98 protein-coding genes (2 of these 98 cut by a window edge) are annotated in these 115343 nt (G+C 39.6%); 43 read left to right on the top strand and 55 right to left on the bottom strand.

Features of this window, described 5'->3' with window-relative positions; translation table 11 throughout:
- From PAARA_RS04420 to PAARA_RS04435, 4 genes are all read right to left on the bottom strand, one after another.
- Positions 1 to 621, bottom strand: the 5' end (the start) of a protein-coding gene (locus PAARA_RS04420) for a M14 family zinc carboxypeptidase (RefSeq protein WP_167346332.1). It extends 1794 nt beyond the left edge of the window; the window shows 621 of its 2415 coding nt (coding positions 1-621); the start codon lies at positions 619 to 621; its stop codon lies beyond the left edge, outside the window.
- Positions 622 to 761: 140 nt separating this feature from the next.
- Positions 762 to 2333, bottom strand: coding sequence for an N-acyl-D-amino-acid deacylase family protein (locus tag PAARA_RS04425; protein WP_083515252.1), 1572 nt, complete (start codon positions 2331 to 2333; stop codon positions 762 to 764).
- A 58-nt stretch (positions 2334 to 2391) separates the two neighbouring features.
- Positions 2392 to 5361, bottom strand: a complete 2970-nt coding sequence (locus PAARA_RS04430; RefSeq protein ID WP_062567853.1) for a TonB-dependent receptor domain-containing protein — start codon at positions 5359 to 5361, stop codon at positions 2392 to 2394.
- A gap of 325 nt (positions 5362 to 5686) precedes the next feature.
- Positions 5687 to 6349, bottom strand: a complete 663-nt coding sequence (locus PAARA_RS04435; protein WP_062567854.1) for an FMN-dependent NADH-azoreductase — start codon at positions 6347 to 6349, stop codon at positions 5687 to 5689.
- Between the two features lie 119 nt (positions 6350 to 6468).
- Between PAARA_RS04435 and PAARA_RS04440 the strand changes: the two genes are divergently transcribed.
- The gene (locus PAARA_RS04440; protein WP_062567855.1) at positions 6469 to 7317 is read left to right on the top strand and encodes a LysR family transcriptional regulator; all 849 of its coding nucleotides are present in this window, start codon (positions 6469 to 6471) and stop codon (positions 7315 to 7317) included.
- 125 nt (positions 7318 to 7442) lie between these two features.
- On the opposite strand, the gene PAARA_RS04445 is transcribed toward PAARA_RS04440, so the two are convergent.
- From PAARA_RS04445 to PAARA_RS04465, 5 genes are all read right to left on the bottom strand, one after another.
- Entirely contained in the window at positions 7443 to 8324 is an 882-nt protein-coding gene (locus PAARA_RS04445; RefSeq protein WP_062567856.1) for an alpha/beta hydrolase, read from the bottom strand.
- 271 nt (positions 8325 to 8595) lie between these two features.
- Positions 8596 to 10926 carry a S9 family peptidase gene (locus tag PAARA_RS04450; protein ID WP_062567857.1) on the bottom strand — a complete coding sequence of 777 codons (2331 nt, stop codon included), beginning with the start codon at positions 10924 to 10926 and terminating at the stop codon, positions 8596 to 8598.
- A gap of 95 nt (positions 10927 to 11021) precedes the next feature.
- A complete protein-coding gene (locus PAARA_RS04455; RefSeq protein ID WP_062567858.1) occupies positions 11022 to 11822 on the bottom strand; it encodes a DODA-type extradiol aromatic ring-opening family dioxygenase in 801 nt (266 codons plus the stop codon).
- A gap of 133 nt (positions 11823 to 11955) precedes the next feature.
- Positions 11956 to 12588, bottom strand: coding sequence for a thiopurine S-methyltransferase (tmpT, locus tag PAARA_RS04460; protein ID WP_062567859.1), 633 nt, complete (start codon positions 12586 to 12588; stop codon positions 11956 to 11958).
- A 9-nt stretch (positions 12589 to 12597) separates the two neighbouring features.
- The gene (locus PAARA_RS04465; RefSeq protein WP_062567860.1) at positions 12598 to 13086 is read right to left on the bottom strand and encodes a DUF2938 domain-containing protein; all 489 of its coding nucleotides are present in this window, start codon (positions 13084 to 13086) and stop codon (positions 12598 to 12600) included.
- A 100-nt stretch (positions 13087 to 13186) separates the two neighbouring features.
- On the opposite strand from PAARA_RS04465, the gene PAARA_RS04470 reads away from it, so the two are divergent.
- A complete protein-coding gene (locus PAARA_RS04470; protein WP_062567861.1) occupies positions 13187 to 14068 on the top strand; it encodes a LysR family transcriptional regulator in 882 nt (293 codons plus the stop codon).
- Here the strand turns inward: PAARA_RS04470 and PAARA_RS04475 are convergent.
- Positions 14063 to 14638, bottom strand: coding sequence for a DJ-1/PfpI family protein (locus PAARA_RS04475; RefSeq protein WP_062567862.1), 576 nt, complete (start codon positions 14636 to 14638; stop codon positions 14063 to 14065). The two genes, PAARA_RS04470 and PAARA_RS04475, sit on opposite strands and share 6 nt — an antisense overlap.
- Before the next feature lie 126 nt (positions 14639 to 14764).
- Here PAARA_RS04475 and PAARA_RS04480 point away from each other — a divergent pair, with 126 nt between their 5' ends.
- Positions 14765 to 15469, top strand: a complete 705-nt coding sequence (locus PAARA_RS04480) for a hypothetical protein (protein ID WP_062567863.1) — start codon at positions 14765 to 14767, stop codon at positions 15467 to 15469.
- Between the two features lie 37 nt (positions 15470 to 15506).
- Here the strand turns inward: PAARA_RS04480 and PAARA_RS04485 are convergent, their stop codons facing one another.
- The 4 genes from PAARA_RS04485 to PAARA_RS04500 all read right to left on the bottom strand — a co-directional run bounded on the left by PAARA_RS04485 (position 15507) and on the right by PAARA_RS04500 (position 22978).
- The gene (locus PAARA_RS04485; protein WP_062567864.1) at positions 15507 to 16973 is read right to left on the bottom strand and encodes a DNA recombination protein RmuC; all 1467 of its coding nucleotides are present in this window, start codon (positions 16971 to 16973) and stop codon (positions 15507 to 15509) included.
- A gap of 229 nt (positions 16974 to 17202) precedes the next feature.
- Positions 17203 to 20346, bottom strand: coding sequence for a DEAD/DEAH box helicase (locus PAARA_RS04490; RefSeq protein WP_062567865.1), 3144 nt, complete (start codon positions 20344 to 20346; stop codon positions 17203 to 17205).
- 416 nt (positions 20347 to 20762) lie between these two features.
- Positions 20763 to 21725 carry a hypothetical protein gene (locus tag PAARA_RS04495; RefSeq protein WP_062567866.1) on the bottom strand — a complete coding sequence of 321 codons (963 nt, stop codon included), beginning with the start codon at positions 21723 to 21725 and terminating at the stop codon, positions 20763 to 20765.
- A gap of 14 nt (positions 21726 to 21739) precedes the next feature.
- Positions 21740 to 22978 carry an AAA family ATPase gene (locus PAARA_RS04500; RefSeq protein WP_062567867.1) on the bottom strand — a complete coding sequence of 413 codons (1239 nt, stop codon included), beginning with the start codon at positions 22976 to 22978 and terminating at the stop codon, positions 21740 to 21742.
- A 769-nt stretch (positions 22979 to 23747) separates the two neighbouring features.
- Here PAARA_RS04500 and PAARA_RS04505 point away from each other — a divergent pair.
- Positions 23748 to 24962 (top strand): hypothetical protein, encoded by a 1215-nt coding sequence (locus tag PAARA_RS04505; RefSeq protein WP_062567868.1) that lies wholly within the window; start codon positions 23748 to 23750, stop codon positions 24960 to 24962.
- Between the two features lie 58 nt (positions 24963 to 25020).
- Here the strand turns inward: PAARA_RS04505 and PAARA_RS04510 are convergent, their stop codons facing one another.
- Positions 25021 to 25896, bottom strand: coding sequence for a DNA replication terminus site-binding protein (locus tag PAARA_RS04510; RefSeq protein ID WP_062567869.1), 876 nt, complete (start codon positions 25894 to 25896; stop codon positions 25021 to 25023).
- A 432-nt stretch (positions 25897 to 26328) separates the two neighbouring features.
- On the opposite strand from PAARA_RS04510, the gene PAARA_RS04515 reads away from it, so the two are divergent.
- Positions 26329 to 27678, top strand: coding sequence for a class II 3-deoxy-7-phosphoheptulonate synthase (locus tag PAARA_RS04515; protein WP_054563102.1), 1350 nt, complete (start codon positions 26329 to 26331; stop codon positions 27676 to 27678).
- A 63-nt stretch (positions 27679 to 27741) separates the two neighbouring features.
- Here PAARA_RS04515 and ppsR read toward each other — a convergent pair whose 3' ends face one another.
- On the bottom strand, positions 27742 to 28551 hold the full coding sequence (gene ppsR / locus PAARA_RS04520; RefSeq protein WP_062567870.1) for a posphoenolpyruvate synthetase regulatory kinase/phosphorylase PpsR: 810 nt from the start codon (positions 28549 to 28551) through the stop codon (positions 27742 to 27744).
- A 153-nt stretch (positions 28552 to 28704) separates the two neighbouring features.
- On the opposite strand from ppsR, the gene ppsA reads away from it, so the two are divergent.
- A complete protein-coding gene (ppsA, locus tag PAARA_RS04525) occupies positions 28705 to 31080 on the top strand; it encodes a phosphoenolpyruvate synthase (protein ID WP_062567871.1) in 2376 nt (791 codons plus the stop codon).
- Positions 31081 to 31174: 94 nt separating this feature from the next.
- Here ppsA and PAARA_RS04530 read toward each other — a convergent pair whose 3' ends face one another.
- Positions 31175 to 31384: a PGPGW domain-containing protein gene (locus PAARA_RS04530; protein ID WP_062567872.1), complete on the bottom strand. Its 210-nt coding sequence runs from the start codon at positions 31382 to 31384 to the stop codon at positions 31175 to 31177.
- Between the two features lie 147 nt (positions 31385 to 31531).
- Here PAARA_RS04530 and ydiJ point away from each other — a divergent pair, with 147 nt between their 5' ends.
- Entirely contained in the window at positions 31532 to 34576 is a 3045-nt protein-coding gene (gene ydiJ / locus PAARA_RS04535) for a D-2-hydroxyglutarate dehydrogenase YdiJ (protein WP_062567873.1), read from the top strand.
- A gap of 50 nt (positions 34577 to 34626) precedes the next feature.
- Here ydiJ and PAARA_RS04540 read toward each other — a convergent pair whose 3' ends face one another.
- Both PAARA_RS04540 and PAARA_RS04545 read right to left on the bottom strand, forming a co-directional pair.
- Positions 34627 to 35817, bottom strand: coding sequence for a cation:proton antiporter (locus tag PAARA_RS04540; RefSeq protein WP_062567874.1), 1191 nt, complete (start codon positions 35815 to 35817; stop codon positions 34627 to 34629).
- Positions 35817 to 37028 carry a tyrosine-type recombinase/integrase gene (locus tag PAARA_RS04545; protein ID WP_062567875.1) on the bottom strand — a complete coding sequence of 404 codons (1212 nt, stop codon included), beginning with the start codon at positions 37026 to 37028 and terminating at the stop codon, positions 35817 to 35819. The genes PAARA_RS04540 and PAARA_RS04545 overlap by 1 nt, the downstream gene beginning before the upstream one ends.
- A 138-nt stretch (positions 37029 to 37166) precedes the next feature.
- Here PAARA_RS04545 and PAARA_RS04550 point away from each other — a divergent pair, with 138 nt between their 5' ends.
- The gene (locus tag PAARA_RS04550; protein WP_062567876.1) at positions 37167 to 37730 is read left to right on the top strand and encodes a lipid-binding SYLF domain-containing protein; all 564 of its coding nucleotides are present in this window, start codon (positions 37167 to 37169) and stop codon (positions 37728 to 37730) included.
- Positions 37731 to 37824: 94 nt separating this feature from the next.
- Here the strand turns inward: PAARA_RS04550 and PAARA_RS04555 are convergent, their stop codons facing one another.
- Positions 37825 to 38178, bottom strand: a complete 354-nt coding sequence (locus tag PAARA_RS04555; protein WP_062567877.1) for a hypothetical protein — start codon at positions 38176 to 38178, stop codon at positions 37825 to 37827.
- Between the two features lie 288 nt (positions 38179 to 38466).
- Between PAARA_RS04555 and PAARA_RS04560 the strand changes: the two genes are divergently transcribed.
- The 11 genes from PAARA_RS04560 to PAARA_RS04615 all read left to right on the top strand — a co-directional run bounded on the left by PAARA_RS04560 (position 38467) and on the right by PAARA_RS04615 (position 46178).
- A complete protein-coding gene (locus tag PAARA_RS04560) occupies positions 38467 to 38658 on the top strand; it encodes a hypothetical protein (protein ID WP_062567878.1) in 192 nt (63 codons plus the stop codon).
- A gap of 4 nt (positions 38659 to 38662) precedes the next feature.
- A complete protein-coding gene (locus tag PAARA_RS04565; RefSeq protein WP_062567879.1) occupies positions 38663 to 40654 on the top strand; it encodes a replication endonuclease in 1992 nt (663 codons plus the stop codon).
- A 43-nt stretch (positions 40655 to 40697) separates the two neighbouring features.
- Positions 40698 to 41018 carry a hypothetical protein gene (locus PAARA_RS04570; protein WP_245219888.1) on the top strand — a complete coding sequence of 107 codons (321 nt, stop codon included), beginning with the start codon at positions 40698 to 40700 and terminating at the stop codon, positions 41016 to 41018.
- A 2-nt stretch (positions 41019 to 41020) separates the two neighbouring features.
- Complete coding sequence (locus PAARA_RS20605) at positions 41021 to 41224, top strand: hypothetical protein (RefSeq protein ID WP_062567881.1); 204 nt, start codon at positions 41021 to 41023, stop codon at positions 41222 to 41224.
- 11 nt (positions 41225 to 41235) lie between these two features.
- Positions 41236 to 41460 carry a hypothetical protein gene (locus tag PAARA_RS04580; RefSeq protein ID WP_062567882.1) on the top strand — a complete coding sequence of 75 codons (225 nt, stop codon included), beginning with the start codon at positions 41236 to 41238 and terminating at the stop codon, positions 41458 to 41460.
- An 86-nt stretch (positions 41461 to 41546) separates the two neighbouring features.
- Complete coding sequence (locus tag PAARA_RS04585; RefSeq protein ID WP_062567883.1) at positions 41547 to 43010, top strand: hypothetical protein; 1464 nt, start codon at positions 41547 to 41549, stop codon at positions 43008 to 43010.
- Complete coding sequence (locus tag PAARA_RS04590) at positions 43010 to 43324, top strand: DUF2523 family protein (protein ID WP_062567884.1); 315 nt, start codon at positions 43010 to 43012, stop codon at positions 43322 to 43324. The genes PAARA_RS04585 and PAARA_RS04590 overlap by 1 nt, the downstream gene beginning before the upstream one ends.
- Positions 43321 to 44670 (top strand): zonular occludens toxin domain-containing protein, encoded by a 1350-nt coding sequence (locus PAARA_RS04595; RefSeq protein ID WP_062567885.1) that lies wholly within the window; start codon positions 43321 to 43323, stop codon positions 44668 to 44670. The genes PAARA_RS04590 and PAARA_RS04595 overlap by 4 nt, the downstream gene beginning before the upstream one ends.
- Before the next feature lie 338 nt (positions 44671 to 45008).
- Positions 45009 to 45419 carry a hypothetical protein gene (locus PAARA_RS04605; RefSeq protein WP_062567887.1) on the top strand — a complete coding sequence of 137 codons (411 nt, stop codon included), beginning with the start codon at positions 45009 to 45011 and terminating at the stop codon, positions 45417 to 45419.
- 117 nt (positions 45420 to 45536) lie between these two features.
- Entirely contained in the window at positions 45537 to 45776 is a 240-nt protein-coding gene (locus PAARA_RS04610; RefSeq protein WP_062567888.1) for a hypothetical protein, read from the top strand.
- A 60-nt stretch (positions 45777 to 45836) separates the two neighbouring features.
- Positions 45837 to 46178, top strand: coding sequence for a hypothetical protein (locus PAARA_RS04615; protein WP_062567889.1), 342 nt, complete (start codon positions 45837 to 45839; stop codon positions 46176 to 46178).
- Positions 46179 to 46519: 341 nt separating this feature from the next.
- Here PAARA_RS04615 and PAARA_RS04620 read toward each other — a convergent pair whose 3' ends face one another.
- The 5 genes from PAARA_RS04620 to PAARA_RS04640 form a co-directional block, all read right to left on the bottom strand.
- Positions 46520 to 47569: a patatin-like phospholipase family protein gene (locus PAARA_RS04620; RefSeq protein ID WP_062567890.1), complete on the bottom strand. Its 1050-nt coding sequence runs from the start codon at positions 47567 to 47569 to the stop codon at positions 46520 to 46522.
- Positions 47570 to 47596: 27 nt separating this feature from the next.
- Entirely contained in the window at positions 47597 to 49006 is a 1410-nt protein-coding gene (locus PAARA_RS04625) for an alanine/glycine:cation symporter family protein (RefSeq protein ID WP_062567891.1), read from the bottom strand.
- Between the two features lie 95 nt (positions 49007 to 49101).
- Positions 49102 to 50082, bottom strand: coding sequence for a patatin-like phospholipase family protein (locus tag PAARA_RS04630; RefSeq protein ID WP_062567892.1), 981 nt, complete (start codon positions 50080 to 50082; stop codon positions 49102 to 49104).
- Between the two features lie 174 nt (positions 50083 to 50256).
- Positions 50257 to 51252, bottom strand: a complete 996-nt coding sequence (locus tag PAARA_RS04635; RefSeq protein WP_062567893.1) for an LLM class flavin-dependent oxidoreductase — start codon at positions 51250 to 51252, stop codon at positions 50257 to 50259.
- Between the two features lie 67 nt (positions 51253 to 51319).
- A complete protein-coding gene (locus tag PAARA_RS04640; protein ID WP_062567894.1) occupies positions 51320 to 52093 on the bottom strand; it encodes a siderophore-interacting protein in 774 nt (257 codons plus the stop codon).
- Positions 52094 to 52195: 102 nt separating this feature from the next.
- On the opposite strand from PAARA_RS04640, the gene PAARA_RS04645 reads away from it, so the two are divergent.
- Complete coding sequence (locus PAARA_RS04645; RefSeq protein ID WP_062567895.1) at positions 52196 to 52621, top strand: MarR family winged helix-turn-helix transcriptional regulator; 426 nt, start codon at positions 52196 to 52198, stop codon at positions 52619 to 52621.
- Positions 52622 to 52634: 13 nt separating this feature from the next.
- Here PAARA_RS04645 and ybaK read toward each other — a convergent pair whose 3' ends face one another.
- The 3 genes from ybaK to dnaK form a co-directional block, all read right to left on the bottom strand.
- On the bottom strand, positions 52635 to 53096 hold the full coding sequence (gene ybaK, locus PAARA_RS04650) for a Cys-tRNA(Pro) deacylase (protein ID WP_062567896.1): 462 nt from the start codon (positions 53094 to 53096) through the stop codon (positions 52635 to 52637).
- A gap of 454 nt (positions 53097 to 53550) precedes the next feature.
- Positions 53551 to 54687, bottom strand: a complete 1137-nt coding sequence (gene dnaJ, locus PAARA_RS04660) for a molecular chaperone DnaJ (RefSeq protein ID WP_062567898.1) — start codon at positions 54685 to 54687, stop codon at positions 53551 to 53553.
- Between the two features lie 179 nt (positions 54688 to 54866).
- Complete coding sequence (dnaK, locus tag PAARA_RS04665) at positions 54867 to 56786, bottom strand: molecular chaperone DnaK (protein ID WP_062567899.1); 1920 nt, start codon at positions 56784 to 56786, stop codon at positions 54867 to 54869.
- 238 nt (positions 56787 to 57024) lie between these two features.
- Here dnaK and PAARA_RS04670 point away from each other — a divergent pair, with 238 nt between their 5' ends.
- Positions 57025 to 57825 (top strand): thioesterase family protein, encoded by an 801-nt coding sequence (locus PAARA_RS04670; RefSeq protein WP_062567900.1) that lies wholly within the window; start codon positions 57025 to 57027, stop codon positions 57823 to 57825.
- On the opposite strand, the gene PAARA_RS04675 is transcribed toward PAARA_RS04670, so the two are convergent.
- Positions 57814 to 58590 carry a substrate-binding periplasmic protein gene (locus tag PAARA_RS04675; protein WP_245219890.1) on the bottom strand — a complete coding sequence of 259 codons (777 nt, stop codon included), beginning with the start codon at positions 58588 to 58590 and terminating at the stop codon, positions 57814 to 57816. The genes PAARA_RS04670 and PAARA_RS04675 overlap by 12 nt on opposite strands.
- Positions 58591 to 58728: 138 nt before the next feature.
- Here PAARA_RS04675 and PAARA_RS04680 point away from each other — a divergent pair, with 138 nt between their 5' ends.
- From PAARA_RS04680 to PAARA_RS04690, 3 genes are read left to right on the top strand one after another with little or no spacing between them, the layout of a single operon-like run.
- A complete protein-coding gene (locus PAARA_RS04680; RefSeq protein ID WP_062567901.1) occupies positions 58729 to 59967 on the top strand; it encodes a paraquat-inducible protein A in 1239 nt (412 codons plus the stop codon).
- Positions 59964 to 61619, top strand: a complete 1656-nt coding sequence (gene pqiB, locus PAARA_RS04685) for an intermembrane transport protein PqiB (RefSeq protein ID WP_062567902.1) — start codon at positions 59964 to 59966, stop codon at positions 61617 to 61619. Before PAARA_RS04680 ends, pqiB begins: the two co-directional genes overlap by 4 nt.
- Positions 61619 to 62230 (top strand): PqiC family protein, encoded by a 612-nt coding sequence (locus PAARA_RS04690; RefSeq protein ID WP_062567903.1) that lies wholly within the window; start codon positions 61619 to 61621, stop codon positions 62228 to 62230. The genes pqiB and PAARA_RS04690 overlap by 1 nt, the downstream gene beginning before the upstream one ends.
- Here the strand turns inward: PAARA_RS04690 and PAARA_RS04695 are convergent.
- Positions 62213 to 62704 carry a GNAT family N-acetyltransferase gene (locus tag PAARA_RS04695; protein WP_062567904.1) on the bottom strand — a complete coding sequence of 164 codons (492 nt, stop codon included), beginning with the start codon at positions 62702 to 62704 and terminating at the stop codon, positions 62213 to 62215. The genes PAARA_RS04690 and PAARA_RS04695 overlap by 18 nt on opposite strands.
- A 9-nt stretch (positions 62705 to 62713) precedes the next feature.
- A complete protein-coding gene (locus tag PAARA_RS04700) occupies positions 62714 to 63118 on the bottom strand; it encodes an NUDIX hydrolase (RefSeq protein ID WP_062567905.1) in 405 nt (134 codons plus the stop codon).
- 285 nt (positions 63119 to 63403) lie between these two features.
- On the opposite strand from PAARA_RS04700, the gene PAARA_RS04705 reads away from it, so the two are divergent.
- Positions 63404 to 64786, top strand: coding sequence for a Na+/H+ antiporter NhaC family protein (locus PAARA_RS04705; RefSeq protein WP_062567906.1), 1383 nt, complete (start codon positions 63404 to 63406; stop codon positions 64784 to 64786).
- Positions 64787 to 64837: 51 nt separating this feature from the next.
- Here PAARA_RS04705 and PAARA_RS04710 read toward each other — a convergent pair whose 3' ends face one another.
- The gene (locus PAARA_RS04710; protein WP_062567907.1) at positions 64838 to 67714 is read right to left on the bottom strand and encodes an insulinase family protein; all 2877 of its coding nucleotides are present in this window, start codon (positions 67712 to 67714) and stop codon (positions 64838 to 64840) included.
- A 168-nt stretch (positions 67715 to 67882) separates the two neighbouring features.
- On the opposite strand from PAARA_RS04710, the gene PAARA_RS04715 reads away from it, so the two are divergent.
- A complete protein-coding gene (locus PAARA_RS04715; RefSeq protein WP_062567908.1) occupies positions 67883 to 68296 on the top strand; it encodes an MAPEG family protein in 414 nt (137 codons plus the stop codon).
- Between the two features lie 59 nt (positions 68297 to 68355).
- Here PAARA_RS04715 and PAARA_RS04720 read toward each other — a convergent pair whose 3' ends face one another.
- On the bottom strand, positions 68356 to 69102 hold the full coding sequence (locus PAARA_RS04720) for a peptidylprolyl isomerase (RefSeq protein WP_062567909.1): 747 nt from the start codon (positions 69100 to 69102) through the stop codon (positions 68356 to 68358).
- A gap of 241 nt (positions 69103 to 69343) precedes the next feature.
- On the opposite strand from PAARA_RS04720, the gene PAARA_RS04725 reads away from it, so the two are divergent.
- Complete coding sequence (locus tag PAARA_RS04725) at positions 69344 to 69541, top strand: hypothetical protein (RefSeq protein WP_062567910.1); 198 nt, start codon at positions 69344 to 69346, stop codon at positions 69539 to 69541.
- Positions 69542 to 69616: 75 nt separating this feature from the next.
- Positions 69617 to 71224, top strand: coding sequence for a bifunctional UDP-sugar hydrolase/5'-nucleotidase UshA (ushA, locus tag PAARA_RS04730; RefSeq protein WP_062567911.1), 1608 nt, complete (start codon positions 69617 to 69619; stop codon positions 71222 to 71224).
- A gap of 23 nt (positions 71225 to 71247) precedes the next feature.
- On the opposite strand, the gene PAARA_RS04735 is transcribed toward ushA, so the two are convergent.
- Positions 71248 to 72093 carry a hypothetical protein gene (locus PAARA_RS04735; RefSeq protein ID WP_245219892.1) on the bottom strand — a complete coding sequence of 282 codons (846 nt, stop codon included), beginning with the start codon at positions 72091 to 72093 and terminating at the stop codon, positions 71248 to 71250.
- An 88-nt stretch (positions 72094 to 72181) separates the two neighbouring features.
- Positions 72182 to 73084, bottom strand: a complete 903-nt coding sequence (locus PAARA_RS04740; protein ID WP_062567913.1) for a type 2 periplasmic-binding domain-containing protein — start codon at positions 73082 to 73084, stop codon at positions 72182 to 72184.
- A gap of 217 nt (positions 73085 to 73301) precedes the next feature.
- Between PAARA_RS04740 and PAARA_RS04745 the strand changes: the two genes are divergently transcribed.
- From PAARA_RS04745 to PAARA_RS04755, 3 genes are all read left to right on the top strand, one after another.
- A complete protein-coding gene (locus PAARA_RS04745; RefSeq protein ID WP_062568170.1) occupies positions 73302 to 74165 on the top strand; it encodes a S1/P1 nuclease in 864 nt (287 codons plus the stop codon).
- Between the two features lie 32 nt (positions 74166 to 74197).
- The gene (locus tag PAARA_RS04750) at positions 74198 to 77404 is read left to right on the top strand and encodes a TonB-dependent receptor (RefSeq protein ID WP_062567914.1); all 3207 of its coding nucleotides are present in this window, start codon (positions 74198 to 74200) and stop codon (positions 77402 to 77404) included.
- 129 nt (positions 77405 to 77533) lie between these two features.
- Positions 77534 to 80623, top strand: coding sequence for a TonB-dependent receptor (locus PAARA_RS04755; protein ID WP_062567915.1), 3090 nt, complete (start codon positions 77534 to 77536; stop codon positions 80621 to 80623).
- A gap of 49 nt (positions 80624 to 80672) precedes the next feature.
- On the opposite strand, the gene PAARA_RS04760 is transcribed toward PAARA_RS04755, so the two are convergent.
- From PAARA_RS04760 to PAARA_RS04780, 5 genes are all read right to left on the bottom strand, one after another.
- Positions 80673 to 81683, bottom strand: coding sequence for an ABC transporter ATP-binding protein (locus PAARA_RS04760; RefSeq protein WP_062567916.1), 1011 nt, complete (start codon positions 81681 to 81683; stop codon positions 80673 to 80675).
- Between the two features lie 12 nt (positions 81684 to 81695).
- The gene (locus PAARA_RS04765) at positions 81696 to 83195 is read right to left on the bottom strand and encodes an ABC transporter permease (protein ID WP_062567917.1); all 1500 of its coding nucleotides are present in this window, start codon (positions 83193 to 83195) and stop codon (positions 81696 to 81698) included.
- Positions 83195 to 84235 carry an extracellular solute-binding protein gene (locus tag PAARA_RS04770; protein WP_062567918.1) on the bottom strand — a complete coding sequence of 347 codons (1041 nt, stop codon included), beginning with the start codon at positions 84233 to 84235 and terminating at the stop codon, positions 83195 to 83197. Before PAARA_RS04770 ends, PAARA_RS04765 begins: the two co-directional genes overlap by 1 nt.
- Positions 84235 to 85047 carry a hypothetical protein gene (locus PAARA_RS04775; protein WP_062567919.1) on the bottom strand — a complete coding sequence of 271 codons (813 nt, stop codon included), beginning with the start codon at positions 85045 to 85047 and terminating at the stop codon, positions 84235 to 84237. The genes PAARA_RS04770 and PAARA_RS04775 overlap by 1 nt, the downstream gene beginning before the upstream one ends.
- A 94-nt stretch (positions 85048 to 85141) precedes the next feature.
- Positions 85142 to 85594, bottom strand: coding sequence for a MarR family winged helix-turn-helix transcriptional regulator (locus PAARA_RS04780; RefSeq protein WP_062567920.1), 453 nt, complete (start codon positions 85592 to 85594; stop codon positions 85142 to 85144).
- A gap of 103 nt (positions 85595 to 85697) precedes the next feature.
- Here PAARA_RS04780 and hmgA point away from each other — a divergent pair, with 103 nt between their 5' ends.
- Both hmgA and maiA read left to right on the top strand, forming a co-directional pair.
- A complete protein-coding gene (hmgA, locus tag PAARA_RS04785; protein ID WP_062567921.1) occupies positions 85698 to 87002 on the top strand; it encodes a homogentisate 1,2-dioxygenase in 1305 nt (434 codons plus the stop codon).
- Positions 87002 to 87631 carry a maleylacetoacetate isomerase gene (gene maiA, locus PAARA_RS04790; RefSeq protein WP_062567922.1) on the top strand — a complete coding sequence of 210 codons (630 nt, stop codon included), beginning with the start codon at positions 87002 to 87004 and terminating at the stop codon, positions 87629 to 87631. Before hmgA ends, maiA begins: the two co-directional genes overlap by 1 nt.
- Before the next feature lie 66 nt (positions 87632 to 87697).
- Here maiA and PAARA_RS04795 read toward each other — a convergent pair whose 3' ends face one another.
- Entirely contained in the window at positions 87698 to 87928 is a 231-nt protein-coding gene (locus PAARA_RS04795; RefSeq protein ID WP_062567923.1) for a TIGR02647 family protein, read from the bottom strand.
- 121 nt (positions 87929 to 88049) lie between these two features.
- On the opposite strand from PAARA_RS04795, the gene PAARA_RS04800 reads away from it, so the two are divergent.
- Positions 88050 to 88319: a DUF1496 domain-containing protein gene (locus PAARA_RS04800; RefSeq protein WP_062567924.1), complete on the top strand. Its 270-nt coding sequence runs from the start codon at positions 88050 to 88052 to the stop codon at positions 88317 to 88319.
- Between the two features lie 67 nt (positions 88320 to 88386).
- Positions 88387 to 88653 (top strand): VF530 family protein, encoded by a 267-nt coding sequence (locus tag PAARA_RS04805; protein ID WP_062567925.1) that lies wholly within the window; start codon positions 88387 to 88389, stop codon positions 88651 to 88653.
- Positions 88654 to 88655: 2 nt separating this feature from the next.
- On the opposite strand, the gene PAARA_RS04810 is transcribed toward PAARA_RS04805, so the two are convergent.
- Positions 88656 to 90278 carry a diacylglycerol kinase family protein gene (locus PAARA_RS04810; protein WP_062567926.1) on the bottom strand — a complete coding sequence of 541 codons (1623 nt, stop codon included), beginning with the start codon at positions 90276 to 90278 and terminating at the stop codon, positions 88656 to 88658.
- A gap of 342 nt (positions 90279 to 90620) precedes the next feature.
- Here PAARA_RS04810 and PAARA_RS04815 point away from each other — a divergent pair, with 342 nt between their 5' ends.
- The 6 genes from PAARA_RS04815 to PAARA_RS04840 all read left to right on the top strand — a co-directional run bounded on the left by PAARA_RS04815 (position 90621) and on the right by PAARA_RS04840 (position 96226).
- Positions 90621 to 91151: a sigma-70 family RNA polymerase sigma factor gene (locus tag PAARA_RS04815; protein ID WP_062567927.1), complete on the top strand. Its 531-nt coding sequence runs from the start codon at positions 90621 to 90623 to the stop codon at positions 91149 to 91151.
- Positions 91148 to 91837, top strand: coding sequence for an anti-sigma factor (locus PAARA_RS04820; RefSeq protein ID WP_062567928.1), 690 nt, complete (start codon positions 91148 to 91150; stop codon positions 91835 to 91837). The genes PAARA_RS04815 and PAARA_RS04820 overlap by 4 nt, the downstream gene beginning before the upstream one ends.
- Positions 91838 to 91961: 124 nt before the next feature.
- Positions 91962 to 93554: a DUF4331 domain-containing protein gene (locus PAARA_RS04825; RefSeq protein WP_062567929.1), complete on the top strand. Its 1593-nt coding sequence runs from the start codon at positions 91962 to 91964 to the stop codon at positions 93552 to 93554.
- A 10-nt stretch (positions 93555 to 93564) separates the two neighbouring features.
- Positions 93565 to 94077, top strand: a complete 513-nt coding sequence (locus PAARA_RS04830; RefSeq protein WP_062567930.1) for an Ig-like domain-containing protein — start codon at positions 93565 to 93567, stop codon at positions 94075 to 94077.
- Between the two features lie 40 nt (positions 94078 to 94117).
- Positions 94118 to 95116, top strand: coding sequence for a tetratricopeptide repeat protein (locus tag PAARA_RS04835; RefSeq protein ID WP_062567931.1), 999 nt, complete (start codon positions 94118 to 94120; stop codon positions 95114 to 95116).
- A gap of 9 nt (positions 95117 to 95125) precedes the next feature.
- On the top strand, positions 95126 to 96226 hold the full coding sequence (locus tag PAARA_RS04840; protein ID WP_062567932.1) for a HupE/UreJ family protein: 1101 nt from the start codon (positions 95126 to 95128) through the stop codon (positions 96224 to 96226).
- Between the two features lie 31 nt (positions 96227 to 96257).
- Here PAARA_RS04840 and PAARA_RS04845 read toward each other — a convergent pair whose 3' ends face one another.
- The 10 genes from PAARA_RS04845 to PAARA_RS04890 all read right to left on the bottom strand — a co-directional run bounded on the left by PAARA_RS04845 (position 96258) and on the right by PAARA_RS04890 (position 110349).
- Positions 96258 to 96875, bottom strand: coding sequence for a TetR/AcrR family transcriptional regulator (locus PAARA_RS04845; protein ID WP_062567933.1), 618 nt, complete (start codon positions 96873 to 96875; stop codon positions 96258 to 96260).
- A gap of 128 nt (positions 96876 to 97003) precedes the next feature.
- Positions 97004 to 98407: an efflux transporter outer membrane subunit gene (locus PAARA_RS04850; RefSeq protein WP_062567934.1), complete on the bottom strand. Its 1404-nt coding sequence runs from the start codon at positions 98405 to 98407 to the stop codon at positions 97004 to 97006.
- Positions 98407 to 101538: an efflux RND transporter permease subunit gene (locus tag PAARA_RS04855; RefSeq protein ID WP_062567935.1), complete on the bottom strand. Its 3132-nt coding sequence runs from the start codon at positions 101536 to 101538 to the stop codon at positions 98407 to 98409. Before PAARA_RS04855 ends, PAARA_RS04850 begins: the two co-directional genes overlap by 1 nt.
- Positions 101539 to 101550: 12 nt before the next feature.
- Complete coding sequence (locus PAARA_RS04860) at positions 101551 to 102714, bottom strand: efflux RND transporter periplasmic adaptor subunit (RefSeq protein ID WP_062567936.1); 1164 nt, start codon at positions 102712 to 102714, stop codon at positions 101551 to 101553.
- A gap of 206 nt (positions 102715 to 102920) precedes the next feature.
- Positions 102921 to 104009: a 6-phosphofructokinase gene (locus PAARA_RS04865; protein ID WP_062567937.1), complete on the bottom strand. Its 1089-nt coding sequence runs from the start codon at positions 104007 to 104009 to the stop codon at positions 102921 to 102923.
- A 114-nt stretch (positions 104010 to 104123) separates the two neighbouring features.
- Positions 104124 to 105779: a type 1 glutamine amidotransferase family protein gene (locus tag PAARA_RS04870; RefSeq protein WP_062567938.1), complete on the bottom strand. Its 1656-nt coding sequence runs from the start codon at positions 105777 to 105779 to the stop codon at positions 104124 to 104126.
- 78 nt (positions 105780 to 105857) lie between these two features.
- A complete protein-coding gene (gene paeA, locus PAARA_RS04875; protein WP_062567939.1) occupies positions 105858 to 107150 on the bottom strand; it encodes a polyamine export protein PaeA in 1293 nt (430 codons plus the stop codon).
- A 190-nt stretch (positions 107151 to 107340) separates the two neighbouring features.
- Positions 107341 to 108039 carry a substrate-binding periplasmic protein gene (locus PAARA_RS04880; protein ID WP_062567940.1) on the bottom strand — a complete coding sequence of 233 codons (699 nt, stop codon included), beginning with the start codon at positions 108037 to 108039 and terminating at the stop codon, positions 107341 to 107343.
- A 129-nt stretch (positions 108040 to 108168) separates the two neighbouring features.
- Positions 108169 to 109278, bottom strand: coding sequence for an arginase family protein (locus PAARA_RS04885; RefSeq protein ID WP_062567941.1), 1110 nt, complete (start codon positions 109276 to 109278; stop codon positions 108169 to 108171).
- 291 nt (positions 109279 to 109569) lie between these two features.
- The gene (locus tag PAARA_RS04890) at positions 109570 to 110349 is read right to left on the bottom strand and encodes a DUF2189 domain-containing protein (RefSeq protein ID WP_062567942.1); all 780 of its coding nucleotides are present in this window, start codon (positions 110347 to 110349) and stop codon (positions 109570 to 109572) included.
- Between the two features lie 142 nt (positions 110350 to 110491).
- Between PAARA_RS04890 and udp the strand changes: the two genes are divergently transcribed.
- Positions 110492 to 111247 (top strand): uridine phosphorylase, encoded by a 756-nt coding sequence (gene udp, locus PAARA_RS04895; protein ID WP_062567943.1) that lies wholly within the window; start codon positions 110492 to 110494, stop codon positions 111245 to 111247.
- Here udp and cdd read toward each other — a convergent pair.
- Positions 111236 to 112165 (bottom strand): cytidine deaminase, encoded by a 930-nt coding sequence (cdd, locus tag PAARA_RS04900; protein ID WP_062567944.1) that lies wholly within the window; start codon positions 112163 to 112165, stop codon positions 111236 to 111238. The two genes, udp and cdd, sit on opposite strands and share 12 nt — an antisense overlap.
- A gap of 117 nt (positions 112166 to 112282) precedes the next feature.
- Positions 112283 to 112651 carry a hypothetical protein gene (locus PAARA_RS04905; RefSeq protein ID WP_062567945.1) on the bottom strand — a complete coding sequence of 123 codons (369 nt, stop codon included), beginning with the start codon at positions 112649 to 112651 and terminating at the stop codon, positions 112283 to 112285.
- Between the two features lie 339 nt (positions 112652 to 112990).
- Here PAARA_RS04905 and PAARA_RS04910 point away from each other — a divergent pair, with 339 nt between their 5' ends.
- Positions 112991 to 115039, top strand: a complete 2049-nt coding sequence (locus tag PAARA_RS04910; protein WP_062567946.1) for a tetratricopeptide repeat-containing sensor histidine kinase — start codon at positions 112991 to 112993, stop codon at positions 115037 to 115039.
- Here the strand turns inward: PAARA_RS04910 and ppc are convergent.
- On the bottom strand, positions 115036 to 115343 hold the end of the coding sequence (gene ppc / locus PAARA_RS04915) for a phosphoenolpyruvate carboxylase (RefSeq protein WP_062567947.1). Its footprint extends 2338 nt past the window's final position; the window shows 308 of its 2646 coding nt (coding positions 2339-2646); the start codon falls outside the window, past its right edge — the gene reads right to left on this strand; the stop codon is at positions 115036 to 115038. The genes PAARA_RS04910 and ppc overlap by 4 nt on opposite strands.

Consider the following 115343-nt stretch of genomic DNA (forward strand, 5'->3'; position numbering starts at 1 on the left):
CATTTCATGAAAATCAGCCACGATATTTGGTCGCCAGTCATGGAACTTTTTCACCCAACTCACGGGCTCTGGATGTTGCTGCAACATCCACTGCCGATTTAAATCAAACCAATAATGATTGGTTCTCCCTGACGGCCATGGAGAACCATGTAAAGCATGCGCAGGGTCGCTAATAGCTACCTCTGATTGATAACGTAAATTCCAAGAGGCTTCACGACTATTGCCATCAGGGTTCATACTAGCTGTTAACAAAATAACGCTATTTTCTAATAGCTTTTCTGTTTCTTTACCTTGTGCAGCTGCAAGGTGGTAGGCAATAGGTATCGCAGAGTCTGTTGAGCTTACTTCACTGCCATGAACACCAAAGTTAATCCAACTTATCACTGGCATATTTGAAGTATTTAATGCATTACCTTGCTGTAAAAGCATATGCTTTTGCTGTATTTCGGGCAGCTTTTTTAGGTTTGCTGGCGAGCTAATTGTCAAAGTAATTATTGGCCTGCGCTCGTGACTATAGCCAATTACTTCAAAACTAACGCGTTCTGATTGTTCTGATAACATCTTAAAGTAAGCAACTAACTGATCATTACGAACCATTTGCTCACCTAGTTGATGACCCAAAAAGTTCTCTGGGGAAATTATATCTGTATTAAAATTCGTTGCTGGACTATAAAAGTTGCTCGCGGCGCTAGAGAACACATAACAAGAAGAAAACATGATGAGACAACAGAAAAGCGCCTTAAAAAACATTTTCATAATGACTACCTTAGTGATTGATTTTGTCGAATAGTTTGGCCTGCCAATACATTTAACACTTTGCCATTATCAATAGCTAACTGGCCGTTTATCAGCATCCATTGCACACCAGAACTTAGCTTTTCTGGGTTTAAATAATCTGCATTAGCAGCAAATTTTTCTTTATCAAAAATAACAATATCAGCGACATTTCCCACAACTAATTTTCCTCGATTAGTTAAACCAAATGTCTCTGCGGTTAGCGTGCTGCTTTTATGTATAAACTCAGCTAGATTTAGCCATTTTTTTTGATAAACATATTCATGATATTTTTTTGGGAAAGAGGCGTACTTTCTTGGGTGACCAGGGCTGCCATCGGATGAAGTCATCACCCATGGAGCTTGCATATACGCTTTAATATCGTCCTCAGACATATTAAAACTGGCAACCCGCGCATTACCTGAAATAATTATTTTTTTTGCTGCGTCAATTGCATCCAACTGCCAGTCTTCAGCGATTTGAGCCAGTGTCTTACCACGTATATCAGGGCGCGTAGGGTCACTTATCAATAAAGAATCAGCGCCGCCTCTGCGCCTTAAGTTTTCTAACATGGCTGTACGAATTGTAGGCCATTGCGAAGCGTCTTGTAATCTTGCTAAATACTCTTCTTTGCTACCGGCAAGCACTTCACGTGGTACTAAACTACCCGCAACACTGGTTCCTGAGGCTCGCCAAGGATACTGATCCGCAGACACCTTAATTCCCCGCGCTCTCGCATTATCTATAAGTTTAATAACTTGCTCACTTTCTCCCCACACGTCGGTTCCTAACGCCTTAATGTGAGCGATGTGAACGGGCAACCTTGCTTCTTCACCAATTGTTATAACTTCTTCAATAGCGCCTATAAGACCAATACTGTAAGAGCTTTCATCACGAATGTGGCTATCATAAACACCACCATGCTCTGCTGCGACTTTAGCCAGCTCAATAACCTCCTCGGTTGTCGCATAGTTACCAGGCACATAATAAAGCCCTGTTGATAAACCCAATGCTCCCGCGTTCATTGCCTCTTTTACAAGCTCTCTCATTTGCTCAAGCTCGCTGTTGCTTGGCGCGCGATTTACGCGTCCCATTACCGCCTTACGGACTGAACCATGACCAACATAAAGCCCAACATTGGTGCCAATACCTTGCTGCTGGTAATCTTGCAATGTTCCCGCAACATTAACATCGCCACCGCCATCGACGTTACAGAATACGGTGCTGACACCTTGCGTTAAGTAGTTTGCATTTAGATTTGTCAGCCCACCTTTAAAATCGTTACACGCATGTGTATGAGGGTCAATAAAACCAGGTGCGATGATAAAATCTTGCGCGTTAATTGTCTTTTTTGCTTTGATATCAGTAGGTAGATGTTTTTGAACGAAGACTATATTGCCTTTATCAATACCAATCACACCAGAAAACGGAGTTTCAGATGCTCCGCTATAAATAACCTCTCCAATAATAATTGTGTCGATAGATTGCGGGGTTCCCTTAGTACAACCCGCCAGTAAAATAACACTCGCGATGATGCTTGTTAGTTTATTAATTCGCATTTTTTATCCCATAAAGCAGATGAGAAGCACACAACTTCTCATCTAATTGAATGATTATTTATTCAAAACTAAAACTAAAGTTAGCGTATAAATAACGTCCCTCTGCATTGTGCAAGCTTGCGTTATAACCGTATGTTTCATCTGCTAGGGGTGGCTCTCTATCAAACATATTTCGCATACCTAAACGAACACGAGTACCAGAATCAAACGTGTATTGACCATACACGTTAAAAGTACTCCAACTACTTACATGCCAATATTCACCGGTTTCATCATGAACGGCGCTCGTATCATAAAAATCACCAACATATTTACCATACAAGCCTGCTCCCCAATTGTTATAGCGCCAAGTTAAAGTACCGGTTGCTTGCCACTGAGGACGGCCGTCCATTTGAATTAAATCGCCCACATCTTCAAGAGGTAAACCTAATGCAGCTAACTTTGCCGATTCACTATCAACACTTTGATATGCTTTTAGTAATTTTGCCGCGTTAAGTTTTATATCAAAATCACCAAAGTCAGTATCAGCTAAGCGATAGTTGATGCTTAAATCGAGGCCCTCAGTAACACGAGAGTCTAAGTTTTCATATAAACCAACAACTTCAACCATGTCGCCTACCGCTGCCAAACCAGAACCGTCAAAAAAAGCGATATCATCAGCAGTTGCCTGTGAGCGAATAACATTTGGGTTAGCTGCGCCATTTAAACGGTAGAAATAATCTAAGTCAGCGATATTTTGATAGGAGCGTATACCGATCAGGTCTTCTTGTTCTATACGCCAAAAGTCGACTGTAAGCGTTAGGTTGTCAATAAATTCGGGTGTATAAACTAGGCCTAATCCATAGTTGTAATCATTTTCTGGTTTTAGTTTTGTGTTCCCTAAGCGAATATTAGAGACGCTGTCGCTGCCATTACATTCACTTAAGTTGCTCAACTCCCCTTTATTTATTCGCGCTTGGCATCGATAGTAATCTGTTGGGTAATTAACACGAGTTGTACTGGCGGTATGAAGTTGCTCAAGATTAGGAGCTCTAAAACCTTCTGAGTAAGAGCCTCGTACTTGTAAACTAGAGGTAGGATACCAGCTGAGTACTGCTTTTGGCTTAAATACACTTCCTACGTCATTGTACTGCTCAAAGCGACCAGCAAGCTGAAAGTTAAGCTTCTCGACTAGAGGGACTTCCATTTCAGGACTTATCAGCGCTCCTGCAAACTCAACGAACGCCGACGCTACATTACGTGAACCATCAGCATTTGGTTGTCCACTAGAGCCCATAACATCAGAAGCATAATTACTGCCCGTTACGGTATCTGTGTAGGTTATAGTGCCATTTAATCTGTCATCATAAGTGTTTGCGAAACTTTCATAACGCCACTCAGCTCCCATTGCTATACCAACATCACCAGCAGGTAGTGAAAATAAAGCAGGATTCGACACTTTAAAATCGACTAATGCGAGTTCTGTTTCACCCTCACGACTGATATCGATTAAAAAGCTATCAATCGTCTTTTGAGAGTTACAAGATGCATTACAAAAAGGGTTATATGCAGAGCTGTCTTGGCGGTTTACACTGTCTTGAAAGAGACTTAAACTTATACGGTTATTCGTTTTATCAACTGTTTTAGCTTTGGAATAAAGTACCGCACTGTCCCAACTCCATGCATCAAGATCACCTCGGGCACCCGCTAAAGCACGATAAGATTTATTGTCCACATTAATCCCTCTAGCACCAGCATCAACAACACGGTAAGCATCAATAGTGACATCGAGTCCTTGTGCGGGAATCCCAAAACCAGACACTTGATTAATACCACTCCCTAGCGGGTTCCAATATGCATCACTTGAGATTGTCACCGGTGCAGAGGTTAACGTAGCGGTTTCACCTCGCTGTGAGTTTGACTCGGCTTGGTAATAACCTAGTTCACTGTATAACTCGGTACCTGAGCTTAGTTCATGATTAATAAAAACAAATGAATTTAACCGTTCAGTTTCAGGAATAAGCGTACGGCTACTATTGGTGTTATAACCTTGAGTGTCACTTGAAATGCTGCCACTATCAATGCACAAGCCATTGCTTAATACACATCGCTGATTTGAATCACTGGCATCCACATCTTCGATATGAAACCGTCCGGCTGAACTTGTCAGGCCGTCGACTGCTTGACTCGCATCAAAACGTCCCCAAGGAGTTGTTGTTGAGTTATTTCTAAAATTAGAATCTCCCTCCCAACGCGTGCCCTCTAAGAATGGTCTTAAATCATTATTGCGTGAAAACTTCGTTTCTGAAGCCATAACCTCAGAACCATGATAGTAATTAACTGAGGCTGTTATATTGGTTGAACCATCATTAACATCCCAGCCAGCTAGCGCATTTAAATTGAGCTTTTCACGACTCGTATTTTCAGCCTGGCCATACTGCATATCAAAACGGTAACCGCTAAAATCCTTTTTCATTTGCGTATTAACGACCCCTGCAACCGCATCGGAGCCATAAATAGCAGCAGCGCCATCATGTAAAACTTCAACAGCATCAATCCCCATTACTGGAATCGAATTCATATTAACGGTCGTTACTGGCACTGAGTTTTCTGTTTGCGAGCCTGGGTGTTGTACTAAACGTCGCCCATTCAATAATACAAGTGTGTTACCCGTACCAATACTACGTAAGTTAATTGATGCTACATCCCCTCGTGACGCATACACACCACTCACTACATCGTTACCATTAAAGCTCACTGTTCCATTACTTGGAATCGATGCAAACAACTCACTCCCTGAAGTCGCGCCGATTGCATCAACATCATCAGAATCAATAACAGACACAGGGAGTGCCCCTTCTATATTAGCCCCTTTGATCATTGAGCCAACTACACTGATAATCTCTAATTCTTCATTTTCAGGTGTCTTAAATTGTTTCTTGTCAGCTTGCTGTGCTGCAACCTCAGATATATGGAGTAGATTAAGAGCAACGAATAAGGATAAACTGACTTTATTTAATGGGTATTTTGTTATCTTTTGCGAAGGCATTTTCTTCATCCTGTTTTATATTTTTAATTTTTCCATTCATTACCTTGCACAATTAACTTAACCTAAACAATTGACAAAAAAGCTTTAAATCATAGCCTTGGGTTATAGGCTGAAACTATTGAATAAATGTTCTAATTTTAAGCTGTTCTAAAGAAGATCTAATGAGGTAAAGCAAAATCTTTGAATAGTGATTTGTTACCAAGATGAACAAGTAAAAACCAAAAAGTGAGAAGACGTTAAGAAAGCGGTGATATGAATTTTAACTCTCGTCGTATCTGTAAACCCCCATTACAAAAACTAGATAAGCCGCATCAAGCGGCTTTCTTTATTTATATTGAGTGAATGCTAATTGCTCAGCTTTCGCGTAAGCATTGGTAAGTGAACGCTGATGTCTATCATCTTTAAACTCTTGGTATTCACAGGCAATTTCGTCAATTTTATTGACCCCTAAATACTGACTTAAGGTGCGAAGATGCGGCACTAAATGACTCATATGTTCACGTATTCCACCTTGTTCAAAACCAAATTCTCCTGTGGAGGTAATGATCACTAATCGTTTACCTTTAAGCAGCGGTTTGAGAGGAAAGTCTCCACGCTCTAAGTCAAAATCAAAGGTTTCGTTAATTCTTACAATTTGATCAAACCATGCTTTTAACTGTGCTGGCATGCCGTAGTTATACATAGGCGTTGATATCACAATAGTGTCGGCTTTTGCCACTTCACCAATCAGCTCGTCAGATTCAGCAAGCAGTGTCTGTTGCTGTATAGTCCGTTTTTGAACAGGGGTGAATACAGCCTCTATCCAAAATTGAGTAATAAAAGAAGGAGGATGTATTCCTACATCACGATAGATATACTCAGCTATAGCATTATTACTTTGTAATGTATCAATATAATATTTAGCAATATTTTTAGAAATAGAGTTATGATTTGGATTATCATTTTTCACTTCACGTACACTAGCATCAATGTGTAAAAGGGTAGTCATAATTAAAACCTTATTAGTTAATGTATAGATATCATCAACAAATTGAGACGTTTTAGCAAACGAGTTAAAATTCACTATAAATAAGTTTTACTCAGCTATAAATATAAGTGAGTTTAGTTATGCATATATCATTACAAGCTTTAAAAGCCTTTGAATCAGCAGCCCGCCTTGGAAGCTTTAAAGCTGCGGCAACTGAACTTGCCATTACACCTACAGCGGTTTCACACCATATCGCGAATCTAGAAAGCCGGTTAAATACTGATTTATTTCATCGCGAAGTGAGAAAGATAACTTTAACTCCATCAGGAGAGTACCTGAGTCAAAACGCAACTAGCGGCTTTAAACTTATTTTTGCGGCAATTGAACAGTTGAGCCAAGCAAATAACCAAGTACGCATCACCACAACATCTTCTCTAGCAGCCCTAAGAATAATACCCGCTTTAGAAGAGCTGAATAACGCAAAACCACATTTACGACTTGATATATCAACTAGTGAAACTTTAGATAAGCAACTGCATACCCTGCCTGTTCGACTAGGAAATAGTGAGGAAGTAAACAAAGCAGATATCATCAAATATGAGCGCTATGATATGTTTGCGGCAAACGCACAACAAAGCGCTCCTAGGCTTGATAAACAAGTTACTTTATACACAAGCCAATGGAAAAATAATGCCCTTCCAGCCCCACCATTAACGCAGTGGCTTAAAATAAATAACCTAAGTGATTCATGTTTCAAGGTAAAAACATTTGATCAAGAGCTATTTGGAATAAACCAGGTACTCGCCAATAAAGGTGCGGTGTTTTGCTCAAAAACCTTAGTACAACCTTACCTAGATGCGGGCTTACTAACATCATTTAATAACCAAGAAGTTGAATCAAAACTGTGTTACTACATTCCCGAAAAGTCTCGCTTCGAAACATCTATACATAAAGTTGTGATTGAATGGCTTGAGCAGTTACTAACTTAATGATGTAAAAGTAAACATCACTTAAGCTACTATTGATTATAAAGTTTTTAATGAACCATAAAAAGCAACTAGAAACAGAGTTAGTTAATTGGTTTAACGCCTATTTGTAGCTTTGCTTTTCGTCATTACTGAGCCATACCAAAATGATTAAAAGCCCCATCTAGCGCACTGCGAACGGATTGTTTTGCGTTTTGTTCATGGTCAGCTCCTTTGTTGATGTGGTACTGCCAGGTAAGGTCGTTTGGTGCATGCTTTTGAAGAACATTCACTAAGCCATTAAATGCACCGGTTATGGTTGGATTCTCATCACCACCTAATGTGACATACAAATAGTGAGTGTTGCCTGCTGTATTAGGTAAGCTTTTACTAAACTGTTTTACGACAACATTATCGTCATACCAAGCCGCAGGGCTAAAAGCAAAGTATGCATTAAATAACTCTGGTTTAGTAACCATGGTATATAACACAAAGCTACCTCCTGCCGAAAACCCTGTAAGTGTGCGCTGCCCGCTAATACGATACGTTCCCTCTAAGTAAGGTAATAACTCTGTTTCTATAAACTTTAAAAACACATCAGCTTTACCAAATATTTCTCGCTGATTTTGATTAAACGGGCGCGCTTTTATCGCCACATCCTTACGAGCGTAAGGTGGCACTAAATCACGATTTCGAGTGTCATGCCAAAACAGGTTAGGGATGGCCACTAGAATAACCTCATTCTTGTCATCGGTGCTTTCAAGAATACTTAAAGCGTCATCCCAAGTATCAAGGTTAAAGTTGCCGTCAGTTTTAATTATGAGCGGATAAGCTTTGTTAGAGTTGTAGTTTTTGGGCAAGCGAATGAAAACTCTGCGCATTTCTGCAAGCGCGTTCGACTTGATATCTATATCAATAAAGCGCGAGCTATAGAGCTGTTGGTATTTCACTGCGATATACAAGCCTGTAGCTGTCAAAACGAATGTAATAAACCAAGCTAGATACTGAATTTTAAATTTTAATAATGCCATTTCATATCCTTAATCAATAACTTAATGACACTACTTCAATTATAAAGATTAGTTAATAAGACAATTGTAACAGGGTATTAGTTAACTCCGTTCACCGACTTGACTGGGATACAGGATATTCATTAGATAATCCAAAAGCTCGCAGCCGCCATTGCCAGCACTGATAGTTTACTTCAAACATTTAATAGCTTTCTTGTGTAACGGGGGTTTACAGTTTGCATAAAAAAACCGCAGTTTAATATCTAAGCTGCGGTTTATTACTGAAGCATATTTACTTGTTAAGTAAGTGCTTTTCGAAGAAGTTAGCCATCATAGTGTGGTAGTGCAGGGTCGTGCCTTCACCTTCACGTAGGCTGTGAGAACGGTTCGGGTAAGAGAAAAACTCGAACTGTTTATTGTGCTTAACTAATTCGTTAATTAAGCGCTCTGAACCTTGGTAGTGAACGTTATCATCTCCAGTACCGTGGATCAGTAGCAATTTACCTTGCAGGTCTTTTGCAAAAGTGATCGGAGACGTGTTGTCGTAACTATCAGGATCGGTATTTGGGTTACCCGCATAGCGCTCTTGGTAGATGGTATCGTACAAGCGAATATCTGGCACTGGGGCTGAGGCAATCCCCACTTTATATTTATCACCATGGCGGAATAACAAATTAAGTGTTGAACTACCGCCACCTGAGTGGCCCCATACACCAACACGGTCGGTATCAATGACATCCCAACGTTTCGCCATTGCATCAAGGGCATCAACTTGGTCACGCACGGTAATAGAGCCTATTTTTTTGTAGATAGACTTACGCCAATCTCTGCCTTTAGGTGCGCGCGTGCCGCGGTTATCAACAGAGGCAACAATAAAGCCTTGCTGAGTTAAATACGATTTGTATAAGTAACTGTTACCTTCCCAGCGGTCTTGTACTGTTGAGCCCCATGGCTCACCATAAACATAGAAAACGATTGGGTATTTTTTGCTTTTATCCATATTCGCTGGGAACATGATGTAGCCATCAAGCTCAACACCATCACGGGCGTTTACCGTAAAGAACTCGTGAGTCGGTAACTGCTCAGTTGCTAATTTTTCTTTTAATGCTTTGTTCTCAACTAAGGTTTTCACATTACTGTGATCGCTTACTTTAATGATCTCTTTCATTGGCGGGGTGCCAAATTTAGAGAAGGTATGCATCGCCCAAGAGGTATCTTTAGACATGTAATAGCTGTTTGAACCATCGAATGACGCTGGCGTTACGCGCATCGGTTTAGAGCTGCCATCTAGCGAGGTACGGAATAAATAACGCTGGCCAGGATCATCCGGTGATGCAGTAAAGTACATAACGTTTTTATCTTCGTTGAGCGCTAACATATCAATGATGTCATATTCACCCGGCGTTAAATCAACAATCGTTTTTCCATCGCGAGATACACGGTATAGATGACGCCAGCCATCACGCTCGCTATGCCAAATAAAGAACTTACCGTCTTTTGACCAGTTTGCTTTATAAAACCACTCAATAAAGGCATCGTCTTTATCTTCAAGAATTTTAGTCAGCTGTTGTTTTTGCCAGTCGAATAACCAAACCTTGTTGTGGCTTTGCGGGCGGTTAAGATCTTGGATCATCAAAGATTCACCAGTGCCAGCCCAGCTAATACGTGGAATATAACGATCGCGATTATCGCCACCTAACTCAGCCCAGCGAGTTTTCTTGTCGCTAAGACTGACCACACCCACTTTAACCGCTGAGTTCATCTCGCCAGCTTTTGGATACGGGAATTCTTTAAGGGTAGGGTAGAGATCATCGGTGTTATTGATCATAGTGAAGTATTTCACGCCACTGGTATCAAGCTGCCAATAGGCAATTGATTTGTTGTCTGGACTCCAGCGGAAACCATCACGAATGGTAAATTCTTCTTCGTATACCCAGTCAAAATTACCATTAACAATAGTGTCGTTACCATCAGTGGTTAAAGCAGTCACTGCCTTGCTACCCACTTTTTCCATGTAGATGTTGTTATCACGCACATAAGCTACTTTAGAGCTATCAGGTGAGAACTTAGCAAACATCAGCTTTTTCGCTTCAATGTTTTCGCCACCTAACTGATATAGCGAATCGGTTTCAAGGTTTAAAAGCCAAAAATCACCGCGGCTTCGTGAGCGCCACACTTGTTCACCATTGGTAAAAACCATCAGCCATTTACCATCTTTAGACCATTGATAGCTTTCAACGGTGAGAGGCTCTTTCTCACCTTTGGGGATCAGTTTTTCGTAACTAACAAGCACCTTACGCCCCGTCCCATCGGCATTATAAAATACAATATCATTGCCTTTTACGCCGTGCTCATCGTCTTTAGCTTTGTCGTCTTGGTTGTTTTTATTGCTTTCGCGCTCTTCAAGTACGGTATAGCCGGTACCATCATCGAGCCACGTAAAATAGGTACTACGCTCAGCTTTAAAGTCTTTTTCTTTATAAATTTGTTCAAGCGAAAGCGGATTAGCCGTTGCGTTCACTGTTGCTGATGGCGTGTTCGCTTGCTCTGTACTTGAGCATGCTTGCAAACCTAAACCCGCAACCACAGCAAACGCAAGGGTTGATGTTTTTATTAAGTTCATTTTTGTTATCCCTTGGTTTAAACCAATCAAGCGTAACAAATTAACTTAATAAAATCTTAACATTTATCGTGAAAACAATGTGTTTAAACTTAAAATCAATCGTCCCACAAGAACATACTGGCTTGCTTATTGGCAATACTTAGTTCGTAAATATCACTACAAGGGCGCATCGCCGCACCATAGCAAACATGTAATGGCAATAAATGCTCTTCTCTAGGATGACTAAAACGCGCCGCAGGGGCCATTTGCCATTCTAATAACTTAGCTTGTCGCTGTTGTTCACTCAGCTCAGCATTACCACATACATCAACTAGCCATTGCTCAAAAGCCATATTTTGCGCTTTAATTTCAGCGCTTTCAGGGGTGAAAAATGCGCGCATATTATGAAAAGTAAAGCCAGAACCAATGCTCAATAAATTATCGTAATCAAGTTGTTGTAAAGCCTCACCTATCGCTAGGTGTAAGCTTGGCTCAAGGCTTGGATGTAACGACAATTGCACACAAGGTATATCTGCTTCTGGATACATAATTTTCAAAGGCACATACATACCGTGATCAAAGCCACGAGATGGGTTTAATGTGCTATCGATATTAGCCTTTGCCAATGCCTGATGTACTTTTTCGGCAAGGACAGGTTCGCCAGGACTTGGATACTCGATACTGTAAGCAGGCTCAGGAAAACCATAGTAATCATAAATTAGCTTAGGAGCAGCACTCGAAGTGATGCTAATAGGGTTCGCTTCCCAGTGTGCACTCACCATCAAAATAGCTGACGGCTTTTGAATTTTTGCAGCAATAGATTGCAAACAAGTTACCATATCAGCATGACTTGGATCGCCAAGTAAAGGCATAGGACCGCCGCCATGAGAAACAAATAAAACGCGTGGCTTTTGCATAAATGTGCTCCTTAAATACGCTTTCTTTTCATACCAATTCGCTTTTAACTATGGTGCACGCACAGAGATACAATAACCAGCCACAAAAACGCACAACTAGGGTGTGAATTTACACACCGCTAGTTTGTAAGTACTAACTTAAAAACCAAGCTACGTTCATGGCAGGGACTTGCCCTTTTAAGCCACCTGCGAGGGGTTCTTTACACAGTAATGTGAGTTGATAAAAAGCATCATAGTGCTGATGTAGCTCATCGGCGACCACACTAAACGGCGGACCCGAAAACTCACTTTGCTGATACTCAAATACCACCACTAATTGTTTAGCTCTATTGGTTAATTCAAGTAAATGCTGGGTATAGCGAATGCGTACAGGCTTTGGCAGCGCAACTAAGGCGGCACGGTCATAAACCGCGTTGATAGTGCCAAGTTCATTCGCGGTAAGTGCAAAAATATCGCCTACCCAAACGGTTAGATTTGCGCCTTGGTAACGTAATAGCTCGCCGTGTTGGCTGATTTCGGGTTCTAGTTTTAACTCATCAAATAATTGCTTAATGGCAATCTCACTAAGCTCAGCCCCAACAACACGCATACCTTGCGCGAGCAAATAATGAATGTCGTGAGTTTTGCCACACAGTGGCACAAAAACAGTATCGCCTTGCTGTAAATTTAAGTTAGTAAAATAATGATCTAGGTAACGGTTAACGTCTCCTTCATGAAAACCTATTTCGTTATTCTCCCAACGTTGATGCCAATGCTTTGCGTCCATTAACGACTCCTAAATAAATTGCATAAATTGAGCGGATAAATATAATCCGACACCAAAAAGTAGGTGAGTTACACCACTTTTTAAGCGGGCTTGAAATGGGTTTGCGGTTTTCGTAGCCATTATCCCCATGCCTAAAGCTGGCTGCATAACAAAAAATGGCATACATACGCTCGCTAATCCAAATACACACGCAGCGATTAAGGTGGGTTGTTCAAGCCAAGCAACACCGACCAGTAATATAAATAGAAACGAAAATAAAACACCAATAAAGTAGTGTAAGCACCAGCCAAACACGCACTCAAAATGCTTAACAGGGCTAGCTACTATATTCAAGTGCATAAACTTTCCATCTAATAAACCCAAGCACCAACGGCCAACTAAACACAAGTTTAATGAAGGTATCTTAAACACTTTAGCCAGCAGAAAAGCATAAAGATCAATGAACAAAGTCGCCGCTATGCCTACAAAAGTTATCACATAAATATCATTAACACTCATAATTAGATGCTCTTAAATGATTTAATAAAAGGCATGATATCTAATTGCAAAAGTGCTAAAAATAGTAAGATAAACAAACTATGATTGCATAAATGAGAACATGATTGACGATATCGCTCTATTCATACAGATTGTTAAACAAGGCGGCCTAAGTAATGCGGCTCAGAACTTGTCGCTGCCTACCGCAACAGTGTCGAGACGCTTACAACGACTTGAGCAACGCTTAGGTGAGCAGCTATTAAATCGCTCAGCAAGGCAATGCACGTTAACGCAAGCAGGGGAGGTATACTTTCAAAGTTATGTTGAATTAATAGAGCAATTTGAACAAACTCACCGCCAGCTTAATGAGCAAAAAGCACAATTGTCAGGAAAGCTTAAAGTTTTAGCACCTCTGAATATTAGTCATGGTTTCTTAAAGCCGATGTGGCTCGCATTCACTAAACAGTACCCTGATATTCAACTTGAGCTACTGCTTAATAACCAACTTGAAGATCTCAGTAAAAGCCAAGCAGATATAGCAATAAGAGTAGGGCCGCAGGCTGATTCTATGCTCCATCAAAAAAAGTTAGGAACTGTTGATACTTTATTTGTAAGCACAAGAGCATATCTTGATTCGGCACCTGCCTTAGAAGAGCCAGCAGATTTAAAACAACATAGATTAATTGGTACCACTTTGAGAAATAAGTGGCAGCTAACCAATACGCAAACGAATGCAACTTATACTCACATGTGCCGATTTGCTACTACTTTTAATGATACTGGATTTGTAAAATACTTAGTTTGTGATGAGCAAGGTATCGCTTTGTTACCTCGGTTTGAGGTAATAGATGAATTAAAATCTCAGCAGCTAGTTCAAGTACTGCCACACTGGCGAGGGGAAAACCGCGACATTTATGCTATCTGGCCAAGCGCACGTTTACTGAGTAAAAAGGCTGCCTGTTTAAAGCAGTTTATAACCAACTATATTGCTGAACAATTATAAAGTCTGCCATTGATATTCCATCTGTTTAGCGGTCAGTAAGGCGTGTTCGTAGCTAATAAACTCAGCGACTAACGCTAGGCTCATATCAATGCCAGCAGAAATTCCCCCTGAGCTGGTAAACTTATCGTCGGTGACCCAACGAGTATCAGCAATCACATTGAGATCAGGAAACATAGCAGCCAACTGAGGTTGATCTTGCCAATGAGTAGTCACATTTTTCCCGTTTAAAAGCCCAGTTTTAGCAAGCAAAAATGCCCCTGTACAAACACTGGCAACACGCTTGGTGTTAGTGGCAGTGTCTTTTAACCACGCAATAACCTCTGCTTTTTCAAGTTCTCGAGTATGGTCACCACCAACCACAACAAGTAGATCAAGCGAAGGGCAGTCTGTGAAACTGTAATGGGGGTTTACACTATAACCACCGCGGGCAAGAACAGGACGAGTAGTTTCGGCAATTAAACTCACTTGCCAGTCATTATACGCTAGGCGCTCAGCGGTACTAAACACCTCAAATGGACCTGAGAAATCGAGCACTTCGGCATCATCATATATATAAATTCCAATATTCATACAATTGTTCCTGTTATGTGGATTTATTTCTTAAGTAAAAAAACGTACTATGCCATTTTTGCAGTTCGTTAATGACATATTATTAAATTGCGCACTGTATACAAACAAAACTTCAAGGCATTGTTAATGCGTTTTTTATTAATATTGAGCGTACTGCTGGTTGGTTGTAAAACAACACAGCAAAGGGTCGCTGAAATCAGTGAGGTATCGTCAGGCACTATTTATTTTCAGGGCGAAACATCTAAGCAAAATGTTGAAAAGTTCGAACAATTATTAGTAACTAGCAGCCAACAAATCAACACCTTAATTATTAATAGCCAAGGTGGTGATGTGATGGCTGGTCTTCATTTCGGAGGCTTAGTTCATGAATATCAACTCAATGTTGTGGTACGCGAGTTTTGTGCATCCTCCTGCGCCAACTATGTACTTACGGCAAGCCCGCATGTCTTTGTTGAGGAACAAGCCGTTATCGGCTGGCGTGGTGGCTCATTACAGCCATTATACGTGCCGATGGATCAGCCACCCGAGGTCGCTAGCTATATAGCAAAATGGCAAACCGCAGAACGACAATTTTTCGATATCATTAACGTTGAACAAGCGGTTACTATCATAGGAGTGATGCCAGGCATTAGCGAAAGACATGATTCCGCTATTTATAGTTACGATGCCCAAACCCTGAAGCGTTTAGGGTTACATATCGAGTTTGCAGGTGCGCAAACAGGAATGTCAGCAAATGGCGAAAAAGTAGCGCATGTATTCGAGCTTGAGGAGTCTGTACTTAACCACTTTTTACTGCTCAACGATATCGTTTCAGCTGAACTTATTAACTAATAAAAAGCCAACATGACGTTGGCTTTTTTGATAGATATTAATCTAACTCTAAGTGGGCTTTTTCAACACTGTCCGCGGGTAACTCTTTTTGAACAGACACACCCAACTCTTTGAACTCAGAGGCCTGCTTAATCAAGTTTCCTTTACCACGATACAGCTGAGAAAACGCTTTATCGTAACTTTCTTTGGCGCGGTCTAATTGCTTACCAACCCCTTCCATACTGGTTAGGAAACCATTGAGCTTGTTATAAAAACGCTCAGCGCGGGCGGCAAGCTCTTTTGAGTATTTAGTTTGCTCTTCAAAACGCCACAGTTGTTTTACTATGTTCAAGCTGGTCAATAAGGTCGTTGGAGTTGCGACTAAAATGTTTTTCTCGATAGCTTGCTGATAAATATCACTTTGGTATTTAAGTGCTTCAACAAATGCTGACTCAATCGGTACAAACATGATCACCACTTCAGGTGAGTTAATACCAGGGAGTCTGTCGTAGGCTTTGCTTGCTAACTCATTAATACGCGATTGCACAGCGGTTACATGCTCTTTTAGCGCCTGCTGCGCCTCAAGCTCTGTATCAGCATTTACATAGCGTGTATACGCGTTTAAAGAGGTTTTAGCATCGATAACTAAATGACGTTGCTGAGGTAAATACACCACCACATCAGGGCGTAAACGACCGTCTTCGGTGTTAAACGACACTTCACGTTGATAATCTACCCCTGCACGCAGCCCAGCGCTATCTAGTACATTTTCAAGCATTAACTCCCCCCAATTACCTTGGGTTTTCTTTTGCCCTTGTAATGCGGTGCTCAGCCTATCAGCTTGTTCAGTGATAGCTTGGCTTTTAGCCTGTAAATGCAATAACTCAGTTTTAAGTGCAGCACGCTGCTTAAGATCTTCAACGTGGATCAATTCCATTTTATCACGAAAGCCTTTTAGCTCACCTTGAACCGGCTTTAATAGTTGCTCAATACTCTCTTGGTTTAAGGTTTTAAAACGCTGCGATTTCTCTTCAAGGATTTGATTAGCGAGATTTTCAAACTCTTTTTTGAGTTGCTCTTTGCTTTCTTTGATATGACTAAGCTGCTCTTTAAAATGCAGTTCTTTTTGCTCTATCGTGCTTCGTAAGGTACTTAAATCAACATCCCGCTGATTAAGTGAAGCTTTAGTGTCAGCAAGCTCAGCTTCAACTTGACGCCAAAATTGGTTGTATTGTTGTGCTTGTTTTTCTTGTTCTACAAAACGAGTTTTAAAGTGTTGAGACTCATCACGTTGTTCAGCGTAATCTTGCTGTAACTGAGAAAGCGTCTGTTGGCTTTGTTCAAGTTGCAGCTGCTTTTGTTGTAAATGATTTTGCAGGATTTGCTGGCTATTTTGCAGTTCAGTTAACTGATTTTTTAAGCGACTTTTTTGCAGCGCAAAAATAACACCACTTGCAACAGCACCTACAGCAGTACCAAGCACACCACTTTGCCAATTAATCTGTGTAATTAGCTCTGTAATCATAACGAAAACTCAATAACTTAAAGACACATCATCATAACGAATTAGTGCTCAGCAGAGTAGGGGGGTTAGGCATAAAAAAAGCCAGCTCAAGGTGAGCTGGCTCTAACATTACTAAAATTTAGTAACCAAATGGGAAATCAACATAATGCTTATGTAAACTGCAATTTAACAACAAGCATAATAATAGACGCCCTAAAATTTGATTAGTTCAAAAAAACTTTAAAAAAATTTAATTTTTTATCAGTGCGAGCATTTGTTCTTCATCAAATTGAGTGAAATTCATTGATTTTTCTGTAAATAATGCATCAACAAGGGCTTGCTTATGCTGCTGCATTTTAAATACTTTTTGCTCAATTGAGTTAGCCATAATCAATTTATAGACAAACACAGGGTTAGTTTGGCCAATTCGGTAGGCACGATCTGTCGCTTGTTTCTCAACGGCAGGGTTCCACCAAGGATCAAAATGAATCACAGTATCTGCTTGAGTTAGATTTAATCCCGTACCGCCGGCTTTAAGACTTATTAAAAACACGGATGTATCACCTTGAGTAAACTCTTCGATAACACGGTCGCGGTGTCTTGTTTGCCCTGTTAGCATACTAAAGCGGATGCCTAGCTCATTTAATCGCTCTGCTATCACATCAAGTGCCATAGTGAATTGACTAAATATAATTACCTTACGACCTTCGCTTAGCATGATAGGCAAATGCTTAGATAACCACTCAAGCTTAGCGCTGCCAGCCTGTGAACTAGGGTCGATCAATTTTGGATGACAGCAAATCTGTCTAAGCTTTAATAATGCATCTAAAAAGGCTAGCTTACTTTTTTGCACACCTTGCTGGGCAAATAGATCGACCAATTTCTGCTCTAATGATTCAGTTATGCCGTTATAAATTTCTTTTTGTTTAGTTTCAAATTCAAACTCTTTAACTAGCTCGGTCTTCTCTGGGAGCTCTTGCGTTACCTGTACTTTAGTTCGGCGTAAGATAAATGGCATGATCAACGATTTAAGTTCATCTGCACGAGCAACATCGTTATCACGCTCAATAGGCATTTGAAAATAGCTCTTAAAATGTGTTTGCGAACCAAGTAAAGAGGGCATTGCAAAATCGAGCAAGGATTTAAGCTCAAATAAGTTATTTTCGATAGGGGTGCCGCTTAAGCACAGCTTGAAGTCTGCGTTAAGGCGCTTAACTAAGCGTGAAACCTGTGCGGCATCGTTTTTGATATATTGCGCCTCATCAAGAATGATGTTTTCAAAATACAGCGGCGAATAAAAGGCTATGTCGCGCTTAAGCAGTGGGTAAGTTGTTAAAATACAATCAGCTTGCGACAACTGTTGTAATTGGTCGCTGCGTGCAGCACCGAAGACGGTAGTGATTTTTAAGTTACTCGCAAACTTATTGATTTCACTTTGCCAATTACCAACCAAGCTGGTTGGGCAAACAATTAACGTAGGGCCTGCTTGAGGTGATTGCTTGGCATTTGCTAAAAAGGCAATAACTTGCAAGGTCTTACCTAGCCCCATATCATCTGCCAAAATACCACCAAGTTGGTGACGTTTTAAAAAGTTAAGCCAATCAACACCGTGTTGTTGATACTCACGTAATTGCACACCTGGGTTTAAGCCTTGAATATCGGACTTTTTAATAAGCTGTTGTGAGCTATTTAATTCAGCTAAGTAAGCATCAAGCGCATCGTCAACAATATTAACCTTAATTGCTTTTTGCTCGATAAGCTTAGGCAAAAACGATAAAGGCATTAAGATTTCGTCACGGGTTTTGATGTACTCAAATCGCTTGCGATAATCATTTAATTGCGTAATAGCATTTTTTTCTACTACAGCAAAACGCTTCCCTACGTTGAAATAATAAAACAGTTCACTTTGTCGATTGAGAGATTGGAAGTCGGGATTATCTGTCGTAAATAGTTGTAGCGTTTTGACTCCCGAGATCACGATTTTACTAACTATTTGATGACCTTTACCACGCTGGACTTGAAGTGATACTTGCTTCAACCCTTTGCTGACGCTGAGCTTATCGTCTATTTTCCAACCACGTTTCAATAAGTTAGGAACTATTTCATACTTAAGCCAGTGCCCGTGAATCGCCGAGTTTCTGTTAAAAATGAGCTCAGTTTGTAAAGCCCCTTTACAGAGTTCAAAACCGAGATTTGTTAGCTCATTTACAACCGTATTCTCAAGCGACTTGTTCAGTATATCAGCAGGTGCCTGACCTAAATCATACAGCGAATTATGATAATTAAACTTTAAAGAGAGTGTGATTACGTTCTCATCACTATTGATACTAATGACAGGAAAAACTGTACGGGAGTTATTTTTCTTACTTTGCTTAAAAGCGTGGGGGATAACACCTTCACCAAAGTTTTCATTAAGTTGCTGATAAACGCGGTCAAAGTTCTCTGTATGAATAGCTGGCATATTTGCAAGTAAAGCAATCTCATCAGCGGTTAACGGAGTACGTATACGACCTACTTTTAATTTATCAGGATCGAGGTAAGTAGGAGGGGTTGTTTTTAACAATAACCAATTATCTTGGCCTGCAAGTTTCATATTTAGTGAGGTTAAGTCTTTGTGTTGTGTCCAACCAAACTCTAAAGCTTGCATGCTGTCTGCTTTTATAGGCTGACGAGAGCGGCCTAAAAACAAACGTTGAGTTGCAATTAGCTGTTGCAGTGCAGCGAAGCCCCATTGACCTTTAAGCTCAAGTTTACCGAGTGCATTTTGAGAACGGATCCAGCTATATAAACGAAAATCCGATTCTAATAAATCAGTAGGAGTTACAAAGCTATTTAATTGCTGCTCAGTTAGGTTTCGACCCAATGTATAGTCGTGTTCTGAGTCATAATTAGCAATTTTTGGGGTGAGGGTTACAACAGATTTCTCTACATCGAGGACAAATAATAGAACTTGTTTAGCAGTATTAGTGGTATTTTGCTTTAGCGTTTTAAGTTCACTAAACCAATCATTAATGATGTAGTCTTCACCGTAGTCACCAGAGTGTTCTATTTTCAGCTTAAGAAGCACAGCTGCAACATGCCGGCATTTAGTTTTAGAACCACAAGTACAATGTGAATCAACCGAAAAGCCACTTGGTAATTTACTGATCTCAATATGTTGAGTGAAGGTATTACCTTCATTACCAAACATTGATGCATCGATAATACTAAAGTCACTGTTATGCTCTAACCAGTTGATTTGACCGTTCTGGTGGTATTCTTTTGCTTTACTTAACACATGTGGCTTAAATAGCTGTTTAATGAAGCGCTCAGATAAAGGAAACTGAGTTTCTTGCTCTTGTTTGATTTCTTCAAAGATAGCTAATAAGTCATTTTTAGATAAGTTAGCAGACATAACGTTTTTGACAGTAAAAACAAAAAATAATTCTGCCAGTATATGATCTATCGACCAAGAGCTAAAGCACTATCGAGGCATTTTGGACTGGTTGGAGCTGATTACTTAGTAAAAAAATGCTCCTAGGTAAGATCAGAGCAGAAAAAGACCAGTAGGTTCAATTAACAAACAACAATTGCACACGTTATAAACAGGTTAATCACAAAAGAGGGGGCTTTACAGATCGCTATTTTACTAAGCAAACAAGATTAAGAGGAAAAGAAGCCTGTAAAGGGTGCTTAGTTAGTAAAAAACTGATCTAAGAGGGTGAAACCAGCATAATTTGAATGTTATAGATCACTATTTTACTAACAAAATGAAATTATAGATCACGCTTTTACTAACTATAAAAGCGTGAGAGATCGTTATTTTACTAACTAATTGAAGCTATTTAAAAGCTTAGTTAACTGCTCTAAGCGTTTGTCTGTCATCACTTTATTATCGATTTTGACAGATAAATCACCGCTTTTTATATTGCGCTGTACACTCACAAATTCACTGTCGATCAGCGCTTCACGACGACTTGGCGCGGCTGGTTCAGCTGTTAATAGTTTAGTAATGGCTAACGCACGTTTATCATCGCTACTAATTAGCGCGATATCTGCATCATTGCTTACATTATCGACTAGCTTTGCAAATAGCTTTTCATCACGCTCCTTAGCGCTAATAAGTTTTTTCGCCACTTCTCGACCAACATGATTTGCCGTAGGATACAGGCTTAAAACCTCAGAAGGTAGGTTCTCATAAGCTTTGATAGCATCGGCAATTGCTGTGTGAGATACCCCCTCAATAGCCGCTATCTCACGATAAGAGCCTTTTTTTCCTTCGCCGATAAGCTCATCACGGGTTTGTTGATATGCTTGGCCAAGCTCCCACAGACTCGGAGCAATGTATTGATCTGATGACACCGCAAGAATTTTAGCATCTTGATCTGTGAAATCTTCAGAGCTTAAAACTAAGTAATCAGAGTTACTTAAAATACATGCTTTACGACGACGAGAGCCTGCTAAAACAAGCATTTCGTCACCTTTATCCCAGCATAGGGCAGGGTGTTGGTTGCGGCCGTCTTTAGCAATTGCAGGAAGGATATCGGCAACCGACTTTTCATTTAGTAGTGATTGTACACGGCGATTTTTGCCATAGACCTTTGTTCTAGATTCAATTTCAGAGCTAGGGATAACCTTACACACTAAAGTAATTAAGCGAGTAGGATCGCTAGGAGCAGGCATACTAACTACATCTCCAGCTGTTGCCTGTTCTAGTAATGCATCTAAGCTACTGCTTTCAATTGATGTTGAAAATGGGTCTAAGCTGGTATCGTTCTTACGTTTTTTAGCCATTTTTATTATTAACCTTACTTAGCTGGATTAAGAGAAGATTGGGTTGATTGCCAATTAGAACGAATCAACATTTCTAGTTCATCAACGACATCTTTGATATTTTCTTGAGCACGAAGGAGTGACTCTCGACTAGCTAAGCTATCTGATGTTTTTTGATCAAAAATAGTGTTAAAGGATGATGAGCTGGCAGTAATAGCCGAGCTATGATTAATTGGATAACTCATGACTTGGCGACCAAATGCACTACGTACATCTTTTACAATGTCACGCTGTGAGTGATTTCCTTTTACATAGTTAGTTACTAAGAATTGCATAAAGTCCCAGCCTTGGTGGCCTAGTGCTGCAACTGTATGATAAATCTCACCCAATCGTTTTAAATATTTATTGTTAGCATCAAAATCTACAGCTTCAGGATGAACCGGGATAAGCATCGATGTTGAAGCCATTAATGCATTGTAAAACATAAAGTTAAGAGAAGGTGCGGTATCTATTAAAATAAGATCGAATTGGTCTTTTACTGGTTCAATGACTTTTTCAAGTAACTTATGATAATGACGCGTTTTATCATAGCTTGAGCTGTCTTTTAATAATGTCGCAGTTTCATGCTCAAAGTAAAAATCATCCATCCCAGAGGGTAAAATACGAATATTAGGGATATGAGTTGGTAGAAAAGAATTAGTAACCAATTCATCCCAGGTTTCGTTTTCTTCAAGTTCAATACAATCACGCATTAAATCACCGACAGTGATCGGATCCGGCTCGCTCGGTGGAAAGAAACTAGATGATGAACCTTGTGGATCGAGATCAATAATACCAATTCGATAACGTTTAATGTTAGTAGTAGCCAATGCTGCAGCAATATTCACCATACTTGTTGTTTTACCACAACCACCTTTTAGTGAATTGATAACAATAACTTGTAATTTGTCATCTGCAGTACGGTGATCAGGCTTAATATCCATAATGTCTGCCATAGCGAAGATATTAACTAAATTATAAGCATAATGACCGTTGGCACCGCGTTTGATGTTAAGTTCATCAAAATCACCATTGTCATGACGTCTTTTTAAGGTGCGATTATTACAGCCTAATAAGTCTGCGGCTGCTTTTTGAGTGTAGGTACGTAGTTCTTTTTCTTCAGATTTTAGATGAGCACGATAATGTTGAATACGTCCTTCTAGCGATTTTTCAGCAACTTCTGCTGTCGCTTTTAGTAACCTATAAGTGGCTAGCGCATTATTATTGATAGACATACTTTCTTCCTCAAAGTTATGGTTTAAGTATAATGTCCATTCAAATTGCTGTAAACAAGTATTTAAGGCGACATACCTTTTATTTATAAGACATTTAATAAAAATTTGGAACTTTAGTGAAACTAAGTATAAATAAATAAGATTAATATCGGTTAAATATATAGGTATATAAGGTTAAGATGCTAAAATAGTGAAGTATACAACTGATTTTATTGAATATTCTTAAAAAAGTCAGATCGTAATTTTACTTGGTAAAGATCAGATCTCTTAATACTCACAGATCAACTTATTACTAAGCAAAAACTAAGCACCTAAGTTATTCACAGTTTAATCACTGATTTGCTCACATCTTTAACTGTGCGGATCAAATTTTTACTAACTAAATTAGAAAGTTATACACCGAGATAGTTGCTATTTTAATTAAATAGTTAGTATGGATCTGATCTGTAGTTGGTACAGATCAGATCTTTGCTAACTAGAACTAGATTTATCCACATGCCGTTTTAAAAATGAGATTTATGTCGTGTTAATTTAGCAAAAAAACTCGTTTAACAGGACATAATTTAAACTGAGTTAGTAAAATCTGCACCTATGAACTATACCTTAGTAAAAATCTGATCTGAAATTTAGCAACCGCGAGTTAGTTAGTATAAAACTGATCCTTAGAAATTAATTATGATCGGATCAAGTTTTTACTAACTTAAACATTTAACTTTTGTGGTTTTATGTGTTGTTATTAACTGTCGAAGAAAAATTGGAAATAAGAACAATGAGCCGAAAGGTTAACATCTCGGTTGATAATTTACCCGATACCTTACGCGGGCAGATCCACGGGGTGGAAAGTGCAATAGATAATGAAAGTCTTGCACTCTTTACAGACAACAAAGATGTGCGCGTTTCAATTGAAAATGCTGCGCATGGTTTGAGAGCTTACTCAAATACATTTAATCATTATGATTTATGGGGACGCTTTGTCCGTTCTGGTCATAAAAAGCTTCCGGTTGAAGAAGCACCTAAAAAAACCATCGTTACCAGAAGAATTTCAGAAAAGGTTGACGGCATTCTTTATGACGGTGAAATTAAAATTACACCTGCGGTCGTTAGCACTAGAAAAGATGGAGAAGATGTAGAATATCTTGTTTGGCCATCTGACCGAGAAGAAAAAGTCGAGCGTGCTCTTATTCGCCTAGCGTCTAAAGGTAAAATTGTAAAAATTAATTTTAAATCGGGTATTCAGTACGCGGTTGTTTTTTCAATGAATGAATTAGCGCAAGAATTAAAAGCCGTTGGTCAATCAATGCCGTATCCGCAAATCAAAGAATCTTTAGAAGCATTACAAGGGTCTAAACTTTCTTTTAAATATTCAGCGACTGATACTCGTAACACTGACATTGATGATTCTTTTTACGAATCGAATATGAACTTTTTATCGTCACTTCATTTTAGTGGCAAAAAAGGTCAAGGTGGTAATGTGAAATGTGTAGCGTGTTTGAACGCATTTGTTCATAACATGATCGACAATCTTGAATATAAAGGTTACTACTTTAATAGTGCGCAAGAATTAAAACGTGGTTTATCTCGTTGGATGATGCTTCGTTTATATCATTTATGGCGTTATGCAGCACCGGGTAAGACCTACCATTTCCGACTATTATCAATCATGGAAAAATATGGCTCTATTTATTCAACAGACGAAATTACCGAGAATAAATTAAAAGCATTACGTCGTGATATGACGACCACAATGAAAGATTTAATTGAGAAAGGTGCTATTTCAGAATATAACATTACCAATGTTAAAGACGATAAAACGGGTAATATTATTGATTACACTTACGAGATGCATCCATCTGATCAATTTTGTGATGAGATTCTTACGCTCAATAAACATAATAAACGAATCGAAATTCAAGGTGGTAAACGCATTGTTGAGAATGCTGTATTAATCGATGAAGATAAAATTGAAGAAATAGTAGAAGACTAATCTCTTCAATACCCTCAACTATATTGAAAAGGCCACGCGAGTGGCCTTTTTAACATAATCAATCTGTTACTTGTTCTAAGTAAAGTCTATCAACCAAGAAATCATATTCTCTTTTACGAGGATGACTCTCGGGTTTTTTATAATCAGGTAATGTACCAAGTTTTACATCGGGTTCTGGGTTTATCAAAATAAATGGTAAAGCAGCACTAACATGATATCGGTTTTGAGCTGTGTATCTTACGTTAACTTGCGGGCTCACTCTTGTTGGCCTACGAATTCGTAACTTTTCTTTATCACCTAAACTTGCAACACGACTTTGCTCTTGTGCAACTAGTGCTTGCCAAGAATGCTGATCGATCATTCTTGGATTAGAATAACTAGCCGATTTATCCAACATTGCTAAAGCCATCTTTTTTGTAAGTGTTTTGGTTGCGTGTTTATGCATCCAAGTGAAACGGACGGAGTAGGGTGACTCGGTCTCAAAATGGACTTTTCGATAAGCGGCTAATGTAATTAAATTTGGTACAGCATTATGAACAGCTTCAAAGCGAGCATCATTATTGTCGATAGCTAATACACAATTTTTAAAATCAGCCTTCGCTTTATTTAACTGATTTATTCTCGCTGTAAAATGTGGCTTATCAACATCCTTCAAAATTAACAAACCTGGATGTCTTTTCAAAACTCGACTACTTAGACCTGATTTTTTATAAAAGTCACCAAAGGAATTTAGAATTAATTTGTGGGCTTCATCTCCATCAACTTTTTGTACAGCAATAGTGGATGGGATTTTCTTTTCTTCATTTATATCTATATCAGGTAACTGATAAAATGTTGCTTTATGGAAAGCAACTTGCCTTAATTCTTCGCAAAACAAATGGGTTAATTCACTTACCAAATCAAACTGACTGCGAATATGTAATTTTGAACTCATAAGAACACATCGTACTTAAACATAAATAAAGTCTAACCTTTTGTGTTGATTATTTAAAGTTAATATTTTTTCAAATGTTGACCTTATCTGCATGTAATATAAAGTATGATGTGTTCCTTATGGTGTGTTAGCAGATTATTTTTATTTTTCAATATGATGTTTAAAAATGTTTTTTACTTCTGTAAAGATGAGGGTACAGTAAAGGCAGCATATAGTAAGATGTGTTCTTATGTGATAACTTCTATGGCTAACGTATTATGGTGAGTTAACTAACTGTTTTACAAAAAATAAATAAATAGCTAAGAAACTTTCATATCTAATATATTTATCAAATAACTAAATAATTTAAAATAGCTGAATATTGTCCTTGAACTTAGTACGTGCAATAAGTTAGTTTTCGTTAACGGTCTATGTTAGGAATGAGGAAAGAACATGCAATCGTGGAACCCAGACAGCTGGAGAAAACTGCCGATACTTCAGCAGCCAGAGTACCCAGATCAAGAAGCCCTTAAATCAGTTGAGGGACAATTAAAAAGCGCACCACCTTTAGTATTTGCTGAAGAAACGCGTAGCTTATACAAACAACTAGAAGCTGTATGTGAAGGCAGAGCTTTCTTATTACAGGGTGGTGATTGTGCAGAGTCATTTAGTGATTTTAATGCAGCAAATATCCGCGATACTTTTAAAACACTTTTACAAATGGCCGTTGTTTTAACTTATGGTGGTAAGTGCCCTGTAGTTAAAATTGCGCGTATGGCTGGTCAGTACGCTAAGCCTCGCTCATCAGATTACGAAACGATAGACGGTGTTTCATTACCTTCGTACCGTGGTGATATCATCAATAATTTCGAGTTCACAGAGCAAGCACGTGTACCCGATCCACAGCGTTTGATGACGGCATATCATCACAGTGCAGCAACGCTGAATTTATTACGCGCATTCGCGCAAGGTGGTTTAGCCGACCTACACCAAGTAAACCGTTGGAACATGGGTTTTGTAGCTGCAAATCCACTTAAAGAGAAATACCAGCAGTTAGCCGATAGAATTCAAGATGCCCTTGAGTTCATGGAAGTGTGTGGTATTGACTCAACAGTGGCGCCAAGTTTAAAAGAAACCGACTTATTTACGTCACATGAAGCGTTACTATTAGGCTACGAAGAAGCACTAACACGTCGTGACCATTTATCAGGTGACTGGTACGATTGTTCTGCACACTTTGTTTGGATTGGTGAGCGTACACGCCAGCTTGATCACGCACACATCGAATTCTTTAAAGGGATTAAAAACCCAATCGGTGTAAAAGTTGGCCCAGGTATGGACCCAGATGAGCTAATCAAACTTATCGATGCCGTGAACCCAGATAACATTCCAGGTCGCTTAACGTTAATTACACGAATGGGTGCTGATGTACTGCCTGAGAAACTACCGGCACTAGTACGTAAAGTACAACAAGAAGGCCGTAAAGTTATTTGGAGCTCAGATCCAATGCATGGCAATACAGAAAAAGCGAGCTCAGGTTATAAAACACGTAGCTTTAATAATATTCTTCGTGAAATTAGTCAGTTCTTCGCTGTACATAAGGCTGAGGGCTCATACCCAGGTGGTGTTCACCTTGAGATGACAGGCCAGCATGTTACTGAATGTACGGGTGGTGCTTATGGTTTATCTGATGAAGATTTAGCGCAGCGTTACCGCACACAGTGCGACCCGCGTTTAAACGCAGATCAAGTTTTAGAACTTGGTTTCTTAGTTGCCGATTTATTAAAAGATGCACGTAAGTAACACTAAGTTATCCAAAAAAGGCTGCACATTGCAGCCTTTTTTAATGTCCGATACTAAAGTCTGTTAGTACTTACGTCTTTCAAGGCCAGTATCAGATATAATCTTTGCAGAAATTTCTTCAACTGAATGATGAGTCGAATTTAAAAATTGAATTTTTTGCTTTTTATAAAGCATTTCTACTTCACGCACTTCAATTCGACACTGTTTTAAAGAGGCATATTTAGAATTCGCCATACGGCGCTGGCGAATATCGGCAAGGCGAACAGGGTCAATTGTTAAACCAAATAGTTTATGTTTATAAGCCTTTAGACATTCAGGCAGGGTGCCTCTTTCTAAATCATCTTCAGTTAACGGGTAATTAGCTGCTTTAATACCATATTGCAAGGCTAAGTATAAACTCGTTGGTGTTTTACCGCTTCGGCTAACGCCCACTAAAATGATGTCTGCTTCAGCGTAGTTTTTAATATTAGCGCCATCATCATTGGTCAACGCATAGTTAACTGCATCAATTCTAAAATCATAACTCTTTTCATGCATAGAGTGAGTTCTATGGACTTTTGGTACCGGCGCAACTTTTAACTCTTGAGAAATTTTATCGCTATACTGCGATAAAAAGTCATAACACACAGCACATGACGATTTAATAATTTCACTCAGCTCATGATTTACAAATGTAAAAAATACTAGAGGCTGCTCACCATCTCGCTGCGCTGTCGAATTTATAAGATCTTTAATCTCATTTGCTTTTTTTTCTGTTTCTACAAATGGGATTGTTTTGTGGTTGAAGTCAACTGGAAACATAGACAATGTTGCGTGGCCAAATACTTCAGAGGTGATCGCTGTTCCGTCAGAAATATAGAATGCAGTTCTCATAATTAACCTTTTTATTACCTTTATGTGCAAAATAGGGGCTTCACGGTTTACGTGAGGTCTGTTGCCAGTGTAGAATGAAGCCGACCTTTTTAGAAGGTTTTCTTTCTTAACTCTCACAGTTAGTACTACAATTTGTTTTATGGAGAAAGATCCGTGCAAGAATACGTTCTCTGGTATCAAGAGCTTGGTATGCAAGATGTTCCACGTGTTGGCGGTAAAAACGCTTCACTGGGTGAAATGATCTCAAACCTAGCTAACGCTGGTGTTCAAGTGCCAGGTGGTTTCGCTACAACCGCTGATGCATTCAACGAGTTCCTTGAACAATCAGGGCTAAACTCAAAAATCCACGATATTTTAGACACACTGGATGTGGATGATGTAAATACACTCGCTAAAGTCGGTGCACAAATCCGCCAATGGATTATCGATACACCGTTCCAACCTAACCTAGACCAAGCCATCCGCGACGCATATAGCCAATTACATGGCGACGCATCACAAGATGTTTCATTTGCAGTTCGCTCGTCTGCTACAGCAGAAGACATGCCAGACGCTTCATTCGCAGGACAACAAGAAACGTTTTTGAACGTACGTGGTATAGATTCAGTAATGACTGCAATCAAACACGTGTTTGCCTCACTATTTAATGACCGCGCAATTTCTTACCGTGTTCACCAAGGTTATGACCACCGTGGTGTAGCCTTATCAGCTGGTATCCAACGTATGGTTCGTTCAGATAAAGCAGCTTCAGGTGTTATGTTCAGTATTGATACTGAATCTGGCTTTGAAGATGTTGTATTTGTAACTTCAAGCTATGGTCTTGGGGAAATGGTTGTACAGGGTGCTGTAAACCCAGATGAGTTTTATGTTCACAAACCAACTCTTGCTAACGGTAAACCAGCAGTAGTTCGCCGTAATATCGGTTCGAAAGCAATCCAAATGATTTACTCTGCGGATGAATCACATGGTAAGCAAGTCGAAATTGTTGATGTAGATTCATCACTTTCAAACAAATTCTCAATCACAGATGCTGAAGTTCAAGAACTTGCAAAGCAAGCTGTGATCATCGAAAAGCACTACGGTCGTCCAATGGACATCGAGTGGGCAAAAGACGGTAACGACGGTAAACTTTACATCGTTCAAGCCCGCCCAGAAACAGTTCGCTCGAACGAAGACGCGAACGTAATGGAGCGCTTCCAATTAAACGGTACAAGTTCTGTTGTAGTAGAAGGTCGTGCAATCGGTCATAAAATTGGCTCAGGTACAGTTCGTGTACTAGATTCAATTGATGAAATGGACAAAGTACAACAAGGTGACATTCTAGTTACTGACATGACTGACCCTGATTGGGAACCTATCATGAAACGTGCAGCTGCGATTGTTACAAACCGTGGTGGCCGTACTTGTCATGCAGCAATCATTGCTCGCGAATTAGGTATTCCTGCCGTTGTTGGTTGTGGTAATGCAACTGATTTAATTAAAGCGGGGCAAGATGTAACAGTATCATGTGCCGAAGGCGACACAGGTTATATCTACGAAGGTATTTTAGATTACGAAGTACTTACTTCGCGCGTTGATGAAATGCCAGAATTACCAATGAAAGTTATGATGAACGTGGGTAACCCTGATCGTGCATTTGACTTTGCACGCTTACCACATGCTGGTGTTGGTTTAGCGCGTGTAGAATTCGTAATCAACCGTATGATTGGTGTTCACCCTAAAGCACTTCTTAACTTTGATGCACAATCAGACGAGCTTAAAGCTGAAATCTCAGAAATGATGGCAGGTTATGAATCACCTGTAGAATTCTATATTTCTAAGCTTGTTGAAGGTATTGCAACACTGGGTTGTGCATTTGCACCTGAGCGTGTAATTGTTCGTATGTCTGACTTCAAGTCAAACGAATATGCAAACCTTGTTGGCGGCCAGCAATATGAGCCGGAAGAAGAAAATCCAATGATTGGTTTCCGTGGTGCAGCACGTTATATCTCTGAAGATTTCCGCGACTGTTTCGCGTTAGAGTGTGAAGCAATTAAACGCGTTCGCAACGAAATGGGTATGACTAATATCGAAATTATGATCCCATTTGTTCGTACACTTGAAGAAGGTAAGCGCGTTATTGAATTACTTGAAGAACATGGCCTTAAACGTGGCGAAAATGGTCTTAAAGTGATCATGATGTGTGAATTACCATCAAACGCGTTACTAGCGGATGAGTTCTTAGAGTATTTCGATGGTTTCTCTATCGGTTCAAACGACTTAACTCAGTTAACATTAGGTCTTGACCGTGATTCAGGTCTGATTGCTCATCTATTTGATGAACGTAACCCAGCAATCAAGAAACTATTATCAATGGCTATTCAAACAGCTAAAGCCAAAGGCAAATACGTAGGTATTTGTGGTCAAGGTCCTTCAGATCATGAAGACTTTGCAGCTTGGTTAGTTGAGCAGGGTATTGATTCTGTTTCTCTTAATCCTGACACCGTATTAGAAACGTGGCTATACCTTGCTAAGAAATTAGCAGACTAAGCGCTTTATTTGTCTAAATTAAAGTATCTAATATAAAAAATGCCAGCATCTAGCTGGCATTTTTGTTAGTTCTAAGGGCATGTCGACCTTTAATTCAACGAGCAAGTTTTTTATCAATATAAGCACATGACTTAGTCAGTGCCTTTTGACACAGGGTTAAATAATCACGCGCTTTAGGATAGTAAAAAGATAAACAGAAAAGCCCAGCAATAAAGAAGATCAACGATGGGCCAGGTATAATCACAAACACTAAACCCAATAACATACACAAGGCACCTAAACTGATTAATGCAAATTTTTTCATATGGCTATCTCATTTGCTGCTTTAATACACAGTATAAAAGTATTGCACCCGAAATCGATAAAAAGAGTGTTACAAACTGTAAAATCTTCAATTTATCTTAGCTATTAGCATGATATAATTTGTAAAATGCCTTAATTTATCACCGTCATGATAGCAACAATAAGTCAACAACAAGCCGCCACAGAACTCGTCTCTAATTTCTTAGAGACTATTAAAAATCAAGGGTTTAGTGGTGATACCGATGCAAGCTTTTCAACACGTTTAAGTTTATCGACTGATAACAGCGTATACCAACAAGTTCCACAAGGTGTCATCTTTCCTAAGTCAGCAAAAGACATACAACTGGCTATGCAAATTGCTTCACGTGATCCGTTTTTATCACTGACTTTTGGTCCACGCGGGGGTGGTACAGGTACTAATGGCCAATCTCTCACGCCAGGAATAGTCGTTGATTTATCTCGCTATATGCGTGAAATCTTAGAAATCAATGTAGAAGAAAACTGGGTGCGCGTTCAAACTGGTGTAATAAAAGACCAATTAAATGACTTTTTACGTCCTTACGGTTTTTTCTTTGCACCTGATCTATCAACTAGTAACCGAGCAACAATTGGCGGAATGGTAAATACAGATGCATCGGGTCAGGGATCTTTAGTTTATGGAAAAACCAGTGATCATGTTTTAGGTCTTACAACTTACCTTGTTGACGGCACTGAAATGTCAACGACTCCCATACCTTTAGAAAAAGCTAAGGTAATTGCTGAACAAAACACGACAGTGGGTAAGTTATATAAAACAGTTATCGATATTGGCCTTGAGAACCGTGATGCTATTTTAGAAAAATTCCCGCGTTTAAACCGTTTTCTTACCGGCTACGATTTAGAACATATTTTTTCTGATGATTTACAAACCTTTGATATGAGCCGATTAATTACTGGTTCTGAAGGTTCATTAGGTATTGTAACTGAAGCAAAACTTAACATTACACCCATTGCTGAGTTCAAGACTTTAATCAATATTAAATATGATAGCTTTGATTCTGCTCTTCGTCATTCACCATTCTTAGTCGCAGCAAATGCGACTTCTGTAGAAACAGTCGACAGTAAAGTACTTAACCTTGCTCGAGAAGATATTATTTGGCACTCAGTATCGGACTTAATAACCGATGTTGAAAACAAAGATATGCAAGGCCTCAACATGGTTGAGTTTAATGCGGTTTCACCAGAAGACATAAAGGATAAAGTAGATACTCTATGTAAGTTACTTGATGAGTGTGTTGAAAAACAAACGAATGGTGTCATTGGTTATCAGTTAACTAATGACAAAGCTGATATTTTAAAAATTTATGCAATGCGTAAAAAGTCTGTGGGTCTTTTAGGCAATGTAAAAGGCAGCCAAAAACCGTTAGCTTTTGCCGAAGATACTGCAGTTCCTCCAGAAAACTTAGCAGATTTTATTGTTGAGTTTCGTGAACTTCTCGATAAACACAATCTTCAATATGGTATGTTCGGCCATGTTGATGCTGGCGTATTACATGTTCGACCTGCTCTTGATATGTGTGACCCTGAACAAGAAAAATTACTTCGTCATATTTCAGATGAGGTCGTTAAATTGACTGCCAAATATGGTGGTTTAATGTGGGGGGAGCATGGCAAAGGGTACCGTAGTGAATATGGCCCTGAATTTTTCGGCGAACATCTATTTACACAATTAAGAAAAATTAAAGCGGCTTTTGATCCAAATAACCGAGTAAACCCTGGTAAAATCTGTACTCCACTCGAAAGTAAAGACTCACTAGTTTCTGTTGACGATCAAAAACGAGCTTGGTTCGATAAAGAAGTTTCTATCAATGTTAAAACAGAATTTAATAACGCTATGACCTGTAACGGTAATGGCCTGTGTTTTAACTATGACGAAACATCACCAATGTGCCCATCTTATAAAGTTACTGGTGACCGCCGTTATTCGCCAAAAGGGCGCGCAAGTTTAATGCGTGAATGGCTACGACTTCAAGAGTCAGAAAATATTGATTTGCTCAATGTTGAAAAGGAATTGATCAATGGCGAAGTGATCACTTGGTGGGAACGCTATCAACATAGTCGTGATAAGCAAAAGGGCGTTTATGATTTCTCCCACGAAGTGAAAGAATCTATGGACGAATGTTTAGCTTGTAAAGCATGTACCACTGCATGCCCAATCAAAGTGGATGTGCCAACATTTCGTTCAAGGTTTTTAAATTTCTATCACAGTTATTATGCACGACCTGTAAAAGATTACTTAGTGGCAGGCATCGAGCAAACTGCACCTGTCATGGCAAAATTTGCTAAAGTTTTGAATCCAATAGTAAACACTAAAATTGTTTCAGGTTTAATTAAAAATACCATTGGTTATGTTGATACGCCAACTTTGAGCGTCCCGCAACTTTCTAAACGTATTTCAAAAAGTCAGCAATTCAATTTGGAATTACTTAATTCGCTTTCAAAAGAAGAGCAAGCCGAGTATGTTCTGATAGTACAAGATCCATTTACTAGTTTTTACGAAGCCGAATTAGTCGAAAGCTTTATCAAAGTCATTAAAGCGTTAGGCAAAAAACCAATGCTATTACCGTTTAAACCAAATGGTAAAGCACAGCATGTAAAAGGCTTTTTAAATGAATTTAAAACGACAGCAAAAAATGCAGCTGAGTTTTTAAATTCACTTTCTGAAATCAACGCACCACTAGTTGGGCTCGATGCATCCTTGGTTATGTGTTACCGAGATGAATATGTATCGATTTTAAAAGATGACCGTGGCGATTTTAAAGTTGAACTTGCACATGAATGGCTTCAAAGCCAAAACTTTAAACAGGTTTCACTTGCCACTAAAAACGATTCACCATTTAAATTGTTAAGTCATTGCACTGAAACAACAGCCATGCCAAATGCATCTAAAGTTTGGCAATCTATTTTTGCTGATCTAAATTTACAACTAGACACTACCAGTACGGGTTGTTGTGGTATGGCAGGAACGTATGGCCACGAAAAACAAAACCAAGAAAATTCACGCGCTCTTTATGAAATGAGTTGGCAACCAATTATTTCTAATAATGAGCCTGAAACTATTTTAGCAACTGGGTTTTCTTGTCGTAGCCAAGTAAAACGCTATGAAAAGTTTAAACCAAAACACCCACTGCAATTAATTGCAGAGCTACTTTAAAAATTAAAGTGTTATTAAATTCATAAAAAATAAAGGCGCTTAACGCGCCTTTATTTTTGGTAACTTTTTGCAATGGGCTTGGTACTCATGCCATGAATAAAAACACTAAATAAAATTGTTGTTAAGGTTACTGTAGCAATTTGCTCTTTGTTCACAATATCTGTGTCCATCACCATTAAAGTGAAAACGATAGACGCTAAACCTCGTGGACCAAACCAAGCAAAAGTAAATTTGTCTTTGAGATTTAAATTAGTGAATAGAAGTGAAAGTAACACGGGCACAATTCTAAAAATCGTCACGCTTAATAGCGCATAAAAAACAATTGGCCAAGTAATGTCATTCACAATTAAGTGACCACAAACAAAGCCAAATAAACACCAGATTAATAGTGCAACAAATTCCGCGATATGTTCTGAGTCGTTGACTAATGTTGAACGAATTTTTCTAGGAGCTAAGTAATCAAATAATAGTCCCGCTACAAAAACGGCAATAAAACCACTACCATGAAAATTTTGTGTCAAAGAGAAAATAGCCATTACTAAACCAATCAATAAAAATGGACTGCTATTATTTGCAAAGTAATGACGTGCTAATGCAATTTTTAAAAGTGGAATAAACACTGCTATCGACACACCAGCAATAAAAAGTGCAACACCCAACTCTCTTGCAAAAACGAGTAGGGTATCAACGGTAGTTACCGCACTTTCTGGATTTTGAGCTAATAAAAGTAAAACTAAAAAAATGGGTACGCAAAGGCCATCGTTCAAACCACTTTCTGTATTTATCCCTTCGCGAACTTTTTCTGGTACCGACGTAGATTCCAAAATACCTTTACTAAGGGCTGCATCAGTCGGCGTTAAAATAATAGCAATCAAAGCAGATTGAAAAAGTGATAACTCAGAAAAGAAAAACAACGCACCTGCAACACCTAACAGTAATGTCATTGGCAAAGCGACAAAGAGTAACAGGCTAGGGTACTGATAACTATGTTTTAATACTGTCAGTTTTGATTTTGCTGCATCGGTAAATAAAAAAATACTTAGAGTTAATTCAACTAAAGGTAAAATTTCACTAAGCCCTGCTTCGCCTAATTTGAACTCACTCGGTAAAAAGTAAGACATTGCAATTCCAACCAAGACAAAAAACATTGGCCCGGTTATTTCTGTTCGTTCTAACTGACGAATTGTCAGTGAGTAAAATAACAAAGCTAAACCAACTAATGTGAGTATGGTATATTCCATTAAACTTTCCTTTTAATTCCAGACTTTGCGCGTTCTTTTATATTTGTTTGAATATAAATTTGATCAGTCGTAGCAATTTTTGCATGACCTAAATCTTCCGATAAGTGTTTAAGCGGTCTTGTTTGAGCATCATGAGTTGCACCTGTATGCCTTAACCAGTGAGCAGTTGCCGCTTCAAGTTGTTCCGCATCGTCTTTAAAACCATCATCTAATAATGATTGTTTTGCTAAATCAAAACTTTGCTGTACTAACCGACGAATTTGTCGAACAGTCATGCCACCTTTTCCACGAATTTTGTGTACTAATGGTTCGGCCTCATCAACACGGGGGAGGGCAGGTAAGCCTCGGTATAATCTGTAACGTTTGAGGTAAGTGATAAAATCTTCACTTAAAGTTACATCACGTAATTTGTTACCTTTACCCATAATTCTTAAAAACCAAAAGCCATCATTATCTTGCCAAAAATGTGACATAACCGGCGACCACTGTGGTCTTTCAGATAACTCAGAAATACGTAAATACAAACCTTTCAAACAAGCTAGTGTAAATAAATTTCTTTCTAAATCAGGCTGCTGATCACATAGGTCACGCGTTACACCAAATACATACTCCCATTGAATATCACTGAGTGTATCGGGGATTTTAATTTGCGATTGTACAACTAAGTAAGGACTATTCTTTTTGACAACCGGCACAAAATTAGCAAACGTTTTTTCTTCTAAAATAGCAAACTTATAAAACACATTTAATGCTGTAAACATAGCTGCTAAAGTTTGTTGGCTTGCTATATTTTCTTTATTAATGAAAGGGCGCCAATTAGTATTTAGTTTTCTAATACCTTGTTCATCTTTATAACGCCATTGTACTGAGTTCGATAACCACGCTGAATCTGGTTCAACCATAAAATCAACATAGGCTTCAATATCGTCACGCTTTAGATCAAAAACCGATTTTTCAGCAATCAACCATGCCCATAAACAGAATCGTTCAAGTTCATTTCGAAAGCGATTAAATGTTGCTTCTGATTTTCGCCCATACACATACAAAAATTGATATAGAAAAGTTAAGTCTTTTCTTGATTCAGCAACAGTCAATCCAACTTGATGTATAAAGTAATCAAGTTCAGGATATTCTGTAGCAAGAGTATCATCTTCAAGATGGGCAATTTGGTAGCGCAGTTGTTTAAGTGTATCGACGAGAGCAACGAGCATAATGATTAAATATCTTGTAAAATAACAAGTTATAAGACTAACACAAAGTCCGATACTGTCTAGTATTGGACTTTAAATATTTTTTTATTAGTCTATATTTAGACTAACCATTGCCATACAAATATTCGAGGAATATGTATGAAAAAGTTTATTACTATAAGTTTCATTTTAGTTACAACCATCCTTACAGGTTGTGCTACTACAGGTAGTGCATCTCCCGATGAGAAACGTGCTCTAGTACAAAGCATGAAAAATAATACATTAAGTGAGCTTTACGCACAAAAGCCTGATGTAAAACAACAAATTGCTAACTCTGCAGGTTATGCCGTTTTTGATAATGCCAATGTAAATGTTGTTTTAGCTAGCTTTGGTGGCGGCTATGGTGTAGTTAAAAATAATCTGACAGGTAAATCAACTTACATGAACATGGGTGAAGCTGGTTTAGGCTTAGGTTTAGGCGTTAAAGACTTTAATGTTGTCATGGTTTTTCATAACCAAGCCGCAGTAAATCGCTTTATTGAACACGGTTGGGCATTCGGCGGTAACGCTGATGCTGCAGCTAAATATGAAGAAAAAGGTGGTGCTTTAGTTGCGGAAGCAATTGCAGACCAAGTTACGGTTTATTCTTTAACCGAAAATGGACTTGCACTACAAGCAGTATTAAAAGGCACGAAATTCTGGGTAGATTCTGAGCTAAATTAACCTTTCAAAAACCCTTCTAAAAGTGGGCTAGTTAGCAACTCTTAACTCCCACTTTTAATTATTCTCACCAATTTAACATAACGTAATTTATGGGCTATCTACGATACCGCAAAGGCGGGACTGTATTAGTCATAACTGCTGCACTCGCAATTGTCATTGCTACCGCCACACATGCCGCAGTTATTTTCTTTTTTATTTCAGACCAACGATCTTTTAGCTCTTTATCCTTTGTTTTTTCGATAGATAAACTTATAAGAGCTTCTTTCCAATCAACTCCCATTTCTTCAGCCATAGCAATTACTTGGTTAGCAGTTAAAGAACGTTTTCCGTTTTTAATACTAGAAATATTGCCTGAGTTTAGTTCTGGAAAATAGACAGCAAGATCATTATATCTATCAATATTCTTGAACGTTTTGTACTTTTCTAAAAATTCTGAGCTAAATGTCATGTTAAATCCTCCGCTAGACCTATTTTAGTTTTTATTGGCCTTTTTAACCAGTAATTCATTACTACAACTCAATTCTGAGTAAAAAAACTTCATTTATTTTTATTTAATTTCTTATCAGTAAATATCTAATCTAAACAATACCATACTTAACATTCTATCTAAGAAAACCATTCATTTTTCATTAATAAAAACCTAAGCCATATTCTTTCAGGCTTGACAGAATTATTTTGAAGGCACTAAAATCTTTCAACATTGACAGAATGACAATTCTTAACAAGGATTACGGATATGAGTTTCACTAAATTACATGAGTTAAACCAAACTTTATCTCAATATTTACTCGATACATTCTCAATCGATATTCCTGACCCTGCCTATTTAACGATTTATCTCGGCTTTTATTTGTTTTTAATTATTACTGCGCTTTTGGCTATTAACGCAATTACTAAAAGCACTTATTTAGATGCGTCTGGGAAATAAGCACATGACCGCACTATCATCTAACCAATACGCTCAAGTTTTCCCGTTAAATGCAGCAATGAATTTAACGGCGAATTTGCACCCAGCAAACACAGCAAAAGACGTTTTCGAGAACTTATCGAAGCCGATGAAAGAACGTTTTTTCGACTATCAAACTTGGCGAAATCGTATATTTGAACGTCATTCTAACCTTGCTCACATGCTGAGTACGGGCTATTTTTTAGCTGAAAAATTCGGCAATTTAGCCGATGCAAACGCCCGTTTGAAGCGTGCAGATGAAGCGTTAAAACTTGGAAATGTGAAGTTCGGACGCATCAATTTATCTGTTTCAGATGATGAAATTTGCGATATCGCAGAACAAAAAGCGCGTTATTGTGAGCTTAAAATCGCTAAAAATGGTCATAACTTACATGTATTTGCACAATTAAAAGAATTGGCAAATTCATTTACGATTGATGCACCGGTACTGGTTTCACCTTACTGTTCAAACCTATCAGCAACATCATTAGTTGGTGCGCTTAACCGTTTTGCAGACCCTATTTGGTGGCGTAGAAAACTACGCAAAATCCAAGCGGTAACTATCGAACAATTAGCGCGTGATTTAAGACTCGTACATAAAAAAGCAAGTGCGTATGTCTCACAACCAACCATTCAAAACCGCCGTGATAGAAAACGTAAATCAGAGCAAATTATGTCTGATTTATTTGTTGTTCCAAATGAATCAAATCCGTTTGAAGAGTTTGAATCATTACAATCAATTGTTGAACGCTCTCACACTTCGGGCAAACAACAAGCAGCCGAACTTATGGTTCGTATTCGTGGTTTCGAAGAACTGGCGGACATGCATGGCCATCGTGGGGAGTTTTATACAATCTCAGCACCTAGCCGTTTTCATTCAGTACACCATACAGGCATACCGAACAAAAAATACAACGGCTCAACACCCCAAGAAGCACAAAAATATTTTAACGATATTTGGAAACGTGCCCGCGCTCTATTCGCTAAGCAAGATTTAAGGCCTTATGGTTTTCGTGTTGTTGAACCACATCATGACGGTTGCCCACACTGGCACATGCTTTTATTCATGGAAAAAGGCGAAGCAATACAAGTACGTAAAATATTACGCAAGCTTGCCACACAAGATTCACCCGATGAATTTAAAACAACATCAACCCGCTTCAAAGCCATTGCCATTAACAAGAAAAAAGGCTCTGCGGCGGGTTATATCGCTAAATACATCACTAAAGCGGTAACGGGTGATTGCATTGATAAAGTCACTTGCTCACAAGCGGGTGAAATGAAAGTACTTCCTGCTGATGCTGCCGAACGTGCATCAACATGGGCAAGCACATTTAACATTAGACGCTTTCAGCAAATAGGTGGTCCATCTGTCAGTTTATGGCGTGAACTTAGACGACTAGGCCAAGGCGAACAAGGCAAATGCGAGGTTGCAAACGCAATGAAAACCACACTAGATACAGTATCAAAATACGCCCTTGAAAAGGTTCGCCAAGCAGCTGATTCATCTGACTGGAAAGCCTTTTGTTTAGCTATGGGCGGTGTTCAAGTTAAACGTAAAGACCAAACGTTAAGATTGCATTATCAAATCCCTGATATCGTTGACCAAATCACAGGGGAAATTAGCAGAAGCGAAACCAAATCGCCCTACTTTGCCACCAAATACGGCGACCAACCAGCCAACCGTATTTTGGGCGTTGCATGGGATGCCGTTGTTGTTATCACTCGCCGTGGTTCGTCACAGATTATGACTGAAACCGATATTAAGGCTCAGCGCAAAATCATGATTGGCGTTTCAGAGCAGATTCAAGGCTGGCATGACGATGGGCGTTTATTCGAGCCGACCAAAGAAGAAATGCAATTCTTAGAAGCCTGTGTTTTAGAGGACTATCAAAACATGTGTTTATTCATGGATTACGAAGCTCTGGCGGGCAACATTATGAGCGATGAAATCGCGAACTTGGACTTGTGTCATTAACTGTAACTTTTAATTTTAAGACCACTGATTAAGGAAATTTATTATGAATATTGAAGGCGCTATCACAGATTTAATCCCTGTTAACCGTACTGACGATAAAGGCGCTCCACTGCCTACAACCGCAGAGTTTAAGCTACACACTAAAAACCCTGCACAAATTCTGTCTGTGAAAGTTTCAGCAGATCAATACGCAGACGGTACATACAAGAAATTAGAACACATGCAATCAGACCCTAACGGCTGGGGCTTAAAGCCTGTCTTACTCAATATCGAGTATTACGAAGGGGCTAACGTTGCACGCCAGATGGATTGGAAAGGCTTCCGTTTGCATAGCCTACCTGAAACAAAGCAGGTTAAAAACTAACTATGGGCGAAAACAAATACATTGCTATTTGTCCCGTTGCGCCTGTAGAGAAACAGTGTCCAGTGGAATTGGAAGTTGTGGCAACACCCCTTCCCGTTCCGCTTGATTGGGACACCTTCAAAAGTGAAGTTGCTCCGTCAATCATCGTCGTTCTTCTTACTGCTTATGGTTGGAAGAAATTAAACAAAATGGTTTGGAATAGATAAGGAACTTAACCATGAAAAACATTTTAAAAAGTAAACTCGCTAAAGCTGGATTAGTCGTAACCTCTGCATTTGCCGCTGGTGCTGCTCATGCTGAAGCGGCTGCCGAAGTAACTGCTGCAACAACCAGCTTTCAAACGTTCTTTACCGATAACGCCAATTTAATTGGTGGCGTTATGCTGCTTTGTGCCTTTGTTGCTATTGGCTGGAAGTGGATTAAAGGTATGTCATTTAGCTAATGTTCATCACATTAGACACGGTGCTAATCGTCTCAGGACTTTTAGCACTTTATATCCTTTTCGATGATTAAAACTAAGGCGCAATGATGCGAATACTAATATTTATATTGGCGCTAATGAGCGCCTTTTTTGTTTCTGCCAGTGAGCCAGATATGTCGGATTTAGTAGCACCTAAATTAACTCCAAATGGTGCGGGAACTTGTACTCGTGGTGAACCTGAGGTATCCCTTGAAGAATGTAAAAAAGTTGCTGATGGTACAGAGGCTAAATTTAAGGATAACCCTCATTTTATCTTAAACACTGAAACAATCACCAGTGTCAATTCAAATGGTTATACAGTTGTAACTTGGGAATTTACTTGTTCTAACTGTGGTTATAATGGGACACCTAAAACTTTCACGACTTGGGCTTCATATGTTTATAATCGAGTGTCTGAAACCTGCCCACCAGATGATTTTCCTGAGCATACAATCCCTGTAACAGTTGATACAGATTCAACCAAATGTGCTAAACCATTTGTGCCTAAAGATTGCCCTGCTGGCTATCACTCGAAAAAAGTATCCCAACAACTTGGTTCAACTGAATGTCTGCCAAAAGAATGCCCTGCTGCGGGTTCAGGTGAAAACCTATCATCAACGCCTATGACAGGTGGCGTTCCGTTTAATGGTGGCGGCATGTATTGTAATGATGGGTGCGCATATACCGTTAACGCTTCTCAAATATCCTCGTCTAAATATGCGGTCGGTACCAGCCAAGGTGCTGCTTGTGGTGATAAGCCTTACGATAATAAAAAACTTGCTGATGAGGGTGATACTGGTAATTGCACCACAGCCACAAACGGTGATGTCACGTTACTATCTTGTCCCGATGCTAACCCAACTACGCCAGAACCAGATCCACACAATAATGATGATTCTAAAGTGAATGAGGATGACACACCTGAAAAACCAAAAGAAACCTGCGCCGAAGGTGATACGAGTTGTAACTTAAAAAATGTCGAGACAGAAATTGAAAACAGTATTAATCGTCAAATCGATAACGACAACGAATTACACAATAAAAAAATTGATGCCGATACCAAAAACGCCAAAGCTTTTCTAAATGCAATGGAAAGTATCGACACAGCAATTCTGCTTCAAACCAGCCAAGATGAACGACTACACGCGGTGACTGTGGGTAAATTTAATGAGCTAATTGACGCGGTTAATGGCATTGAAACGGGTGGCGGTGGCGGCGGTGGTAATGGCACAGGTAACGGTAATATTGGCGGTCAAGATTGTGAAGGAACAATCGAAGAATGTGCGGGTATTGGCTCTGGTGATGGTGTTGAACTACCCCATGAAACCAAGAACCTAGAGCAGTACGCCCAAAAATATCAAAACTGGTTGCCTGACGCTGAATTACCACAAGAAAAATGTATCACCTTAACCACTGGTTACACTGCTTGTTTTAGCTTCCATTACATCATTTACTTTTTACAGGCTCTATCTGGTTTGATTGTGCTTAGTTCATTAATCCACAGTGCCGCTATTATTGTGAGGTCAGTCTAATGCCATTTTTAATTCAAGCATTTTTTGCAGCGCTTGCTACGTTACTCCCTAGCTTAGTTTCTAAAGTTCTTGTTGGTCTTGGTTTTGGTTACGTCACCTATGAACTTGGTTCATTTGGTATCGACTATTTATTTAATTTAATAGTTGCTAACTCTTCGACATTACCAGTCGAGGTGCTTGCTGTATTCAACTACGCAAAATTAGATGAAGCCCTCGGTTTTATGATGGGTGCTTACGCAGCTGCTTTAACTATTCGCGGGTTAACGTCCGCTGGCTCTGTTACTAAGATGAAAATGGGAGCACCTAACGCATGATTTATTTACGAACAGGTGTGCCTGGTGCGGGCAAAACATTAAATACACTGAAAGAAATTTGTGAAGATTCCTCCGTTACACAAAAGGAAAAGTTTTATAATAATATCAAGTGCTTTTTGCTTGATTTGGATTTTTGTAATAGCTTTTCAGGGTGGTTTTATGGTGTGTTCTACCCTACTGTTCAGCAGACAAAAAAGGGGCACCGGTACTCTAAAATTATTAAACATGCCCATGAGCAAGATAAATTGGTTGAACTAGTTGATGTGCCTTGGTTGGCACCACAATTTAAGCTTTATGATGAACGGGCAGTTATAAATTTATTCGTAACGTGGTGTCGGAACTGCTACCCAAAGCAAAATTTAGTGGCTTTGGATACTTACATTGATGAATCCGAAGAGCCAACAATTGAATCTATCAAGTTGCTTAATTACCACTGGACTAAAACGGATGACCCTACTCAGTGGTATGATCTACCTAATGGTTCAATTAGCGTGTTTGATGAATGCCAAGACTATTTTCCACCTATGGCCAATAGCGCCAAACGACCTAAGCACTATACCCAGTTCCAAAAACATAGACATTCAGGTGTCGATATTCACCTTGTTACACAACACTACACCTTTTTAGATAACGTTATCCAAAAGTGTACCAACTCCCATATTCACTATTTTAGACCAATGGGCGGCTCGGCTATTACACGCTTTCAACGTGATAAGCAGTTTAATACTGACTATAAGGGGGACTTAGATAAGTGCTCATCTAAAATGATGCGTAGGGATTCAAGCTTTTATGGTGTTTATTGGTCTGCTGATGAACATACCGCTAAATTTAAATTACCACCAAAAGCTTTTTTGTTTCTGCTTGCTATCCCTCTATTAATCTATGTTGTTTATACCTTGTTTGTTAACTTAGGTATTGTTGGTTCAGACGAACCTGTCACAGACAACTCACCAGAAACGACAAACACTGATGTTAAGCAGCAACCAGAACAACCCATTGCTAAACCAAAATTAGATTTAACGTATAAACCGCAGAAGTTTGAGCACCCCTTAAATGAAATATGTGATGACTATGAATACGGTGGCTATGTGCTCAAGAAAAATCACGGTGTCGTCACTGTCGAACATTACATTAACTGCGTCACTGGTAAAAACGTTGAACGGCAAAGCACATCCATTATCGGTAATGATGAAAATCAAACCGAAAAATCAGAAATTATCGCAGAGCCAGAAGTCATAACACTCAGCTCAAACTACTTAGAGAAAATTGGTTACTCAATCTACCTAACAGAAGATTTACCAATCCTAAAGTTTTCTGACAGAAACATTTTCCTAAGACAGTTTTAACAAGCAACACAAAGGCAGAAAGGCGAGCTTCGAGCCTCTGCCTTGTGTGCTTAAAACAATGCGTTATTTCATTCACGTTAAAACAACCCACATCCCCTGCTTCTTCGTTTCTCTGAGGATGGCGTAGCCATGTTATACATTCCAGAAAACCACCATTTCATCGAGAATCCATTTCCATTTTATAGGCTGTTTATTAGGGTCAGGTATCAATTCAGTGAGAAAGCCAATCGCACTCACTACCCTACTTTGTTCTTTAAAAAAGTTGATTGCCTTCTGATAAACCAAAAAGAGTTAAATGGAGTGCGTATTGTGATTTTAACAAAAAGGAGTAAATCACAATGAGCAACTTTAAATTGCAGTTCGTTACGCTATTCGGATATGACTACGCAAAAGGAGCTAAAGAACTCGGAGTAAGTGAACGACAAGTAAGGAGATATGTAAAAGCTAACAAAGCCAGTAAACCTGTCGAAAAACTAATTTGGATAATGTATCGCGGCTACCTACCAGACACTGGCCCTTGGGCAGAATGTAGCATTTCATATCACAACAATGTTATGACTACGCCTTGGGGTAAAGTAAAACCTTCAGACGTACAATTTGTACATCGCTATAAATGGTCAGCAAAAGAACATGAATCTATGTATAAGAAGCTAAAATCCGAAACACAGTTTCATGATAAACATCTACTAGAGGTTCAAGATCAATTGCTTAACATTGTAGGTGACTTAGCAAAGCGGACAGGTAGTTAACATTAATGAATAATTGACGGTATCGTCAATAAAACCCATTAAAATCAGTAACTTGACTAAGTAAGGTTATTTGGCTAATCTTTAAATGAATATAATCACTTAACAGAGGAATACGTTATGACTCCGCAAGAATTTTTAGCTGATAACTTAGATTTAACTTTAGATGAATTAGATGAAATGAATCTCTACTCAGATGATTTACATGATAACTATGGTAATTCAGGAGACATGCTGTATGAACATTTTTTTTATGTGCCTGAATGTACACCTAAATATATATTAGAAAAAAAAGGTTGGGCAGTAGGACAAACTATATATGTTCCGCTTTTTCCTTCCCCTTCAGATATAGTTAACTAATTTTGGTAAAAAAAAGGGCTTGTTTGCCCTTTTACATCATAAATAATTAAAGGACTAGACATGCAAATTAACTATTTAAAGCTATTTTTTTGCCTTACATTTAGTGGCATTTCCATATTTATCTTTATTAAAACATTTTATACCTATTTTCCTATTTCCGATAAAGTTGCTTACACCGAAACAGACACACCTTTCATTCCTCGTGAAGACAATACTTTACATGAGCTGAAGCGTAATAGAATTTTACATTCTACTAAAATTAATGATGAGATATGTACCTTTTGGAGGGTTGAACATAGCATTGAACCTACTGAGGGAAGTAAAGCGTTTATGTATGCTGCTTGTGAACTTGCAGCTAGATTAAATAGTCAATCTGTCAACAATGACAGCCAGATTAACTAATTAATAAAAAAGGGCTTTTCGCCCTTTTCTTAATTGTTACGTACCGTAATTTATGGGCTATCTACGATACCGCAAAGGCGGGTCGCTAGTTAACAAATCAAGTTACCAAGTACCATACAAGTTTTCTGAAAAGCTAATTAATATTACCCGTTTTAGTTACTAACTACATTCGTTTTACGTTACTTGATTAACGAGGTTTTTTAAAATGGATCAATTTAGACTCTGCGTTTTCACCCCCGCCAAAATGAATAAATATGCAAACCAACATTAAGTTTGACTAATATTAATACTCTATCACTATAAAAATATATGAAAGAAGGAGCAGTTTCAAAAAGAGACTCTTAAGTAATATTTTTTATCATTAATGGCTTTTTATGCATGCAAATTTCATCAAAAGTATTAGCAAGTCGCTCAGTTTCATCAAGCACTTGTTGCCAATATTTAATCCGTGTATCAGCATCAAGCTCAGTAAAGTCTTTACGGTCAGGGATTTTTCCATAAGGTAGTGAATCAACAAATTCGGCTGATGGAGTAATCATCACCACGTTATCATAGTTACTCGGGGTTATACCGCGCTTTAAGCTTTTATCAAACCACCCTGCTTTAGGGTTGTTATTAAAATGTGGATATAAAATAAGTCCGTCATTATGAATAGTTAGGTCAAAGTGATAATCGATGATACCACCATCACGATATATACCAGGCGGTGTTCCTATTATATTTTTAATGCCTTGCATAACTAACGGGATTGACCCCGAAGCAAGTAACGCATCCGCTAAATTATCTTCGCTGAGTTCAATAGTATGGGTATTGAAAGTATTGTTATCTGAAAACGATAACTGACTATCCGCAGGCTGAAATACATAACGCTCGTATTGCTTACTTAACAAACGCCTATTCATTCTATTGACTAAGTAGCTTTTAGATAAACCCATTAACTGCATCACTTTGTTTTCTGATGCTGTAAAACCATTCGATTTTGCAACTATAAAGTGGGCTTTAAAAATAGGGTTATGAATGATTTCATGAATACCATCTTCAGCAAATACATAACGTAATAACTCACGAGCTTTTGTAGTTATTTCTTCGGGTTTTGCTTTATTTGATGAGTATCGTGTTTCAGAGTATGACTTTGCTAATCGAGATATTGCAGCAACAGGGTCATTTTGTGCAAAACAGGCAGATCTAAATGCACCAGCGCTTGATCCTAATAAGTTTAAAGGCGTGCTACGGTCTTTAAAAAATTCACCAAATAGATATTTATCCAAACCAAATAATGTAAACCATTTGGGTCCGCCACTTGCCCCTAAAAAGGTATTAAACAAATCGGCAGACAGACCTTGCTCTTGAATTACTTTTGCAGCAGTTGGCCCAGCGTAAATATCTATCATGGTTACTTTTCTCGTTGTTGTTTTAGATTACTTTCGCCAAATACCTTGCTCTGTTTGACCTTGAACCTGTACTTTTTCAGAATCAAAAATGGGTTCTTGGCCTGCATCACGTTGACTATGGTAGTCTTTTGTCACAGATAAGATGGTTGGCGTTAAGCGTATGATAGCGATAACGTTCACCACTGTCATTAAACCTAATGCAATGTCGGCAAGATCCCACACTTGTTTAATGGTGGCCGATGCGCCCCAAATCATCATTGATAAATATAAACAGGTATAAATACCACGGCCGAGTTTATTATCTAGTTTAAATAAATGAAGGTTACTTTCTGCATAGGCATAATTTGCAACCACAGAAGTAAAGGCAAATAAACAAATTGCAGCTGCTACAAAGTAAATGCCACCAGCGGCCATATGTGCTGTCATAGCAGATTGAGTTAAGCGTATTCCTTCCATTTCACCACTAATATCAATATCAGCTAATAAAATAATCACCGCAGTACAACTACACAGAACAATGGTATCGAAAAACACCCCAAGCATTTGAATGTATCCTTGAGTGACCGGATGATTAGGTACTGGTGAAGCACAGCCTGATGCATGGGGCACACTACCCGCTCCGGCTTCATTGGAGTAGAGCCCTCGCTGAATACCATTTTTAATTGCTGCGCCCATAGCCCCTGCACCGGCTTCTTGTAAGCCAAAGGCTGAAAGTAAAATATCTTCGATCATTGAGGGCACTTTACCAATATTCAGTAAGGTAATAATTATTGCAGCGAGTACAAATAAAATGCCCATGACAGGCACAATACGTTCAGCAAAGCGGGCGATTGCTTTAAAGCCACCTAAAATAATAGAGCCTGCCAGTATTGTGATCACAATACCTGAATACAAAGTTGGAATTTCAAATGCGTAATTGAGGGCATCGGTAATGGTATTTGTTTGCATGGCACTAAACGTAAACCCATAACCAAGAAACAAGCAAAAGGCAAAACATATCGCAAGTGCTCTGCTGCCTAATCCTTGCTGAATATAATAAGCAGGCCCGCCTCTAAACTCGCCGTTGGCATCCCTGACTTTATAGACTTGCCCAAGTACGCTTTCGGCAAAGCCAGTAGCCATGCCAAGAATGGCAATCACCCACATCCAAAATATTGCACCGCTGCCACCTAACGAAATAGCAACGGCAACCCCTGCAAGATTACCAGTTCCAACACGGGCTGAAAGACCAGTACATAAAGCTTGAAATGAGCTAATTGAGTTTTTGTCTGGATTATTACTCGACTTTAATAAGCTAAACATATGGCGAAACTTAACCAACTGAATCGCTTTTAGCCTTACCGAAAACCAGATTCCGGCAAACAGAAGAATATAAATAAGAATTTGGCCCTCTCCCCAAAGAAGACCATTGATTGTTGATACAGCGGTGTTAAACATGGCAGCCTTTATTGTTCTTATTAATAAAAAATCACAAAAAGTGAATAGCTAACCACTTTAACTTTATTTACAGATATCTCAAGTAGGCAGTGAGATTAATTAACCAAGCCTGCTCTCGACTCATTTAGCAATTGTTGTTGTAGAAATGCACGGCCTGCTGCTAAACCTAATTTATGATCATAACGAAGGTCTGAATCTGTACTACCTAGTAGCTTACTGCGTAGTTTATCGCCTGCAAAAATTTGTGTGATACGGGCATCATTTGGCGGCTTTGCAATAAAATCAAGCTCATCTTGATATGCTTGTTCGTGCTGAACAAGGTAATCAAATGTTTTGGGGCAATAGCCTGATACGCGAACGAGTGTCTTTAGCTTATTAACCCATTCAGATTGCACTTGAAAGTTTTCATCTACAGTTCGAATAACCACAATATCGCGGGCACCACGGTTATAAGCTTCTTTCACGGGTAAAGGTGCAGCTAGGCCACCATCTAAATACATATCATGCACTAAATCAGTATTAGAGCTTTGAATAATGGCATCATTTGCGGCTTTGGTTGTTAACCAAGGAGTTAAGTTAACACCATCTTTATATAAAAAAGGTAATGCGCTTGATGCTTTTAGTAGGGCCAACCATTGCATGTCTTCACCATTTGGACTCAAGTAATAGGGTTTACGGTCAGCGGCATTAGTGGTTGTGATCAACAGCTCGCGATTACCTAGACTTTGAGCTGCTGTTTTAAAATCTAGGGCACGGTTTACTTCTTTGGTTTTGTCAAAATACCAATCAAGATCAACAATGCTTTTACCAAACAGCCCACGGCCAAGTTGAAAAAAACGTTTATGACGAGAAAGGCCTCTGATCAAACGTTTTGCGTACCCTTTTTGACGTGCTAAATAACTTGTTAAGTTTTGTGAGCCTGCTGATGTGCCGATGAATAAATCGAATGGATCATAATTATTTTCTAACCACGCATCGAGTACACCTGCGGTAAAAATACCTCGTTGCCCACCACCCTCAGCGATTAATGCTGTTTTTGTTTGTGGTTCTACTGCGGCAATTGTTTGAGATTTCACGGTGCACCTTCCTAGGGTAATGGTTAATAAATGTATTGTATAAAGTTAAATTCAATCCTTAAAACGGAATAATTAAATTGATTCAATCTATAAAACCGTTTACAAAATGAGTGTCAGGACTTAAGTAATGCGCATAAAATTCATTACACGCATTCACTATTTGGCCAATCCGTATTAGTGCATGATACTTGCTAATAACTCCAGCGCATGTTGCCTGTCACTCAATTCATACAGGTCATTTGTAAAGATAAACTCATCAACCTGTAGCGTTTGTTTAATCATACTCAGCTTATGCTTAACACTCGCTTGATCACCGACAACTGAAAGCCCTAAAAAGTTTTCAACTTGCATTTTTTCTTGTGCTGTCCATAACCCTTCCATAGTTTGAACAGGTTCTTTAAGCCAAAGTGGTTTGCCGCGCATAAGTGCTAAAATACGTTGTTTTGCGGTGGTTGCTAAAAACTGTGCTTGTTCGTCAGTATCAGCTGCAACAACCGGTAAGCCAAGCATAACGTATGGCTTATCTAACACCTTCGATGGTTGAAACTCTCTGCGATACAAAGCTATGGCATCTTCAACAAAGCGCGGTGCAAAATGACCTGCAAATGCATATGGCAACCCTTTTTTAGCTGCAAGCCCAGCACTATAAAGGCTTGAGCCCAGTAACCAGATAGGGACATTGGTGTTTTCACCTGGAATTGCGCGTACAGGAGAATCACCTTTATATGGGCCAAGTAAACCTTGAAGTTCAGTTACTTCATCATTGAAGTGCTCAGCGCGTTCCTCGTCACGACGTAAGGCACGGCTGGTAATTGGGTCACTACCTGGGGCACGGCCTAGACCTAAATCAATGCGACCTGGGTATAAACTTTCTAGGGTTCCAAATTGCTCGGCAACAACCAGCGGAGGGTGGTTAGGTAACATCACCCCACCCGCACCTACGCGAATATTCTGAGTTTTTCCTGCGATGTGACCTATCAATACTGAGGTTGCAGCACAAACGATACCACGCATATTGTGGTGCTCTGCCATCCAAAACCGATTAAAACCAAGTTTGTCGGCTGTCTGTGCATAACTAACACTATTAGCTAGTGTTTTCGAAACTGTTTCGTGCTCTTTCATTGGGCTCAATTCAAGCAATGAAAAAGGCGTGTTGGTAAGGTCTGACATTCGCTCTCCAAAATTTAACTCTTTATAGTTAGTTAATGAGAGCGAACGGCTATTTTTCAAATGCTAATTAGGCACGGCTTTGTTGCTGTTTTTCCACCTTTAGGCCATCAGCATCAATTCCACGTTTCCAATAGGCCGATGCAACAATGTGTTCACGGTCAATTTCAAAACTACTTGTCAGTAAACGGCGAATTGCCTTAACCAAGTTTGCTTCTAATGCCATAAACACCATAGGTTGCGTGTTATAACCTACACATAAGCGTGTTACTTGGTCGAGCAGATCTGTTTCTGGCTCATCTGTAACTAACCATTCAACACTATGTTGGGTGTGTGCTTTAATTTGCTCAAGCTCAATGATATCTGCTTTATCAGCTACATGAATAATGGCATCGACAGTGGCATCTTGTGGAAAGGCTTGTAAATAACCATTGATTGCATTTACAGAGGTTAAGTCTGCCAGCATTAAATAATGTGTTTGCGTAAAATCAGTGAGTTTTTTAAGCCCTGGGCCTGCAATACCTACCTCGTCGCCTACTACCGCACTTTGTGCCCAGTTGGTTCCAACACCCTGATGTTGGTTAACCACAAAGTCGAGAGTAATGGCACCGTTCACAGGGTTAATATCGCGGATAGTATAAGAGCGCATTAATGCAGGGTGTTCAGCGTGTAAATCAAGTTCAACCTTAGATTCACCGGCATGCGGGAATAAGACCTTTACATACGCACCTTTTGCATCTTGAGGGAAATCTGCAAACTCGTCTGAGCCAACGACAATTCTTTGTAGATGCGGGGAAATACGTGTAGTACTTAATACGTTTGCACAACGAACTTTTCTAGCCATGTTAGTCTCCTAGCTGGTTAAATTGCACAACGCCCCAATAGTTGATATAGTCAACTATACGCTTTTAATTGACTTTGTCAACTAATTACAACTAGGTGGACCATGCCACAAACCTCTCTTTCTTCTGCTTTATTTACACTGGCACAAAGTTACCGTGTTACTGTACGTGAAGCAATAAATGCCAATGAGCTTGGCCTTAACGCATTGCATGTACGCTGCTTGCACATTATTGCTGAAACACAGCACTGCACTGCGAACGATATTGTTGCCAAAACGGGGCGTGATAAAGCGCAAATAGCACGCTTGGTAAAAGAGCTTATAAAGCTAGAATTGGTGTCTAAATGTGCCGACAAAAATGATAAGCGCTGCTTGATTTTGTCGTTTACTGAGCAAGGTAAAACCCTGTTTTCACGCTTACAAATTGCAGAGAAACAGGTTGATTCCAAGCTTTGTGAAGGATTAACTGAAACACAAATAACTGAATTCATATCAACAGCGACAACAATGATCAACAATATTAAAAACTAGATTAAATTATTACTTAAAAATTTGCGTATTGACCTCGCGTTAAAGTCATAAGATCTTTTGGATTTAAGGCAATCTCTAACCCACGTTTACCTGCGGATACATAAATGCTTTCAAAGCTTTTTGCACTAGTGTGAATATAGGTTTTTAGTTGTTTTTTTTGTCCAAGCGGGCTTACTCCACCCAGAATGTAGCCAGTTGATTTTTCAACAGCTTGTTGCGGAGCCATCTCTATTTTTTTTACTCCCGCAAACTTAGCTAACATTTTTAGGTTAAGCTGCTGGCTCACAGGCACCACGGCAACGAATAGGTTCTGAGTATTGTCTTCGACAACTAAGGTTTTAAAAACCTGTGCTGCGGGTAAATTTAATTTCTCAACGGCTTCTAGTCCAAACTGCTTTTGATTTGGCTCATGCTCATAAGAAAGCACATCAAATTTAATTCCTTTTTTCTTCAACAAGTTGATTGCTGGTGTCATTAATTCTAGTCCAAAAGTTACTCTGTAATCATTTTGTTCAACATAACATAAAATTCTTAATAAAGAACGAATCGTACTAGGGTATGAATTTTATAATCAACTAGACTAATAGAACCAATCGTTTTAGGACAATTGTCATGTTGAAATCACATACTCTGTATTGGTTAAAGCAAATATTCATTCTTTTAACTTTTTTCTTCGCTATTAACTTTGTGTGCAATGAATATATACGATGGAATGCTTTTGTAGATTGTCAGAATAAATGTCAGTTACTCGGAATTGAAAAAGGCAGAATACAAAAAACTCAATATGATGACGACGTAACACTTTGCAGATGCTTAGCTAATAGCGACTACTACGTGGTTCTAAATTGAATATTTTAAACTACTAGATTAATTTTTTAGTAATAAAAAAGGCGCTTATCAGTAAGCGCCTTTTTATTAACTAACCAAATTTATTTAGTTAAATCATCAAAAAACTTCTTCACACCGTCAAAGAAACCTTTCTCTTTAGGGCGGTTTTTCGAACCATCTTTCCCCATGCTTTGCTCAAGCTCTTCAAGCAACTCACGTTGACGATCGTTTAGGTTAACAGGCGTTTCAATGACCACTTTACAAATCAAGTCGCCTTGAGCACCACTGCGAACCGATTTCACACCCTTACCGCGCATACGGAACATTTTGCCCGTTTGGCTTTCTGAAGGGATCTTAAGTTTTGCTCGACCATCCAGTGTGGGGACTTCAATTTCGCCACCTAATGCAGCGGTGGTGAAACCAATAGGGACTTCACAATAAAGGTTATTACCATCACGTTGGAAAATTGGGTGTTCACGAACAGAGACCTGAACATACAAATCACCTGCAGGGGCACCATGCATACCTGCTTCACCTTCACCAGATAAACGAATACGGTCGCCCGTATCTACACCCGCAGGGATCTTAACAGATAAAGTTTTGGTTTTTTCTACGCGACCTTGACCATGACAGCTGTCGCATGGATCAGAAATAATCTGACCTGTGCCCTGACAAGTTGGACACGTTTGCTGCACAGCAAAGAAGCCTTGACGCATTTGAACTTGACCAGCACCATGACAGGTAGTACAGGTTTTTGGTTTAGAGCCCGCTTTTGCACCGCTGCCATCACATGGTTTACAGCTAACCCAAGTTGGCACTTTAATCTCTACATCTTTACCACGAACTGCCTCTTCAAGGCTTAGGTCCATGTTGTAACGTAGGTCAGCACCACGTTGTTGGCGAGATTGACGGCGGCCACCGCCACCAAAAATATCACCAAACACGTCGCCAAAAATATCACCAAAGTCACCGTGACCGCCACCAAAGCCACCATGACCGCCACCGCCATTTTGATCAAAGGCGGCGTGACCGTATTGATCATACATTTGACGTTTTTGCGGATCAGTCAGTACTTCGTAAGCTTCTTTTACTTCTTTGAACTTTGATTCAAGTTCTTTATCGCCCGCGGTACGGTCTGGATGATATTTCATCGCTAAGCGCTTATACGCTTTTTTGATGTCTCGTTCGCTTGCATCTTTGCTTACGCCGAGAACTTCATAATAATCGCTTTTTGACATATGTATCACACTACTCTTTTTAATGCAGTTTTACTGCATGAGGGCAAACAGAGTTTACCATCTATATACATGCAAAAGGCGCGTCAAGCGAATTCGCTGGCGCGCCTCAATGATTCATCCTAACTTAAATAGCACAATAAAGCAGCTAGTTTTAAATTAGGCAGAAGCGTTACGAGCAATTACTTGTCGTCTTTCACTTCTTCGAACTCTGCATCAACAACGTCATCATCTTGCTTAGTAGATGATTGTTGCTCACCAGCATCTGCACCGCCTTGCTGTTGCGCTTTAGCTTGTGCAATTTCCATTAGCTTTTGTGATTTTTCAGCAAGAGCTTGAGTTTTCGCTTCAATCTCTTCTTTATTATCACCTTTAATCGCCGTTTCTAGCTCTGTAAGCGCAGCTTCGATTGCTTCTTTATCTTCAGCTGGTAACGCGTCACCTGCTTCTTCGATTTGCTTACGTGTACCGTGAACCATTGCATCAGCTTGGTTACGAGTCGCTACTAGCTCTTCGAATTTTTTATCTTCTTCAGCATGTGCTTCAGCATCACGAACCATTTTCTCTACTTCATCATCGCTTAGACCTGAAGAAGCTTGGATTGTGATCTTCTGCTCTTTACCTGTATCTTTGTCTTTTGCAGATACATGTAAGATACCATCAGCATCAACATCAAAAGTTACTTCGATTTGAGGTGTACCACGTTGTGCTGGGCGGATACCTTCTAGGTTAAATTGACCTAGAGATTTATTATCGCTTGCACGCTTACGCTCACCTTGTAGTACGTGAATCGTTACCGCTGATTGATTGTCTTCCGCTGTTGAGAAAACTTGCGATTTCTTAGTAGGAATCGTGGTGTTTTTCTCGATTAGAGCTGTCATTACTTGACCCATAGTCTCGATACCTAGCGATAACGGAGATACGTCAAGTAGTAGTACGTCTTTAACGTCACCAGCTAGTACGCCACCTTGAATCGCTGCACCTACTGCAACTGCTTCATCTGGGTTAACATCTTTACGTGGGTCTTTTCCAAAGAACTCAGCAACTGTTTTTTGTACTAAAGGCATACGTGTTTGACCACCAACAAGGATGATGTCATTTACGTCGTTTACTGATAAATCAGCATCAGCTAGTGCGCGCTTAAGTGGCTCAATTGACTTAGTGACTAAGTCTTCAACAAGTGACTCAAGTTTTGCACGAGTAACTTTAACGTTCATGTGCTTAGGACCTGTTGCGTCAGCAGTCACGTACGGTAAGTTAACTTCTGTTTGCTGTGCAGAAGAAAGTTCAATCTTCGCTTTTTCAGCCGCTTCTTTAACACGTTGCATCGCAAGTGGATCAGTTTTAAGGTCGATACCTTGGTCTTTCTTGAACTCTTCAACTAAGTAGTTGATAACACGGTTATCGAAATCTTCACCACCTAAGTGAGTGTCACCGTTAGTTGCTAGAACTTCAAACGTGTGCTCGCCTTCAACTTCGTCGATCTCGATGATAGAGATATCGAAAGTACCACCACCTAAGTCGTATACTGCAACAACGTTTTCACCTTTGTTTTTATCCATGCCGTATGCAAGTGCAGCGGCAGTTGGCTCATTGATAATACGTTTAACTTCAAGACCCGCAATACGTCCAGCATCTTTAGTCGCTTGACGTTGTGAGTCATTGAAGTATGCAGGAACTGTGATTACTGCTTCAGTAACCGCTTCACCTAAGAAATCTTCTGCTGTTTTCTTCATTTTTTTCAGCACTTCTGCCGAAATTTGTGGTGCAGCACGTTTCTCGCCACGTGCTTCAACCCATGCATCACCGTTATCAGCTTTTACAATTTTAAAAGGCATGATACCGATATCGCGTTGTACTTCTTCGTCTTCAAAACGACGACCAATTAGACGCTTGATTGCAAATAATGTGTTAGTTGGGTTAGTTACTGCTTGGCGTTTTGCAGGTTGACCAACTAATGTTTCACCGTCTTGCGTGTATGCAATGATCGATGGTGTTGTGCGATCGCCTTCCGCGTTTTCGATAACGCGTGCTTTATCACCGTCTAGTACTGCTACACAAGAGTTAGTAGTACCTAAATCGATTCCAATAATTCTACCCATGAATCTTCTCCAACTTCAAAATTCGTTAAAACGTTCGATGACTAGTAAATAGGGGTGCAACAAACTGAATTCAACTATTAAAATGAAAAAAATTTACTTTTTTTTGAAATATTTTCCAAATGGGCATTTTTTCCTCAAAAAGAGGTGTTTTCTTAGCTTCATTGCAGGGAAGCAAACTGGTCTGATCACTTTTGCTATGCTATAACCAACAATATAATAATAAATGTTAAGGAAAGTTATGCATTTTGAACAATTACTCGCCAAAGCGAGTGAACTAGGCTGCGACAGAACAAAAGTAATGCAGTTCCCAGAAAACTGGTGTCAGGGTCGTACAGCCTTTGGCGGGTTATCAGCCGCTTTATTATATCAAGCGATGCGTCAACATATTAATAGCTCTCGTCGCTTACTGTCTTTAAGTACTAACTTTGTAGGACCTTTAATTGCTGATACTGATTTTTCCATTGATGTTGAAGTTTTACGCGAAGGTAAAAACAGCGCACAAGTACTTGCTAGAATAATCCAAGATGGTGATGTCTGTATTATTACTCAAGCCTGTTTTGGTGCTAAGCGCCAATCCACTGTACGTGTTGATGTAACTAAAACTATGCAGCTTAAACCTGTCGATAAGCGTTTTGCCCTGCCTTACAAAGAAGGAGAAATGCCTGCATTTTTTCAACATATAGCACTGTGCTTACAAGACGGTAATATGCCGTTTTCTGCTGCTGACACCTCGCATTTAAGTGGCTGGATGAAATTAAAACATACACCCGAGCAAATGAATGAGGCACAAATCATTGCCCTTGCTGATGCTTGGCCACCAACCCTATTACAAATGTATAAGCAACCTGCACCAGCAAGTAGTATGTCATGGTACCTTGAATTTGTTGAGGAACCAAACATCGCGCATGATGCGTGGATTGGTTATGAGGCAATCACGCACCACAGTAAAGATGGTTATGGCCTTGAAGATGGTTGTATTTGGAGTGAAGACGGTAAACTCATTGCGCTAAGTCGCCAAACAGTTGCTTTATTTGCGTGATTCAGGACGGAGTAACTGCGCATATTCAGTGCCATCTAGGCGGATAATTGCTTGATATTCGCCTGATGCAATAATCTTATCTAAACCAAGGTTAAAGCTATCTTTAAGTGCTTTGTTAGAAAAGTATGCCGGTCTTGGGGCTTCTTTAAATATAGGGTGAACAACAAAAGGAAGCACCTTGTTGGATTGTTTATACTTTTCTAAGTAAAAGAGAAATACGCGTCGATCCATTATTATAACATCAACCCACCCCTTCATTAGATGATCGACTTGTGCCTGTTGGTTTACTACTTCATCATAGGAAGCCAAGTTTTCTGTTACCGACTTAAACGGTTGCTCGATAAAATTAACAGCATTTTGAAATGCTAAGACACTCTTACCTGCAAGATCAAAAATTGATTTAATAATAAATTCGTTGCTAGCCAAACTAAGAGCTACATTCTGATACATAACAAGCGGCTCGCTTTTATGGATACCCGCTATTGCCATCGGAGGAAAGTTAAGAACAATATCAACCTTACCTTGCAATAACTGCTGCTCAGCGCGTTTGTTAGACATATAATGTATATCGAGTTCAGTAATACCTTGTGCTTGTAATGCTGCTTTTAGAATCTCAATTTGAATACCGCTGTTCGATTGTTTAACAATATAAGGAGGTAAAAATGAGCTTGCTGCGACAATAATCTGCTTTTCATGGCTCTGTTGAGAGACACTCTCAGTTGTAAAACAGAACAAAAATAACAAAAGTATTAACGTACGGCTCACTTTCCACCTTAAAGTTTTAGTTTAGAATATTTTCAACGGCTTAAGATAGATACTAGCCCATAACCAAGAAGCTTGCATTTGTATTTACAGGATAATTGGTGCAGAATTAACTAAGTTCTTGTTTAAGAGTAGCAAAGTTTGCAAACAGCATGTCCAAGTTGTGATCTTGTCATCGAGATACCGTACCTTAGTGCTAAACAAATGGCTGTATGCCCTCACTGTAATACTAAACTGTCAGTTTCAAAAGCCAATCAAGACAGTAGTGTTGTAGCGCTTAGCTTAAGTGCTATTTTGATGCTTCTCAGTAGTATGTTTTACCCTTTTTTATCATTTAGCAGCAGCGGTATAACACAAACAATTACTCTTCCTGACGCAGCTCGCATTTTATTTAACTACGACAATGACTTCTTAGGACTCTTTATTGATACAAGTATCATTGGCCTACCTATGTTACTTTTAGCTTTGATCATCCCCTTACACTTAGGTTTACTTAAAGCTTTACCCTATCTATGGGGAAAACGTTTGTTAAAAGTTACCTTTGCTCTTGAACCTTGGATAATGTCAGAGATATTTTTGATAGGTGTTATGGTCAGCATGGTGAAGATTATGTCGATGGCAGATATCGCATTTGGCGTTAGTTTCTGGTCTTACGTTGCTTTTGTTGTCTGCTATGTTGCAGCAACGACACGTATAAACAAACAGCGCTTATGGCAACAATTAAAAGAACCTATTTATATTGAGCAAACACAACCTAATACCAGAGCCATTGATCAAGGCCTTAAAGCCTGTCATGTCTGTGGTCAATTATGTAATACAGAGGTTTGTTCTCGCTGCCAAACTAAAACATTTAGCCGCAACCCTAACAGCATTCAAAAAGCGGCTGCATGGTTAATTACCTCTGTTGCGTGTTATATACCCGCCAATGTCTACCCGATTATGTATACGACTAGTTTAGGAGATGAAACACCGTCAACTTTGATTGGTGGCGTTATGATTTTATGGGCGAGTGGTTCGTACCCCATTGCTATAATTATATTTCTAGCCAGCGTTGTTGTGCCTCTGGCAAAAGCGCTAGTGCTCAGTTTTCTATGCTTTATGGTCACCCGCCCTGCTAATAGACAAACGAAGAATTACACACGTGTTTATCAACTAACTGAGTTTATAGGTAAATGGTCAATGATTGATGTCTTTGTGGTGGCAATTTTAGTAGCCTTAGTGCAGCTGGGGAACTTAATGTCTGTCACACCTGGTATAGGGACCGTTTTTTTCACAACTATGGTTATTTGCCAAATGCTTGCAGCCCACGCATTTGATCCTCGATTATTATGGGATAGCCCTGCTAATTTAAAAACAGCTAAACAAGAGAATTTGGTATGAGCGAAGCAGCAAAAATAAAAACCGCGCCTAATATTTCCGCTATTTGGATTATACCACTCGTGGCACTGTTAATAGGCGCTTGGATGCTATATCAGTATCAAGCAAATCAAGGCACAACTATTTATATAAAAATGCCTCACGCTGAAGGAATTGTCGCCGGTAAAACCGAAATTAAAGTTCGTAGTGTAAAAATAGGTCAAGTTGATCATGTAAGGCTATCGGACAAGCAAAATAGTGTCATTGCCCGTGCCCAGATAGATAAACATTATGAAGATTTACTCACCGATGATGCCAAAATATGGGTAGTAAAACCACGAATTGATGACACAGGTATCAGTGGCATGAGCACGCTATTATCGGGCGTATATTTAGAGTTTTCACCTGGTGAAAGCAAAAAATTGGCAGATAATTTTGAGCTTCAAGACGAACCAGCCTTGATTGCTAACAACGTCAAAGGGGGGCGTTTTACCTTATTGAGCTATAACGCCGAAGTACTAGACGTCAGCACAGGAATATACTTTAAAGACTACAAAATAGGCCAAATAGAAACCGCAACTTTCGATTGGAAAAACCAAGCAATGAAGTATGGTATTTTTATTAATGAGCCCTACCAAAACTTAATTACATTGAATTCTATTTTTTGGGTAAATTCAGGTATTGAAATTGACCTCTCTGCGGATGGTATTAATGTCAATACAGGTTCACTAAGTAAGCTGCTAAAAGGTGGCATATCTGTTGGTATACCTGAGCAACAAACACCCGGTGAAGTTGCCACTAATGGTCACAGCTTTTCATTGAGTAACAGTTACAAAGCTGCGCTTGAAGAACGTTTTTATGACTTTGACTACTATTTGATTGAATTTGAGCAATCGATTAGAGGCTTAAGAGCCGGTGCCCCCGTTGAATACAGAGGAATGCGAATAGGCACCGTGGTTGAAGCGCCTGCCAGTGTAATTATTGATGGAAAACCAGCACACTTTAGAACAGATAATACCGCAGTACCTACGCTCATAAAAGTTGAATATGGTCGCTTATACCACGACAGCACAGCCGCACGTGAGTTTTGGCATTCAAGTTTAGATGGCTGGGTAAAAAGTGGTCTTAGAGCCTCTTTAAAACCAGGAAACCTGTTAACAGGTGCAGTTTATGTCGACTTAGATATATACAATAACGCTGAACCAGCAAGTCTATCAAAAGTAGCTGAGTATACGGTATTTCCAAGTATATCCAGTGGTATTACTGTTATTGCTGATCAGGTTTCGGATGTTTTAAATAAAGTAAATAATTTAAAAATTGAAGATAGCTTAGCGCAAATGCAAACCACCTTTTCAGAGTATCAAGCGCTTGCCCATGACATGAGAGATTTACTTAATAAGCAAGATACGCAAGACTTACCAGGCGACATAAATCGCAACTTTGCTGAAATGACCCAAAGTATGCAGCAGTTTGATAAGACCATGAAACAGTTTGAAAAGACTATGGCAAGTTACCAACAGGGTTCAGCGTTTCACCAACAATTGCAGACCACTCTTTCTGAGTTTAAACGCTTAAGTGAAGAACTACAGCCCCTAACGCGTGGCCTAAATCAGCAACCAAATATGTTGATTTTCGATAAGGACCTTCCTGCTGATCCGACACCAAGGAAACAATAATGAACTATAAACTAATTACTTTTATAAGCTCGCTATTCGTATTATCTGCATGTAGTCAAACTTCATTCTCTACCATACAGTATTACCAATTCTCGCAACCTATAACTGCGATGAAACGTCTGAGTGACGATACCCAAGCTCAACTTAGAGTTAACACGGTACAGCTACGTGGTTCATTAAATAATCGTGGTATTGCAATGGTACTCGATAATAACCGCATAAATGCTGCGAATTATCATCTATGGAGTGAGTCACCAGACTTAATGCTAACAGCAAGTGCCCACCAAGCACTCTATACGAAGTTAAAAGATTGGATGGTCATTAAAGGATTGCCCGTCATTACGGATATTGATCAGCAAACTTATTATGAATTAGAGTACGAGTTACATCATTTTAATGGTGATCAAAATGGTAATGCGAATATCGCAGGGTTATGGCGCTTATATTACACAACGCCAGAGTCAGGTAGACAGCTTAAAGCAATAAACTATTTTAACAAGTTAACCCCTCTTGAAGAAGATGATTATCAAGGTCTAGTTATAACTTTAGAATCAACATGGCTTGAAGTTAATCAAGAAGTCGGCGCTGAGTTATCAAAACTTAGTCTTTAAAAGAACCTTTAGAGGTTGGTGATCTTCATTAATAATGAGATCGCCAACTTCTTCAAATGCCAATTTTTTCAGCACTTTTTGCGATGCTGTATTTTGTATTGATGTTATCGCAGCTAACAAGTCAAAATCATTCACATACTCTTTTGATAACATTAAATCTGCCGCTTTTGTAGTGATGCCCTGTCCTTCATACTCAGCTAAGAGAGCAAAACCTAAATCAGGAATAGCCAGTGCATCTCGTTGAAATAGCCCAATCATTCCAACGGGCGTTTCGTCAGCTAGGCAGACAATATAACAGCCGAAGCCATTTTGCTGATGGCTATTGATAAATGTTTGTTGTATGTAATGCTGAGCTTGTGCATGGGTTTTGATATCTTTATCACCAATATACTTCAGAAACGATGCCTGATTTAACAGTTTCAAAATAAAAGCATCGTCAGTGGGGTAACCTGCACGTAAGAAAATATCGGTCACAACAAACTCCTAATATACTCTACTAACAACATCTGAAGTAAAATTAAGACAATCAAGCACACGTTCCTTTTGAACGTGAGAAAGCTCATCAAGGTTAAAATACCCATAGTCAGTATGCTCGTCGCTTAGGGTTATTTCTGCATGTTCAGGCAAAAAAGCTCTAAATATAAATGCATGGGAATTAAACGCTGTGTGGTAATAAACACCACTTAAGTAGGCAATCTGTACATCACAATTTAGTTCTTCATGGCATTCGCGTATGAGTGCGTGATGAATGGTTTCGCCCTTATCTAAAGCGCCTCCAGGTAACCCCCAACTTTTTTCTCCATAATTAGCTTTCAGTAATAACACCTGACCGTCTGAGTTAGTGATTACCGCATGACTACTTAATCTGTATGTATCTGAAAAAGCCATATAAACCTCGTTAAACTAATCGCTAGCCTAACATAAATACCGCAATTAAATTAATTAGAATAAGAGAAAAATTCTTATTGACTAAATTAAAATTCAGGATTATTTTTCGTACGATGTTTTGGGCAAAACAAAAGCAGTATATCCTCTATACTGTCTGGCGCCAGCCAACGCAGGCACTTTCCCTATGGGTCCATAAAAGTGTGTTCGCGTAAAGCAGTTACTTGAGTTGAAAGACTTTTGATTTCTGTAAGCAATCTCGCATTGCTTAACTGTGTGAAAAATGTAATGCAAGAACCTTCTGCGTTAAGTTTACTACCTCCTATATTGGTGGTGGTTTTGGCCGTATTTTTACGCCGCCCTATATTATCTTTACTTATTGGTGCTTTGTTTGGGTTAGCCATGCTAGGCCCTACCACTGTATTGTCTAATTTTGCAGATATCTCATTAAAAGTAATGCAAGACGAAACCATTGCTTGGCTTATCTTAGTATGCGGTGGTTTCGGTGCTCTCATTGCTTTATTAGTGAGGACTGGTGGCGCAAGTGCATTTGCTGAATTTGCATTAAAATTTGCAAAGGGACAACGTTCATCACTCGTTATGACATTTGTGTTAGGCGTTATTATTTTTATAGACGATTACCTTAATGCGTTAACGGTGGGTGAAACCATGAAACGTATCACCGATAAATTTAAAATCAGCCGTGAAATGCTCGCCTATGTGGTCGACTCAACAGCCGCGCCTATCTGTGTACTAGTACCACTATCAACATGGGCGGTATTTTTTGGCGGTTTGTTGGTTGATAATAATGTTGCCTCTGAAGGGCAAGGTATTGCTGTTTATATTCAGGCTATTCCATATATGCTTTACGCTTGGTTTGCAGTAATAGTGGTGTTACTTGTGAGCTTAAACATTATTCCTGCCTTTGGCCCGATGAAAAAAGCACAACTTCGTGCCATGAATAGTCAAATCGAGGTAGCCAATAGTCAGTATAGTGATGTGCAAACTGCTGATGAATATGCAGTAAAAGCGGCTGAAGAAAACTTCGAGACAGCGGCAAGTAATGGCAAACTCTATAACTTTTTAGTTCCCATTATTTTGTTGGTAGCATTCACAGTCTATTTTGAGATTGATGTATTTAAAGGCTTGCTCGCAACCTTTGCCAGTGTACTACCCTTTTATATGCTGCAAAAGCTAATGACGTTGTCAGAGCTGGTAGAACGTATGCTGGATGGATTTAAAAGTATGATCCCCGCAATTGGTACTGTAGTCGCTGCATTTATTTTCAAAGATGTGTGTGATCAATTAATGCTGCCACAGTATGTTATTAATACATTAAGCCCTTATATGACGGCACAATATCTACCTGCCGTGGTATTTTTAGCCATGGCTGTGCTTGCCTTTGCAACGGGTTCAAGCTGGGGGATTTTCGCGGTTACTATCCCTATAGTTATGCCTCTTGCCTACGCAATTGATGCAAATATTCCTTTGGTGATTGGCGCATTACTCTCGGCTTCTTCATTTGGTAGCCAAGCGTGCTTTTATTCTGATTCAACGGTACTGGCAGCACAAGGGTCTGGTTGCGATTTAGTGAGCCACGCTATTACTCAACTGCCTTATACCATATTGGCAGCAACAGCTGCATTGGTTGGTTTTTTGCTTATTGCATAAAAACAAAAGCCCAAGCATTTGCTTGGGCTTTGATTTATTAAAATATACATCCTATTTTTGGAATTGGATTCCTTTGTAATAGGTCTCTAAGTTATCAACTTTAATCTGATTTTCCAGGTCAGCGAATGGCTTGTTCGCAAATTTACTACCTCGCAGCTGAATATTCAAACGCGGTGCTTGGTCATTTAACATCGTTTTCTTATAATAATCTTTAAGATCGGCTAAGGTTACTTTTTCAACCTCAGCAATCAGTTTTTCTTTAGAATCGAAGTTAAAGTTTTCACGATACCAATCAGAGATTAACGGAGCCATTTCATCGCCAAGATTTTTAGGCTGCTCTTTTAAAGACACAAGCGTGGCGTTCTTAAGCTGCATAAAGGTGTCTTCAGTCATATTATCAAGCTCAACTGCGTATTGCTTTTTAAATTCATCAAAACGCGCTTGCATTTCTTTTGGACCTTTAACTGGCGTTTGGATATAAAGCCCCAGCGCTGAATAATCTTCAATCGGACGAGCTAGAGCGCCGACCGCATAGGCAAGTTGTTCTTCAGTACGTAGCTTATCAAAAGCGACTGTTCTGAAGTGGTTTTGTAACACTTGAGCTTGTGCTTGCTGCTTATAACCTGGGGTCGGGTGAACAACCATATCGATAACTGCAACGTCAGCGACAATAATATCTTTTTGTAACACAATGCGCTCACCTAGCTTCGGCAACCACGCTTTGCTGCGAGCAAAGTCAGATTTTTTATGAGTCTGAGGTAAGATAGCAATCAATTTATTAGCAATCGAGTTCACATCGTCTTGATTATAGTTACCGAAGGAAAATACACGGAGATCATTAGCGGCAAGTGTCGATTGTTTAATCGCAGCAAAATCAGCGAGTGTTAATGCATTAGCTGCTGCAATTAAGGTTTCCGTATCAAATTTACCGCTTCGTGTTAATTTCGAGTATTCTCCAAACGCTTGATAGAAAGGAAACTGTTGCTGTTGGTTCAATAAATCACGCTTATAGCGGTCTATTGCTTGTTCAAAGCCTTCTTTAGATACGTCTAACTGTAAGTTTTCAAGTGCTTGTGCCAATAAAACATCTTGTTTATCAGTAAAGCCACTTAAAGATAGAACCAGACCATTACTAGGCTGTAGCCCTAAACTCATACCTGCAACAGCCGCTTCTGTGCTTAATTTACTCTGCTGCAAGTTATAGATATCTGCCCAAACTGAGTAAAGTACCTGTGCCTTTGCATCAACCAATGCGTCAGGAGTATTGATATAAACCTCAACAAGACCTTTTGGTTGCTCTGCAAATTGTTGACTTGCTTGACGCCATACCTTAACTCCCTGCTCATCAAACACCAGTTCAGGGTGGTCTTGTTGTTTAAATTCAGCTGTTTTAATTGCAAAGCTTTCAGGTAGTAAGCGGTTTACAGTTGGTAGAGCTAATTCAAACTGACTAGGCTTGTTCCAACTTGCAATTTCTTCTTCACTAATATCTTCTATGCGGTATTTGCCATCATAAAAATGAAGCTGCGAATCAGTGTCTTCTTGCTTTGATATATACCAAATACGAAGAGTATCTTCATTTAATTGCGATAACACATTTTGCACAGCATCAGCATCAAATTTTGCAAAATAATAAGGTGCATTGATTGCATTATTCACAGGGAATTTCTGCATACTATCGGTCAAGTTGCTGACATAACTAAACTCGTCGCCTTTTTCTAAAAATTGAAACTCATTATTCAAAGAAGTTCGAATTTCATTGAAGTATTTACTATCAACACCCTGCTCTTTGATTAATGCAATGTACTGCATGATAGTCGCAACTATTTCTTCACGGTTTTGCATGCCAGAATCAGTCAACTCAATATTAACTTTAAGGCTGCCATAGTTGCCATATTGAGTCGGCGCATCGCTTGCAGATAAATGCGAAACCCAGCCTTTATCTCTGAGGATTTGTGCAGGGCTGCCTTGCATTTCATTACTAAGTAAATAAGACACAAAGCGATTTGGTTTAACAGCGAACTCAGCGCTGTTGTCTTTAATAGTAAACTCCAACTCTAATTGTTTAACATCTTCATTTGGGGAGTAATAAACACGTTTACCGCCAGCCTTACTAAAGTCGAGCTTATCAGTCACAGTTGGCTTTTCTATCTGCTTATTCTCAATGTCTGCAAAATACTGCTTCGCTTTTGCTTCCATTTCAGCAAGCGGCCGATTTGAAATCATCGCTACTTTCATGATGTTAGACGAGTAATACTTGTTATAAAAAGCCACGGTTTCTTTATGAAGATTACTGCCCTCTTTATCGCCTAATGTTTCTAGATTACCTATTAAGAATCTGTTTGCAGGATGATCCCCCATCATTTGGCGAGCAAGCTTAAACTGACCGAAAAAATCCATTTCACGACGCATTGACCATTCTGCATTTACGGCATTTTTTTCTTTGTCAGTATATTCAGGATACAGCTTGGGCGATTTGAAAAAATCAGCAAAGCGATCAAGTGCTTCATCGTATGCATCGTTGTTCACTTTAAACATGTAATTAGTGATATCTAACCAAGTGTAGGCGTTATGAGCTCCACCGTTTTTAGTCATAAAATCACTATACCCCTTAGTATCAGGATATCTTTCTGTACCAAGAAAAAGCATATGCTCCAAATAGTGAGCCATTCCCTGCTGACTCATAGGGTCGTGCAACAAACCAACCCCAACACTCAATGCAGCAGCTGATTTTTCGGCACTTGGATCCGAGATTAAAATCACATCAATTTCATTGGCTAACTTGAGGGTTTTATATTCGCGGGTGTCATTAGGACTAACAATAAGCGATTCTGGAATTAGGTTTGTGTTGGTAGTTTGATTTGGTGTTGAACTACATCCAGCTAAAACGGCAAATGCAATAGCACTCAGGCCCATTATTTTTTTCATTATTTCGTATCCATTAGAAATTGACTCTATTTTTATTTATCATGTGCTTATACAGGTCGCAATTCAATGCTTATTAGGGTATAGACTCTAAAAACTTTGTAACACATTGTGAAAAACAAGTACTTACGGCTCGAATTTCAACAAAATAACTATAACAAAGGATGAACTATGGAAAAGTGGCTAATTGCAGCAATGTTCACTCAGGTATTACTCACATTCTCTATCATGGTGATTATGGGACGGCGCCGTTTCACTGCGGCAAGAAATAAAGTCATAAAAATGCAAGACTTTTTAACAATGGAATTAGATAAGGCAGGTTCAGAGGTTAGAGTCGCAGATCGAAACTTTATAAACCAGTTTGAAATGCCGATTCTGTTTTTCATTGCCTGTTTAACTGCTTTACAAGTTCACGCAGCTGGGTTTGTATTTGTAATTCTTGCATGGCTTTATGTCGGGCTAAGATTACTGCACAGTGTAATTCACCTAACAACAAACACACTAAAGCTACGTTATTATAGCTTTGTTGTCAGTAGCTTTGTCATGCTTATCATGTGGTTAATAATTCTAATAAGAATTTTTTAAGGCGCAAATTGCGCCTTACATTACCTTCTAAAGTATAAACCTTCCAAGGTATGAAGCTTCTACTGTATAAATTTTCTACGGTATAAAACGCTGGCTGCCAAAATCGACATCAGCCAAGCCATTGAGCCACTGCTTGAACCAGAATCGCCGCCCTTGTTATCATCACTGTCTATTAATGTATTTTCAACTGGTGACAAACCTGCTGATGAATCAGGGTTTTCATCAATGACAACAACACTGTTAATAGTCACTAAATTTTCACCATTAAAGCCTGCGGTTGTTTCTGGGCATTGATCTTTGCTTAAACCGACAACGGGAATTTCTCCGCAGTGCACAAGATCAGTGATTTTAGTCAGTACATCAAAGCTTTCTTGTGTAATCTCGCCAAACACTGTGAAACCACCATTTTGCACATCTAAATTAGCGCTATTATCTTTTAGGTTGAAGAACCATTGGCTGGTGGCACTGTTTGCGTTACCACTTTGTTTAGCCATAGCAATGGTTCCTTTTACGTTAGATAGGACTGGCTCATTCGAAATCGCAGCTTTCTTATCAATTGCTGTAAAATCTGTTTCGAATGAAAAGCCACCGCCTTGTACTACAAATTTATCTACTGAACGGTGAATAATACTTCCATCATACGAGCCATCTGACACATATTCTAAAAAGTTCGCAACCGTTATAGGTGCGTGTTGATCATAGAGGTTTACAGTAACTGTACCTTGATTCGTTTGCATTTCTACAATGGTTGCATTGGCTTGAAAACCAATTACGAGTAACGCAGACGCGAACAAATTTTTTTTCATTGTCTCTTCCTGATAGTTTTTATTTTGAGATGAAGAGGTTAAATAAAAACTATCGGTTATTAAATAGAGGAAAGAATTGTTACACAAAACACATCAAGTTAATTACATGTTAATTACACTTGTTTACATTGTATATTCATTAAAGTTATAGAAATTAAATAAATTAAAGCCAAATCGTCTTATCAAATTAGCTGAGTTTGTTAGTATTTACACGAAAACAATGAACACATAGGAATAAACCATGGCGAATAAAGAAAGCGCTATTTGCGATTTTGGCCTACACCAAGGTGAGCCTTACAGTCAATTACCGGCCAGTTTTTTAAACTGGATGGTAGGTAATAATCATCAAAAATCACACTATGCTGAGCAAGAGCTTCAACGACGTCAATTAGCTGCCACAGGTGAGTTAAATTTTGAAAATGGCAATAAAAATTATTAAAAGTCATTTAATTTAAACCTAAGTCGTTTAAACTAAGCGCATAATTAACCTACTGCTTTAATATGGCAAACAATTATGCGTTTTATTATTTTATCGTCGCTGCTGTTTTCATTAACCGCTTGCAGCACTTTTCAAGAAAAAGATACCAATCCTCAGTATTTTACTCTTTTACATACTAATGATAATCATGGTCGTTTTTGGCATAACGAACACGGTGAGTATGGTATGGCAGCCCGTAAAACACTGATAGATCAATTAAGAGCAGATGCAAAAGCTCAAGGACATGCTGTTTTATTACTTTCGGGTGGTGATATCAATACAGGCATTCCGGAGTCTGATCTGCAACATGCAGAACCTGATTTCAAAGGTATGTCACTCATAGGCTACGATGCAATGGCAATTGGTAATCATGAGTTCGATAATCCACTCGCCGTCCTTGATCAGCAACAAAAGTGGTCAAACTTCCCATTTTTATCGGCCAATATTATCGATAAAGAAACTGGCGAAGCACGTTATCAAGGCTATAAAGTGTTTGACAAGAATGGGCTTAAAATTGCTGTAATAGGTTTAACGACAACTGACACGGCTAAAATAGGCAACCCGCAATATATTGGCGGTCTTGATTTTAAAGATCCAACCCAAGTTGCTGCAAACCTAGCACCTAAGTTAAAAGCTCAATATCAACCTGATATTACTATCGCCGTCACTCACATGGGCCATTATGTAGATGCTAATTTCGGTATCAACGCGCCTGGTGATGTAACGATGGCACGTAACCTTCCTGAAGGGACGCTTGATATTATTGTTGGTGGGCATTCGCAAGAACCCGTTTGTATGTCAAGTGCAAATGTTCTCGATAAGGACTTTGCGCCTGGTAAAGAGTGTAAACCAGATCAACAAAATGGTACTTGGATTATGCAGGCTCATGAGTGGGGTAAGTATGTCGGTAAAGCCGAATTTAAATTAGAAAATGAGCAATTAACTTTACTAAGTTATGAATTAATCCCTGTGAACTTATATACCACAAATAAACAGGGCAAAAAGCAGCTTGCCGGTGACTATATTGAACCTGATAAGACAGTCCAAGATGTACTTGCGGTTTATCAGAAAAAAGGCGCAGCTCAGATTGCGGGCAAGATTGGCTCAGTCGATGCTAAACTTGAAGGCGACCGCAGCAAAGCACGCTACGAGCAGGTTAATCTTGCTCGTGTAATTATCGCCGCGCAAATGCAATCTGTTGGAGCTGATTTTGGCTTGATCAGTGGCGGTGGTATTCGGGATAGCATTCAAGCAGGTGATGTTAGTTATAAAGATATTTTGAAAGTTCACCCTTTCAAAAACCGCATTACTTACATTGATATAACAGGAAAAGAACTGTTCGATTATCTGTCAGTTGTGACCTCATTCCCACCGGACTCAGGCGCTTATTTACAGTACCATAAACTTAGTTTTAGTAGGCAAGATGGGCAGCTCAACGATGTGAAAATTAATGGTAAGGCACTCGATATGGACAAAACTTATCGTATGAGTATCAATAGCTACAACGCATCAGGGGGCGACGGGTACCCGACATTGACAAATAAGTCTGGATTCGTAAGTACAGATGACACGGATGCCCAAGCATTGAAGCGCTTCTTCGAAGAAAATAACCCTTTAACAGCGGCTGATTACGCACCTAAATAAACAAACGATGGGAAGTCGTATAGCTACTTCCCTATTACTTCGATATCATCACAGGAAATTGCTTTTAAACCATAGTGATGTAATCGGGAGCGAGAACCTTCACCATGAGCTTTGGGAGGGTAATATATTTCCTTAAGCTCAGGGTCATCTTGCCAAACGTCATCCAGTGCAGCCCTAATTTCACTTAACGTTTTCTCAAGGCTATTAGTAAAGTTCGGACGTTTTCTAATTGTATGACCAAGCTCAACTAAACGATAAAAATATTTATTAGCAAGATTTAACAACTCATCTGGTACATCTTTATTTTGATTAAGCACAACATCAGGATATTGGATACAAAACTCAACCAAGGCTAAATAAAAACATAATGGCTTATTTGCTAGCGCAACTGACTTTGTTTCAAGTGCAGTTGATGAAAATGTTTTCGTGTTTAAGTCGACAACGAGCTTAGGTGTCTCAGCAAGTATTTGTTCATCATCTGCTGTCGCTTCTACTGCACTATAAAATGACCGTCTGCTCTGACTAACTAAATAGGTAAATAGCGACGCGATTAGAAGCACAATAATTAAAACGACAATATCAGACTTTACTAATAGATTTTTGTTTAAAATAAAAGTAACCGACAAACTTCTTTTCGGGGTTTGTAATTGAGTTGATATACGTTCCCCTTGCACTTTTGAATTTGTAATACCTTCGATAGAATAAACCACAATGCCAGATTGGTTAATACGTGCATTCAACTGAGTAATGTAATTGGAAACCATTTCTTTACTGCCTGAGTGCTTTAAAAAATCATCAGGTAAGTTTAAGTAGTTCAAATCGAGTGCGATTCTGCTTTGTACCTTTGCAACAGACAATTCATTATTCATCTGCGTTTTGTAAAATTTTGCAATATAGAAACTTGCAACTAACAATACTGTTGTTAACAAAAACACGATTACATAAAAAAGTTTATCTTTACTTAGAAGCATCGACGACCTCGACTGAGTGCTTATTTGAATCGCTTTTACAATCCCAAAATGATTCTACATGATTAAAGTAATGGGAGCTTTGATTGCGCGCTAAGTCCGTGAGGCGAGCTTGAACAGCACACAAAAGGTCGGTGTTCTCATCTTGCATTTTTAAATACCAACGGCTACCACTAACATTATCTCTTATTGGCGTGATGTAATTAACCGAAAAACTAGCTTGGTCACTGTCTTGCCAATAGGATGAAATTAAGTCAACTTGACCACTGGCCAGTAATTCTCTTAGCTCAGTATGAGAGCTGGCATAAGTGATATTTAAATTTTCTAAATTTATGTCTAATGTTTTAAAAAGTTGTTTCGGTAATATGTGACCCGAACGGCTTGTGGGGTAATCCAATAAGCCAATACGCTTATCTAAAAAGTACGACTTTTCAATTCGGGGCTTTTCTTTACTCGAAATGAGGTATGCAGTGTAATCAGGGAATCCTACAACGGCTTGATAATTATAAGTAGATTGCGCCATGAAGGCGTCAATTAAATTCTCTTTTGCAAGAATTAAATCAGCGATCCCTTTGCCTAAAAACTCGATGGAATCTGATGTTTTATAACCCCAGTAAGACGTAACCCTACCGTATTGTTTACGAATGGTTAAATCATCACACAAGGATATTGCCACATCCTCAGCGAGTGTCTTTGCGGATACATAAACGACAAGTTCGTTTAAATTGCTGTCTGACTTTGTATTGCAGGTATACGAAGTTTCAATAAACGATTTTAAGTCAGGTGCCACTGGTTTTCCCTGCATAAAACCAATGCAGAAAAACAAAATAATAGACAGAAACAAAAATGTAACAATCGATGATTTTTTTATTAATATAGTTCTTAAACTCAATTTTACTAACCACTTGCTCGCGCTAGTCTCTATTTGAACAATTATTCTTACTTATTACAACAAGTAATTTTACTTAAACATTCTAACCAGCTGATTTTATTGCTTTATGAACAAGAAATTATGAATCTTATTGAGTCCTTTCTATTTATCTCAAAATTCAGGAGAATTGGCGCCAGAAAATTTGATTAAGCAAACATTCACTTTGGACGCTCAACCAATGTTACTAAAAACAATGAAGATGTTGCTGTTAACTACACCAGTAATTTCAGTTTTATCCGCAGCCCCTGCACATGCTTGGGGTCAAAATGGCCATCGAATTGTTGGTGAATTAGCAGCAATGCATATTACCGACACCACTCGAGACGCCTTAGTTCCATTACTTGATGGTGAATCACTCCCTCAAATAGCCACATGGGCTGATGAAATGCGCTCTGCACCAGAAAAATTCTGGCAAAAAAAGTCATCACGCTGGCACTATATAAACTTTGCTGAAGATGATGCAAAACCTGCCTATGACGCTCATGCTCACCATAATAAAGAAACAGTTGCAGATATCCTTGAAGGTATCGAATATTCAATTTCAGTATTAAAAAACGAAAAAGCATCATTAGCTGAAAAACAATTTGCATTACGCTTTTTAGTACACCTTGTTGGTGATAGCCACCAACCTTTCCATGCTGGTCGCAGCGAAGACCGTGGTGGCAATCGCATTTCTGTCACATTCTTCGGGCAAGATACAAACCTACACAGCCTTTGGGATACTAAATTAATAGAAAACGAAAACTTATCTTACACAGAGTTTGCCAAGTTCGTTGACACATCTAACCAAGCATTAATCTCAGATTACCTTGCGAGCTCTCCGAGTGATTGGTTGATTGAGTCAAACAACATTGCTAATTCACTCTATAAAGAAAATGAAACAAATGTAAGTTACAGTTATATCTATAAAAATTTACCAATTGTAAAAACTCGCCTACAACAAGGCGGGATTAGATTAGCCGGTTTATTAAACTCACTATTTGATAAATCAGCAAAACCGTTAGTAAAGGCACTTAAGATGCCTGCTAGCAGTGAACTATAAACCAACAAACCTCTAACACGGGAAATAACATAATGAATAAGTTACGCCTTTCGAAATTAACCGGAGCAGTTATATTAGCTCTTGGTGTTTCAACAAGTGCTATGGCTGCAGATACCTCATCTTCAATGAGAGGTAAAATTACAACGCCTTCTGGTGAAGCAGCTGCAAATGTTAAAATAAAGGTTATTCACCAACCAACTGGCACAGTCAGTGAGTTAACTACAAATGAAAGCGGTACTTTCATCGCTAATGGTCTACGTGTTGGTGGCCCATACACTGTACTTATCGACTCAGATACACACAGTGACAGCATGGTAGAGAATATCTACTTAGAACTTGGTGATACTTACCGTTTACAAGAACAATTAAACTCATTAGCAATGGAAAAAATTGAAGTTTCTGGCTATAAAATTGTTCAGCAATCTGGCGGTTCAAGCAGTGTTTTCGGTGAAGACACAATCAACAATATGCCAAGCTTTAACAAAGACATTAAAGATGTAGCGCGATTAAACCCACTTGCAAGTATCAATGGTGGCGGAGAGCTAACATTTGCCGGTAATAACCCGCGTACAAATAGTCTAACCGTTGATGGTATCGGCCAAAACGATGACTTCGGTTTAAACTTTGGTGGCTACCCTACAGCTCAACCACCTGTTGCACTTGATGCAATTGAGCAAATTTCTGTTGATGTATCACCTTTCTCAGCATCAAAAGGTAACTTTGGTGGTGGTACAATTAATGCCGTAACAAAATCTGGTACAAATGAATTTAAGTTCTCAGGTTTCTACGAAACGTCAACACCTGATATGGCAGGAGATGTAGATAATATCTCAGAAGTTTCTGTCGATGGTCGCCCTGTTTTAGACGAAGATGGTCATAAAACATTTGAAATTAACAAAGTTGAACCTACACAAACGGAAGAACGTTTTGGTTTTAACGTGGGCGGTCCATTAATCAAAGACACGCTTTTCTATTTTGTTAACTACAACAGCTGGAAGAGCGAGCTTGATTTAGATTATGGTTTTGAGGGCTCTGGTGCAACGAACGAATACAATGTAACTGAAGAGCAGTTTAGCAATTTCTTATCTGTATTAGACAATGTATATGGTTTCCAAGACTCTTTAGGTGGCGATCCTGAAGATACGAATGAATCACTACTTGTTAAACTAAGCTGGAACATCAGCGATGCACATCGTCTAGATTTCACATATCAGTGGCAAGATGATCAGGACGAAAAAAACTTCGGTACTGGAGGCAAAACGGTATCTCTAGCTTCAAGCCGTTATACTTACGCAACTAAGTTCAACAATTTCTCGACAAAACTTTACTCAGATTGGAGCGATGTTTTCTCATCAGAGATTGGTATTGCGTATAAAGATGTCAGTTCAAACAGCTTAACAAACTCGAATATTGGTAGTGTAAAAGTTGAAGAATACTACCGTGGTCCAGCATATGAGTTTGGTACAGATCAATATCGTCACGCGAATGAGTCTTCAACTGAAAACCTAACATTAACGTTTGATGGTACTTACCTTCTGGATGATCATGAGCTTAACTTTGGTATTCAGTATGAATCACTCAATCTGTATAACCTGTTTGCTGCAAATTCATTAGGTTCATGGGAGTTTGACAGTGTTGCTGGTTTTGCAAACCGTGAAGTAGGTAACTTTAATGGTACTTATGACTTCTCTTATGGCAATGCATACACAAACAACGCTGCAGACACAGCATACGATGCAACGCGTAGCCAATTAGCAATCTACCTAGAAGATACTTTTTATATTGGTGACGATTTAGAAGTAAATGCAGGTCTTCGTTATGAGCGCTTAGCATCTGACGACAAACCAACTCTAAATGAAAACTTCCTAGAGACTTATGGTTTTTCAAACCAAGAGAACCTTGATGGCGTCGATATCATCCTACCACGTGTTGGGTTTAAATATTACGCAACAGAAAACCTAACAATCAGCGGTGGTGTAGGTCGTTTCCAAGGTGGTATTCCTAACGTTTGGTATAACAACTCGTACCAAAAAGACGGTATTACACTTGTTGATGCACCGCAATCAGTTATTAATGATTACTACGCAAATAACCCTGCAGATATCACATCTGTACCAGGTGCAATTCAAGATTCACTGGTAAAAGGTGCGGGTAGCACAAACTACATTGACCCTGATTTTAAATTACCTTCAAGCATCCGTAGCCAAATTGGTTTCGAGTATGACTTTGACTCTGAATTACTTGGTAATGGTTTCAAATGGCAAGCTGAAATCGCTTACCACAAGAAAGAAAACGAAGCAATTTGGCACAATACGGCTATCGTACCTGTGGGCGTTGCGGCTGATGGCGAGCGTTTAATCCAAGAAAGCATCTACTCAGGTGACCTTGCTGATAACTTCGATATCATGCTAACAAATTCATCTGATGATGGCCGTTCAGTTATCTTCTCAACAGCACTTGCAAAAGAATGGGATAACGGTTTATACATCTCAGCAAGCTATGCACACCAAGATATCACGGAAGCTGCTTCAGGCTCATCTTCACAAGCACAAAGTAACTACCAGCACAATGTTACTAAAAACCGTAACCAAGACTTAGCACAGCGTGGTGCCTATGAAGTAGAACATAGCTTCAAAGTAAATATCAGCTACCACACTGAATTCTTTAAAGGCTATAACACTAAGTTTGACCTTTACTTTGAGCGTCGTTCAGGTCGCCCTTACAGCCACACAATGGCTTCGTACCAAGATGGTGCGCTAGGTGATTCGCGTGACTTCTACTCAAGCTCTGCATACTTAGCTTATATTCCAACTGGTGCAGATGATCCAAATGTAAACTGGGATGAATCGCAACTTACTTGGGGTGAGCTTGAAGCACTACTTGATAGAGCGGGCATTTCTGAGCGCGGTGAAATATTAGACCGTAATACGGGTACTATGCCTTGGGTTACAACCATGGATATCAGCGTTAAGCAAGAAATCCCAGGTTTCGCTAAAGGTCATAGCGGTGAAGTGTATTTCATGATTGATAACTTTGCTAACTTGCTTAATAGCGACTGGGGTATTGAAAAGCGCCTTAGCTATCAAGACCAATCAGTTTATGACTTTGGTGGTTTAGATGACCAAGGCCGTTATATAATTGATGAAGCATACAATGGTGCCGATGTAAGAAATTACACACTAATCGACCAAAGTGCTTCTGCATGGCAAGCTAAAATTGGTATTAGTTACAAGTTCTAATCTATACTGTTTAAAGCCCGTTTAATTACGGGCTTTTTTATATCTGTAATAAAAATGACACACATTGATTTTAAAAAAGGAAAGGTACTTACACACAGTAAGTATCATAATTTAATAACGGGAAACCTCATGAAATCAACATTTAATAAAAGTACACTGGCAATCGCTGTTGCGACTTGTTTAACGTTCAGCCATGCTGCAATGGCCAATGAAACCTCTTCTTCTATCAAAGGACAAGTTACAGGCCCGAATGGCAATCCTGCTGCTGGTACACAAATAACAATAATCCATATCCCTTCAGGCTCAGTTAAAAAAACGACGGTAACAAATGAAGGTAATTTTTCTAGCCAAGGCCTTCGCGTCGGTGGCCCTTACAAAATTATCGTCGATTCTGATCAATATGAAGATCAACAACTTGATGGTATTTATTTGACTTTAGGTCAAGATTATCCTGTAACTGTTAGCTTACAAACACAGCAAATGGAACAAATTGTGGTATCTGGCGCACCGATAAGCGCACAAACTGGCAGCACAGGTCCTGCAAGTCACTTCTCGCTTGAAGATCTAGAGTCTCGTCCTGCCATAAACCGTGATTTAAAAGACATTATTCGCGCCGACCCTCGCATCTTTATTGATGAAACAAATGCAAACTCAATTAATTGTGGCGGCGGTAATCCTCGTTTCAACAGCTTGACTGTTGATGGTGTGCGCATGAATGATAACTTTGGTTTAAATTCGAGTGGCTACCCTACCGAACGTATGCCATTTTCATTCGATTCTATAGACCAAGTAGCCGTTGAACTTGCGCCATTCGACGTGCAATACGGTGGTTTTACATCATGTAATATTAATGCGGTAACAAAATCAGGTACCAATGAAATTCATGGTGGTTTATTTTACGACTATACCAATGACTCAATGTCAGGCGACTCTATCGAAGGTAAAAAGCTTGATACAGGAAACTACACTGAGAAACGCTATGGTTTTAACGTAGGGCTACCTTTAATTGAAGATAAGCTATTCTTTTTTACTTCTTATGAGAAACTAGAAGGCGCGCAAATCTTTGATTATATTCCATTTGCTGACAACCGTATTGATCAAGCAACTATCGATCGTATTACACAAATCTCAAAAGATAACTATAACTACGACCCAGGTAGCATGATTCCGAGCCTACCTGTCGAAGACGAAAAGGTTTTAGTTAAGCTTGATTGGAATATTAACGATGCTCACCGTGCAAGCCTTGTATATAACTATAATGATGGCTTCTCTCTTGCCCAATCTGATGCAGATTCTGACGAAATAGCCCTTTCAAACCACTTCTATGAGCGTGGCGCTAAATTAGAATCTTATGTTGCCTCTCTTTACTCTGATTGGACAGACAACTTTTCAACTGAAGTAAGAGTGGGTTATTCAAAACTCGATAACCGCCAGCAATCTTTAGATGCTGCATCTGGTTTTGGTGAATTCCGTATCGACACCGGTGATATTGATGTTTATATCGGCCCTGACGATTCTCGCCAATCAAATATCCTAAATTATGACAACCTATCACTTAAATTAGGTGGCACATACTATTTAGAAGATCATGAATTATCATTTGGTTATGAGCGTGAAGAACTGGATGTATACAACTTATTTGTTCAGCATACAGAAGGCGAATATCGCTTTAGTTCAATTGACGATTTTGAAAATGGTATTGCGCGTGTTTACTATGGCAACGCATCATCACAAAATCCAGACGATGCAGCGGGTGAATTTGCTTACGCCTTAAACACCGTTTACTTTCAAGATAAGTTTGAGCTAATTGACTACGATATCACGATTACAGCGGGTCTACGTTATGATTGGTATACAAGCAGCGATAAACCAACCCATAACCAAAACTTTGAAGACAGATATGGCTTTTCAAATAGCCAAAACCTCGATGGTATTGACCTTCTTCAACCGCGTTTAGGCATCAACTGGATTTATAACGATCAATTAGAGTTACGTGGTGGTTTTGGTCTATATTCTGGTGGTAATCCAAATGTTTGGGTTTCGAACAGCTACTCTAATGACGGTGTACGAAATATTCAGATTGACCAAAGAGGTTTACAAATTCTTGGTGATGATGCCATTGCATTTAATGGTGGCGGTATGCCAGGTTATGACATTCCTCAATCACTCTATGACGAGGTTGGACAAGGTGGTGCAGATGCAAGCGCAAATGTTACAGACCCTGACTTTGAAATTCCTTCAGAATGGAAATTCTCTTTAGGTGGTACTTACATCACCAGCAATGATTATGTGTTCAATGTTGATTATCTCTATACAGATAAACAAGACTCGGCAATTATTCGCAACATTGCTAACGTACAAACAGACACAGCGCCAGATGGACGCCCTGTTTACAACGATGTTTTGCATCCGCGTGTATCTGACTTTATGCTAACAAATGTTGAAGGCAGCGATGCTTATTCACATGTACTTTCTTTATCAATGAATAAAGCATTTGATAACGGTATAGATTTAGCACTTTCTTATGCTTATACCGTGGCAAAAGATGTGAGCCCAATGACCAGCTCTGTAGCATTCTCGAATTACCACTTTATTGCGGTATCTGATTCAGAGAACCCAGGCGTTACAACCTCTAATTATGAAATACCACATCGCTTTACACTATCTTTAGGTTATAGCCATGAAATTTTTGACGGCTACGAAACTAAATTCAACCTATTTGGTCAAGCACAGCAAACTAACCCATACTCTTATACCTTTGATAGGGATTCTGGTGGTTTAGGCTTTAACGATGCGAGCCGCCAACTTTTATATGTACCAGAAGTTGATGATGCATCAGTTATTTATGGCCCTGACTTCGATCAAGCTGCCTTTAATAACTGGATTGAAAGTGAAGGCTTAAAACGAGGTGAGATCCAAAAACGCAATAATATTGATGGCGACTGGTGGGTTACGTTCGATCTAAAAGTTGAGCAAGAGTTTATGGGCTTCACGCCTGACCAAAAAGGCTCTGCTTATTTCGTAATTAAAAACATCGGTAATCTATTAAACGATGATTGGGGTGTTTTAAAATCAGGTAGTTCGTTGCAAAGTGCAGTAACAGCTGACATCGTTGATGGTCAGTATGTTTATAGCTCTTTCAACAACCCTGCTGGTACGAGTGTACAAACTGAACCTTCTTTATGGGAGATGCGTATCGGGGTTCGTTATAGCTTCTAATAATTAAAAGCAAACTATAAGCCCGCCTATTAGGCGGGCTTTTTATTAGTTAGCGTGGGTATACGGCCAACGGATGGGTTGTGTTAATTGATACATGTACGTGGTCATTCGGCCGCACAACCACTTCATGGCTTACGCGGCTTGTAACTATCGTTTTGCAGGCAAGTTCTACAGCACATAAACGGCTACCACCTTCGTAGCGCACCCATGTCACGACACCATTTGACGATTGTGCATTTTGAATTAAATGAACATCATCAGGTCGCAATAGTACATCAACCTCAGCGGAATTGTGGTCAACTTTAATTGCAGGGGCATTACCTAAGTCTGTTGTCGCTATATCACCTTCACATTGACCTGCTATGAAACTCGCTTCACCTAAAAAGCGAGCCACAAAGCGGTTTGTTGGTAAGCTAAAACAGCGCTCAGGGGTATCAAGTTGCTGAATCACCCCCTCCTTAAGTACACCCACACGGTCACCAATGGATAGGGCTTCTTCTTGGTCATGAGTGACCCAAATCGCAGGGACACCTGCATCTTTTAATGCGTTACGAATATCCCACCGTAAAGTATCTTTAAGCGCTGCATCAAGATTAGATAAGGGCTCATCAAGTAATACAAAATCTGGTTCGTGAGCAAGTGTTCGCGCAAGCGCGACACGTTGTTTTTGACCACCTGATAATGTTGCAGGCTTCTTATTACGAAACGCCTCAAGACCCAGAAGCTTTATCCAATGATCTGCTTTGGATGTATCGGTCAACCTAAAGCAAATGTTCTGTTGCACCGTTAAATGTGGAAATAACGCAAAGTCTTGAAAAACCATACCTACTTTACGTTTCTCAGGCGGCACTTTTAGCTTTGGAGTAGCACGCCATGTGCCTAAATTAATTTCGCCTTCGCTGATGGGAATAAGCCCTGCCAGAGCTTGCAAAATGGTACTTTTACCACAGCCAGTTGGACCAACTAGCATCAGGATCTCACTCTCTCCAAGTGATAAATTAAGATCACTCACCACACGATTGCTACCATAATCGATAGACAGCTTACTAACTGATAGCATTTATACTGATCCTTAATGTTCTAATTGACTGCGCTTTTCACCAGAGAGCATTATAGCTAAGCCACAGGCTGATATCACTACCAACAATAAGCCTGGTATTGCAGCACGGCCAAAGTAACCGGCTTCATAAACACGCCATAAATATGTTGAGAGGGTTTCAAACCCTGTCGGGCCTAATAAAAGTGTCGCTTCAAGCTCACGCATTGATTCTAAAAATACCAAAGCCGCACCGGCAATAATACCGCGCAGTGTTAGAGGCAAGGTAATACGCATAAATGCTTCACGTGGACTTGCACCTAGTACGCGCGCTGATTTGATTAAGCTTGAATCTAAGTGTTCAGTACTAGTACGCACAGAACCAACAGCAAGGGGTAAAAACCGAAGTACATAAGCGATGACTAATAATGCCAATGTTTGATATAAAAGCGGTAATTGTAAACCACCATAAACTAGCGCAGTTCCCATTACGATGCCTGGAATACCAAAACCAAAATAGGTAACTCGTTCCATAAAACGCCCTACTTTACCGCTTAATGCAGCATGAGCAACTGGCACAGCGACAACCACAGCGACAAAAGCAGCAATACCCGAGGCATAAGCTGAGTTCCAAGCAATGCTGAAATCAAAATCAGCAATCCCATCACGGGCAAGCCAAAGAGTAAAAATTGCTAACGGTAAACAAATTGCCAATAACAAAACAGGCAAAAATGTTACTAGCATTGCCAGTTTTTGAGCATTTGTCGGAAATAACATCAGAGCTCGACCATGACGCTCTGACGTGGTTTTAATTTGTGATTCGATGAAAAGTAAAAAGCCAACTATCACCATTAACTGCAGCGATAACATCGCAGCACGACTTAAACCAAATGCGTTGTATTCAACATAAATAACACGGGTGAAGGTATCTAAGCGCATCATCGCCGGCGTACCAAAATCGGATAATGTATAAAGCGCAACCAGTAATGATCCAGCGGCAATCCCGTTAACTACACGAGGTAATATTACTTTAAACACACTCATGGTCATCGACATACCTAAAGTACGCGCAGCATTTACCATACTGGCATCGAGGCTGAGTAAAGAAGAACGTGTTGTTAGCATAACAAACGGAAAAGTATACAAGGTCATTACAATAGCAGCACCGGGTAACCCGTACATAGCAGGGGTTTCAAACCCTAATAGTTGGTTTATCTCCCCACCTGGTCCAAATGCCGCATAAAGTGTAAATGCTCCAATATAGCTTGGAATAGCAAGTGGGGCTGCAAATAGCACTAACCAAAGCTTTTTAAAAGGAAGTTGCACATAGGCACTAATGAACGCCAGAGGCACGCCTATAAAAATAGAACCTAATACAGTTAACACCATAAGCGATAAGGTGTTCCCAAGAATTTTTAAATTATGACTATCAAAAACAGCCGTGGCATCACTGGCTAAGGTGATCAGAATATAAACTGGCACTAACGCCAAAAGCGCTGCAAGCAGCGCCATGGGATAAGAAGCAGGTATGCGCATTATAAAACACCGCTACTGCGCATAAGGTCGAGTGTTGGCCTTAAATCTGCCAATTGAGTTAAATCGATTTTCGGCGGTGAAATATCCGTTAACGCAGGTAGCCCAGCTGGCTGGTCAATACCTTGGATCAACGGGATTTCATAGGCTTCACGGGCTAAGTAACTTTGTACTTCTTCACTTAATAAATAACGCATAAAATTCATTGCATTAGGATTATCGGTCAGCGATAACACACCTGACGCATTAACCAAACAACCTGCATCTTGATTAGTAAACGCGAGGTCAAGGTTAGCATCTGGTTTACCTGACTTAAGGCGTAATGTGTAATAATGGTTAGCAAAACCAATATCCACTTCGCCACGTTCAACCGCCATGACTACACCGAGTTCACCCGCATAGGTTTTAGAGCGTTTTTGAACTTTTTTAAGCCATTTAGCTGTTTTATCATCCCCCTCAAGTATACGCATTGCTGTTACAAACGATTGAAATGACGCATAAGCTGGTGCCCAGCCTATTGATAAATCGCTGTCAGCAATTGCCATAATACTATCTGGGATCTGATCTTTACTAAGGCGCTGAGTGTTATAAGGTAATGTACGGATGCGACCTGTCACTGGAGCCCAACCAGGGTAGCGGAATTGCGGTTGTAACTGAGTTTCTAAATCACTTGGTAAAGGTTTAGCCAGACCTGCGTCTGTAACTAAGCCAATTGCACCAGAATCAACGGCCCAAAATAAATCGGCACGTTTTACACCTGCTTTTGCTTCTGCCACGATCATATTGGCTAAAGCTGCAGTGGGTCCACGTCGAATCGATAAATTTAGTTTTGGGTTTTTCTTTTGGATTGATTGCAGCACATTTTCGTACAAACCGCCTTCACCGCGACCTAAATATAATGTTAAATCCCCCTCAAGGGCTGGTAAGTCTTTCACTGAAATTGGGCTTGCAGCAGTCGCTGCAAAGGCTCGTGATAGAGGTAGCGGCATTGAGCCTACTACCCCAAACGCAGCCAGGCCTTGAATAAAGGTCCTACGCTTCACTAAAATACATCCTTACGTGCTTTTTCGGCTTCTTCTAGTAACACCTTAGCGCGATCTAGTTTTTCTTGCATATCGACAACCACTGCACGTACTTGGTCAACACTCCCTTTATCAGAAATAGCCTTTGGCAGGGTTACATTAAAATCTTTTTCGAGAACTTCGACTAACTTCGCATCTTTTTCAATCAGTGTACCTTCAACACCTTCGAATAAGTGAAGGTAAGTGTCGTGTACAATTTGAGTTGCTTCTTCGCTTAAACGCTCTGCATATTTTGCAACAACACGGTCTAACTTGTGTTTAATCTCGTCAATTGTTGCACTTTGCGTCATTGTTTCAGAAGCCGTTGCTTTAACAGCTTTTAATAAGCCTTTTTGTTGGAAGTCAGCAGCCAGTTTAACAGCTCCTAAACCCTGCCACAAGGCAGCGTTCAAGGCCTTTTGATGCTCACGAGCTTCGCTTGCTGGTTTTTTATCATCAATGGCCATTTTAATACCGTAAATGCCTTGCCAGATTGATGCATAAACCGGCACGTAGTTTGTTTCAATAGCGCTGTGAAACTTTACAGACTCCCAGTATTCGATTAAGTCATCGCTTTTTACAGCTTTCGCACCTTTGGCCTCATAATCGGTTACCATAGTGTCTACTTTGCCGATCATCCACTCAACGTCTTCAGAATAATCCTTCAAATTTTCTTTTAGATGATTAACGTGCTCACCAATTGGGCCATTTGCCAATACAGGTTGGGCAATAAAAGTAGAAGCGAATACTAGGCTTAGGCCTAGCGTTTTCACGGTGTTTAACGCTAATTTCATAGGGAGACATCCAAGTTTCTAATTGTAAATGATAGCCATTATCATATACGTATAGATTGCCTAAATCAATTGCTATAAAGCACTGATTACAGATTTACACATTTTTATTTAAGTGATTGGAAAGCTTAGTAAGAATGTTAAAAAAATGTGTTAATTCATGACTATCTAAACCACTCACCAAATGTGCTTGCCATGCAATTGCTTCCGGTACTATTTGTTCATGTAAACAGACCCCTTTTTTAGACAGCATCAGCAGGTTTGCACGTTTATCTATCGGGTCGGGCTTTGCCGTTAAAAGCTCTCTTGCTAATAGTGATTTTACTGCACGGGATACGGTTGATTTATCCATTTGTGCCATATCACACAAAGCTTTTGCACTACACTGACCATACTGAGCAAGATTAGCAATAACGCGCCATTGCGGCACCGTTAAATCAAATTGTTGATAAAGTTCACTAAACTGCTCACTCATTTGCACAGCTATATTAGTCAGTGAGTAAGGTAAGAATTTTTGTAAATCGAGTGTTGGCTGTTTATCTGTTGTCATGGCTTCACTACTGTCAAAGAATGTTTACATAATGAAATTCAGCGTGGTTTGAATTTACTCTCACATGAGAGTATCTTACCTAAAACCTTTCAGGAGTCTAGTGATGAATAACGAATTACAATATATGACAGGCTTTGGTAATGAATTTGAAACCGAAGCATTACCCGGTGCATTACCAATCGGTCAATTCAGCCCACAAAAAGTAAAATACGATTTATATGCTGAGCAGTTCAGTACAACGGCATTCACAGCCCCACGTGCTGATAACCGCCGAACATGGTTTTATCGCATTCGACCTTCAGTTGTACAAGGTGATTACACACCAATTGATAATGGCCTGATTCGTACCGCTCCTATCACAGAAGTAGCAACGCCACCCACCATGCTACGTTGGGATCCAATTGAAATACCAGAAAAGCCAACTGATTTTATTGATGGTTTAGTCACCATGGCAGCTAACGGTAGTGCCAATGGCCAAGCCGGTATTGGTATTCATATTTATGTCGCTAATAAATCAATGCAAAACCGTTACTTTTATAATGCAGATGGTGAAATGTTGTTTGTGCCGCAACACGGTGAGCTATTGCTAAGAACCGAGTGCGGTAAACTGACCATTCGTGCAGGTGAAATTGCTGTTATTCCTCGTGGGATAAAATTTGCTGTTGATTTATTAACAGACACAGCCCGTGGTTATATTTGTGAAAACTATGGCCAGGCCTATATTTTACCAGAGCGCGGCCCTGTTGGTGCAAACGGATATGCTAATGACCGTGACTTCCACTACCCTGTTGCGGCCTATGAAGATATCGAAGGTGACTTTGAGCTTGTCGCCAAATTTAATGGCAATATGTTCCGTTGTGATATCGGCCATTCTCCTTTGGATGTTGTGGCATGGACAGGAAATAGTGCGCCATACAAATATGATCTTGCCCGTTTCAACGTTATGAATACGGTAAGTTATGACCACCCAGATCCATCAATCTTCACCGTGTTAACATCACCATCAGGGACTGAGGGAGTCGCTAATATCGACTTTGCTATTTTCCCACCTCGTTGGATGGTTGCAGAAAATACTTTCCGCCCACCTTATTATCACCGTAATATCATGAGTGAATTTATGGGCTTAATCGAAGGTGTGTATGACGCGAAAGAGCATGGTTTTGTGCCTGGTGGCTCAAGCTTACATAATTGTATGTCGCCACATGGTCCAGAAGCTGATGTATTTGAAAAAGCCTCAAATGCTGACCTTCAACCTCAACGCTACGAAAATACCTTGGCATTTATGTTCGAATCACGTTACGTTATTTCACCAACAAAATATGCCCTTGAAGGTAAAGAGCGCCAGCCTAATTACACAGACTGTTGGCGTACTATTAAAAAACATTTCACTGGTAAACAGGACGCATAATGAAACTTTATAGCTATTTTCGTTCATCCGCTGCATACCGAGTGCGCATTGCCCTTAATTTGAAGAACATTGATCACGAGCTGGTGACTGTTAACTTATTAAAATCAGAGCAACAAAGCGACGAATACCTTGCTAAGAACCCACAAGGTTTATTGCCTGCACTTGAAACTGAGCAAGGTGTACTTGCTCAGTCTCTGGCTATTTTAGAGTGGCTTGAAGAAACGCACCCAGACACACCGCTTTTGACTGGTGATGCATGGCAAAAAGCTCAGATCCGCAATTTATGTTATGCCGTAGCATGCGATATCCACCCGATTGATAATTTGCGCGTATTAAAGTACTTAGCTAACGATCTTGGTGTTGATGAAGACGCAAAAACAACCTGGTATAAGCATTGGGTAGAAGTTGGTTTTCAAAGCATCGAAAAGCTACTTGATGAAGCGGACACTTTTTGTGTTGGGAACAAACCAACGCTTGCTGATGTGTGCCTTGTACCGCAAGTATTTAATGCACTGCGCTTTAAGGTCGATATGACTAAATACCCTAAGATTGCAGCTGTTTACGAGCAGTGTAATAAGCTTGATGCTTTTATTGATGCTGCGCCGCAGAATCAACCTGATGCAGTTTAATTAAAATAGCTTGCAAGGAACAAAGTAAAGGCCCGTTAATATCGGGCCTGTTAAATTCTATATTTTCTATCTGAGCGCTGAATTGATCACGCTGACATGCTTGATCAAATCCAGTCCTAAATCCGTTAAATAGCCACCATCAGGGCTATCAGTAATGCCTTTATCATAGAGGCGCTTTGCGGCATCCCTTATTGAAGTATCTGCATCTGAGTGGATTTTAATACCCTGCATTTGTGAATCACGCGGAAACTTAGCAAGAAGCGTTAACTCATCAAGCATATTAGTATCAAATTGCATGTGTTCTCCTTTTTATTATAGATATGTGTATTTTTATAGTAACAAGGATTAAGCTTAGTGTAGATATATAAAACTGCATACACAGAGGTACATTTTGAGTCTATTAAAGCATACGTTTTTAATGTTTAGTATTATATTTTCAGCAAGCTCAATCGCAAGGGATAAGCCTGTTGTTGTATTTGATTCTCAAGATATATATGACCAATCAAAGCTGTGTTGGTATGACAACAAACGCTATACTGAAGGCGCAATTATTCAGATAGGTCAAAGCGAGCTCGTTTGTGCTGCAAAGCATACACACTTTAACAACAGCGAGTTATCTTGGTTAAGAATTGATAAAGATGGCAACATTGTGAGACCACGTCCAGCAAAAACTATTCGTGTTAACTAAATCTGCAAATAGCAAAGGTAGGCGTTCTAAGTTAGAATGTACTGGTTTAAAGTTATAAAGAAGAGTCATGGACAATCAACCTAACAATCCTCTACATGGTGTTAAACTCGCTGATATCGTAACCAAGCTACAAGAAAAGCTTGGTTGGGATGGTTTGGCGTCGCAAATTGATGTGCGCTGTTTTCAAAATGATCCAAGTGTTAAATCGAGCCTCAAGTTTTTACGCAAAACGCCTTGGGCACGCGAAAAGGTAGAGCAATTATACATTGATACCTTTTCTAATACCGCTGACGATGACGACGCACCGTTCCAATGGAAAAGTATAAAAAAGTAGCGTTAAGCCTGCTCTGAGGTTATCACCGAAAGTGATTTCGGTGATACTTCAACCACCAGTTTATCGGCCGTTTTAACCTCACCATCTATCACATAACTCAAGGGTTCATCTGCACTTATAGTGACTTCTCTCGCATTTGTGTGATGACTGTCAATCGCGAAACTCGTTTGCGTAATACTCGAGAAAACCAATTCAGCAATACTCAAGGTACTTGCTTTTGAATCCGTACTAGGTGTTAACCAATTCACATCTAATAGACCATCTTGATGATCAGGCTGACCTGCTGACTGAGCCAACAAAGTAGTAAAAGGTGCTGCATTTGCTACAATCAAACTTGTGGTATTAATCACTTGCGGCTCATTACTGTCAATTGTCACTGTATAGTCTTGTGCTTCATGCTCACCTAACGCCTGCCAAAAGCCTTGTAAATACGCGAGTTGACCGGATTCATTCTTGGCTTCACGGTGCGCTTTTTCAATCATTTGTTGCTCGAACCCTACACCGGCTAAAAGTAACATTCTTTCGCCATTACAAAGCGCTGTATCAATGCGCGTAGCCTGTCCTTCAATAATTAATTCGCAAGCTTGCTCGACAGGAATAATTTTTGACTTTATTCCCATTAACACGTGGGCAAGGGCGTTTGCTGTACCAAGCGGGATGATACCGAGTTTACAATCTGTATTAACTAATACTGTGGCAACCTCTGTCACAGTTCCATCACCACCACATGCAATGATTACATCTGGCTTTGACTTTATCGCTTCTTCGGCAAGCTCTGTTCCATTTGTATCCTTAGTGGTTGTATGCACAGTAAGGTCGTAATATTGCGATAAACGTGAGGTTATTTGCTTATTTTTAGATTCCCATAATTTGGTGCCCGAGACTGGATTTGCAATTAACACCGCTTTATTTTTAATTAATAAATCGCCATTTCGATGACGACGAACTAAATGGCGCAATTGGCGCTTATTTAAGTTTGCAGTTTCGCGGGTTTCTTTAATTTTCAATAGAATGTCGTGCACATCTGCATCTTTATTTTGACTTAGCAGATAAGCAGCCATCACAAAAACGGAGCGTCCACGGCCAAGAGCGCAATGAACAACAACACGTCGTTCTTGTTTAACCTGATGGTGAATCCAGTTGATTGCTTGGTTTAATTGTGCCCTAGTAGGCACACTATGGTCTAAAACAGGAATATTCAAATAACGGATGTTTTCTTGGGTTGATGACCACTCAAGTCCATCAAATTCACAAGTAACATCTAAAATAGCTGTTATGCCCATCTCTTTCATAGTGTCTATGTCAGAGGGAAATAAACGGCATGCTAAAAATAATTGCTCGTCAATTTGCTGTAATGGCGGAACTTTATCATTTTTGCGAGACCATGCATTGTATAGTTGTGCGCCCATCAAAAAAGGGATAAATGCCCAGCGGATATAAATCGGAATAACGCCATTTTCACGCTTACGAAATATGCGCGCCAAGTTAAAGAAATAAGCACCACTTACGAGAAGTAAGGATAAAGCAGTCCAATAAAAAAATAACGCAAAATAAATAGCCTCAACACTCAACCCTACAATTATAAATGCAATTCCTAACGCCAAATAACTAATAGCAGCCCACATAATCACTCCTTGTTTTTCTAATTTATTAATTAAAAGCAAGTTTCAAACCAGTAATTTACTTAAACACTCATAATTAGAGCTAATAAAAACAGTGACTTAATAATTTAAAATAAATCTATCTTATAGTTTAGGTCATATTTTCACAAATTTATGAATAACTTACATAAGTGCATGAAAATAAATGAGCTAAAGTTGCCAAGTTGGACATCCATGCTAGGCTAACTAATAGAAAAGGTGTGGTTTTATCATTTAATTACAGTCTTTTCTCTAAAAGTAATGTTTTTTGCATCTAAAAAGATGAGTTAACCGTTAATTAAATACAACAAGAACAACAGGAACTTTATGGACAATGATCAACTATTAGCACTGCTCAGTGCAACAGCAAAGGGTGATAAACGCGCTTTTGCTGATTTGTACCAGTCAACCAGTGCGAAGTTATTTGCTATCAGCGTAAAAATGCTGGGTAATCGAGCTCAAGCTGAAGAAGTCTTACAAGATGCTTTTGTTAAAATATGGCACAACGCCAGTGACTATCAGGTATCTAAAGGTGCTGTAATGTCTTGGATGATAAGTATCGTAAGGTATCGCTGCTTAGACCTGTTACGTCATAAAAAGGTACGTAAAGAGCAAAGTTTAACTGATGAGCAAGAGCAAGAAGATCTAACCTCCATACAGGTGTCCTATGAGGATGATTCAAAATTAGTAGACTGTATTGAACAACTTGATCCACAACAAAGACAAGTTATTCACTTGGCTTATTATAAGGGTTTGACTCATCATGAACTTGTTGACCACATTTCGTCTCCTCTAGGTACGGTTAAAAGCTGGATCAGACGCGGGTTACAACAGCTACAAAGGTGCTTAACATTATGAATTATGAAAACCAAACACTTATTGATATGTTAGCCGCTGAATATGTGCTTGGCACTTTAAGAGGCCCTGCGCGTGATAGATTTGCCAGATTAATGCTGACATCAACTCGTGCCAGAGAAGCAACATGGATGTGGGAGCAGCATCTTAACAACTTAGCAAGTTCCATTGAGTCTATCCCTCCTGATGATCATGTATGGGAAAAAATAGTCAGTCGTGTCGACCCAGATGTTATTCCTATTCACAGCAAAGCAAAAAAATCGAACTCATCGATACTCCAAGCATGGTCATTAATAGCAACTGCTGCATGTATTGTGCTTGCTCTGATCATTTGGCAGCCTCATGAGTCTGCAAAATCTCAAGCACAACAAATCGCATTATTCAAAAACCAAGAGCAAACACCTTTATGGTTTATTGATGTTCAACAAAATAACTTATCAGTAAAAGCATCTGCCGCGTTAATTCCTCGCACCGATAAGGATTATGAGCTTTGGATGATAATAAAAGGGCAAGAAGCGCCTATCTCCCTTGGCCTATTACCTAAGTCAGGAAGATTAGAACTACCTAAGGATGCCCGCTTTAATGCAGATGATATAAGCTTGCTTGCAGTCAGCCTTGAACCATTAGGGGGCTCCCCAAATGGCTCACCAACTGAGGTGCTTTACACCACAGAGCTAGTTGTTCTTTAGACTAATAAGCCGTGCTAAGCACGGCTTTTTATATTTTTGTTAAAAAACTTTAAAATTATTGCATCCAGTTAAATTACCAATACGTATTCACTATGACTTAATTTAAAAAACTAAGGATAAAGTCATGAAGAACGTAACTCCATCTCTTATTGCAATTGTAGTATGTAGTACCCTATTCAGCTCTCCAACTGAAGCTTCAAGTCACCGTGAAGCGCCAAACATCGCGCGCTTCCCGACATTAGATTCAACTGACTTTTACGCGTTTAATAGCTACGAAGAAGGTCGTGGCGACTATGTCACCTTTATCGCTAACTACATCCCACTTCAGGATGCATATGGCGGCCCAAATTATTTCGCTATGGATCCTGATGCAACTTACAGTATTCATATCGATAATGACGGTGATGCCATTGAAGATATTACTTTTGCTTTTAATTTCAAAAGCATGCTCCCTAATGACAATATGGGAGTTGCACTCACTGTGGGACCAGAAGGCAACCAAAGAACCGTGGCAGTACCTCTTAAAAACGTAGGTGGTGTCGCAGCTGGAAATGACGCTGCAGTAAATTTTAGTGAAGCATATACTGTTAGTGTTATTTCAGGCCCACAACGTACCGGCACTAAAGCAATGCTGACCAATACCATGAACAGCAGTAATGAGTTTTACAAACCGCTTGATTACATCGGTAACAAAACATTCTCATCGATGTCTGCTTATAAAGAGTATGCAAACCAGTATATCTACACTGTTGCGATTCCAGGCTGCAGCGGTATGGGTAAAGTATTTGTAGGCCAGCGTAAAGACCCATTTGTTGTTAACCTTGGTAAAACCTTTGACCTAGTTAATTATGTGCCAGTTGAAGGCGACAGTGCCCCTGGAGCAGGTGACGGTAATGGCTTTCCTGGAGGTATTACACAATCTGCAGACAATGATGATTTAGCAATGAAAAATGTCACTGCAATTGCAGTTGAAGTACCCAAAGCTTGTGTCACTGGTGAAGGTAACGGCACAATTGGTAGCTGGACAACGGCAAGTTTACCTCAAGCACGTATTCTAAACCCGAATGCTTCATTTGCTAAAAATGCTGTGAACGGGGGTGCCTTAACACAAGTGTCTCGCCTTGGTAACCCACTTGTAAACGAGCTTGTCATTGGCCTTAAGGATAAAGACACTTTCTCTACATCTGCTCCTGCTGATGATGGTCAGTTCGCTGATTATGTAACACACCCTTCACTACCCGAGCTACTTAACATCTTATTTAAAGATGCTGTAAATACTACCTTAGGTACGAATATCGAAACCCTTGCACCAACCAACTTCCCTCGTGTTGACTTGCTAACTGCGTTTTTAACTGGCTTCCCAGGTGTAAACCAGCTTGCAACTGTAACACCATCAGAAATGCTACGTTTAAATACCGCCATTGCAGCAACAGCGCAGTCAGAACAATCTGCATTTGGCGTAGCAGGTGATGATTTAGCTGGCTTCCCTAACGGCCGTCGTCCGGGTGATGATGTTGTTGATATTGCGCTTCGTGTTGTAATGGGTCGTTTGTGTTATCCAATCCCTGTCAACGGCACCGACACAGACTTAGGCTTATGTACATCAGATGATGCCAGTGTCGGTACTGTTCCATTCACAGATGGTGCCCCATTGGATGCAAGTATGATGGATGCTAGTTTCCCTTATCTTGCAACGCCAATTGCTGGGTCTAAGTAAGGAGGCAATTATGTGTAAATTCAATCGTTCTACCTTACTCCTTAGCATTTTTGCAGGCGTACTCGCAGGCTGTGGCGGTAGTGATAATGATGACAAAATGAAACCGACACCTGTAAACAATGCTCCCAGTGCAATTGATGCAATGGTAACAACACAAACAGAAGTTGCTATTGAAGATATGCTAAAAGGGTCTGACCCTGACGGCGATGCACTTACTTACAGTTTAGTGTCTGAACCGAGCTTAGGTGATGTTGTTGTTAATGCTGATGGCAGTTATACATACACGCCAAATCCAGAAACAACAGGCTCTGACAGTTTTGATTTTGCTGTGACTGATAGTAAAAACAGTCAAGCAACAGCCACTGTGAGTATCACCATTGAGGCGTTGCAAGTTGACTTCGCAACAATTGGCCGTGCTGCATTTAGTCAGAGTGCATCAGATAAACCATTGAGCTTAAACGGTCGTGTATTTACAAATACAGGCGCAGAGGCAAACTTTGATGATCTGGTCAGTGGAAACTAATTGCAAACTTGGCCACGGATGGCCTTTATAAGGATAAATCATGAAATTATTTTCTTTCTTCCTACTATTTACAACAACGCTATTGCAAGCAGAGCCATATATACCGAACGACGAAGATATAATAGCAAGTTCAAGAAGTCCTTTACCTGCCACATTATCGAAATACGAATTGGCAACGTTATTTGAGCAGAATCAATGGGCTGGTAGAACAGAATCAAACCAAGGCCTGTTAAAAAATTACTTATCAGAAAAAATTCGTCAAACGGATGACCCTGATATCCACTACTATTATGCACGCCTGCTGCAACGCGAGCACAATTTCGAACTTGCTTTGGCGGTATTGAATGATTTATTAAAAAACGACCCTAGCCATGTGAATTCAATTTTACTAAAAGCAAATATTCTTAAAGTACAAGGCCAATTTGCAGCTGCAAATTCAAGTTGCTTATCGCTGGTGGGTAAAGCCAGTATTGAGACAATTTCAACCTGCTCTCTTGATGTTAAAAGCCAAATGGGTGATTTGGCAAAAAGCTATGACGGCTTAAAAAAAATTATCAAAAAACGAAACATAAGCATGAATACACGCCATGTTCTTGCAGAAATGGCTTATCGATTAAACATGCCAGAACAAACCTTACAATATTTAAATGAAGTTGATCTGGCCAAAGCACCTGTCAGCTTAGTTGTGTTGTGGGCAAATGCGCAATTAGCGCTTGGTAATAACGAAAAAGTGCTCGTGACACTTTCAAAACTTACAGCAGATGAAAGCAATCTAGAAGATGCTTTATTACTTCGCTTAGCACAAGCAGAACTAAATAAAGAAGACAGCCAATCAAGTAAGTGGCAAACACTGCTGAAAAAGCGAGTAACACTACGAGAATTGAGACAAGACACCTATCATGCCAGTGACCTTGCTTGGTATTATTTAATGATAAATCATGATCCTACAAAAGCTACTTATTGGGCAAACATTAACTGGCAGCATGCTAAGTTAGAGAGCGATAAACGCCTGCTCGAATTAGCGACCAAGCACAACTAGGGAATTACAATGAAACAGTCACTTTTAATTGCTTTAATGCTTTTTGCTTGTAGCTTTACGTTAAAAGCACACCAATTAAGTACAGCCTATTTGAATCTTGAAGCTGATTCGACCGAGCAGTTAAAATTATCGGGCTCTTGGCAGGTTGCCGTTGGTGATTTAGAACAAAAAATCCCCTTTGATTTAAACCAAGATAACGTGATTACATGGCAAGAAATTAAAACCAAACAATCGGCAATTATCTTTTATCTAAGTAAACACTTATCTACAGTGCAATCTGCAGAGCCTTGCTTGTTATCTTACAATGGAGAATTAAAAGTAGACTCTCACTTTAATCAATCATACATTGATGTCCCTGTTCAGATAGTTTGCCCAAGCGCGTCTGCCGCAATTACCCTAAAATACACCGCGCTATTTGATATAGACTCAAATCATAAAGCGATTGCAGCTGTTGCTAATTCAAGCAGAGTGTTTAGTCAGAACAAACAATCGCAAGTCATTAATTTCAGTAAATCGAGTTACAGCGACACATTCATCGAATATGTCTATCAGGGTATTTTACATATTTGGATGGGTGTGGACCATATTTTATTCCTTGTGGCTCTATTATTAACGTGCGTTCTCGTTAGAAATGATAAGCGTTGGCAAGGGATTAACTCTAAAAAGAAAATAGCCGTGGATACAGCGTGGATCATCACCGCTTTTACACTTGCACACTCAATCACATTGACAGCTACTGCATTGGAACTGGTATCGCCTAATAGCCGTTGGGTTGAACTGGGAATTGCAATTTCAGTGCTATTTGCTGCGCTTAATAATATTTGGCCACTAATTGTTCGCTTAGGATGGGTAACCTTTGCATTTGGTCTTTTGCATGGAATGGGCTTTGCGAGCGTACTAGGTGAGCTTGGTTTATCTTCTAATTACCAATTGATGAGCATACTTGCATTTAATCTAGGTGTAGAGCTAGGTCAGCTTGCAATTTTAGCTGTTTGCTTACCGTTACTTATTGCTATGCGAAATTATGATTGGTACAAAAAATGGGTCATGCCAGTAGGGTCCGTTGCGATTGCTCTTATCGCATTACAATGGTCAATAGAACGATTTTAAAAATAGAGGCGTATCACGCCTCTATTTGATATTACTCAAAAGGGACTAGCAAAGTCCTCATGGCGGGTTTTAGTGCCTTCATTAACTGCTGAGTATCAAGGGAAGGGTTGAGCATCTTTCTGAGCAATAACCCGCCCATCACTGAAAACATCACTTCAATACGTGCATTTACCTCAGACAGCTCTGTATCCTGCAAGGGGCCTCTTTCACCAATCAGTAACTCACGCATAGAATCACGAGCATGGCTATCGGACTCTCTCAGTAAGTTAGCCACTTTTTCATTGCGTGCAGCTTCAGCCAACATTTCAAGATCAAGCGCACCTTGGTTTAAATCAGTATGACGTTCAACTCCTCGCTCTAGGCCATCGAGTAGCACCGTAACACGGTCACCGGGTTTATTAGCAAACTCTTTAAAGATAGAGAACATCTCTTCCATATCGCGCTCGACAATAGATTCAATAATAGCTTCTTTACTCGCAAAGTAATTGTAGATATGGCCAGCACTCATACCCGCAGTTTTAGAAATTTCTGCCATACCCGCACCATGGTAACCTTTGCGTCGGAAACAATCAGCAGCCGCACAAAGCACTTGATTCCGTCTGGCCTCAGCAAGCGCAGGGTCGTTGTGTCTTTTGGTTTTTTGCGTCATTTTGTCTCCGAGGTAATGTGACGTGGGTTAACTATAACTTAAATAAGGTTTACATGATCTTAATCATTGCTTTGTGATAAAACAACTAAGATCATGCAAGTCCTTAAATAAATTATGCAATTGGTAGTTTATTGCGCAACGTGTTGAGCACTCCAGCCACCACCAAGAGCTTTGTATAGGTTAATTTGGCTGGCAAGATACGCTTGCTTACCTAAAATTAACTGCTGCCCTGCACTATACCAATTACGTTGTGCATCTAGCACTTGCAAATAACTATCTGCACCTTTTTGGAAACGTGCATCCGACAAGGTAAAAGATACCTCATTGCTATGATAAAGATCATTTAAAGCATCAAGCTGTTGTTTATAACCTTGACGGTCTGCAAGTGCATCAGACACTTCTTTAAACGCTTGCTGGATTGTTTGCTCATAACTTGTTAGCGCAGCTTCTTGCTGTGCTTTGGCCACATCTAAGTTAGCCTGATTACGTCCCATATTAAAAATAGGTAAGTTAATCGAAGGTACAAAGCTCCATGTGCCTGAGCCTGAATCAAACAAATTATCAAGATCAGCAGAAGCGGTTCCAGCATTGGCTGTTAAACTAATGCTTGGATAAAAAGCCGCTTTCGCAACACCAATATTTGCATTTGCAGCAAGTAGGTCATGTTCAGCAGCTCTTATATCAGGACGCTGGGTTAATAACTCAGACGGTAAACCAACGGGCACCTCAGGCATGTTAAGCACGGTATCAATACTTTGCGAAGGCAATAAATCAGCACTCACCGTTTTACCCACTAAAAAGTCTAAGGCATTTTTATCACGTTTAAGTAGGCGTTGATAATTTGCAATATCCACCTTTGCTGTTGCTACTGTACTTTCTAACTGAGATAGCGTTAACTGTGAGGCAGCACCCAATGCAAAGGTCTTTCGTGTTAACTCTAATGACTCTTGTTGTGATTTAAGCGTATCGTTAGCAAGCGCAAGTAATGCTTTATCGGTTGCGTAGTTTAGCCATGCATTAACCAGTTCAGATATCAAGCTGATGCGAACACTGGTCAAGCTATACTCTGCTGAGTATAAGTTTTGCAGTGCCTGCTCAGACTGATTGCGTACTTTCCCCCACAGGTCAAGCTCGTAAGCCGTTAAGCCAACCGTTGCAGAGTATTGCTCTGTGATTGTTGCTTGCCCTGTGTTAGATAAATCTGCAGGTAAACGCTGACGTGTGCCTGATGCATTTAAATCGATGCTTGGATACAAATTTGAATCCTCGATTTGATACATAGCTCTCACCTGCTGCACATTGAGTGCAGCAGTTTGTATGTCTTTGTTATTTTCAAGCGTGAGTTGAATTAACTGTTGTAATTGGTCATTACTAAAGAAGGTTTGCCAATGCAGCGCGTTTATATCGCCTTCTCCACCCTCTACATCATAGTTTTGTGCAACGGGTAATTCACGTTGTTCAAGATCTGGCGCCATATTACAAGCAGACAGTAACAAAGCTGCCACAGAAACAGAAACGAGTTTAAGGGTCATTATACTTGCTCCTCATTTGTCGCTTTATGCTTACCAGGGAAGATACGACGTACCAATACAAAGAATAACGGCACAAACAACACCACAATACTTGATGATGCAAGCGTACCGCCAATAACCGCAATACCGAGTGCATTTTGAGCACCAGAGCCTGCACTTGAGGCTATTGCAAGAGGTAATACACCACATACAAACGCCATTGACGTCATAAAGATTGGCCGTAAACGTAGACGGATAGCTGCCACAGCCGCATCAACTAACTTCATCCCTTCATCCATTTTATGAATAGCAAATTCAACAATAAGAATGGCATTTTTGGATGCTAAACCTATGGTGGTTAATAGACCTACTTGTAGATAAATATCATTCGATAAATTAAATACAAATGACGCAACTCCTGCACCAAATACCCCCAGCGGTACAATTAACATTACCGCAGCAGGCACAGACCAGCTTTCGTATAATGCGGCAAGACACAGGAATACAACTAATAATGAAAGTGCATACAATAATGGAGCTTGACCACCGCTTAGGCGCTCTTCATAAGAAATGCCGGTCCATTCAAAGGCAACACCTGGCGGTAATTTCTTAACAATTTTTTCCACTTCAATCATTGCTTGACCAGTACTATAACCTGGCGCAGCTGCCCCTTGGATTTCCATAGCTGAAAAACCATTATAACGCTCTAGTCGCGGTGAGCCATACGTCCAGAATGAACGTGCAAATGCAGTAAATGGCACCATATCACCTGCTGAGTTACGCACATACCATTCATCTAAATCTTCTGGAACCATACGTGATTCAGGGATACCTTGCAGATACACTTTCTTAACGCGACCACGGTCAATAAAGTCATTTACATAACTACTACCCCAAGCGGTTGATAGCGTATTATTTATATCAGCTTGTGTTAAACCCAGTGCCTCAGCTTTAGCCAAATCAATATCAAGTTCAAGCTCTGGCTTATCTTCTTGACCATTTGGACGTACACCTGAAAGCACAGGGTTTTGAGCCGCCATACCAAGGAACATATTGCGCGCTTCAAGTAACTTGTCATGCCCCAAACCAACACGATCTTGTAGGAATAAAGTAAAACCATTTGCCGTGCCTAGCTCAACAACAGCTGGAGGTGGAAAAGCAAATACAAAAGCTTCTTTAATGGTTGAGAAAAAGCCCATTGCTTTACCAGCGACAGCACCAACAGATAGATCGTCACGTTGACGTTCATCCCAATGTTTTAAGCCAACGAAGCCAATGGCAGCATTTTGCCCTGAACCTGCAAAACTAAAGCCTGTTACTGTAAAGATAGAGCGCACAGCTTCAGATTGGTCCTCTAAAAAGTGACGCTCCATCTTTTCAACAACTTTTAACGTTTGTTCTGTTGTTGAACCTGCAGGTAAGCTGACTTGGTTAAATAAAATCCCTTGGTCTTCATCTGGCAAGAAAGCAGATGGCAATTGCGAGAAAATAAATACCATGCCGCCAACAATCAAACCATAACAAAGTAAGTAACGTTTACTGTGCTTGATCATGCGTGACACAAAGCTTTGCGCACCATTATTGGTTTTATCGAAGCCTCGGTTAAATCCTAAGAAGAAGCGGCCAAAAAGTGATTTATCATTATGAACATGGCTAGGCTTTAACATAGTTGCACATAAAGCAGGTGTTAAAATTAACGCCACCAATACCGATAAACTCATAGCTGTTACAAGGGTGATCGAGAATTGACGATAAATAACGCCTGTAGAGCCCGCAAAGAATGCCATCGGAACGAACACCGCTGAAAGCACCATAGCTATACCGACAAGCGCACCTTTAATCTCGTCCATCGATTTACGTGTTGCTTCCAGTGGAGATAAGTTCTCTTCGGTCATTACACGTTCCACGTTCTCAACAACAACGATGGCATCATCAACAAGCAAGCCGATTGCCAGTACCATTGCAAACATGGTTAATGTGTTAATTGAATAACCAAACACCTGCAAAATCGCAAAGGTCCCTAGTAATACAACAGGCACTGCTATAGTTGGAATAAGTGTGGCTCTAAAATTCTGCAGGAATAAGTACATCACTAAGAATACCAATACAACGGCTTCAATTAGTGTACTGACTACTTTTTCAATTGATAATGATACGAACGGAGTTGTGTCGTAAGGAACAACGGTTGTTAGCCCTTCAGGGAAAAATGGCTCAAGCTCAGCAAGTGCTGCTTTTACACCATCGGCAGTATCAAGTGCATTTGCCCCGCTGGCAAGTTTAACGCCTAAACCAGAGGCTGGTTTACCGTTAAAGCGCGCAACCACCCCATAGTTTTCACCACCAAGTTCCACTTCTGCAACATCGCTTAAGCGAACAACCGAACCATCCGCATTCGTTTTTACAAAGATATTTCTAAATTGTTCTGGTGTTTGTAAGCGGCTTTGTGCGGTTACTGTGGCATTCAATTGCTGACCATCAACTGCAGGCAGCGCACCGAGCTGACCTGCTGAAACCTGCGCGTTTTGAGCACTAATCGCAGCACTTATATCCGCTGGTGTTAGTGCGTATTTTTGCAGTTTTGATGGGTCTAACCAAATTCGCATGGCATATTGTGAACCAAAAAGCTGAACTTCACCAACGCCGTTCACACGGGAAATAATATCAAGTACATTCGATGAAACATAATCACCGATATCAATATTATTCATGCTGCCATCTTCGGATACAAAGCCCACTACCATTAAAAAGTTTCTAGCAGACTTAGCAACAGAGACACCTTGACGCTGCACCTCTTGCGGAAGTAATGGTGTTGCAAGTGACAACTTATTTTGCACTTGAACTTGCGCTATATCAGGGTCCGTATCAGCACTAAAAGTCAATGTTAATGTCGCTGAACCATTCGATTCTGAGGTAGACGACATATATAACAAGCCATCAAGACCCTTCATCTTTTGTTCAATAACCTGGGTAACCGTATCTTCTAATGTACGGGCCGACGCACCTGGGTAATTGGCTTGAATACTGATTGCTGGTGGCGCAATTGATGGATACTGTGCAACCGGCAAACTTCTAATTGCTAGAATACCTGCCAGCATCACTACAATGGCAAGTACCCAAGCAAATATGGGCCGATCAATAAAAAATCGTGACATTAAGTTTCTCCGTTACTGGCTATTTGCAACTGACTCAGCAGGCATAGGATTAACAGGTGCACCAGGTCTAATTTTCTGAAGACCTTCAACAATCAGCTTATCGCCGCTTTGTAGACCCTCAGTCACTAACCAGTTAGCACCGACTGTACGGTCTGTTTTTAAAATACGAGGCTCAACTTTGTTATCTTTACTTACCACCATCGCAGTTGGCTCACCTTTCGTATTACGGCTTACACCACGTTGTGGAGCGAGGATCGCGTCGTTCTTAACACCTTCAACAACAACAGCACGTACATACATCCCTGGTAATAACAATTTTTCAGGATTAGGAAATTCAGCACGAAGAGTGACAGAGCCTGTGCTTGGGTCAACAGTCACTTCAGAGAACTTAAGTGTCCCTTTATGAGCATAAGTGGTGCCGTCTTCCATTTTTAGCTCAACTTTAGAATGCTGTGCAGCATCTTTATCAAGCTCACCTGTTGCAATTGCTTTTTTAAGACGGGTTAATTCACTGCTTGATTGCGTTAAATCTACAAAAATAGGATCAAGTTGTGTAATTGTCGCTAATGCCGATGCTTGATTAGCACTGACAAGTGCCCCCGCTGTAACATCTGACTTACCAATTTGACCACTAATAGGTGCTAACACTTTGCTGTAGTTCAAATTAATTTCTGCAGTTTTTAACTGTGCTTGAGCGGTTAACAAATCTGCTTTAGCGCCTTTGTATGCCGCATCAGCTTCGTCATAATCTTGTTGACTCACTGCTTTTATATTTAACAGTTCTTTATAACGCTCTGATTTAGCTTTTGCATTTGCAATACTTGCTTCTGCTTTTGTGATTGCCGCTTTACTTGTTGCTACTTGCGCTTCAAACGTCGATGGGTCAATTTGATAAAGCGCTTGGCCTTTTTTAACCTCAGCACCTTCTACAAATAAACGCGATTGTATAATTCCGTTCACTTGCGGTCTTATTTCAGCGATACGAGACGCTGATACGCGACCAGGAAGTTCTTTTGTAAGTGTAAGTGGTTTGCTTTGCATCTCAATTACACCAACAGGAACCGCTTGAGCTGCCTGAGTCTGCCCTTGAGCCTGTTCTGATTGGCCGCAGCCTGATAAAAAAACAGCACCAGCGAGAGCTGACACTGCAAAGAATGGAATGCGAGAGCGCTGCATGTTTAAGTCCTTAGTTTAGAGTGAACGATCATTCTAAACAAAAAAGCACGCAGATCAAGCGTCTTTAAACTAATTTACATTAAATAAAAAACTTGCCTTAGAGCATGTTTTTTGTGCAATAAATAATTTCTATTCACAGATTTTCAGTGATAACTGATAATTTTGATTACAAAACCGTTTTAAAACTATCAGTTAGGAGTCATTGACTAATCGCCTAAGCAAATGCCCATAGCGCGAGCACTTGTTATTAACGAATGTCCTGAAGGAATAACACGATATTCTGAAGTTGCTTGTTTTAAACTAATTGGTTTAATTTCACCCTCTTTACTAACAGGGATAAAACCGAATCGCCCCTGTTTAACTAGCTCGAATGCCTGCACACCAAACTCTGCTGCTAACACCCTATCAAACGCATTAGGTGTACCGCCGCGTTGAATATGACCTAACACGGTTACTCTGACATCAAGGTCAAGCCCGTCTCTTATTTGTGAAGCAAGCTGCTCAGCAATGCCACCAAGCACTGGATTTTCATAGCCAAATTCATTTGATTGTTTACAAACAACATTACCAGCAAGGGACTTTGCCCCTTCTGAAATAACGATATTGGCAAACCCATGCCCTTTATTAAAACGTGATGTTAGTTTGGCTTTTATCGACTCAATATCGTAAGGAATTTCTGGAATAAGCGCCACTTCTGCACCAGCAGCTATCGCTGAATGCAAACAAATCCAACCAGCGTCGCGACCCATTACTTCAGTAATAATCACTCGGTTATGGCTCTGCGCTGTTGGTATTAAGCGATCTATCGCTTCTGTGGCGGTGTCGACGGCAGTTTGAAAACCTATTGTATAATCAGTACCATATAAATCATTATCAATGGTTTTTGGTACGCCTACGATATTTAAACCATGTTCAAACAAGTGCTGAGAGACTTTATGAGAACCGTCACCACCAATATTGATAACCGCATCAAAACCAAGCTCTGCTAGCTTCTCAATTAACTCCTTAGAACGGTCAACAAGTAGGTGTTTACCGTCAACATTTACTGGAAAGGCAATGGGGTTGCCCTTGTTCACCGTTTCCAATATTGTTCCACCACGCACATGAATGCCTGCAGTCAGCTCGTTTGTAAGGTGGACAATGTCGTTCGGTGTTTCTAATACACCGCAGTAAGCTCTTCGGCTACCATATACCTGCCAGTTACCATCATGTTCAGCGGCTTTGACAACCGCTCGGATCACCCCATTGAGACCAGGGCAATCCCCTCCACTTGTTAATAGCAGTAATTTTTTCATACATTTTCCACTGATGCTAAGGCACTTTTTACAGGTTAGCTTATTTTGGTAAGAAAAGCGTATGACCTAAATCAACTCAATAACAAAATCTATACAGGCATTAAGTTTTAATAACTAAAAGGTCTCAATAGAGAATGCCAGGTTGCTTACAGCACAGCCTGTTTGTGAATTATTAAGACGATGATACTCAGTGTTTTTATCTGCATTAAAAGCAAGTAAAAACTCGTCTTGTTGCGCTACCGCTTGCTTTTCTTGTGTTAAGCAAATAGCTTGCAATAAAGAACGCAATTTTTCAGCTTCAAAAATATTTCCAAATCGCTGCATGGGTAATGGTGGAATTTTGATTGTAGCTAACGCCTTATCTGTAGAGCTTTTTGATAAAGTAAATTCATTGCCCTTAATATCGATGACAGCCCCCGTTGGCCAATAGTCTATGAGACCTTTATTTTCACCCTGTGACTGTATATGCGTTACACCACTTCGACCAATAACGGTCATTAAACGAGTATCAGTTGAATGGATCATAACAAGAGCGGTTGCTTCATCAATTCCAAAGCCATTTCGCTGGCCTGTTGCATTTAAAATGCTGATTAACCTGGGCATACGATTATTTTCACTAAATTGACTATCAACAGGGCCGTAATTGAATGTTCCGAGTCCACCAGTAGACGAGTAAATAAGTTCACCTGTTGCTTGCTCGCTCACACAGCCCGTACATTCTTGCTGTATGGGCTTGTTTCTCAGAGAAGTAATACCGTCACCACTAATTATGCTAGGCACAGAACCGAATGCATTCTGACCACCTGCTTGTAATAAACTACTTACTCCAGTTGACATAATCACTGGACGAGATTGCAAATCATCAAACCAAGGTAGTTTCTTGCCGTTGTTATCGAACAAAACTTGTTGCAGGTTTGTTTGCTGTTCATCGTTAAAGATCACCGCCGTTGCCGACTGGATTTTTTCCCGTACAGTTTTAATGCCAGCATCACACAAAGCTTGTTCAGCTAACACCCTATCTGTGTAGACTTGTTCACGATTATAAACATGCATTTTTGCTTGACGTATATTTTTTAAATCAGCGCATTGATTATGTGTCATAGCAAACGCTGAGGCTGATGTTAAAGCAAGCCACTCTGTTTTAATTCCCTTATTTTCAAAAAGCGACTGGTAAAAATCTGCTGCAGCATATGGGTCACGACTTGATGCTGTAACAACAAGCACTTTAGGTGTTTGGCTTGAGACTTTTATACTTGCTCCAACAAAATCAACAATATCTGAGTTCGCCTTTTCTAGGTTAAGATCATTAAAAACCTGCTCTTTTAGTCTATTCCCATTAGAATCGAGAACAGCGACTTCGAGCATATCCAATATAAAATTAAACTCATGGCTATCAAGCTCACTCAAGCTTTCATTGTCAATATCACGCCACGTCCATAACAAAGCTGACTTAGTCACTGACTCTGAATGACTTTTAGCCAACTTGCTGAGTACCTGTATTACTCGTTTACGGTGTGATTCGTTAGCACTCGGCCATGCGTTTTTTAATTCTGTTAAAGCACGCTCTGTGATCTTAAATTGAGCAGCTTGTTTACCTTGTAGCTCGTTTTGATTGGTACAGTGATGAGCATTGACACTACTGCATACGTTAAGGGCACCACCAACCATTACTAAGGTTTGATTTTTTGATGATTGTGCAAAACTTGAAATCGATAAACAAGCTATGAATGTAGTCAGAAAAATACGAGATAAGGTTTTAAAAAGAAACATAAAAAATCTTTTAGTATTAAAGGAGCTAAGCCGCAGTATACAGATTTTTCATTGCACTTAAAATAATGACGAAGGCGCTTACGCGCCTTCACTTTCAGTCACTCGAGAAACAATTAACTGTTCGATTTTCACACCTTCGACGTCAACTATCTCAAACTTGTATCCGGCAAAATTGATAAACTCTGCCCGCTTAGGTAAACGTTTCATAGTGTAAATCAAAAATCCTGCGACGGTTTCATAATGAGATTGCTCAGGAAACTCTTCAATCTCAAGAACCTTAGCGAGTTCAACTACGGGTGTAAGGCCATCCACCAGCCAAGAGGAATTATCACGTTTAATAATCAACTCTTCACCTTGGTGAGTGATCAAGTCGCCCATAAACCCTCTCATTAAATCTTTAACAGTGACAATCCCCACCATTAACGCATACTCATTTACTACAACCGCAAATGGTTCTGCTGCTTTTTTAAAGGTATTAAGTGCTTCTGAAAGGCTCAAGGTTTCTGGTAAGTAGAAGACATCACGGGTAATAAGTTCGCTGTCAATTTCAGCGTTTTGCCCTTTGAGCACTTTACGAAGGATATCTTTGGACTCAACAGAGCCAATTAATTTATCTAAACTACCGTCACAGACTAAAAAGTGATTATGTGGATGCTCAATAATTTTTGTTGCCACCTCTTGTGCATCTGCCCTAACATCAAAATAAACAATCTGATCCCTTGGTGTCATCACACTGGATAAAAAGCGCGCTTCTAAATCAAACACATTACCAATCAATTGATATTCTTGTTGCTGAAGACTGCCATATTCAGCACCCGCTTCCATCATCGCAACAATATCTTCGGTAGTAACAATATCCTCACGTTCAGCAGGCACCTTAAAAGCACGCAAAATCGCATTCGTTGTACCATTAAAAAACATAACAAACGGCGTTAAAGCAAATGTGACCCAACGCATAATTGACACGACTCTGACAGCGACAGCTTCAGGCATAATCATCGCTAAACGTTTTGGTAATAAATCAGCAAATAAAATAAATAAAGAAGTAATACTTAAAAACGAAATCAAAAAACTAATTTGACTAAGCAAAGGACCTTGGTAAATCATCACAAGGATTTGCTCAATATAAGGTGACAATGCCTGCTCACCGACAATACCACCAAGAATTGCAATCGCGTTCAAAGAAATTTGAATCATTGCAAAAAATGCCCCTGGGTTTTCCTGTAAAGCGAGAACCGCTTGGGCTTTGTTATTCCCTTCATCAACCATGACTCGTAATTTAATTTTCCGTGAAGCTGCAATGGCAATTTCGCTCATCGCAAATAATGCACTTATGAAAATTAAGAAAACAATAACGAGCAGATCACTCATTTTAAAACTCCTAAAAAAACAGGCGCATTGAACTTTTCAATGCATAATACTTTTCGCACGTTTTGGCGCTGAGTAACCTGATTAAACTGGCCTACATTTAAAATGTTTAACACTAGAAAATCGGTTATTTGGGTTAGCAAAATTGTTCAAAAAGCAGCTGATTATAGCTAGTTTACTATAATCAACAAGCCTATTTTGCTTGGTTCGATGAAAAGGCGTGAGTTAATTTTTCTAAGGTGGTGCTCTCAAGATTTTTATTACAAGCAAAGTACAAATCTTGATAATCGGCAGGAATTTTATAAATAGCTTTTAGCAATGAGAGGGTTTTATCTTTTTTAAGCTCATAATTAAATTGTTCATCGCTAAGTACAACCATATCAATGCTAGAGCGGCGGCTTTTGAGAACATCATAAATGTTCTCAAAGCTATCTAGCAAAATCAGCTGATTTTGTTCATTAAAACCATGTTCAGACAAATATACGTGGCTGTAGTTGTCTTTTAAGACGGCTATTCGATATTTTTTTGCTTGCTCTAGGTTTTCAATTTGAACCTGTTGCGACTTAAAACTATAAAAAGAAGCGGTGAAATTACCTAGCTTTGCAATCCAGCTAAACTTATCCTCTCTACTTGGTAATCTAGCAATGGAGAATATACACGTTTTTTCATCTCGTAATGCGGCATTATATGATATGGGCCATGCATTTACTGATAAGGTATACTCAACACCACTTTTCTTTAAAGCGGTAGTTACTTCTTCGACCACAGTACCTACAAGAACACCTTGCGCATTCTGATACTGAAAACTAGGAAGATTTTCTGTCACAACGGTGATTGCTGCAAAGCAAGGTTGCAACAGCAAAGCAAGTGATAGAATAATAGGTTTGAGCATAAATAGACTATACCAAAAAGTTATAATTATTTTTTATATAAATATAGTCTGAAGTGTAAGATTTGGAAATAAAATTTAAAGTACCCAATGATAGGTGAAAGGCCAAAGTAAGCCTTTCACCTAAACCAGTTACTTATTTATGGCGTTAATTAAGAAAGCTGAGATCTTTGCCCCTTCACGAAGCGTCGTCTCAGAACTTGTTTGACCAATTAAAGAGCTATCTGTGAATGGCGCTATTTCCATCATATCTGCCCCCGTTATCGGAAACTCATCAGCAATAGCAACTAAGATATCAAGTGCATGCTGCGGCGTTAATCCACCCGCTTCTGGCGTGCCGGTCGCTGATGCAAAGCTTTCATCTAATGCGTCAATATCAAAGCTAACATACAGCTCATCAATATTATCGGCTTTAAGTTGTGCAATTACTTCCTCTGCGACAGCTTGCGCGCCACGTTCTAAGATTTCATGAGCCCAATGCTGTTTAACACCAAACGTTGATTCCCAATGCTCTTTCGGTTTACCACTCGAACGAATACCAAACTGAATTAAATTACGCGGTGAAGGTAAATACTCAAGAATATGCGTACACCATGAGCCAAAACATAAATCAATACCTAAGCGTTCAACTAATAAGTCAGTATGTGCATCAAAGTGAATAATTGCCGTGCGCTTACCTGCATCACGTTTTGCTTTTAAATATGCTTTTGTTAATGGGTAACTGATTGAATGGTCACCGCCAATACCGAAAATTCCTTTGTCTGGGTAGTTAGCGTAAAAACCATCACACACATCTTCTGTAATCGACAAAGGTGATACGTGGTATTCACTGTTTTCGTCTGCGTATAGCGCCTTTTGACAGTTAGTGATTGTCGCATCGTTTAAATATTTATCGTGCAGTAAATGAGGGATAACACGTACATCACCAAGATCAAAAGCACGTGCTTGTGGCTGTTGATCGATTAAGGTTGAACGTAAAAATAACGGGCCCCAGTTAGCGCCTCGTAAAATACCACCACCACAATCAGAGCTAATACCCAAAATAACGGCTTTGTGCTCAGAATCAGCCAGTGTTTCAAGTGACTCTTTCCAAAGCACATCAACGTTATCAGTTTGCCCATAAAGCTTGGTACGTAATGCATCTTTTCGTTCCTTTGCCGTATTAACTGTAAAAACACCATCACCTGGTGGGCATAAGCACTGGCTTAATTTTTCATGGAACGCTTTTTGTGTGTTACTCATTTTCACTCCGCTGGTAAGTATCTGCATATTCATGCGTAATTTAAAAAATTACACTCTTTTTTACTTTTAACTATGTTCAACTCAATCAAAGGTAAAAGATAATAAAACTTGAAAAAACAAACAATTGATATAATTGAAGTTCTTTTTCAAAACAGAAGGATTTTGGTGGCTTATCTCGAGCATAAGCACCTTGCTTTTGGCAGATATAACATGGGGAATTTTAAAGTCAAACTTTGCAGCAACCTGTCAAGTTGCTGCGTTAAATTAATATTCAATCAGAGTGAATACTCATTATTCGTAGCCTCTCGGCTTTTTGGTTTTGATGACGGCAATGTAGGCGTGCCAGCTTGCATAACTAAGTAGTGGCATGATTACAATAAAACCAGCCGTGCCCGTTATAAAACCAACGAACACTAAACACAAAATTAATGCAGCCCAGACAATCATGGCGCCCACGTTATTTTTTACTGCACTAATAGAGGAAATAACTGCAGTCATGATATCTACCCGACGCTCCATCATTATTTGAGGCGCGAATGCTGAAATGGCGAAAACAGTGACTAGGAGTATTCCACCGACAATACTACCCAATGTTAAAAAAGCTGATAACTGTTCAAAGCTTGGATTAACCACATTAGGGTATAAAGCATGAATAAGCGCTGCCAATCGCATCCACACTATCATGATCACCATGAGTAAAACGGCAAACCCCCACTCCCCAGCAGGGTTCCTAAACATCGACTTTACGCTGTGTAGTAGTGTCGGTTTATGGCCTTTTTCTAGCTCCCACGCAACGTCATACAGCCCAGCAGCAAATGCAGGCCCCACTAATGCAAAACCAACCACGGCAGGTAAAATAACCAAATGCGTGTCGAACCTGTATACAAAAAACATAATCGCAGCAGGTATCAGGGTAAAAACTAACCCATAGACTAAACTGAGTATCGGTGCATTTGCGATGTCTTTAAACGCCAACGCCAACCAGTGAAAGGGGGCCATCGCAGAAATTTGAGTGCTTTGTAAACAACGAGCAAATTGTTGATGTTTACTCATAGAAGATGAAGCAGGCATAGTATATCCTCATTTATCATTATCTATTAAGGTTTAGGTTATCTGCTCGATTCTTGCAACAATCGCACTGCAGGACATCTGTCCTGTACATTCGCAGCAGATATATAAAGTATTACGCTTTAGCTAAAAATAAGGTTCAAAAATGGAAAAGGTATTTCACTTAGGACTAACACGTGACGACTTAAAAGGTGCAACTCTTGCAATTGTGCCTGGGGATCCAGATCGTTCTGCACGTATTTCTTCTCTTTTAGATGATCCTGAATGTCTTGCAAAAACCCGTGAATTTCATGTCTACCGTGGTGTCTTAAATGGTCACAATATAGTTGTTTGTTCTACTGGTATTGGTGGTCCATCTACATCAATAGCCGTTGAAGAACTCGCACAACTTGGTATTAATACCTTTTTACGAATTGGTACGACTGGCGCTATTCAACCGCATATCAATGAAGGTGATATTTTAATTAGTCAAGCGTCAGTTCGCTTGGATGGAGCAAGCCAGCATTTTGCTCCTCTTAGCTACCCCGCTGCATCCGACTTTTTTGCCACACAAGCAATGGTCAATGCCTGTAATGAGTTAGGTATTCAATTCCACATTGGCATAACTGCGTCTAGTGACACCTTTTACCCAGGGCAAGAACGCTATGATACCCATTCGGGTTATGTGCCTCGCGCTTTTCAAGGTAGTTGTGAAGAATGGCAAAAGCTGGGGGTAATGAACTATGAAATGGAATCAGCGACCTTATTCACTATGTGCGCTGCTTTAGGGTTACGTGCGGCTTGTGTAGCTGGGGTGCTTGTTAACCGCACTAAACAGGAAATTCCTAATGTAGACCACGGCGAGATTGAAAGAAAATCAGTCGCCGTAGTTATTGAAGCTGCAAAACAATTACTCGGATAAAGCAACAGTAATATGTTCAAATGCTGGTGAGAAGTCAAAACTTGCCAGCACGCTTTTCGTCACCTCTAATTGGTTCTCTGCACCTTGTGTTTCGAGCAAACTAATCGATTCCACATTTTCACCAGTAAACGCGACTCCAGCCAGATACAGTTGGCTTAATGCACTTTGCAAAGGTGACAGGCTTGGACTATATGCTGCATTCTCCGCATACCCACCATAAAAATCTCCATGTTCATAGGTAGCGATCTTCACAGCACTGTAATTGCTTGTATAAGGCACATAAGAATTTGATGCTGTCATAACTAATTTTTGGTCAATGTTATCTACATCAATAAAGTTAACCGCTTGGCTCGCGCTAGATAATAAGCTTACTTTGTTACCTAAATCTTTTGGGCCAAATGCATTTGGGAGTAGTTCGCGTAGGGTAAAATCACGCTCTGGAAGATGAATGTCAAGGGAGTCTGCGGTGTTTAACTCATTCATAAACTGACGACAATAACCGCATGGAGCGTCACTTATCGCTATTTTTACTATACGTGACGCACCATTTAACCAAGCATTATTTATCGCCGATTGTTCTGCGTGAACAACCAAGCTGAGCGCTTGATGTGAAAACTCGACGTTTGCGCCAAAATAAAATTGCCTGTCACCTTGTTCTGTTATTCCAAGGGCTACTGCGCCTACATAAAATTTAGAGATAGGTGCAACAGAAAATAGGCTAGCGACTGGCACGCAGGCTTTTAAAAGCTCTAATTCGCTAACTTGGTGCTCATTGCAAAGCTGCAATATGTCACTGTGAGATAAAATACCGCGCTTCGTTTTAAGTTCAGTAAAAAGTGTATCTTGTTGTTGTTCGGTAAAGCTAAATACCGCTTGCGTTTGCTCTGTTTGACTATGTTCTCTATTACTTGATGTCATAACAAATTATATTTATTAATTGGCTATACAGTGTAAAAGTTTACATCATGAAATACTAGGTTTTCATTGTCATTCTAAAACTAAAACAAGCCTCATATCTCAGTGATTAAAGTTAATTTATTGCGCGACCAGCCAAGTTTTAGCCTTTTGAAAACATTCAAAGTTTTCGGCATGTAAGTTATAACGTTTCGCTTTTTGAACAAACAAATCATGCATAAAACCATCAAAACTAACTACGATTGCTACACAGGCTTTTTTTAATGAATGAGCAATCACTGGCATAATATTGAATAACTCAGCAGGAGCAAAATTATGGGTTAACTCTGACACATCAATTAAGATTTTATCTGACCCATATAATAATGAGTATTGATGAGCTATCTGGTAAAAATTAATCACATCCTGTGCACTTGCAGTCCCTCTTAACGTCATCATTACCAATGACGTTGTTGTATCATAAGTGATACAAGTAGACACGTTCGACATAAACTAACTCGGGAAAAAAACTATAAAAGGCTTAAGCAATGGGGGCAAAAGCCGAGCCATTCTAGTGTTATCTTTTAACGAGTCAATAGCCTAACCCTAAATAGGTCTGACCAGAAACAAAAACCATACTTTAGAGCTACCTAGTGTTAGGCCATTTGTAACGGCTTTTAACAGTTAACTTACTTTTATTGCAACTAAGGATTTTCCCAGATAAGAATAAGCTTTTTCAGATAACGCTCAGTCTAAATACAATTTAAAGTACTCACCTCAACTTAGGCTGTGCATCAACCCCCCTCGCTTGTTGCTTTGGTTTTTTATAATTAAACGGATTAATGTGTAATGAGAGCTTGGATCTTATTTTTTATTTGCTTACTTTTCATTGGTAACTTAAGTACGGTTCAAGCAAAGACAGTGTCTAAAGAAGAGTTTCTTCAATTACGGGAATCTATCCGCCAAGCCTATGCTCGCTCTCCATCAGAGGGTCTTGAACGAGTCTATTTTCTGCTGACTAATAAAGCCTTTACGCTCGAACAAAGTATTATGGTAACCAACTACAAAGCTTGGTTTCTGCTCGAAAATGACGAATTAGAGCAGGCAATGGAGACAATCGTTGAATATAAAAGTATGGTTTCTCATTCTGATGAAAAGAGCTTAATGTATGGTTATTTCAATATATCCGGTGGCATTTATGCACGTTTAGGATTATACAACGAGGCATTGAGTTACTATCGAGATGCTATGCCATTTGCTAAATCTAGGGATGAACGCCTTGTTTATCAAACAGAAAACAACATTGCTAGCATCTACTTAAAATTAGAACGTTTCGATGAAGCATTAACAACCTTTGAGAATTATAAGCACTATGCGCAAGCCAACAATCAACACCTCAATCAATCGTTTGCGACAAATAATATAGCAGCCTCTCTCATAGGCCTTAAAAACTATTCCGAAGCGCTAAATATATTAGATCAAGCCATTACCCTGCAAAAGCGACACAATTTTACAAATCATTTAGCTACAAGTTTAGTGCTAAAAGGAAAAGTGCTTCGCTTAACTAATCGATTATCAGAGTCCGAGGCCATACTTATTCAGGCTATCGAGTTAATTAATAGAGAAAAAATCGATAACGAATACATGGATGCTATTTTGTGTTTAGCTGCCACTTATAACGCTCAAAATAATACGGAAAAGGCCATTGAATTACTTACATCAGTGAGCTCAAAAAACTATAAGTATGTCGATTTCAAAACCGAATTAGATATTACTAAGTTTTCTTCTCAGTTGTATGAAAAACAAGGCAACTTGGAAAACGCGTTATCTAGTTACAAACAATATAATGAAATTAATACTGCCGTATTAACACGCCAAGCCAGTGTAAATATTGCTAAAGCACTCGCCGAAGCTGACTTAGCAGCCAAAGAGGTAAGAATTTCAGAACTCACCAAAGCGGAGCAAATCAAGGCAACTAAAGCAAAAGCGTTTAAAGAGCTGACAATCGCTATATCGATATGCCTTATTGTTATCTTATTTGGCTCTTTTGCTGCAATTCATAGTATTGATAATAAAAATAAAAAGCTAGCCAATGCACTCAAACAACTTCATGATACCCAAAAGCACTTAATCGAAATTGAAAAAATAGCGTCTCTGACAGCGTTGGTTTCAGGTATGGCGCACCAATTAAACACGCCTATCGGCACAATTGTCACTGCCAGTTCTTTAATAGATGAATATTTATTATCAATCTCAGAAAAGTTCAAAGCTCAGCAGCTGACCAGCAAGTGTTTTCATCAATTCATTACTAACACTGCCAGTGCGAAAGAATTGGTCATAAGTAATATTAATCGTCTAGCAAGTATCGTCGAAGAGTTTAAAGCACTCAATGTGTCGATTGCTCTTGATAAACCACCCGTTGAAATTTCATTGCCTGATTATTTGAAGCAACAACTCTCCTTTTTAGACAATTATTTAGGTAAGCAAATCTCATACACTGTTACAGGTAGCAAAGTATCCATTGTTTCGCACCCCTCTATCATTACAGACGTACTTAAAACTTTGGTAATAAACAGTTATGAACATGGCTTTAAAAACCAAGACAACGGCAGTGTTAATATGCATCTTGTTGAGCATGGAGACTACGTCGATATTATCTATCAAGATAATGGCATGGGCATTAAAGATGAAATTTTGTCAGAGATTTTTACACCTTTTTACACCACAAACTTAGGTGAGCAACACTTAGGTTTAGGCTTGAATGTGGTATTCAACGCTGTTCAATATAACTTAAAAGGTGAGATATGCGCCGAGTCATGTGAACACGGCGCACGGTTTATTATTACTCTGCCTCTAGATGTTCGTTTAGTTACAAACAATCAAGAGGCATTTGATTAGCCAGTATTACGCATACCCGCAGCGATTCCTGTCATGGTGATCATCAAGGCATTGTCGATATCACCCTCAGAGCTTTCATCAGCTTGTCGTGAGCGGCGCAACAACTCAACTTGTAATAAGTTAAGCGGATCGGTATACGGATTACGAAGCGCAATTGACTCTTTAATCCAAGGTTGATCTGCCAGTAAGCTTTTTTGTGGGCTGAGTGACTGTACAAGTTCAATCGCTTCGCTTAACTCTTGGCGCAGTTTTACGCCAAGAGGTCGATATTGCTCAGTGACTAATGCATCGTCGTAATGCGCAC

The sequence above is a fragment of the Pseudoalteromonas arabiensis genome (genome assembly GCF_001550155.1).
Lineage (GTDB): Bacteria > Pseudomonadota > Gammaproteobacteria > Enterobacterales > Alteromonadaceae > Pseudoalteromonas > Pseudoalteromonas arabiensis.

Bases quoted from the DNA above. Each gene is read 5' to 3' on its own strand.
- PAARA_RS04435 (WP_062567854.1), bottom strand. From the start codon at position 6,349: ATGACTACCCTTTTACACATTGATGCTAGTGTACGTGAAGTGAAAAAT.
- PAARA_RS04495 (WP_062567866.1), bottom strand. From the start codon at position 21,725: ATGGCTAAAAAACGTAAGAACGATACCAGCTTAGACCCATTTTCAACA.
- PAARA_RS04825 (WP_062567929.1), top strand. From the start codon at position 91,962: ATGAAGAACGTAACTCCATCTCTTATTGCAATTGTAGTATGTAGTACC.
- PAARA_RS04715 (WP_062567908.1), top strand. From the start codon at position 67,883: ATGGAAAAGTGGCTAATTGCAGCAATGTTCACTCAGGTATTACTCACA.
- ybaK (WP_062567896.1), bottom strand. From the start codon at position 53,096: ATGACACCAGCAATCAACTTGTTGAAGAAAAAAGGAATTAAATTTGAT.
- PAARA_RS04890 (WP_062567942.1), bottom strand. From the start codon at position 110,349: ATGCCTGCTTCATCTTCTATGAGTAAACATCAACAATTTGCTCGTTGT.
- PAARA_RS04640 (WP_062567894.1), bottom strand. From the start codon at position 52,093: ATGGCTAGAAAAGTTCGTTGTGCAAACGTATTAAGTACTACACGTATT.
- PAARA_RS04855 (WP_062567935.1), bottom strand. From the start codon at position 101,538: ATGTCACGATTTTTTATTGATCGGCCCATATTTGCTTGGGTACTTGCC.
- PAARA_RS04615 (WP_062567889.1), top strand. From the start codon at position 45,837: ATGCAAATTAACTATTTAAAGCTATTTTTTTGCCTTACATTTAGTGGC.
- PAARA_RS04910 (WP_062567946.1), top strand. From the start codon at position 112,991: ATGAGAGCTTGGATCTTATTTTTTATTTGCTTACTTTTCATTGGTAAC.
- PAARA_RS04425 (WP_083515252.1), bottom strand. From the start codon at position 2,333: ATGCGAATTAATAAACTAACAAGCATCATCGCGAGTGTTATTTTACTG.
- PAARA_RS04540 (WP_062567874.1), bottom strand. From the start codon at position 35,817: ATGGAATATACCATACTCACATTAGTTGGTTTAGCTTTGTTATTTTAC.
- PAARA_RS04725 (WP_062567910.1), top strand. From the start codon at position 69,344: ATGGCGAATAAAGAAAGCGCTATTTGCGATTTTGGCCTACACCAAGGT.
- PAARA_RS04775 (WP_062567919.1), bottom strand. From the start codon at position 85,047: ATGAAATTAGCGTTAAACACCGTGAAAACGCTAGGCCTAAGCCTAGTA.
- PAARA_RS04805 (WP_062567925.1), top strand. From the start codon at position 88,387: ATGGACAATCAACCTAACAATCCTCTACATGGTGTTAAACTCGCTGAT.
- PAARA_RS04635 (WP_062567893.1), bottom strand. From the start codon at position 51,252: ATGTCAGACCTTACCAACACGCCTTTTTCATTGCTTGAATTGAGCCCA.
- PAARA_RS04455 (WP_062567858.1), bottom strand. From the start codon at position 11,822: ATGCAAAAGCCACGCGTTTTATTTGTTTCTCATGGCGGCGGTCCTATG.
- PAARA_RS04510 (WP_062567869.1), bottom strand. From the start codon at position 25,896: ATGAGTTCAAAATTACATATTCGCAGTCAGTTTGATTTGGTAAGTGAA.
- maiA (WP_062567922.1), top strand. From the start codon at position 87,002: ATGAAACTTTATAGCTATTTTCGTTCATCCGCTGCATACCGAGTGCGC.
- dnaJ (WP_062567898.1), bottom strand. From the start codon at position 54,687: ATGTCAAAAAGCGATTATTATGAAGTTCTCGGCGTAAGCAAAGATGCA.
- paeA (WP_062567939.1), bottom strand. From the start codon at position 107,150: ATGAGTGATCTGCTCGTTATTGTTTTCTTAATTTTCATAAGTGCATTA.
- PAARA_RS04470 (WP_062567861.1), top strand. From the start codon at position 13,187: ATGATTGACGATATCGCTCTATTCATACAGATTGTTAAACAAGGCGGC.
- PAARA_RS04480 (WP_062567863.1), top strand. From the start codon at position 14,765: ATGCGTTTTTTATTAATATTGAGCGTACTGCTGGTTGGTTGTAAAACA.
- PAARA_RS04780 (WP_062567920.1), bottom strand. From the start codon at position 85,594: ATGACAACAGATAAACAGCCAACACTCGATTTACAAAAATTCTTACCT.
- PAARA_RS04595 (WP_062567885.1), top strand. From the start codon at position 43,321: ATGATTTATTTACGAACAGGTGTGCCTGGTGCGGGCAAAACATTAAAT.
- PAARA_RS04705 (WP_062567906.1), top strand. From the start codon at position 63,404: ATGCAAGAACCTTCTGCGTTAAGTTTACTACCTCCTATATTGGTGGTG.
- PAARA_RS04860 (WP_062567936.1), bottom strand. From the start codon at position 102,714: ATGCAGCGCTCTCGCATTCCATTCTTTGCAGTGTCAGCTCTCGCTGGT.
- PAARA_RS04735 (WP_245219892.1), bottom strand. From the start codon at position 72,093: ATGAATAATGAATTGTCTGTTGCAAAGGTACAAAGCAGAATCGCACTC.
- PAARA_RS04580 (WP_062567882.1), top strand. From the start codon at position 41,236: ATGAAAAACATTTTAAAAAGTAAACTCGCTAAAGCTGGATTAGTCGTA.
- PAARA_RS04670 (WP_062567900.1), top strand. From the start codon at position 57,025: ATGCATTTTGAACAATTACTCGCCAAAGCGAGTGAACTAGGCTGCGAC.
- PAARA_RS04485 (WP_062567864.1), bottom strand. From the start codon at position 16,973: ATGATTACAGAGCTAATTACACAGATTAATTGGCAAAGTGGTGTGCTT.
- PAARA_RS04590 (WP_062567884.1), top strand. From the start codon at position 43,010: ATGCCATTTTTAATTCAAGCATTTTTTGCAGCGCTTGCTACGTTACTC.
- PAARA_RS04800 (WP_062567924.1), top strand. From the start codon at position 88,050: ATGTTTAGTATTATATTTTCAGCAAGCTCAATCGCAAGGGATAAGCCT.
- PAARA_RS04880 (WP_062567940.1), bottom strand. From the start codon at position 108,039: ATGCTCAAACCTATTATTCTATCACTTGCTTTGCTGTTGCAACCTTGC.
- ydiJ (WP_062567873.1), top strand. From the start codon at position 31,532: ATGATAGCAACAATAAGTCAACAACAAGCCGCCACAGAACTCGTCTCT.
- PAARA_RS04610 (WP_062567888.1), top strand. From the start codon at position 45,537: ATGACTCCGCAAGAATTTTTAGCTGATAACTTAGATTTAACTTTAGAT.
- PAARA_RS04845 (WP_062567933.1), bottom strand. From the start codon at position 96,875: ATGACGCAAAAAACCAAAAGACACAACGACCCTGCGCTTGCTGAGGCC.
- PAARA_RS04545 (WP_062567875.1), bottom strand. From the start codon at position 37,028: ATGCTCGTTGCTCTCGTCGATACACTTAAACAACTGCGCTACCAAATT.
- PAARA_RS04835 (WP_062567931.1), top strand. From the start codon at position 94,118: ATGAAATTATTTTCTTTCTTCCTACTATTTACAACAACGCTATTGCAA.
- PAARA_RS04560 (WP_062567878.1), top strand. From the start codon at position 38,467: ATGAGTTTCACTAAATTACATGAGTTAAACCAAACTTTATCTCAATAT.
- PAARA_RS04625 (WP_062567891.1), bottom strand. From the start codon at position 49,006: ATGTTTAACACCGCTGTATCAACAATCAATGGTCTTCTTTGGGGAGAG.
- PAARA_RS04440 (WP_062567855.1), top strand. From the start codon at position 6,469: ATGCATATATCATTACAAGCTTTAAAAGCCTTTGAATCAGCAGCCCGC.
- PAARA_RS04530 (WP_062567872.1), bottom strand. From the start codon at position 31,384: ATGAAAAAATTTGCATTAATCAGTTTAGGTGCCTTGTGTATGTTATTG.
- PAARA_RS04755 (WP_062567915.1), top strand. From the start codon at position 77,534: ATGAAATCAACATTTAATAAAAGTACACTGGCAATCGCTGTTGCGACT.
- PAARA_RS20605 (WP_062567881.1), top strand. From the start codon at position 41,021: ATGGGCGAAAACAAATACATTGCTATTTGTCCCGTTGCGCCTGTAGAG.
- PAARA_RS04830 (WP_062567930.1), top strand. From the start codon at position 93,565: ATGTGTAAATTCAATCGTTCTACCTTACTCCTTAGCATTTTTGCAGGC.
- PAARA_RS04870 (WP_062567938.1), bottom strand. From the start codon at position 105,779: ATGTTTCTTTTTAAAACCTTATCTCGTATTTTTCTGACTACATTCATA.
- PAARA_RS04550 (WP_062567876.1), top strand. From the start codon at position 37,167: ATGAAAAAGTTTATTACTATAAGTTTCATTTTAGTTACAACCATCCTT.
- PAARA_RS04445 (WP_062567856.1), bottom strand. From the start codon at position 8,324: ATGGCATTATTAAAATTTAAAATTCAGTATCTAGCTTGGTTTATTACA.
- PAARA_RS04820 (WP_062567928.1), top strand. From the start codon at position 91,148: ATGAATTATGAAAACCAAACACTTATTGATATGTTAGCCGCTGAATAT.
- ushA (WP_062567911.1), top strand. From the start codon at position 69,617: ATGCGTTTTATTATTTTATCGTCGCTGCTGTTTTCATTAACCGCTTGC.
- PAARA_RS04710 (WP_062567907.1), bottom strand. From the start codon at position 67,714: ATGAAAAAAATAATGGGCCTGAGTGCTATTGCATTTGCCGTTTTAGCT.
- udp (WP_062567943.1), top strand. From the start codon at position 110,492: ATGGAAAAGGTATTTCACTTAGGACTAACACGTGACGACTTAAAAGGT.
- PAARA_RS04765 (WP_062567917.1), bottom strand. From the start codon at position 83,195: ATGCGCATACCTGCTTCTTATCCCATGGCGCTGCTTGCAGCGCTTTTG.
- tmpT (WP_062567859.1), bottom strand. From the start codon at position 12,588: ATGGACGCAAAGCATTGGCATCAACGTTGGGAGAATAACGAAATAGGT.
- PAARA_RS04450 (WP_062567857.1), bottom strand. From the start codon at position 10,926: ATGAACTTAATAAAAACATCAACCCTTGCGTTTGCTGTGGTTGCGGGT.
- dnaK (WP_062567899.1), bottom strand. From the start codon at position 56,786: ATGGGTAGAATTATTGGAATCGATTTAGGTACTACTAACTCTTGTGTA.
- hmgA (WP_062567921.1), top strand. From the start codon at position 85,698: ATGAATAACGAATTACAATATATGACAGGCTTTGGTAATGAATTTGAA.
- PAARA_RS04815 (WP_062567927.1), top strand. From the start codon at position 90,621: ATGGACAATGATCAACTATTAGCACTGCTCAGTGCAACAGCAAAGGGT.
- PAARA_RS04750 (WP_062567914.1), top strand. From the start codon at position 74,198: ATGAATAAGTTACGCCTTTCGAAATTAACCGGAGCAGTTATATTAGCT.
- PAARA_RS04515 (WP_054563102.1), top strand. From the start codon at position 26,329: ATGCAATCGTGGAACCCAGACAGCTGGAGAAAACTGCCGATACTTCAG.
- PAARA_RS04505 (WP_062567868.1), top strand. From the start codon at position 23,748: ATGAGCCGAAAGGTTAACATCTCGGTTGATAATTTACCCGATACCTTA.
- PAARA_RS04850 (WP_062567934.1), bottom strand. From the start codon at position 98,407: ATGACCCTTAAACTCGTTTCTGTTTCTGTGGCAGCTTTGTTACTGTCT.
- PAARA_RS04570 (WP_245219888.1), top strand. From the start codon at position 40,698: ATGAATATTGAAGGCGCTATCACAGATTTAATCCCTGTTAACCGTACT.
- ppsR (WP_062567870.1), bottom strand. From the start codon at position 28,551: ATGAGAACTGCATTCTATATTTCTGACGGAACAGCGATCACCTCTGAA.
- PAARA_RS04840 (WP_062567932.1), top strand. From the start codon at position 95,126: ATGAAACAGTCACTTTTAATTGCTTTAATGCTTTTTGCTTGTAGCTTT.
- PAARA_RS04745 (WP_062568170.1), top strand. From the start codon at position 73,302: ATGTTACTAAAAACAATGAAGATGTTGCTGTTAACTACACCAGTAATT.
- cdd (WP_062567944.1), bottom strand. From the start codon at position 112,165: ATGACATCAAGTAATAGAGAACATAGTCAAACAGAGCAAACGCAAGCG.
- PAARA_RS04865 (WP_062567937.1), bottom strand. From the start codon at position 104,009: ATGAAAAAATTACTGCTATTAACAAGTGGAGGGGATTGCCCTGGTCTC.
- PAARA_RS04690 (WP_062567903.1), top strand. From the start codon at position 61,619: ATGAACTATAAACTAATTACTTTTATAAGCTCGCTATTCGTATTATCT.
- PAARA_RS04760 (WP_062567916.1), bottom strand. From the start codon at position 81,683: ATGCTATCAGTTAGTAAGCTGTCTATCGATTATGGTAGCAATCGTGTG.
- PAARA_RS04500 (WP_062567867.1), bottom strand. From the start codon at position 22,978: ATGTCTATCAATAATAATGCGCTAGCCACTTATAGGTTACTAAAAGCG.
- PAARA_RS04905 (WP_062567945.1), bottom strand. From the start codon at position 112,651: ATGTCGAACGTGTCTACTTGTATCACTTATGATACAACAACGTCATTG.
- PAARA_RS04645 (WP_062567895.1), top strand. From the start codon at position 52,196: ATGCCACAAACCTCTCTTTCTTCTGCTTTATTTACACTGGCACAAAGT.
- pqiB (WP_062567902.1), top strand. From the start codon at position 59,964: ATGAGCGAAGCAGCAAAAATAAAAACCGCGCCTAATATTTCCGCTATT.
- PAARA_RS04490 (WP_062567865.1), bottom strand. From the start codon at position 20,346: ATGTCTGCTAACTTATCTAAAAATGACTTATTAGCTATCTTTGAAGAA.
- PAARA_RS04565 (WP_062567879.1), top strand. From the start codon at position 38,663: ATGACCGCACTATCATCTAACCAATACGCTCAAGTTTTCCCGTTAAAT.
- PAARA_RS04885 (WP_062567941.1), bottom strand. From the start codon at position 109,278: ATGAGTAACACACAAAAAGCGTTCCATGAAAAATTAAGCCAGTGCTTA.
- PAARA_RS04430 (WP_062567853.1), bottom strand. From the start codon at position 5,361: ATGCCTTCGCAAAAGATAACAAAATACCCATTAAATAAAGTCAGTTTA.
- PAARA_RS04795 (WP_062567923.1), bottom strand. From the start codon at position 87,928: ATGCAATTTGATACTAATATGCTTGATGAGTTAACGCTTCTTGCTAAG.
- PAARA_RS04810 (WP_062567926.1), bottom strand. From the start codon at position 90,278: ATGTGGGCTGCTATTAGTTATTTGGCGTTAGGAATTGCATTTATAATT.
- PAARA_RS04465 (WP_062567860.1), bottom strand. From the start codon at position 13,086: ATGAGTGTTAATGATATTTATGTGATAACTTTTGTAGGCATAGCGGCG.
- PAARA_RS04475 (WP_062567862.1), bottom strand. From the start codon at position 14,638: ATGAATATTGGAATTTATATATATGATGATGCCGAAGTGCTCGATTTC.
- PAARA_RS04605 (WP_062567887.1), top strand. From the start codon at position 45,009: ATGAGCAACTTTAAATTGCAGTTCGTTACGCTATTCGGATATGACTAC.
- PAARA_RS04585 (WP_062567883.1), top strand. From the start codon at position 41,547: ATGCGAATACTAATATTTATATTGGCGCTAATGAGCGCCTTTTTTGTT.
- PAARA_RS04555 (WP_062567877.1), bottom strand. From the start codon at position 38,178: ATGACATTTAGCTCAGAATTTTTAGAAAAGTACAAAACGTTCAAGAAT.
- PAARA_RS04720 (WP_062567909.1), bottom strand. From the start codon at position 69,102: ATGAAAAAAAATTTGTTCGCGTCTGCGTTACTCGTAATTGGTTTTCAA.
- PAARA_RS04700 (WP_062567905.1), bottom strand. From the start codon at position 63,118: ATGGCTTTTTCAGATACATACAGATTAAGTAGTCATGCGGTAATCACT.
- PAARA_RS04620 (WP_062567890.1), bottom strand. From the start codon at position 47,569: ATGATAGATATTTACGCTGGGCCAACTGCTGCAAAAGTAATTCAAGAG.